At 67.5% G+C, this 112,330-nt stretch carries 101 protein-coding genes and 1 tRNA gene (2 of these 102 only partly in view); 56 read left to right on the top strand and 46 right to left on the bottom strand.

The genetic code is table 11. From position 1 onward, the window contains the following. The 13 genes from AC07PV_RS17170 to AC07PV_RS17110 form a co-directional block, all read left to right on the top strand. On the top strand, positions 1-709 hold the 3' portion of the coding sequence (locus AC07PV_RS17170; protein WP_218339732.1) for a feruloyl-CoA synthase. 1,091 nt of this gene lie to the left of the window's left edge; only the last 709 of its 1,800 coding nucleotides appear in the window; its start codon lies beyond the left edge, outside the window; its stop codon occupies positions 707-709. 143 nt (positions 710-852) lie between these two features. After that, on the top strand, positions 853-1,365 hold the full coding sequence (locus AC07PV_RS17165; protein ID WP_218339731.1) for an RNA polymerase sigma factor: 513 nt from the start codon (positions 853-855) through the stop codon (positions 1,363-1,365). Then, positions 1,362-2,432, top strand: coding sequence for a FecR family protein (locus tag AC07PV_RS17160; protein ID WP_255591041.1), 1,071 nt, complete (start codon positions 1,362-1,364; stop codon positions 2,430-2,432). The genes AC07PV_RS17165 and AC07PV_RS17160 overlap by 4 nt, the downstream gene beginning before the upstream one ends. 231 nt (positions 2,433-2,663) lie before the next feature. Continuing rightward, on the top strand, positions 2,664-5,120 hold the full coding sequence (locus tag AC07PV_RS17155; protein WP_494601828.1) for a TonB-dependent siderophore receptor: 2,457 nt from the start codon (positions 2,664-2,666) through the stop codon (positions 5,118-5,120). A 157-nt stretch (positions 5,121-5,277) separates the two neighbouring features. Beyond that, a complete protein-coding gene (locus tag AC07PV_RS17150; protein ID WP_494630869.1) occupies positions 5,278-6,900 on the top strand; it encodes a PepSY-associated TM helix domain-containing protein in 1,623 nt (540 codons plus the stop codon). A 62-nt stretch (positions 6,901-6,962) separates the two neighbouring features. Next, complete coding sequence (locus AC07PV_RS17145) at positions 6,963-7,613, top strand: nickel uptake transporter family protein (protein WP_494630868.1); 651 nt, start codon at positions 6,963-6,965, stop codon at positions 7,611-7,613. Between the two features lie 6 nt (positions 7,614-7,619). Beyond that, a complete protein-coding gene (locus AC07PV_RS17140; protein WP_218339727.1) occupies positions 7,620-7,931 on the top strand; it encodes a DUF3649 domain-containing protein in 312 nt (103 codons plus the stop codon). Next, complete coding sequence (locus tag AC07PV_RS17135; protein ID WP_494630867.1) at positions 7,928-8,290, top strand: DUF3325 domain-containing protein; 363 nt, start codon at positions 7,928-7,930, stop codon at positions 8,288-8,290. Before AC07PV_RS17140 ends, AC07PV_RS17135 begins: the two co-directional genes overlap by 4 nt. A gap of 160 nt (positions 8,291-8,450) precedes the next feature. Beyond that, positions 8,451-9,083 (top strand): hypothetical protein, encoded by a 633-nt coding sequence (locus AC07PV_RS17130; RefSeq protein ID WP_255593409.1) that lies wholly within the window; start codon positions 8,451-8,453, stop codon positions 9,081-9,083. Continuing rightward, positions 9,083-10,378 (top strand): efflux RND transporter periplasmic adaptor subunit, encoded by a 1,296-nt coding sequence (locus AC07PV_RS17125; RefSeq protein ID WP_494630866.1) that lies wholly within the window; start codon positions 9,083-9,085, stop codon positions 10,376-10,378. Before AC07PV_RS17130 ends, AC07PV_RS17125 begins: the two co-directional genes overlap by 1 nt. Before the next feature lie 59 nt (positions 10,379-10,437). Next, the gene (locus AC07PV_RS17120; RefSeq protein ID WP_494630944.1) at positions 10,438-12,405 is read left to right on the top strand and encodes a MacB family efflux pump subunit; all 1,968 of its coding nucleotides are present in this window, start codon (positions 10,438-10,440) and stop codon (positions 12,403-12,405) included. Further along, positions 12,402-13,841 carry an efflux transporter outer membrane subunit gene (locus AC07PV_RS17115; RefSeq protein ID WP_494630865.1) on the top strand — a complete coding sequence of 480 codons (1,440 nt, stop codon included), beginning with the start codon at positions 12,402-12,404 and terminating at the stop codon, positions 13,839-13,841. The genes AC07PV_RS17120 and AC07PV_RS17115 overlap by 4 nt, the downstream gene beginning before the upstream one ends. Then, entirely contained in the window at positions 13,838-14,311 is a 474-nt protein-coding gene (locus AC07PV_RS17110; RefSeq protein WP_494630864.1) for a transcriptional repressor, read from the top strand. Before AC07PV_RS17115 ends, AC07PV_RS17110 begins: the two co-directional genes overlap by 4 nt. 91 nt (positions 14,312-14,402) lie before the next feature. Here AC07PV_RS17110 and AC07PV_RS17105 read toward each other — a convergent pair whose 3' ends face one another. From AC07PV_RS17105 to AC07PV_RS17095, 3 genes are all read right to left on the bottom strand, one after another. Beyond that, positions 14,403-14,897, bottom strand: coding sequence for an HU family DNA-binding protein (locus AC07PV_RS17105; RefSeq protein WP_494630863.1), 495 nt, complete (start codon positions 14,895-14,897; stop codon positions 14,403-14,405). A 219-nt stretch (positions 14,898-15,116) separates the two neighbouring features. Beyond that, positions 15,117-15,281, bottom strand: coding sequence for a hypothetical protein (locus AC07PV_RS17100; protein WP_218296109.1), 165 nt, complete (start codon positions 15,279-15,281; stop codon positions 15,117-15,119). Further along, positions 15,250-15,381: a hypothetical protein gene (locus tag AC07PV_RS17095; RefSeq protein ID WP_255591040.1), complete on the bottom strand. Its 132-nt coding sequence runs from the start codon at positions 15,379-15,381 to the stop codon at positions 15,250-15,252. Before AC07PV_RS17095 ends, AC07PV_RS17100 begins: the two co-directional genes overlap by 32 nt. 189 nt (positions 15,382-15,570) lie before the next feature. Here AC07PV_RS17095 and AC07PV_RS17090 point away from each other — a divergent pair, with 189 nt between their 5' ends. Continuing rightward, the gene (locus tag AC07PV_RS17090; protein WP_494630862.1) at positions 15,571-16,581 is read left to right on the top strand and encodes a M14 family zinc carboxypeptidase; all 1,011 of its coding nucleotides are present in this window, start codon (positions 15,571-15,573) and stop codon (positions 16,579-16,581) included. Positions 16,582-16,593: 12 nt separating this feature from the next. Continuing rightward, a complete protein-coding gene (locus AC07PV_RS17085; protein WP_218296107.1) occupies positions 16,594-17,358 on the top strand; it encodes an alpha/beta fold hydrolase in 765 nt (254 codons plus the stop codon). 59 nt (positions 17,359-17,417) lie between these two features. Here AC07PV_RS17085 and AC07PV_RS17080 read toward each other — a convergent pair whose 3' ends face one another. The 3 genes from AC07PV_RS17080 to AC07PV_RS17070 all read right to left on the bottom strand — a co-directional run bounded on the left by AC07PV_RS17080 (position 17,418) and on the right by AC07PV_RS17070 (position 20,907). After that, positions 17,418-18,167 (bottom strand): SGNH/GDSL hydrolase family protein, encoded by a 750-nt coding sequence (locus AC07PV_RS17080; RefSeq protein ID WP_494630861.1) that lies wholly within the window; start codon positions 18,165-18,167, stop codon positions 17,418-17,420. Positions 18,168-18,304: 137 nt separating this feature from the next. Further along, on the bottom strand, positions 18,305-19,663 hold the full coding sequence (locus AC07PV_RS17075) for an SPOR domain-containing protein (RefSeq protein ID WP_494630859.1): 1,359 nt from the start codon (positions 19,661-19,663) through the stop codon (positions 18,305-18,307). Positions 19,664-19,872: 209 nt separating this feature from the next. Further along, positions 19,873-20,907 carry a YcjF family protein gene (locus AC07PV_RS17070; protein WP_494630857.1) on the bottom strand — a complete coding sequence of 345 codons (1,035 nt, stop codon included), beginning with the start codon at positions 20,905-20,907 and terminating at the stop codon, positions 19,873-19,875. 381 nt (positions 20,908-21,288) lie between these two features. Here AC07PV_RS17070 and AC07PV_RS17065 point away from each other — a divergent pair, with 381 nt between their 5' ends. From AC07PV_RS17065 to AC07PV_RS17055, 3 genes are all read left to right on the top strand, one after another. Next, entirely contained in the window at positions 21,289-22,809 is a 1,521-nt protein-coding gene (locus AC07PV_RS17065; RefSeq protein ID WP_494630855.1) for an AMP-binding protein, read from the top strand. Positions 22,810-23,043: 234 nt separating this feature from the next. Beyond that, positions 23,044-23,526 (top strand): GreA/GreB family elongation factor, encoded by a 483-nt coding sequence (locus tag AC07PV_RS17060; protein WP_218296102.1) that lies wholly within the window; start codon positions 23,044-23,046, stop codon positions 23,524-23,526. 286 nt (positions 23,527-23,812) lie between these two features. Further along, positions 23,813-24,472, top strand: coding sequence for a DsbA family oxidoreductase (locus AC07PV_RS17055; protein WP_218296101.1), 660 nt, complete (start codon positions 23,813-23,815; stop codon positions 24,470-24,472). A gap of 141 nt (positions 24,473-24,613) precedes the next feature. On the opposite strand, the gene AC07PV_RS17050 is transcribed toward AC07PV_RS17055, so the two are convergent. The 3 genes from AC07PV_RS17050 to AC07PV_RS17040 form a co-directional block, all read right to left on the bottom strand. Further along, the gene (locus tag AC07PV_RS17050) at positions 24,614-25,081 is read right to left on the bottom strand and encodes a CreA family protein (RefSeq protein WP_255594789.1); all 468 of its coding nucleotides are present in this window, start codon (positions 25,079-25,081) and stop codon (positions 24,614-24,616) included. 59 nt (positions 25,082-25,140) lie between these two features. Next, on the bottom strand, positions 25,141-27,717 hold the full coding sequence (gene cphA / locus AC07PV_RS17045; protein WP_218296100.1) for a cyanophycin synthetase: 2,577 nt from the start codon (positions 27,715-27,717) through the stop codon (positions 25,141-25,143). Between the two features lie 75 nt (positions 27,718-27,792). Continuing rightward, on the bottom strand, positions 27,793-29,997 hold the full coding sequence (locus tag AC07PV_RS17040; protein WP_218296099.1) for a cyanophycin synthetase: 2,205 nt from the start codon (positions 29,995-29,997) through the stop codon (positions 27,793-27,795). Positions 29,998-30,226: 229 nt separating this feature from the next. On the opposite strand from AC07PV_RS17040, the gene AC07PV_RS17035 reads away from it, so the two are divergent. From AC07PV_RS17035 to AC07PV_RS17025, 3 genes are all read left to right on the top strand, one after another. Next, the gene (locus AC07PV_RS17035; protein ID WP_218296098.1) at positions 30,227-32,533 is read left to right on the top strand and encodes a cyanophycin metabolism-associated ABC transporter; all 2,307 of its coding nucleotides are present in this window, start codon (positions 30,227-30,229) and stop codon (positions 32,531-32,533) included. A gap of 20 nt (positions 32,534-32,553) precedes the next feature. Beyond that, the gene (locus AC07PV_RS17030; protein WP_494630854.1) at positions 32,554-33,051 is read left to right on the top strand and encodes a cyanophycin metabolism-associated DUF1854 family protein; all 498 of its coding nucleotides are present in this window, start codon (positions 32,554-32,556) and stop codon (positions 33,049-33,051) included. Between the two features lie 334 nt (positions 33,052-33,385). Next, a complete protein-coding gene (locus AC07PV_RS17025; protein ID WP_218296096.1) occupies positions 33,386-33,817 on the top strand; it encodes a hypothetical protein in 432 nt (143 codons plus the stop codon). 298 nt (positions 33,818-34,115) lie between these two features. Here the strand turns inward: AC07PV_RS17025 and AC07PV_RS17020 are convergent, their stop codons facing one another. From AC07PV_RS17020 to gspF, 3 genes are all read right to left on the bottom strand, one after another. Beyond that, a complete protein-coding gene (locus tag AC07PV_RS17020; protein ID WP_494630853.1) occupies positions 34,116-34,505 on the bottom strand; it encodes an EF-hand domain-containing protein in 390 nt (129 codons plus the stop codon). A 154-nt stretch (positions 34,506-34,659) separates the two neighbouring features. Continuing rightward, on the bottom strand, positions 34,660-35,592 hold the full coding sequence (locus AC07PV_RS17015; protein ID WP_492253854.1) for a 5'-nucleotidase: 933 nt from the start codon (positions 35,590-35,592) through the stop codon (positions 34,660-34,662). A 4-nt stretch (positions 35,593-35,596) separates the two neighbouring features. Further along, positions 35,597-36,829 (bottom strand): type II secretion system inner membrane protein GspF, encoded by a 1,233-nt coding sequence (gspF, locus tag AC07PV_RS17010; RefSeq protein ID WP_218296094.1) that lies wholly within the window; start codon positions 36,827-36,829, stop codon positions 35,597-35,599. Positions 36,830-37,062: 233 nt separating this feature from the next. Here gspF and AC07PV_RS17005 point away from each other — a divergent pair, with 233 nt between their 5' ends. Then, positions 37,063-37,812: an SDR family NAD(P)-dependent oxidoreductase gene (locus AC07PV_RS17005; protein ID WP_492244577.1), complete on the top strand. Its 750-nt coding sequence runs from the start codon at positions 37,063-37,065 to the stop codon at positions 37,810-37,812. Positions 37,813-37,842: 30 nt separating this feature from the next. Here the strand turns inward: AC07PV_RS17005 and AC07PV_RS17000 are convergent, their stop codons facing one another. Next, a complete protein-coding gene (locus tag AC07PV_RS17000) occupies positions 37,843-38,877 on the bottom strand; it encodes an LLM class flavin-dependent oxidoreductase (protein ID WP_218296092.1) in 1,035 nt (344 codons plus the stop codon). 199 nt (positions 38,878-39,076) lie between these two features. On the opposite strand from AC07PV_RS17000, the gene AC07PV_RS16995 reads away from it, so the two are divergent. Together AC07PV_RS16995 and AC07PV_RS16990 are read left to right on the top strand one after the other, a co-directional pair. After that, positions 39,077-39,562: a CZB domain-containing protein gene (locus AC07PV_RS16995; protein WP_218296091.1), complete on the top strand. Its 486-nt coding sequence runs from the start codon at positions 39,077-39,079 to the stop codon at positions 39,560-39,562. 342 nt (positions 39,563-39,904) lie between these two features. Then, positions 39,905-40,657: a M48 family metallopeptidase gene (locus AC07PV_RS16990; protein WP_218296090.1), complete on the top strand. Its 753-nt coding sequence runs from the start codon at positions 39,905-39,907 to the stop codon at positions 40,655-40,657. A gap of 138 nt (positions 40,658-40,795) precedes the next feature. Here AC07PV_RS16990 and ruvC read toward each other — a convergent pair whose 3' ends face one another. The 4 genes from ruvC to AC07PV_RS16970 form a co-directional block, all read right to left on the bottom strand. Continuing rightward, positions 40,796-41,344: a crossover junction endodeoxyribonuclease RuvC gene (ruvC, locus tag AC07PV_RS16985; RefSeq protein WP_494596621.1), complete on the bottom strand. Its 549-nt coding sequence runs from the start codon at positions 41,342-41,344 to the stop codon at positions 40,796-40,798. Positions 41,345-41,405: 61 nt separating this feature from the next. Beyond that, a complete protein-coding gene (locus AC07PV_RS16980; RefSeq protein WP_218296088.1) occupies positions 41,406-42,398 on the bottom strand; it encodes a phosphatidate cytidylyltransferase in 993 nt (330 codons plus the stop codon). Between the two features lie 61 nt (positions 42,399-42,459). Next, a complete protein-coding gene (locus tag AC07PV_RS16975) occupies positions 42,460-43,221 on the bottom strand; it encodes a lysophospholipid acyltransferase family protein (protein ID WP_218339704.1) in 762 nt (253 codons plus the stop codon). A gap of 55 nt (positions 43,222-43,276) precedes the next feature. Beyond that, positions 43,277-44,188, bottom strand: a complete 912-nt coding sequence (locus AC07PV_RS16970) for a helix-turn-helix domain-containing protein (protein ID WP_255594768.1) — start codon at positions 44,186-44,188, stop codon at positions 43,277-43,279. 76 nt (positions 44,189-44,264) lie between these two features. Between AC07PV_RS16970 and AC07PV_RS16965 the strand changes: the two genes are divergently transcribed. Further along, positions 44,265-45,701, top strand: coding sequence for a cytochrome P450 (locus tag AC07PV_RS16965; RefSeq protein ID WP_255591036.1), 1,437 nt, complete (start codon positions 44,265-44,267; stop codon positions 45,699-45,701). A 67-nt stretch (positions 45,702-45,768) separates the two neighbouring features. Here AC07PV_RS16965 and mtgA read toward each other — a convergent pair whose 3' ends face one another. From mtgA to AC07PV_RS16940, 5 genes are all read right to left on the bottom strand, one after another. Then, a complete protein-coding gene (gene mtgA, locus AC07PV_RS16960; RefSeq protein WP_218296084.1) occupies positions 45,769-46,503 on the bottom strand; it encodes a monofunctional biosynthetic peptidoglycan transglycosylase in 735 nt (244 codons plus the stop codon). Positions 46,504-46,532: 29 nt separating this feature from the next. Then, a complete protein-coding gene (aroE, locus tag AC07PV_RS16955) occupies positions 46,533-47,381 on the bottom strand; it encodes a shikimate dehydrogenase (protein WP_218339701.1) in 849 nt (282 codons plus the stop codon). A 120-nt stretch (positions 47,382-47,501) separates the two neighbouring features. Further along, positions 47,502-48,362 carry a TonB family protein gene (locus tag AC07PV_RS16950; protein WP_218296082.1) on the bottom strand — a complete coding sequence of 287 codons (861 nt, stop codon included), beginning with the start codon at positions 48,360-48,362 and terminating at the stop codon, positions 47,502-47,504. A 79-nt stretch (positions 48,363-48,441) separates the two neighbouring features. Further along, positions 48,442-50,517: a ribonuclease catalytic domain-containing protein gene (locus tag AC07PV_RS16945; RefSeq protein ID WP_218296081.1), complete on the bottom strand. Its 2,076-nt coding sequence runs from the start codon at positions 50,515-50,517 to the stop codon at positions 48,442-48,444. A gap of 36 nt (positions 50,518-50,553) precedes the next feature. After that, positions 50,554-51,315, bottom strand: a complete 762-nt coding sequence (locus AC07PV_RS16940) for a metallophosphoesterase (RefSeq protein WP_492244571.1) — start codon at positions 51,313-51,315, stop codon at positions 50,554-50,556. A gap of 168 nt (positions 51,316-51,483) precedes the next feature. Here AC07PV_RS16940 and AC07PV_RS16935 point away from each other — a divergent pair, with 168 nt between their 5' ends. Beyond that, positions 51,484-53,061 (top strand): Wzy polymerase domain-containing protein, encoded by a 1,578-nt coding sequence (locus AC07PV_RS16935; protein WP_494630851.1) that lies wholly within the window; start codon positions 51,484-51,486, stop codon positions 53,059-53,061. A 27-nt stretch (positions 53,062-53,088) separates the two neighbouring features. Here the strand turns inward: AC07PV_RS16935 and AC07PV_RS16930 are convergent, their stop codons facing one another. After that, positions 53,089-53,673, bottom strand: a complete 585-nt coding sequence (locus AC07PV_RS16930; protein WP_218339699.1) for a YqiA/YcfP family alpha/beta fold hydrolase — start codon at positions 53,671-53,673, stop codon at positions 53,089-53,091. A gap of 112 nt (positions 53,674-53,785) precedes the next feature. Here AC07PV_RS16930 and AC07PV_RS16925 point away from each other — a divergent pair, with 112 nt between their 5' ends. The 12 genes from AC07PV_RS16925 (at position 53,786) to AC07PV_RS16870 (ending at position 66,942) form a co-directional block, all read left to right on the top strand. Next, on the top strand, positions 53,786-56,224 hold the full coding sequence (locus tag AC07PV_RS16925; protein WP_494630850.1) for a protein kinase domain-containing protein: 2,439 nt from the start codon (positions 53,786-53,788) through the stop codon (positions 56,222-56,224). A gap of 45 nt (positions 56,225-56,269) precedes the next feature. Continuing rightward, positions 56,270-57,442 (top strand): rod shape-determining protein RodA, encoded by a 1,173-nt coding sequence (rodA, locus tag AC07PV_RS16920; protein ID WP_218296076.1) that lies wholly within the window; start codon positions 56,270-56,272, stop codon positions 57,440-57,442. A gap of 144 nt (positions 57,443-57,586) precedes the next feature. Beyond that, positions 57,587-57,925 (top strand): YegP family protein, encoded by a 339-nt coding sequence (locus tag AC07PV_RS16915; protein WP_218296075.1) that lies wholly within the window; start codon positions 57,587-57,589, stop codon positions 57,923-57,925. An 83-nt stretch (positions 57,926-58,008) separates the two neighbouring features. Beyond that, on the top strand, positions 58,009-59,493 hold the full coding sequence (gene tldD / locus AC07PV_RS16910) for a metalloprotease TldD (protein ID WP_218296074.1): 1,485 nt from the start codon (positions 58,009-58,011) through the stop codon (positions 59,491-59,493). A 30-nt stretch (positions 59,494-59,523) separates the two neighbouring features. Beyond that, a complete protein-coding gene (locus AC07PV_RS16905; RefSeq protein ID WP_494630848.1) occupies positions 59,524-60,819 on the top strand; it encodes a sialate O-acetylesterase in 1,296 nt (431 codons plus the stop codon). 78 nt (positions 60,820-60,897) lie between these two features. After that, the gene (locus tag AC07PV_RS16900) at positions 60,898-62,727 is read left to right on the top strand and encodes a carbamoyltransferase family protein (RefSeq protein WP_370627782.1); all 1,830 of its coding nucleotides are present in this window, start codon (positions 60,898-60,900) and stop codon (positions 62,725-62,727) included. Between the two features lie 38 nt (positions 62,728-62,765). Continuing rightward, positions 62,766-63,158, top strand: coding sequence for an SxtJ family membrane protein (locus AC07PV_RS16895; protein WP_218339696.1), 393 nt, complete (start codon positions 62,766-62,768; stop codon positions 63,156-63,158). Continuing rightward, positions 63,158-63,310 carry a DUF5989 family protein gene (locus AC07PV_RS16890; protein WP_218296070.1) on the top strand — a complete coding sequence of 51 codons (153 nt, stop codon included), beginning with the start codon at positions 63,158-63,160 and terminating at the stop codon, positions 63,308-63,310. The genes AC07PV_RS16895 and AC07PV_RS16890 overlap by 1 nt, the downstream gene beginning before the upstream one ends. Before the next feature lie 3 nt (positions 63,311-63,313). Further along, positions 63,314-64,462, top strand: coding sequence for an SGNH/GDSL hydrolase family protein (locus AC07PV_RS16885; RefSeq protein WP_494630846.1), 1,149 nt, complete (start codon positions 63,314-63,316; stop codon positions 64,460-64,462). Between the two features lie 113 nt (positions 64,463-64,575). Then, complete coding sequence (locus tag AC07PV_RS16880) at positions 64,576-65,112, top strand: hypothetical protein (protein WP_218296068.1); 537 nt, start codon at positions 64,576-64,578, stop codon at positions 65,110-65,112. Positions 65,113-65,392: 280 nt separating this feature from the next. After that, complete coding sequence (locus tag AC07PV_RS16875) at positions 65,393-66,514, top strand: 3-deoxy-7-phosphoheptulonate synthase (protein ID WP_218339693.1); 1,122 nt, start codon at positions 65,393-65,395, stop codon at positions 66,512-66,514. Positions 66,515-66,630: 116 nt separating this feature from the next. After that, a complete protein-coding gene (locus AC07PV_RS16870) occupies positions 66,631-66,942 on the top strand; it encodes a hypothetical protein (RefSeq protein WP_218339692.1) in 312 nt (103 codons plus the stop codon). Between the two features lie 50 nt (positions 66,943-66,992). Here AC07PV_RS16870 and mpl read toward each other — a convergent pair whose 3' ends face one another. Beyond that, positions 66,993-68,417: a UDP-N-acetylmuramate:L-alanyl-gamma-D-glutamyl-meso-diaminopimelate ligase gene (gene mpl, locus AC07PV_RS16865; protein WP_218339691.1), complete on the bottom strand. Its 1,425-nt coding sequence runs from the start codon at positions 68,415-68,417 to the stop codon at positions 66,993-66,995. 181 nt (positions 68,418-68,598) lie between these two features. Here mpl and AC07PV_RS16860 point away from each other — a divergent pair, with 181 nt between their 5' ends. The 7 genes from AC07PV_RS16860 (at position 68,599) to AC07PV_RS16830 (ending at position 75,158) form a co-directional block, all read left to right on the top strand. Then, a complete protein-coding gene (locus AC07PV_RS16860; protein ID WP_218296064.1) occupies positions 68,599-69,198 on the top strand; it encodes a hypothetical protein in 600 nt (199 codons plus the stop codon). Next, positions 69,195-69,779 carry a TlpA family protein disulfide reductase gene (locus AC07PV_RS16855; RefSeq protein ID WP_218339690.1) on the top strand — a complete coding sequence of 195 codons (585 nt, stop codon included), beginning with the start codon at positions 69,195-69,197 and terminating at the stop codon, positions 69,777-69,779. The genes AC07PV_RS16860 and AC07PV_RS16855 overlap by 4 nt, the downstream gene beginning before the upstream one ends. A gap of 150 nt (positions 69,780-69,929) precedes the next feature. Next, positions 69,930-70,385 carry an acetyl-CoA carboxylase biotin carboxyl carrier protein gene (gene accB, locus AC07PV_RS16850; RefSeq protein WP_218296062.1) on the top strand — a complete coding sequence of 152 codons (456 nt, stop codon included), beginning with the start codon at positions 69,930-69,932 and terminating at the stop codon, positions 70,383-70,385. Between the two features lie 7 nt (positions 70,386-70,392). Next, positions 70,393-71,742: an acetyl-CoA carboxylase biotin carboxylase subunit gene (accC, locus tag AC07PV_RS16845; RefSeq protein ID WP_218296061.1), complete on the top strand. Its 1,350-nt coding sequence runs from the start codon at positions 70,393-70,395 to the stop codon at positions 71,740-71,742. Positions 71,743-71,821: 79 nt separating this feature from the next. Next, positions 71,822-72,736: a 50S ribosomal protein L11 methyltransferase gene (gene prmA, locus AC07PV_RS16840; protein WP_218296060.1), complete on the top strand. Its 915-nt coding sequence runs from the start codon at positions 71,822-71,824 to the stop codon at positions 72,734-72,736. A 55-nt stretch (positions 72,737-72,791) separates the two neighbouring features. After that, positions 72,792-74,231, top strand: coding sequence for a zinc-ribbon and DUF3426 domain-containing protein (locus AC07PV_RS16835; RefSeq protein ID WP_494630845.1), 1,440 nt, complete (start codon positions 72,792-72,794; stop codon positions 74,229-74,231). 30 nt (positions 74,232-74,261) lie between these two features. Further along, a complete protein-coding gene (locus AC07PV_RS16830; protein ID WP_218296058.1) occupies positions 74,262-75,158 on the top strand; it encodes a carbohydrate kinase family protein in 897 nt (298 codons plus the stop codon). A 134-nt stretch (positions 75,159-75,292) separates the two neighbouring features. On the opposite strand, the gene AC07PV_RS16825 is transcribed toward AC07PV_RS16830, so the two are convergent. The 3 genes from AC07PV_RS16825 to AC07PV_RS16815 form a co-directional block, all read right to left on the bottom strand. Beyond that, positions 75,293-75,802 carry a histone gene (locus AC07PV_RS16825; RefSeq protein ID WP_492255471.1) on the bottom strand — a complete coding sequence of 170 codons (510 nt, stop codon included), beginning with the start codon at positions 75,800-75,802 and terminating at the stop codon, positions 75,293-75,295. A 183-nt stretch (positions 75,803-75,985) separates the two neighbouring features. Beyond that, positions 75,986-77,182, bottom strand: coding sequence for a ribonucleotide-diphosphate reductase subunit beta (locus AC07PV_RS16820; RefSeq protein WP_218339686.1), 1,197 nt, complete (start codon positions 77,180-77,182; stop codon positions 75,986-75,988). A 134-nt stretch (positions 77,183-77,316) separates the two neighbouring features. After that, complete coding sequence (locus AC07PV_RS16815; RefSeq protein ID WP_494630844.1) at positions 77,317-80,259, bottom strand: ribonucleoside-diphosphate reductase subunit alpha; 2,943 nt, start codon at positions 80,257-80,259, stop codon at positions 77,317-77,319. A gap of 174 nt (positions 80,260-80,433) precedes the next feature. On the opposite strand from AC07PV_RS16815, the gene AC07PV_RS16810 reads away from it, so the two are divergent. Further along, positions 80,434-80,607 (top strand): hypothetical protein, encoded by a 174-nt coding sequence (locus AC07PV_RS16810; RefSeq protein ID WP_494630843.1) that lies wholly within the window; start codon positions 80,434-80,436, stop codon positions 80,605-80,607. Between the two features lie 21 nt (positions 80,608-80,628). On the opposite strand, the gene ampD is transcribed toward AC07PV_RS16810, so the two are convergent. The 5 genes from ampD to AC07PV_RS16785 are packed head-to-tail and all read right to left on the bottom strand — an operon-like array spanning position 80,629 to position 85,501. Next, complete coding sequence (ampD, locus tag AC07PV_RS16805) at positions 80,629-81,261, bottom strand: 1,6-anhydro-N-acetylmuramyl-L-alanine amidase AmpD (RefSeq protein ID WP_494630841.1); 633 nt, start codon at positions 81,259-81,261, stop codon at positions 80,629-80,631. Continuing rightward, positions 81,245-82,762: a sigma-54-dependent transcriptional regulator gene (locus AC07PV_RS16800; RefSeq protein WP_369643325.1), complete on the bottom strand. Its 1,518-nt coding sequence runs from the start codon at positions 82,760-82,762 to the stop codon at positions 81,245-81,247. Before AC07PV_RS16800 ends, ampD begins: the two co-directional genes overlap by 17 nt. An 11-nt stretch (positions 82,763-82,773) precedes the next feature. Next, entirely contained in the window at positions 82,774-84,477 is a 1,704-nt protein-coding gene (locus AC07PV_RS16795; protein WP_492244559.1) for a two-component system sensor histidine kinase NtrB, read from the bottom strand. Positions 84,478-84,485: 8 nt separating this feature from the next. Then, positions 84,486-84,707, bottom strand: a complete 222-nt coding sequence (locus AC07PV_RS16790) for a PP0621 family protein (RefSeq protein WP_218339682.1) — start codon at positions 84,705-84,707, stop codon at positions 84,486-84,488. After that, positions 84,704-85,501 (bottom strand): cytochrome C assembly family protein, encoded by a 798-nt coding sequence (locus AC07PV_RS16785; RefSeq protein ID WP_218339681.1) that lies wholly within the window; start codon positions 85,499-85,501, stop codon positions 84,704-84,706. Before AC07PV_RS16785 ends, AC07PV_RS16790 begins: the two co-directional genes overlap by 4 nt. Positions 85,502-85,600: 99 nt before the next feature. On the opposite strand from AC07PV_RS16785, the gene ffh reads away from it, so the two are divergent. Beyond that, on the top strand, positions 85,601-86,980 hold the full coding sequence (ffh, locus tag AC07PV_RS16780) for a signal recognition particle protein (protein ID WP_494630840.1): 1,380 nt from the start codon (positions 85,601-85,603) through the stop codon (positions 86,978-86,980). A gap of 129 nt (positions 86,981-87,109) precedes the next feature. On the opposite strand, the gene mdoH is transcribed toward ffh, so the two are convergent. From mdoH to AC07PV_RS16720, 12 genes are all read right to left on the bottom strand, one after another. After that, positions 87,110-89,128, bottom strand: coding sequence for a glucans biosynthesis glucosyltransferase MdoH (gene mdoH, locus AC07PV_RS16775; protein ID WP_494630839.1), 2,019 nt, complete (start codon positions 89,126-89,128; stop codon positions 87,110-87,112). Next, positions 89,101-90,612, bottom strand: coding sequence for a glucan biosynthesis protein G (locus AC07PV_RS16770; RefSeq protein WP_494630943.1), 1,512 nt, complete (start codon positions 90,610-90,612; stop codon positions 89,101-89,103). Before AC07PV_RS16770 ends, mdoH begins: the two co-directional genes overlap by 28 nt. Positions 90,613-90,850: 238 nt before the next feature. Next, positions 90,851-92,266, bottom strand: a complete 1,416-nt coding sequence (locus tag AC07PV_RS16765) for a sigma 54-interacting transcriptional regulator (protein ID WP_218296047.1) — start codon at positions 92,264-92,266, stop codon at positions 90,851-90,853. A gap of 18 nt (positions 92,267-92,284) precedes the next feature. Further along, positions 92,285-92,917 carry a hypothetical protein gene (locus AC07PV_RS16760; RefSeq protein ID WP_494630838.1) on the bottom strand — a complete coding sequence of 211 codons (633 nt, stop codon included), beginning with the start codon at positions 92,915-92,917 and terminating at the stop codon, positions 92,285-92,287. 55 nt (positions 92,918-92,972) lie between these two features. Continuing rightward, on the bottom strand, positions 92,973-94,433 hold the full coding sequence (locus AC07PV_RS16755) for a sensor histidine kinase (protein ID WP_494596734.1): 1,461 nt from the start codon (positions 94,431-94,433) through the stop codon (positions 92,973-92,975). A 22-nt stretch (positions 94,434-94,455) separates the two neighbouring features. After that, the gene (gene miaB / locus AC07PV_RS16750) at positions 94,456-95,799 is read right to left on the bottom strand and encodes a tRNA (N6-isopentenyl adenosine(37)-C2)-methylthiotransferase MiaB (protein ID WP_218296045.1); all 1,344 of its coding nucleotides are present in this window, start codon (positions 95,797-95,799) and stop codon (positions 94,456-94,458) included. A 95-nt stretch (positions 95,800-95,894) separates the two neighbouring features. Further along, positions 95,895-96,332 carry a hypothetical protein gene (locus AC07PV_RS16745; protein WP_218296044.1) on the bottom strand — a complete coding sequence of 146 codons (438 nt, stop codon included), beginning with the start codon at positions 96,330-96,332 and terminating at the stop codon, positions 95,895-95,897. A 199-nt stretch (positions 96,333-96,531) separates the two neighbouring features. After that, positions 96,532-96,608, bottom strand: a tRNA-Met gene (locus AC07PV_RS16740). 25 nt (positions 96,609-96,633) lie between these two features. Beyond that, positions 96,634-97,413, bottom strand: a complete 780-nt coding sequence (locus AC07PV_RS16735; protein WP_218339678.1) for an enoyl-CoA hydratase — start codon at positions 97,411-97,413, stop codon at positions 96,634-96,636. A gap of 105 nt (positions 97,414-97,518) precedes the next feature. After that, a complete protein-coding gene (locus AC07PV_RS16730) occupies positions 97,519-99,330 on the bottom strand; it encodes a M61 family metallopeptidase (protein WP_369643321.1) in 1,812 nt (603 codons plus the stop codon). 76 nt (positions 99,331-99,406) lie between these two features. Beyond that, on the bottom strand, positions 99,407-100,135 hold the full coding sequence (locus tag AC07PV_RS16725) for a DsbC family protein (protein ID WP_218296041.1): 729 nt from the start codon (positions 100,133-100,135) through the stop codon (positions 99,407-99,409). A gap of 52 nt (positions 100,136-100,187) precedes the next feature. Then, positions 100,188-101,321 (bottom strand): FAD-dependent monooxygenase, encoded by a 1,134-nt coding sequence (locus AC07PV_RS16720; RefSeq protein ID WP_494630837.1) that lies wholly within the window; start codon positions 101,319-101,321, stop codon positions 100,188-100,190. An 89-nt stretch (positions 101,322-101,410) separates the two neighbouring features. On the opposite strand from AC07PV_RS16720, the gene AC07PV_RS16715 reads away from it, so the two are divergent. From AC07PV_RS16715 to AC07PV_RS16700, 4 genes are all read left to right on the top strand, one after another. After that, entirely contained in the window at positions 101,411-102,280 is an 870-nt protein-coding gene (locus AC07PV_RS16715) for an MOSC domain-containing protein (protein WP_494630836.1), read from the top strand. A gap of 82 nt (positions 102,281-102,362) precedes the next feature. Beyond that, the gene (gene ychF / locus AC07PV_RS16710) at positions 102,363-103,457 is read left to right on the top strand and encodes a redox-regulated ATPase YchF (RefSeq protein WP_218296038.1); all 1,095 of its coding nucleotides are present in this window, start codon (positions 102,363-102,365) and stop codon (positions 103,455-103,457) included. Positions 103,458-103,587: 130 nt separating this feature from the next. Continuing rightward, positions 103,588-104,466, top strand: coding sequence for an EamA family transporter RarD (gene rarD, locus AC07PV_RS16705; RefSeq protein ID WP_494630835.1), 879 nt, complete (start codon positions 103,588-103,590; stop codon positions 104,464-104,466). 228 nt (positions 104,467-104,694) lie between these two features. Further along, entirely contained in the window at positions 104,695-105,930 is a 1,236-nt protein-coding gene (locus AC07PV_RS16700; RefSeq protein ID WP_494630834.1) for a GGDEF domain-containing protein, read from the top strand. 97 nt (positions 105,931-106,027) lie between these two features. On the opposite strand, the gene AC07PV_RS16695 is transcribed toward AC07PV_RS16700, so the two are convergent. Further along, complete coding sequence (locus AC07PV_RS16695) at positions 106,028-106,510, bottom strand: YqaA family protein (RefSeq protein ID WP_494630833.1); 483 nt, start codon at positions 106,508-106,510, stop codon at positions 106,028-106,030. Positions 106,511-106,660: 150 nt separating this feature from the next. Here AC07PV_RS16695 and AC07PV_RS16690 point away from each other — a divergent pair, with 150 nt between their 5' ends. From AC07PV_RS16690 to purH, 4 genes are all read left to right on the top strand, one after another. Then, positions 106,661-107,242 (top strand): D-Ala-D-Ala dipeptidase, encoded by a 582-nt coding sequence (locus AC07PV_RS16690; protein WP_494630831.1) that lies wholly within the window; start codon positions 106,661-106,663, stop codon positions 107,240-107,242. A gap of 151 nt (positions 107,243-107,393) precedes the next feature. Beyond that, positions 107,394-108,440 (top strand): tRNA dihydrouridine synthase DusB, encoded by a 1,047-nt coding sequence (gene dusB, locus AC07PV_RS16685; RefSeq protein ID WP_218296034.1) that lies wholly within the window; start codon positions 107,394-107,396, stop codon positions 108,438-108,440. Further along, entirely contained in the window at positions 108,437-108,670 is a 234-nt protein-coding gene (locus AC07PV_RS16680) for a Fis family transcriptional regulator (RefSeq protein WP_218296033.1), read from the top strand. Before dusB ends, AC07PV_RS16680 begins: the two co-directional genes overlap by 4 nt. Before the next feature lie 95 nt (positions 108,671-108,765). Next, on the top strand, positions 108,766-110,379 hold the full coding sequence (gene purH / locus AC07PV_RS16675; protein ID WP_218296032.1) for a bifunctional phosphoribosylaminoimidazolecarboxamide formyltransferase/IMP cyclohydrolase: 1,614 nt from the start codon (positions 108,766-108,768) through the stop codon (positions 110,377-110,379). Between the two features lie 83 nt (positions 110,380-110,462). Here purH and pobA read toward each other — a convergent pair whose 3' ends face one another. Next, the gene (gene pobA / locus AC07PV_RS16670; protein WP_369643307.1) at positions 110,463-111,647 is read right to left on the bottom strand and encodes a 4-hydroxybenzoate 3-monooxygenase; all 1,185 of its coding nucleotides are present in this window, start codon (positions 111,645-111,647) and stop codon (positions 110,463-110,465) included. 210 nt (positions 111,648-111,857) lie between these two features. On the opposite strand from pobA, the gene AC07PV_RS16665 reads away from it, so the two are divergent. Continuing rightward, a protein-coding gene (locus tag AC07PV_RS16665; protein ID WP_218296030.1) for an IclR family transcriptional regulator domain-containing protein crosses the window boundary here: on the top strand, positions 111,858-112,330 show its 5' portion. The gene runs 307 nt beyond the window's last position; the window shows 473 of its 780 coding nt (coding positions 1-473); its start codon is at positions 111,858-111,860; its stop codon lies off the right edge, out of view.

Genomic DNA, 112,330 nt, shown 5'->3' with positions numbered 1-112,330 from the left:
GCAGCCGCTGTGGCTGACTACGTCCTGGGGCTCCACCGAGACGTCGCCCGCCGTCACCAGCGCGCACTGGCGGCTGGACAAGGCCGGCTGCATCGGCGCGCCGCTGCCCGGGCTGGCGCTCAAGCTCGTGCCCAATGGCAGCAAGCTCGAGATGCGGGTCAAGGGCGTGTCGGTCTTTCCGGGCTACCGCAACGCACCGGCCGAGACGGCGGCCGCGTTCGACAGCGAGGGCTTCTACCGCATCGGCGACGCCGGCTACCTGGTGGACCCCGAGCGGCCCGAGCGTGGCGTGGTCTTCAACGGGCGCGTGGCCGAGGACTTCAAGCTCTCCAGCGGCAGCTGGGTGTCGGTGGGCACGCTGCGCGTGGAGCTGATCTCGCAGCTCGCGCCGCTGGTGCAGGACATCGTGCTCACCGGCCACAACCACGACGAAGTGGGCATGCTGGTGTTCCCGTCGGCAGCGGGCGCGGCCGACCCCGCGAAGCTCACCGCCGCCCTGCAGGGCGTGATACGGGCCCGGCGCGACGCTGGCGCGGGCTCATCGCAGTGCCCCACACGCGCCCTGGTGCTGGCGCAGCCGCCCGATGCGGACAGCGGCGAGATCACCGACAAGGGCTACATCAACCAGGGCGCGGTGCTGACGCGCCGGGCCGCCGATGTGGCGCGGCTGCAGGCCAGCCCCATGGACGAGCAGGTCATCACCGCCTAGGGCTTTACGAACCAGGGCAGGTTCAAGTCTTTACAATATGAGAATCATTCTTATTAGCCACGGGCCTGTCCCCACTGCGCCCTCAGCCATCCCGGTCCCGAACCTGCCGCGTTCGGGCCGTCTTTTGTCAGGCTGCGTGCGCCGTGGTTGCCCACTATTACCAAGAACTGCTGAACTACTTTGCCCGCATGGTGCGCAGCCGCGACTCGGCGGCAGACCTGGTGCACGAGGCCTACGCGCGCGTGCTGGCGCTGCAGCGCAGCGGCGACGCCGTCGCCCAGCCCCGCGCGCTGCTGTACCGCACCGCGCGCAACCTGCTCATTGACCAGCACCGCCGCCATGTGGCGCGGGGCACGCTGCACACCGATGCCGACGACAGCCTGCCCGACGTTAGCGACCTGCCCGCGCCCGCCGTGTGCGAACCCGAGGCTGCTTTCATCTCCGCGCAAGGTGTGGCTTCGATGATCGCCACCATCGAATCGCTGCCGCTGCGTTGCCGCGAGGCGTTCATCCTGCACAAGTTCGACGGGCTGTCGCAGGCCGAGGTGGCCGCGCAGATGGGCATCTCGTGCAAGATGGTGGAGCAGCACATCCAGCGCGCCATGGTGGCCTGCCGCGCGTGCCGCGCCACCGCGCAGGGGGAGGACCAGCCATGAATGCGCAGCCCCCCATGCCAATGCCGGACGAAGCCAACGACCACATCGACGGTGAGGCCTTGGACTGGCTCGTGCGCAGCCAGGGCGCACCGGACGCCGCCACGCTGCAGGCCCTGCATTCGTGGCGCGACGCCGACCCGCGGCATGCGGCGGCGCTGGCGCGCTGGCAGCAGGAGTGGCGTGCGCTCGATGCACTGCCCGCAACGGCAGTCCGGCACCTGCGGGCCGGCTTGCTGCAGGACAAGGATCGTGCCGGCGCACCGGACCGCCCACGCGCGCGAGGTTGGAGTTGGAGCTGGGGTTGGGGGCAGGGCGCCGCCACGGTCGCATCGGTCTGCCTGGTGGCTGCCGCCACTGCCATGGGCTACCACCACTGGCAGCAGCAGCCCGTGTATGAGCAGGCCCTCGCGACCGGCCTGGGCCAGCAGTCCGAGGTGCACCTGCCCGACGGCAGCACCGTGCGCCTGGACACGAACACCCGCCTGGACGTCACCTTTCGCCGCCAGCGCCGCGAGGTGGTACTGCCCGAAGGCCAGGCCGTGTTCAAGGTGCAGGGCGATGCCGCGCGGCCGTTCGACGTGCTGGCGGGGTCCCTGCGCATCTCGGTGGTGGGCACCCGGTTTTCGGTGCGCTACACGCCCGGCGTGCCGGGCGACGCCGGTGTGCGCGTGGCGGTGGAAGAGGGCCGCGTGCGCGTGGCCCGCGCTGCCGACGCAGGGCCCGAGGTGGTGGAGTTGACCGCAGGCCAGCAGGTGAGCAGCGCTGCGGATGGCCGCCTGACCGCCATCGCCGCCGTGCCCGCTGCGGGCATTGCACCCTGGCGCGATGGGCGGGTGAGCTTCGACGACACGCCTTTGTCGCAGGCGCTGGCCGAGTTCGCCCGGTACGGCTCCACGCAGCTGGTGGTGCGCGACCCCGGCGTGGGCGCGCTGCGCCTGACCGGCACGTTCGACCCGCGGCGGCTCGATAACTTCACCCGGTCCCTGCCCAGTGTGCTGCCTGTGCAACTGCGCGCGCACGGCGCGGTCACCGAGATCGTGGCTGCTCCCCACCCTCAGCCTCAGTAGCCACCCCCGGTAGCGGCCGGCAGCAGGCCGTTGCTGGCCGTCCGCCGCCGGCGGATGGGTCTGCGCGCCTGTGGGCCCCGCGCGCCCCGCCTGCCCTGCACAGGGCCCCGCATCTTTTTTTCAAAAAACTTGGCCCACCGACCTAGGGGGATGGCTTCGGCCTGCGTCTACATGAGAAGGCGTCTTATTCAAAAATCCATTCCAACATCCGTTTCCAGGGAGATCTCTCACATGCCCCGCACCCGATTCCGGCCCGCCCCGCTGGCCCTGGCCGTCGCACTCAGCCTGGCGGCCATGGGCGCCAGCGCCCAGGTGGCGCCCGCCGCCGGGCAGCCCGCCGTGGCGCTCAGCATTGCCGCGCAGCCACTGGCCCAGGCGCTCAACGATCTGGCGCGCCAGTCACGCATGGAGCTCATGGTCCAGCCCGCGCTGGTGGCGGGGCGCTCGGCCCAGGCCGTGAACGGGTCGCTCACGGTGCGCGAGGCGCTGGACCGGCTGCTCGCGGGCTCGGGCCTGGTGGGCGTGATCGAAGGCACCAGCATCGTGGTGCGCAGGCCGCCCGCGGCGGCGTCATCTGGTGCTGCGGGTGCAGCGGGCGAGACCAGCCTGGCCGAAGTGCGGGTGCAGGCCCAGGCCGAGCCCAGCGCGCTCACCGAGCACAGCGGCTCCTACACCACGCGCCAGGCGGGCACGTCCACGCCGCTGGGCCTGTCGCTGCGCGAGACGCCCCAGTCGGTCAGCGTCATCACGCGCCAGCGCATGGAAGACCAGGGGCTGACGCAGCTGTCCGACGTGGTCGCGCAGACGCCCGGGCTGGTCTTCAGCCAGAGCGGCAACCAGGGCTCGGACACCTCGCCCATCTACTCGCGCGGCTTCTCTGTCAATACCTACATGATCGACGGCGTCCGCCAGACGGACTCCAACTATTCGAGCATCTTCCAGACCAACGACATGGCGATGTTCGACCGCGTGGAAGTGGTGCGCGGCGCCTCGGGCCTGATGAACGGCATCGGCACGCCGGGCGCGGCGATCAACATGATCCGCAAGCGGCCCACCGCCGACTTCCAGGCCTCGGTGCGGGCCGAGGCGGGCTCGTGGAACCATGTGCGGACCGAGGCGGACATCGCCGGGCCCATCAACGCGTCGGGCAGCGTGCGGGGCCGCCTGGTGGCCGCCGCGCAGGACAACGACTCCTACATCGACCGCCTGAAAGAGCGCAAGAAGCTGCTCTACGGCGCGGTCGAGGCCGACCTCACGGCGCAGACGCAGCTGTTCGCCGGCGCGTCGGTGCAGCACCACGACGCCACGGGCCACGCGCGCGGCGGCTTGCCGGCCTACTACTCCGACGGCACGCGCACGCAGTGGAGCCGCTCGGCTTCGGCCGCGCCGCCCTGGGCGTATTCCAAGCGCCACTACACCTCGGTGTTCGCGGCGCTGGAGCACCGCTTCAGCGACGACTGGAAGGTCAGGGCCACGGCCACCCGCACCAACAACTTCTACGACGAGCTGATCGGCTACGCCAGCGGCGGCGCGCCGGTGCGCGCGACGGGCGCGGGTGTCACGCTGTGGGCGGGCCGCTGGAGCGCCACGCCGCGCCAGGACAGCCTGGACGTGCAGACCACGGGCCGCTTCGACCTGCTGGGGCGCAAGCACGACGTGGCCTTCGGTGCGCAGATGTCGCGCACCAGCTACGACGCGCCGTCGTACACCAACTGGACGCACGCGGGCTGGAGCAGTGCCATCGGCAACATCTTCACCTGGGACGGCACTTCGCCCGCCGCGCCGCCCAACCCCAGCATCGGCCGCAACACCTCGGACGAACGCCTGAACAGCGCCTATGCCACCGTGCGCTTCAAGCCCACGGACGCGCTGGCCGTGCTGGCCGGCGCGCGCGTGGTGGACTGGAGCCGCGCGCAGACCAGCACCCGCTTTTCCACCGGCGCCACCACCGCCAACAACCGCTACGAAAGCGGCGAGGTGACCCCGTACCTGGGCCTGGTCTACGACATCGACCGCAACTGGTCGGCCTATACCAGCTTCACCACCATCTTCACGCCGCAAAGCCTGCGCCTGGCCAACGGCGACTACATGGACCCGCAGACGGGCGACAGCTTCGAGCTGGGCGTGAAGGGCGCGTTCCTGAACGACCGCCTCAACGTCTCGGGCGCCATCTACAAGGCGCGGCAGGACAACCTGGGCGTGGCCATTCCCAACGTGTTCGCGCCGGACGGCAGCCAGGCGTACGAGGCCGTCTCGGGCACCAGCACGCGCGGCTTCGAGGTCGAGGCCACGGGCGAGGTGCGCCCGGGCTGGCAGGTCGCGGCGGGCTTCTCGCGCAACCTCACACAGGACCGCCTGCGCACACGCCTGCTCACCGACGTGCCGCAGAACACGGCCAAGCTGTTCACCAGCTACCGCATCGCGGGCATCGGCAAGGGCCTGACCGTGGGCGGCGGCCTGCGCTGGCAAAACCAGATCTACCGCGACAACCAGGGCGCCGCGCGGGTGCGCTTCACGCAGCCGGCGTATGCGGTGGTCGACCTCATGGTGCGCTACGCCATCACCGACACGGTGGCCGTCACGGCCAACCTGCGCAACGCCCTCGACAAGGTGTACTACACCTCGGTCGGCAACTCGTACTACGGCGCGCCGCGCAGCCTGCAGGTGGCGGTGGACGTGCGGTTCTGATGCACCCCCTGAGTCGCTTTGCGCCTGCCCCCTGGAAGGGGGACGCTCCCAGCGCGGCGGGCCGGCCCTTGCGCGGGAGCCCTGGCCTGTGTTGCGCCAGTTTTACCGGCAGGGAGTGGTGCATGCCATCGCATCTCTGCAACCGGAGTGATCTGCCATGAAAGAGGGCTTTCGCCAGTGCATGGCCTGGCTGCACACCTGGGTCGGGCTGGTGGTGGGCTGGGTGCTGTTCTTCGTGTTCGTGACGGGCACGGTCGGCTACTTTGCGTATGAGATCGACCGGTGGATGCGCCCCGAGCTGCCCCTGGCGACCGATCCCGCGACGGTGGACCCGCACCGGGCGGTGGCGCTGGCGCAAGCCTACCTGCAGGCCAACGCGCCGCAGCCGTCGCAGGACTGGTCGGTGCAGCTGCCCGGCCAGCGCGGCAGCAGCGCACTGAGCGTGAGCTGGCGCGAGCCGCCCGCAGACGGCAAGCCCGGCGCGCGCGGCCGCTTCGTGCGCCGAACGCTCGACCCCGCCACGGGCCAGGCAGCCGCCGAGCCCGTGGTGCGCAAGACCGGCGGCGGCCACCTGCTGTACCGCATGCACTACATGCTGCACTACGTGCCGTACGACGTGGCGATCCGCCTGGTGGGCGTGTGCACCATGCTGATGCTCATGGCCGTGGTGACAGGGGTCATCACGCACAAGAAGATCTTCGTGGACTTCTTCACCTTCCGGCCGGGCAAGGGGCAGCGCTCGTGGCTGGACGCGCACAACATCATCAGCGTGACGGCGCTGCCGTTCTTTCTGATGATCACGTACAGCGGGCTGGTGTTCTTCCTGTTCCAGTACATGCCGGCGGGCCTGGCGGCCAGCCACTATGCGGGGAACGCGCAGGTGTTCTACGACGACCTGCTGCAGCGACCGGCCGCTGTGGATGCCACTGTTTCCGCGCAGCCGCTCACCGCTTTGGCGCCGCTGGTGGCCCGGGCCGAGGCGCAGTGGGGCGCGGGCCAGGTGGCGCGCGTGGGTGTGCAGCAGCCCGGGCGCGCCGATGCCGATGTGCAGCTGGTGCGCGTGGCGGGCGGGCAGATTGCCGGCAGCGACCGGCTGCGCTTTCATGCCCGCACGGGCGAGGCCCTGCCGCCCAAGGCCGAGGACGGCGCGGCCCGCGAGACGCAAGACGTCCTGCTGGCCCTGCACGAAGGCCGCTTTGCAGGGCCCGTGCTGCGCTGGCTGTACTTTGCGAGTGGCCTCTTGGGCTGCGCGATGATCGCCACCGGCCTCGTGCTCTGGACGGCCAAGCGCCGCGCCCAACAGGACAAGCGAGCCAAGGCGGGCGGCAAGCCCGAGTTCGGCTTTCGGCTGGTGGAGTGCCTGAACATCGGCACCGTGGCCGGCCTGCCCGTGGCCGTGGCCGCGTACTTCTGGGCCAACCGCCTGATCCCGGCGGACTTCGCCACCCGCCGCGAGTGGGAGGCACACGTGCTCTTCATCACCTGGGGCGTGCTGCTGCTGTACCCGGCCTTGCGCACGCCGCTGCGCGCGTGGCTCGAATCGCTGTGGCTGGCCGCCGCCGCCTTCGCGCTGCTGCCCCTGCTCAACGCACTGACCTCCGACCGCCACCTGGGCGTCACCCTGCCTGCGGGCGACTGGGTGCTGGCCGGGTTCGACCTGACCATGCTGGCGCTGGGCGCCTGCCTTGCGGTCGCGGCCCGCCGCGTGCACCGCCGGCAGCGCGCTGCGGTGGCGCCCGCGCGCGCCCGTGGTGCCGTGGTCGCCGGTGCCGCCCTCTAGCGCGCCGCAGTGCTTCTTTCCCGTTTTTTTCTTTCTTCTTCTCGATTTTCAAAGGAGTCTCCATGTTCAAGAAAAACCTGCTCGCCGTCGCCCTGTCCGGCATCGCCCTGTCCGCCACTGCCCACCAGCTGTGGCTGGAGCGTGATGCCACCGGCCCGGTGCGTGTGTACGTGGGCGATGCCGACAGCGAGCACGACAAGGGCGCCGAAGTGGCCAAGCTGGCCGCCACCACCCAGGTCTTCACCACCGACCGCCGGCAAACCGCCAAACTCACCGCCAAGGAGGAATTCCTGGAGGCGGACGTGGCCGCTGCCGGCGACGTGCGCCTGTCCAACGACCAGGTCTGGAAGCCCTGGAAGGCCAAGGACGGCAGCTTCCAGGCCGCCGTGTTCAACGCGCGCGCCGGCCGCAGCGAGACGCAGGCCGTGCTCGACTACGAACTGGTGCCCGTCACGGCGGGTGGCAACACCTTCACGCTGGTGTTCAAGGGCCAGCCCGTGGCGAACAAGACCGTCACGGTGATCACGCCCGACAAGTGGACCAAGGGCTTCAAGACCGATGCGTCCGGCCGCGTCGACGTGCCGGTCAACGGCAAGGGCCGCTACGTGCTCGTCAGCACCCACGAGGCACCTGCCGTGGGCGATGTGGTCATTGCCGGCCAGAAGGTGGCCAAGCTGGGCTACACCACCACGCTGACCTTCGTCGCGCAGTAAGCCGCCATGGCCACCGCACACGCAGGCTCTGCCGCGCGCTACCGCTGCATGGTGGCCAGCCGCGCCCTGGCGGCGGCCCTGGGCGGCTATGCGCTGGCGTCGCTGTTCACCGCGGTGCTGGCCGTGGGGCTGCCCCGCGTGTCGGACACCAGCCGCGCCAGCGCGCTGCTCACGGCCACCCTGCTCAGCTTTGCGGTGTATGCGGCGGCGGTGATCTGGGCCTTCAGCGCACGCAGCGCGCTGCGCGCCTGGGCCGGGATCGCCGTGCCGTCGGCCGTGCTGGCCGCTGCGCTCTGGGCGCTGAAGGCGGGCGCATGACGGCGACGCTCTGGGCGGCACCGCTGGCCGCGCTCACGCTGTCGTTCAGCGGCATGGCGGGCCTGGCGCTGGCCATGGACCGCCACCACGAACAGGTCACCGGCCGCGCCGAGGTGCCGCGCACACGGCGCCGGGTGCTGCGCTGGGCGGGCAGCCTGCTGCTGGCGCTGTCCCTGGCCGCCTGCATCGGGGCCTGGGGCGCCACCGTGGGGCTGACCGCCTGGTGCGGCCTTCTCACGGCGGGCGGCCTGCTGGTGGGTGTGCTGCTGACCTACGCGCCGCACCTGGCGGTGCGGGTGTCGGCGGCCACGGTGCTGGTGGCGGGCGTGTGCCTTGTGGGGTCCGCTGCCGGGCTGTAGGCACCGGCGCCGCCGCTTTGGGGGGCGTTGGCAAAAAAGTCCCGAACAGCGTGCGCTTTTTTCCGTCTCGTTGGTCATAGGCAGTAGGTGCAGTGCGCGGCCCTGCAGCCTGCGCCGTTGGCGGCCTGCGTTTTTTTCATCTTCGTTTTTCGACCCAGCCATGTCTTCACTCTTTGCCTCACCTTCCGCCGCCGGTGCCATCCTTGCGCTGGCCGCCTGCGCCTGGGCAGGCCACGCCCATGCCGACTACGTGTGGCTGCAGCGCGACGGGGCCCAGGCCCGCGCCTACGCCGGCGAGCTGCCCCGCCGCAGCGCGGCGCTGCCGCCCCTCCAGGCCCCACGCGCCTACCTGGCCGACGGCAAGGACCTGCCCGTGGCGCCGCAGGCCGGCCACATCGACATCACCGCACCGGGCGGGGACGATCTGCGCCTGAGCACCTTGCACGTCACCGGCCACGGCGCGGTCACCTACTACCAGGCCCGCGCCGGCCGCAGCGAGACCCGCGCCACCAACGACCTGGAGCTGGTGCCCACCACGCCCGGCGGCAACACCTTCAAGCTGGTGTGGAAGGGGCAGACCGTGGCAGCGTCGCAGGTGAACGTGGACACCAGCGCCGGCTGGCGCCGCACGCTGGCCCCGGCGGCCGACGGCACTGTGCAACTGGAGACGCCGTTCCCCGGCCTCTACGTGCTGGAGGTGAGCGCCAAGGTCAACGGCTCCGTCACCGTGGACGGCAAGAAATACGACGACGTGCGCCACACCGCCACGCTCAGCTTCGAGGTGCCCCGCTGATGGCCCCGACCCCACCCCATACACGCACCGCACGCACAACCCTGAGCGTGGGCGCCCTGGTGGTGCTGGCGGGTGCCATCGCCGCCGGCGCCTGGTGGTGGACGCGGCAGCCCGCCATGGTCTACGACACCGTGCCCGTGGCGCGCGGCGACATCGAGGCCACGGTCAGCGCCATCGGCACGCTGCAGCCGCGCCGCTATGTGGACGTGGGCGCGCAGGTGTCGGGGCAGATAACGCGCCTGCACGTGCAGCCCGGCACCGAGGTCAAGAAGGGCCAGTTGCTGGTGGAGATAGACCCCAGCGTGCAGCAGGCCACGGTGGACGGCGCGCGCGCCGCACTCGCCGGCCTGCGGGCGCAGCTGGCCGAGCAGCAGGCCCAGCACCGCCTGGCCCAGCAGCAGCAGGCGCGCCAGCAGCAGATGGAGCGCGAAGGCGCCACGCGCCTCGAAGATTTGCAGACGGCCGAGGCCGCGCTGGCATCGGCGGCGGCGCGCATCGACCACCTCAAGGCGCAGATCGACCAGACCCAGGCGAGCCTGAAGGCCGATGAGGCGCGCCTGGGTTACACCCGCATCTACGCGCCCATGGCCGGCACCGTGGTGGCGCTGGAAGCGCGCGAGGGCCAGACCCTGAACGCCACCTACCAGACGCCCAATATCCTGCGCGTGGCCGACCTGTCGACCATGACGGTGTGGACCGAAGTCTCCGAGGCCGACATCCGCCGCGTGCGGGCCGGCCTGCCGGTGTACTTCACCACGCTGGGCGGGCAGGCCGACGCCGCCGCGCGCCGCTGGCGCAGCACCGTGCGCCAGGTGCTGCCCGCGCCGCCCACGCCCGAGGCCAAGGCCGCGGGCGGCGCCAACGCGCAGGCCGCCGCGAGCAAGGCCGTGTCGTACACCGTGCTGTTTGATGTGGACAACGCCGACGGCGAGCTGATGCCGCAGATGACCGCGCAGACGAGCTTCGTCACCGCGCAGGCGCAGGGCGTGATCGCCGTGCCGCTGTCGGCACTGGCAAGCCCTGCCAGCCCGGCCGGCGGCAAGGCGGCTGGTGGCAAGGCAGCTGATGCGGAGGGCGACGGTGACAGCGCTGGTGCCGGCCCTGGCGAGAAGGCCGCCGCAGCCACCCACAGCGCCCGCGTGCTGCGCGCCGATGGCGTGGTGGAGCAGCGCGCCGTTGTCGTCGCCGTGAAAAGCCGCCACCTGGCCGAGGTGCGCTCGGGCCTGCAGGAGGGCGAGCAGCTGGTCACCGGCGAGCGCCCCGCGCGCAGCGGCCCGCAAAGGTTCAAGCTGTGACCGCAGGCACCGGCATCCAACGCGACACCCTGCACGGCGTCTTGCATGACGCCCCTGGTGTGCCGCTGATCGAGCTGCGCGGCGTGCGCCGCCGCTACGGCGGTGGCGAGCAGCCCGAGGTGGAGGTGCTGCGCGGCATCTCGCTGTCCATCCACGCGGGCGAATTCGTCGCCATCGTGGGCGCGTCGGGCTCGGGCAAGTCCACGCTGATGAACCTGCTCGGCTGCCTGGACAAGCCCAGCAGCGGCAGCTACCGCTTCCAGGGCGAAGACGTGGCGGGCTTCGACGCCGACCAGCTGGCTTGGCTGCGGCGCGAGGCCTTCGGCTTCGTCTTTCAGGGCTACCACCTGATCCGCGCCGAGTCGGCGTGCGAGAACGTCGAGGTGCCCGCCATCTACGCCGGCACCCCGCGCGAGGAGCGCACCCGCCGCGCAGCCGCGCTGCTGACGCGCCTGGGCTTGGCCGACAAGCTGCACCACCGGCCCACGCAGCTGTCGGGCGGGCAGCAGCAGCGCGTGTCGATCGCGCGGGCGCTGATGAACGGCGGCCGCATCATCCTGGCCGACGAGCCCACCGGCGCGCTGGACACCCACAGCGGCGCCGAGGTGATGGCGCTGCTGCACGAGCTGGCCGACGCGGGCCACACCATCGTGCTCATCACCCACGATCGCGAAGTGGCCGCCCAGGCGCGCCGCGTGATCGAGATCCGCGACGGCGAGATCGTGGCGGACAGCGGTGCGGCCGTGGCAGGCACGTTGGAAGAAAAAAATGCCTCTACCGCGCAACCAGCAAGCGCAAGCAGCTATAAAAATAGTAGCAAGCGTTCCGGCCGCGCTTTCTGGGCCGAACTGGCCGAGGCCGCCCGCTCGGCCTGGCGCGGCATGCGCATCAACCGCGCGCGCACCGGGCTCACGCTGCTGGGCATCGTGATCGGCGTGGCGTCGGTCATCGTGATGATGGGCGTGGGCGAGGGCGCCAAGCAGCGCGTGGTGGAGCAGATGGGCTCCATGGGCACCACCATCATGTACCTGGGCGCCAGCCACCCGCGCGAGGGTGGGCCGCAGGGCGAGATCACCGCAGAGGACCTGGAGGCCATCGCCCGCCTGCCCGAGATCGGCCACGTGATGCCCGTCATCGGCGACCCCATCCCCGTGCGCCATGGCAACGTCGAGCGGCAGATCTACGTGTTCGCCGCCAGCGAGGACATGCCCCGCGTGCACCACTGGAAGGTGGCCCAGGGCCGCTACTACAGCGCGGCCGAAGACCGCGACCTGGCGCCGCTGGTGGTGCTGGGGCACAAGGCCAGCGCGCAGTTCTTTCCGGACCATCCGAACCCGTTGGGCCGCCACCTGCTGATCGGCAACGCGCCGTTCGAGGTGATCGGCGTGATGGCCGAGCGCGGCGCCGACTCGGGCGCGCAGAACTACGACGACATGGTGTTCATCCCCTACCAGTCGGGCCGCGCGCGCGTGTACCGCGTGCAGACCCAGCCCGACTACACCGTGGTCGCTGCCGCGTCGGTGGAGCAGGTGCAGGCGGCCGAGAAGGCCATGCACGCCCTGCTGCTGTCGCGCCACGGGCGCGAGGACTTTCGCATCGGCAACGCGGCGGCCAAGCTGCAGGCCGAGGCGCAGACGCGCAACGCCATGACCATGATGCTGGGCCTGATCGCGGCCGTGTCGCTGGTGGTGGGCGGCATCGGCGTGATGAACGTGATGCTGATGACGGTGCGCGAGCGCACGCGTGAGATCGGCATCCGCATGGCCACCGGCGCGCGGCAGGGCGACATCCTGCGTCAGTTCCTCACCGAGGCCGTGCTCGTCACGCTGGTGGGCGGCGCGGCGGGCCTGGCCATCGGCCTGGCCGTGGGCGCGGTGCTCATCGTGTCGGGCGTGCCCGTGATCTTCTCGCTCACCGCCATGGGCGGTGCCTTTGCCTGCGCCGTGGCCACGGGCCTGGTGTTCGGCTACATGCCCGCCCGCCGCGCCGCCGGGCTCGACCCCGTGGTGGCCCTGGCTTCCGAATGATTGTGATGGTTGGTATGCGCACTTGTATTGCCTCTGTGTCCTGTCTTGCCGCTGGTGTGTTGCTGCTCAGTGGCTGCGCCGCGGTGCAGCCGCCGCCTGAAGATGCCGCTGCAGCACCCGCCTTGCCCGTGCACTGGGCCAGCCCGGTGCCGCCCGCGCAGGGGGTGGCGACGGGTGTCTCTGCGCTCGGTGTCGCAGAGCTCGACGCGCTCATCCACGCCGCCCACGCGCAGAGCCCGGACCTCGCCGCCGCCATCGCGCGGGTGCAGCAGGCCGATGCGGTGGCGCGGTCCGCTGGCGCCAGCCTGCTGCCTGCCGTGACCGGCACGCTCGATGCCCGCCGCCAGGCCCGTGCCGGCGGGCAGGCCGAGGTGGCCGGCAACCAGATCGGCGCCGGGCTGGCCGCAAGCTACGAGCTCGATGCCTGGGGCCGCCTGGGTGCCGAGCGGACCAGCGCCCAGGCCCTGCGCACGGCCAGCGTGCACGACCGGGGCGCGGTGCAGATCACGCTGACAGCGGCGGTGGCACAGGCCTGGCTGCAGCTGGTGGGCGGGCGCGAGCGCCTGGCGATTGCCGGGCTGAACCTGCACAGCGCCGAGCGCGTGCTGGCCGTGGTCGAGTCGCGCGCGCGCGCCGGGGCCGCCACGCAGCTCGAGCAGGCGCAGCAGCGCGGCCTGGTGGCCACGCAGCGGCAGGTGCTGGAGGCACGGCGCCAGCAGGTGTCGGGCGCGCACACGGCGCTGGCCGCGCTGCTGGGCCAGGCGCAGTGGCCGGTGGTGCAGGCCAGCGCATTGCCCGCCACGCAGGCGCTGGTGCCCGCTGCCGGGTCGCCCGCCGACCTGCTGGTGCGGCGGCCCGACATCGCGCGGGCCGAGGCGCGGCTTCAGGCCGCCCACGCCGACGTGGCCGCAGCCCGCGCGGCGCTGCTGCCGCGCATCAGCCTGACTGCCAGCCTGGGCACCGGGGGCAGCAACCTGCCCCGCGTGTTCGACAACCCGCTCTACAGCCTGGCCGCCGCGCTGGCCGCGCCCATCTTCAACGGCGGGCGCCTGGCCGCCGACCGCGATGCGGCCCAGGCGCGGCAGGCCGAGCTGCTGGCGCAGTACCGCGCCAGCATCGTGGCGGCCGTGAGCGATGTGGAGCAAGCCCTGCAGGCCGTGGCGGGCACGCAGGCCCAGCGCATGGCGCAGGCGCAGGTGGTGCAGCAGGCGCAGCAGGCGGCCATGCTGGCGCAGTCGCGCTACCGCGCCGGGGCCGAGACGCTGCTCACGCTGCTGGATGCGCAGCGCACCCTCTATGCCGCGCAGGACATGGCGGCCCAGCTGCACCAGGCCGAATGGCAGGCGCAGGTGGCGCTGTACCGCGCGCTGGGCGGGGGCTGGCAGCCCGATGCCGACGCTGGCGTGCGCCGCGTGGCCGTCATGGCGCAGCCATGAACGCAAGCATCAATGAGCCCGTGACCATGCTGCAGCGCCTGCGCACGGCGGGCCTGCGCCCCACCACGGCGCGCATCGGCGTGCTGCAGGTGATCCACTCCGCGGGCAGCGCGGGCATGGGTGCGGACGAGGCTTTTCACCAGATGCTGCTGCGCGGCACGCACGTGAGCACCAGCACGGTGTACCGCATCATCCACGAGCTGCAAACCCTGGGCGTGCTGCTGCACGACCGCAGCGACCGGCGCCACACCGTGTACCGCCTGCGGCCCTTTGCGCCGCCGCCGTCGGCCGATGTGCGCATGGCCTGCCGCCGGTGCGAGCGCACGGCCACGCTGCCCGGCGCACAGCTGCGCAACGAACTGGAGCTGCGCGCGGCCGAGGTGGGCCTGCGGCCGCTGGTGGCGGGCCTGGTGCTGCAGGTGGACTGCCTGGGCTGCGACGGCGCCACGGGGCACTGCCAGCCCAACTGAGCCTGACTAAGCGCAACGGACCGCGCAAAGAAAAAGGACCAGACGCCCGGAGGCATCTGGTCCTTGTCGCTGGGGAGCGCGGGCTGATTTATCAGGCCGTTGCGTCCTTGAGCTTCTTCAGCGCGCGGGTCTTGATCTTCACCGCGGCGGGCTTGGCGGGGAACCAGCGCTCTTCACCGGTGAAAGGGTCCTTGCCGAAGCGCTTCTTCTTGGCGGGAATCTGCTGCAGGCCGATCTTCATGAGGCCGGGCAGCGTGAATTCGCCGGAACCCTTCTTGTGCACGGAGCCCAGGATGGTCGCTTCCAGCGCGGCCAGCACGGCCTTGGTGGCCTTGGGTTCCACGCCAGCCTGCTCGGCCAGGTGGGCGATCAGCGTGGTCTTGTTGAAGGCCGTCTTGATCGGCTTGATGCCCACGGCGACCGGCTTGGCCACGGGGGTGGCGGCCTTCTTCGCTGCTGGAGCGGTGGCTTTCTTCGCGGGTGCCGCTGCCTTCTTGGCGGCGGGTGCTGCCTTCTTCGCTGCAGCTGGAGCTGCCGCCTTGACGGTCTTCTTTGCGGGCGCTGGGGTTTTCTTTGCAGTTGCCATGATGATGATTCTTCTTTGCTTCAGAGTTGCAGTGTGCCTCCCCCCATTGAAGGGAAGGTGCGCAATTTTAGGTGCGACTGTGGCACACCCCGCAAATGTGAAGACCCGCCTGCGCCAGAGGCTTCTGAAACAGCGGGTGAAAGGCATGCCCGAAGCGGTGCCAGTGGGGCCGGCCGCATGCCCGCCGCCGCCGCGTGCGGGCGCTGCCGCGGGCCGCCGTCAGCGGTGTGCCGGCGTCTGGTGGCGCTGGCGCCACTGGTGGTAGCGCTGGCGCTGGAGCGCCAGCAGCTCCACCAGGCCCCAGGCCAGCGCGCAGCCGAGGGTGCCGCACAGCACGGCCAGGCGGCGCACTTCAGTCCTGCGCCGTGGCTGCTGCGTCTTCATGCGCCCATCCATCGGTGCGGGGCAGGTCGAAGCTCGGCCAGCCGGGGGCATCGAAGAGTTCATCCAGCAGCCGCTGCAGTCCGAGCCATCTCCAGAGCATGATCGTGTGCCTCTTTGAACAGGTTGTCTGCGGGCAAGTTAACGCGCTTGTGTGACAGTTCCGCGTCGTTTCGCTGAATTCATACAGGGCGCGCGATGGCGTTGCCGGTGCCTGCGGGCCGGGCATATGCTCGCTCTTCGTTGTACTGCCGCCCTGCCGCCCGGTTTCGCGCCACCCTTGCCACCCACCATGAACACGCTGCCCGAGTTGCTGGCGCTCGAAAAGATCATCGAACTCGGTGCGTCCCACTTGCAGGTGCGGGTGGTGCGGCAGGTGCAGACGGCCTCGGGCCACTGCTTTCCGATCCATGCCATTAGCCTGGGCAATCCGGCGCCGGACGTTCCGGCGGTCGGGTTCTTCGGTGGCGTGCATGGCCTGGAGCGCATCGGCGCCGAGGTGGTCCTGGCCTACCTGCAGAACGTGGTGATGCGGCTGCAGTGGGACACCACGCTGCACCGCCAGCTCGAGCACATGCGCATGGTCTTCATGCCCATCGTCAATCCGGGCGGCATGTGGGCCGCCACGCGCGCCAATCCGCGCGGCGTGGACCTGATGCGCAACGCGCCGGTGGACGCCACCGACCGGGTACCGCCGTGGATCGGCGGGCAGCGGGTGAGCGCGGGGCTTCCCTGGTACCGGGGGCGCGCGGGCGATGCCATGGAGCCGGAAAGCCAGGCCCTGTGCGAGGTGGCGTCCGAGGAGCTGCTGGCGCGGCCTTTCAGCATCGCCATCGACTGCCATTCGGGATTTGGCGCCCGGGACCGCCTGTGGTTCCCGTTTGCCCACACGCGCAAGCCCATCGCGCACCTGGCCGAGCTGTACGCGCTGCAGGAGATCTTCCTGCAGGCCCACAGCCACCACCCGTACGTCATCGAGCCGCAGAGCGCGCAGTACCTGGCGCACGGCGACCTGTGGGACCACCTGTACCTGCAGGCCTGCCGCGATGTGCCCGCGCACACGTTCCTGCCGCTGACGCTGGAGATGGGCTCCTGGCTGTGGATCAAGAAGAATCCGCGCCAGCTGTTCTCGCGCAACGGCATCTTCAACCCGCTCATCGACCACCGGCAGCAGCGCGTGCTGCGGCGCCATCTGTCGCTGCTCGATTTCCTGGCCCGCGCGGCCTGCAGCCACGGGCGCTGGGTGTCCGCACCGGGGCAGCGCGCGCAGCGCAGGGCGGATGCCCTGGCCGCGTGGTACTGAAGGCCTGCGCCCATGCGCCAGTGGATCTTGCTCAGGGGCCTGGCGCGGGAGTCCGCCCACTGGGGGGACTTCCTGGCGGATTTCGAGCGTGCCTTGCCCCGGGACCGGGTGCAGCCGCTCGACCTGCCCGGCAACGGCCAGCTCCACCGCCAGCCTTCGCCGCTGTCGGTGCCCGCCATGGTGCGGGCATGCCGCGAGGCGCTGGCCGGGAGCGGCATCGCGCCGCCCTACCACCTGCTGGCCGTGTCGCTGGGAGCCATGGTGGCGACCGAATGGGCGCGGGTGGCCCCCGCGGAGGTGGCGGGCTGCGTGCTGATCAACACGAGCTTTCGCCCTTTCAGCCCCTTCTATCACCGCCTGCGGCCGCGCAACTACGCGGCGCTGCTGCGCCTGGCGCTGTGGGGCGGCGCGCCGCAACAGATCGAGCAGGTGGTCTTGCGCCTGACCAGCAACAGCGCGCCTGAGCGCCAGCAGGTGGTGCGGGACTGGGCCGCCGTGCGCGCGCGCCGCCCGGTGCAGGCCGCCAATGCGCTGCGCCAGCTGGTGGCGGCGGCCCGCTACCGTGCGCCCCGGGTGGGGCCCGTGGCGCGCATCCTGCTGCTGGCGAGCCACGGGGACGGCCTGGTGCGCAGCCAGTGCTCGCAGGCCGTGGCCAGCGCGTGGCGGGTGCCCGTGGTGCTGCACCCCCGCGCAGGGCACGATCTGCCGCTGGACGACCCGCGCTGGGTCATCCGGCAGGTCCAGGACTGGCTGGCGGAAATCGACGGGGCGCGCTGACGCGGGCCGCCCCGGCGGGCGCGGCCTGCATCCGGTGCGCGCGGCGCCCGCGCGTGCCGTCAGGGCGCGGGCAGTCCGCCCTGGGCCACCAGCGCGCGGTACCACTCCTGGTACCCCGCGCTGCTGGGGTGCAGTCCGTCGGCGGCATTCAAGGTGTCCCGCCGGGACACGAAGGGGTCCTGGTCCCGGGGCCTGAGCAGGCGCACGTAGTGCGCGCCGTGGTCCGCGGCGGCGTCCTGCGCCAGGGCGTGCAGGCGCTTCGAACGGCGCGACATGACCCAGGACAGTGGCGGCGCGAAGAACGGTGCATGGCCCACGTCGCCGCAGGGCATGAGCACCACGCGGCGCCCTTTCTGCAGGGCCAGCGACATGGTCCTTTGCAGCTCGGCGCGCAGCGTGTCCGCGGGCGTGAAGCGGATCACATCGTTCCCGCCCGCGAGCACGAGCACCATGTCGTAGCCACCGTCCGCGCGCTCCAGCTGCGCGGCCGCGTCGGCAAACCGTGCGCCATTGGCCGCCAGGTTGTCGATGCGCCACCGCGGGTGCTGCTGGCCGATCAGGCCCGGCAGGCTTTGCGCGGGCGTGCTGGCCCCGGTGCCGACGGCGGTGCTGTCGCCCACGACCAGCAGGCGTTTGTCCGGCTGGGCGGGGTGTGCGGTGAAGGGCCGCGCGCCACGGGCCAGCTCCGCCACCGTCCAGATGCGCCATGGCGCACAGGCGGTGGCCAGCAACGCGCCCGCGGCCACGGCCGCGATGGTGGCCAGGCGGCGCGTGGAGAGATGCAGGGCAGGGCGGGGCGTGCGGTTCATGGCGGTGGCGGTGTGGTGCATGCAGCCTACCGGCGCGCCTGGGGTGCGGGCGTCGGCGCCAGCGCGCCCGGGGCGTAGGACGGCGCGCCCGGCGCCGGGGTGGGCCGCTGCGCGCGGGCCCGCGCCTATTTATTTGTCTATTGCCTGAAGACCACGGCTTCCAGCGCCATCGCCCGGATCGACCCGGCCGCCGCGTCGGCCTGCGCGCGGCTTTCGTAGGGCCCCACGCGGACACGGATGCGGCGGCCCTTGGCGCTGTTCAGCTCCTGGCGGAAGGCCGGCAGCCCTTCGTTGAGCAGCCGGGCCTGGGCCTTGCGGGCGTTGGCTTCGTCGGCAAAGAGCCCCACGTTGATGTAGTAGCCCGCCGCGGTGCCCACGGTGGGCAGGGTGGTGGAGGCCGCTGGAGCAGCGGTTGGGGCGGGTGGTGCCTTGGCCGCCTTGGAAGGCTTCGCGGTGGAGGCCGCGCGGCTTGCTGGCTCGGCGGCGGGCGCCGGTGTGCTGGCCGCGCCGGGTGCTGCCTTGGCCGGGGATTTGGAGGTGGCCTTGGTGGCCGGCACGGAGACTGGCGCGCTGGCGGCCGGCGGCGCCGTGGGGGCCGTGGGTACGGAAGGGCTCGCGGTGGCGGGCGCTGCCTGGGTGGCCGGTGGCGGGGTTTTGCCTGCCGGCGCGGCCGCTGGTGCCCCGGGCGGTGCCGCCGCCGTGGACGCGGCACCGGTGGCGGGGGGCGCCGCCGTCGCCGCGGCGGCGGAGGTGCTCGGCATGGGGGCCGAGGCAGCGGGCGTGGATGCAGGTACCGGTGCCGGTGCGGGGGCGGGCGCTGGTGCTGGTGCTGGTGCAGAAGACGCCGCCGCGCCGGGCCTGGACGCGGCTGTCGCGGTGGCCTGGGCGACGGTCACCGCCGGTTCCAGTGCCAGGGGCCTGGTGGCCGAAGGGGCCCAGGCCAGGTAGGCCAGCGCCGCCGCGGCCGCCAGCACCAGGTTGGCCAGCACCAGCGCCTGCAGCCGCTTGCGCGAGCTGGCCTGCTTCTCCAGCAGCGCGCTGGCCTCGGGCAGGGTGCGGGAGGCGGCCAGGGCGCGCGCCACCCGCTTGCGGATGTCGGCATACAGGATGGCGTTGCCATACAGGCCGGGCACCGCGAAGGCCAGGACGGCGAAGGCGCCCAGCACCCCCAGTTCCACCCCCGGCGGCCACTGCAGGAAGGAGCGGCCGACGCCGAACACGATCAGCGCCAGCCCCTCGGCGGCCGCCACGTAGACCAGCGCGGCGCTCCACAACTGGCGAAACAGCATCCAGTTGAGCGTGGCCAGGCACGCGGCCCAGTTCCAGGTGGTGGTGGTGCGGCCGGTGTTGTCAAAGCGCTCGAAGACGGCCAGGTAGTACGCGGTGTTCACGGGCCCCAGCGCCAGCCGGGAGAGCGCCGTCATGGCGTTGTCGGACGGTGAATCGAGCGACATGGCCGGGATGATGGAGGCGACAGGATCCGTGTGGTCGAGCATGGGCCGATTCTGTCATGGGCCGGTGTTGGCGCCACAGGGCCTGCGCGCGCGCGTGGCGCGGCTGCAGCGCCGCCGGGCCCGCGCCGCGCGCCGGCGCCCCTGGGCGCATGCCGCAGGCCCCGGGATCGGGCCTTGAATGAACCGCTGGCGCTTGTCTGTCAAGCGCTAGAGGCTATTAAAAATATAGCAACCTTGCCGGGCCCCGTGGGTCAGGCGCCGCGCACCATGGCCATGATCTTGCCCGCATCCAGCGTGGCGGCCTTCTGCTGGATCTGCGGCAGGTACTGCGACTGCATCTGCTTGGCCGGGCCCAGCAGATTCTGAAAGCTGTCGCGCAGCATGGCGGTGCTCATCACCCGGCCGCCCGCGTAGTAGCGCTTGGCCACCTGGCCCAGCGCATACGTGGTGGCAAACGAAAACGCCATGCCGGTGGCCGCGCTGCCTACGCCTGCAATGGTGCGGCCCGCCACCTTGCCCAGCAGGCCGCCGAGCAGCTTGCGGCCAAACTGCTCCAGGTACTGCGACGTCATGCCCACGCCCGCCGCGGCGATGAACTCCTTGATGTGGCCCTGGTCCAGCTCCACGCCGTGCGCCTTGCCGATGCCGTAGACCATCTTCACCTGCATCGGGATGATGGCCATCGACGCCCACGACTGCGGCAGCAGCTCCAGAGCACCGTTGAGCATCGCGTAGTTCAGGATGGACTTGTCCAGCTCGGCATCGCCCGGGCCTGCGGGTGCGGGCACCGGCACGGATGCAGACGACGAAGAAGAAGGCGCCGACGCGGCGGCTGCTGCATAGGCCGCAGCACCGGTGGCAGCACCCGCCACCCCCCAGGGCACGGCCGAGGGTGGCGCCTTCTCGGCCACATCCACCAGCGCATCGGCCTCGTGCTCGAAGGCGGCGGTCTGCTGCGCGCCCAGCTGCAGCGCGGACTTGAGCGTGGCCAGGAACTGCGCCTCCGCCGGCGTCTGCCGGCCGTCCACGTCGCACACGCACACCGCCATCTCGTAGGCCAGCTGGCGGTGGCCGGGGTCGGTCAGCGCGGCGGCTGCGGCCTGCACCGTGGTGCGCTTGAGCAGCACGTCCTGGTAGATGCGCGGCAGGTCGGCCATGCCGCTGTCGCCCGCCAGCGACTGGGCGATGCGGCGGATCTCTTCACGCTCGGCGTCGTCCTTGGTGCCGTCCGCAAACGCGGCCAGCAAGGCGATGGTGAGAATGGATTTTTGCTGTTCTGGAGTCATGGGGTGCGGGCCTGCAAGGCCGTGAAATGGAGGGGGGCTGGCACGCTGCCCGTGCCAGAAGGCGGTGGGGCGGCGTGCGGAGTCAGGTGCAGTCTAGGGTGCGCGCTTTCAACGCCACGGCTTGTGGGGAATTGCGGGCATCTGGTAACCAGGTGCATCGCGGCGCCGGCTGCCAGCCCTGCGGCCCACCCGGGTTTCCCCTTGCGTAGTGGAGCGACTGTGCGCCCGGGCCTCTCTTGCGTACAGTGGCTGTCTCATGGCAAGGAGGCAAGGCATGCGGCAAGCGGCGACGACCAGCAGGGCAAACAATACGAGCAGTACGGGCAGTACGGGCAGTACCAGCAGGGCAGGCACCGCCATCCCCAGCGCGCGGGGCGTCCGATGAACATCGCCCACCTGCTGCGCCGCAGCGCGCAACTGCATGCCCACCAGCCCGCCGTGCTGCACGGCGACCGTGTGCTCTTCGACTACCAAACGCTGGGCGCACGCACCGCCGCGCTGGCCGCCAGCCTGCGTACACGCTACGGCGTGTTGCCCGGCGACCGCGTGGCCATCTACGCCGTCAACGCGCCCGAGTACCTGGAGGCGCTGCACGCCATCGTGTGGGCCGGCGCCGTGTCCGTGCCCGTCAACTACAAGCTGCACGCCAAGGAGCTGGCCTACGTGCTGGCCGACTCCGGTGCGCGCGTGGCGCTGGTGTCCGAGGCCCTGCACCCCGCCGCGCGCGAGGCCGGCGCAGACCCTGCAGCCACCCTGCTGCTGGGCTCTGCCGACTACCAGCAGGCCGTGCAACAGCATGATGCGCCCATGCCCGTGCACGACCGTGCCCCGGACGACATCGCATCGCTGTTCTACACATCCGGCACCACCGGCCGGCCCAAGGGCGTGATGCAGACGCACCGCAACCTGCTGGCCACGACGGCCTGCTACTTCACCGACGTGGACGACGTGCTGCCCGGCGACGCCATGGTCTACGCCGCGCCCATGTCGCACGGCGCGGGCCTGTACAACTACGCCCAGGTGCTGCGCGGCGGGCGGCACGTGGTGCCGGCGTCTGGCGGCTTCGACCCCGCCGAGCTGGTGCAGTTGGCTGCATCCGTGGGCCAGCTCACCCTGTTTGCCGCGCCCACCATGGTGCACCGCCTGGTGGAGCATGTGCGCGCCACGGGCGCCGACGTGCAGGGGTTCAAGACGATCGTCTACGGCGGTGGCCCCATGTACGCCGATGACCTGCGCACCGCCATGGCGGTGATGGGCAACGACCGCTTCGTGCAGATCTATGGCCAGGGCGAAAGCCCCATGACCATCACCGCGCTGTCACGCGCGCACCTGGCCGACACCACCCACCCCCGCTGGCCTGAGCGCATGGCCTCGGTCGGCGTGGCGCAGTCGCTGGTGGAGGTGCGCGTGGCCGACGCCCAAGGCCAGCCCCTGCCCACGGGCGAGACCGGCGAGGTGCTGGTGCGCGGCGACACCGTCATGCCCGGCTACTGGAACAACCCCGACGCCACCGCGCGCACGCTGCAGGGCGGCTGGCTGCACACCGGCGACCTGGGCGCGCTGGATGCGGATGGCTTCCTGACGCTGAAGGACCGGTCGAAGGACGTGATCATCTCCGGCGGCAGCAACATCTACCCGCGCGAGGTGGAAGAGGTTTTGCTGCTGCACCCCCAGGTCCGCGAGGTGGCCGTGGTGGGCCAGCGCGATGCCGAGTGGGGCGAGGTGGTGGTGGCCTACCTGGTGGCGGGCGAGGGTGGGCCGGTGGGGGATGCGGTGCTGGACGCGCTGTGCGGGGCGCACATCGCGCGGTTCAAGCGGCCGAAGGTGTATCGGTGGGTGGAGGGGTTGCCCAAGAATAGTTATGGGAAGGTGTTGAAGACGGAGTTGAGGGGACGCGCCTAGAGATCGCTCGGCTTTGGCGGGCCGCAGCTTCAGGCGGGTTGCGGGCATGCGCCCCGCGTTCGCGAATGGGTACCATCGGCCAGTTCCTGCCGTTCGATGCACCGAAATGGACGACAGGACAGTGCCCAGGGCTGACGTCAACCCGCAGCCGACGGAAGCGTCCAAGGCTGGTGGAGCCCGGAGCCCTTCGCAATCAAGACCCACCCCCGCTTGTCGAGATGCCGACCCTTCATCATGGATAAATTCTTGCTGCGGCAGCAGGTGCTGGAACGGCTCGCCGAAGACCTGCTGCAAGCCGAACAGGCAGTGCGTGCGGCCCATGAAACGGCGACCCACGAAGAAAACATCGCCGAAAACAAATACGACACATTGGGACTCGAAGCCGCCTACCTGGCCACCGGCCAAGCCCGGCGCGCCGAAGCCATCCGCCAGGCGATGGCCAATTGGCGCCAATTCCGCCCGCGACCCTACGACGCCAGCAAAGGTATACAGCTCGGCGCACTGGTTTGCCTGGTCGATTCCGACGACAAGCGGCAGCAGCTCTTTCTCGGTCCGGATGGGGGCAGCATGAAGCTGGTCAACTGCGCCCAGCCCGTTCAGGTCATCAGCAGCGAAGCGCCACTGGGCAGGGCCATGCTGGGCAAATGCGAGGGGGATGAGGTGTCGATACAGGTCGCTCCAATCCGACAGCAGTTTGAGGTGCTGCGGGTTCAATAGGCCGCATGCAGGTTCACGCCGGATTGGCCCGGGTCAGCGGACGTTCAGGCGTGGTGAACGTACCGGCTGGATGGCAGGGCCTGCAGCCCTTTGCAACCGGCCGCTGGGTCCGAGAAGTCACTGGTGCATGCATGACCGCTGCGTGACCTGGACCGTGAGCTCAGGGGGCCGACATCACTGGCCGCTTCGCAGTCGGCGGCGCCGACCTGCTCAGTAAACCCCCTCCCACCACGGTTATCCCACCCCGCCTACCATCCCGTCCTTCTTCCCTTCCCAAGGCCCTCCCATGCCCAACCCCACCACCCTCAAGATCGATTTCGTCTCCGATGTCTCCTGCCCCTGGTGCATCATCGGCCTGCGGTCGCTGGAGCAGGCGGCGGACCGCCTCAAGGACGAGGTGGCGCTGGACCTGCACTTTCAGCCATTCGAGCTGAACCCGCAGATGGGCCCCGAGGGGCAGGACATCGGCGAGCACCTGCAAGAAAAGTACGGCGCGACGCCTGCGCAGAGCCAGAAAAACCGCGAGGCCATCGCGGCGCGCGGCGCGGAGCTGGGCTTTACCTTCAGCATGGACAAACGCAGCCGCATCTACAACACCTTCGATGCGCACCGGCTGCTGCATTGGGCCGAAGAGCAGGGCGTGCAGCCCGCGCTGAAGAAGGCACTGTTCAAGGCCTATTTCACCGATGGGCAAGACCCGAGCAACCACGAGGTGCTGGCGCGGGTGGCGGGCGAGGTGGGGCTGGATGTGGCCGAGGCGCGTGCGCTGCTGGCGTCGGACCGCTTCACGGACGAGGTGCGCGAGCGGGAGCAGTTGTATCTGCAAAGCGGCATTAATTCCGTGCCGGCGATCATCATTAATGAGCGGCACCTGATCCAGGGTGGGCAGCCGGTGGAGGTGTTCGAGCAGGCGCTGCGGCAGATTGCGGCGCAGCAGGCTGGATGAGGGGATGCTATTGAATTAATAGCTTCTAACGATTACCAGTCAAGCGGTAGAGGCTGTTTTATCAAAAGAAAAGGGGCTCAAGGCCCCTTTTCTGTTGGTGGTGACGTACGTCCCGCTACGGCGACGGACGACGACCGCTTGTCACTTGCGCAGCGGGATGGCCGTGGCGCGGTCCACGGGCACGGCGGTCACGCTGTTCTGAGGGGAGCCGTCCACCAGCTTTTCTGAATACGTCAGGTACACCAGCGTGTTGCGCGGGGCGTCCACCATGCGCACGATGCGCAGGCGCTTGAACAGGATGGACATGCGTTCGCTGAAGACTTCTTCCTGCTTCTTGAGCGGCTCGGGGAAGCTGATGGGCCCGACCTGGCGGCAGGCGATGGAGGCCTCGGCCCGGTCCTCGGCCAGGCCCAGCGATCCCTTGATGCCGCCGGTGCGCGCGCGCGAGACGTAGCAGGTCACGCCCTGCACGCCGGGGTCGTCGTAGGCCTCCACGATGATGTCGTGGTCGCGGCCCAGCCACTGGAAGGCGGTGTCCACCGTGCCGATCTTCTCGCCCGTGGCCGCCAGCGCCGGCAGCACCACGGCCAGTGCGCACGCCGCCGCCATGGCCCAGCGGCGGGCACGGCGCAGGCCGGTGGCGGTGGCGGTGGCGGTGGATGATTTCGTCACGCCGTGGCCCCGGCGTCGGCGCAGCGCTGTGCCAGATGGGCCAGCGCTTCCTCCACCTGGTCCACCAGCACCAGGCACAGGTCGCCGGGCTGCAGGCGCGCCAGGGCGGCGTCGATGGCAATGAATTCGCCGCGGATCTCTTCCACGTGCGTGGTGCGCGATGCGCCCACCAGGCCTTCGCGCAGCAGGGCCATCACTTCGCCGTCGGCACGGCCGCGCTGCGCGGCGTCCTGGTACAGGATCACGTCGTCGAACGCGGCACCCAGGATCACGGTCTGGTCGCGGATGTCCTCGTCGCGGCGGTCGCCCGCGCCGCTGATGACCACGCTGCGGCGCTTGGCGGGCAGCGCGTCCACGGCACCCACCAGGGCGCGCATGGCGTCGGGGTTGTGGCCGTAGTCGGCGATCACGGTGGCACCCCGGTAGTCCATGATGTTGAAGCGGCCGGGCGCGTTGTCACTGTCGTTCACAAAGCCCGACAGGCCGCGGCGGATGGTCTGCCAGGGCATGCCCACGCCCCAGGCGGCGGCCACGGAGGCCATGACGTTCTCGACCTGGAAGCCGATCTTGCCGTTGCGCGTGATGGGCACGTCGCGCAGGTGGATGGTCTCGCGCCACGAGCCTTCCGAGGCCACGATGGAGTCGCCGTCCACGTACACGGTGCGGTGCCCCTGCGCGCGGTGCGTGGCCATCACGGGGTGGTGGCGGTCGCTCGCAAAGAAGATGATCTTGCCGGGGCAGGCGGGCGCCATGGCCGCCACGATGGGGTCGGCGGCGTTGAGCACGCCATAGCCCGTGGTGGCCACGTTCTGCACGATCACGCGCTTGAGCACGGCGAGGTCTTCCACCGTGGTGATGTAGTTCAGGCCCAGGTGGTCGCCCGCGCCGATGTTGGTGACCACGGCCACCTGGCAGCGGTCGAAGCCCAGGCCTTCGCGCAGGATGCCGCCGCGCGCCGTCTCGAACACGGCCGCGTCCACCTCGGGGTGCAGCAGCACGTTGCGCGCGCTCTTGGGGCCGCTGCAGTCGCCGCTGTCGATCTGGCGGCCGTTCACGTACACGCCGTCGGTGTTGGTCATGCCCACGCGCAGGCCCTGGGCCGTGAACAGGTGGGCGATCAGGCGCGCCGTGGTGGTCTTGCCATTGGTGCCCGTGACCGCCACGACCGGAATGCGGCCGTCGTCGCCATGGGCGTACAGCTTGTCCACCATGGCCTGGCCCACGTTGCGCGGCTTGCCGTAGCTGGGTGCCAGGTGCATGCGCAGGCCGGGGGCGGCATTCACCTCGACGAAACCGCCGCCTTGCTCTTCCAGTGGGCGCAGCACGGTTTCGGCCACCATGTCGACGCCGCAGATGTGCAGGCCCACCATCTGCGCCGCGGCCACGGCGCGCGCGGCGACCTCGGGGTGCACGTCGTCGGTCACGTCGGTGGCGGTGCCGCCGGTGGACAGGTTGGCGTTGTTGCGCAGGATGACGCGCTGGCCCTTGGGCGGCACCGAGTCGGGCGTCAGGCCCTGCATGGCCAGGCGGGCCACGGCGATGTCATCCAGGCGGATCTTGGTGAGCGAGGTCGCGTGGCCTTCGCCACGGCGCGGGTCCAGGTTGACCTGGTGGACCAGTTCGCGCACCGTGTGCTGGCCGTCGCCCAGCACCTGGGGCGGCTCGCGGCGCGCGGCGGCCACGAGCTGGTCGCCCACCACGAGCAGGCGGAAATCGTGGCCTGGCAGAAAGCGCTCGACCATCACCGTGCCGTATTCGGCTGCGGTGCGGAAGGCTTCCTCGAGCTGCGCGCGGTCGGTGATGTTCACCGTCACGCCCTTGCCCTGGTTGCCGTCCTGCGGCTTCACGACCACGGGCAGGCCCACCTTCTGGGCCACTTCCCAGGCCTCGTCGAGCGTCTCGACCGGCTTGCCCAGCGGCACCGGCACGCCGGCCGCATGCAGCAGGCGCTTGGTCAGGTCCTTGTCCTGGCCGATGGATTCGGCCACGGCGCTGGTCGAGTCGACCTCGGCGGCCTGGATGCGGCGCTGCTTGGAGCCCCAGCCGAACTGCACCAGGCTGCCGCGCGTGAGGCGCCGGTAGGGGATGCCGCGCGCCACGGCCGCATCCACGATGGAGCCGGTGCTCGGGCCCAGGCGCTCGTCTTCGTCGAGCTCGCGCAGCTTGGCGATCACCGCGTCGGCATCGAAGCCGCCGTGGCCGAGCGCGGCCTGGATGAGCTGCTGGGCGTCTTCGAACGCCTGGCGGCCCACGGCCTCTTCGCTGTACTCGACCACGACCTGGTACACGCCCGCGTCGGTGGTGGCGGTGGTGCGCGCGAAGGTCACGGGGCAGCCGGCCTGGGCCTGCAGGTTCAGCGCGGCCGTCTGCAGCACGTGCGCCAGGGAAATGTCGGTGCTCCCTTCGGCATGAAGGACGCCGATGGCGGGGAACAGCGCCCGCAGCCGCGCTTCGAATCCGGGCATCTGGCCAACGGCGCGTTCGGCTTCGGTGCAGGCAACCACGGCCTCGATGGCCATGTGGCGGCTCCAGAGGTTGGGGCCGCGCAGGGCCCGGGTGCGGGATACATCCATGGGGTCTCTTTCAGTAATCGTTCGGGGCTCGCGGGCCCCGTTCAAGTCGCGGGCGTTCGGTTCTCTACGGGCGGATCAGGAAGGCAGGCCCACTGGCGCCGGCAGGTCGGGCTCGAAGGTCTTGATGCCCGCGCCGATCAGGTCGGGGGCGATGTTGAGCGCCCACGCCGCGCCGATGGCGGCCAGCAGGGCATCGGTGTCCGGCACCACGGCGTTGCGCCCGAAGGTGAGGTCCGACAGCGAGCCCAGCACGTGCTCGGCGCTGCCGGTGGCCAGCACCACGCGGCCATTCTTCACGACCACGGCGCGGCCGTTGTCCGTGGCGCGGTGCTCCACGATCACGGGCAGCGTGGCGTCCTGGGCGTACAGCACCACGGCGCCATCCGACAGCGGGGCGAGGTCTGCCACCTGGGGGATGGCCGCGTTCAGCACGGCGGCGCCCTCGGCCAGCACCACGTCGACCTGGGTGCGCATCACCTTGGTCATCTGGTCCTGCTCGTGCACGTCGAATTCGGCCAGCGTTTCCACGCCGTCCATGTCGGTGACCACGCCCACCTGGCAGCGGTCGTAGGCGAGGCCGTCGCGCAGGATGGTGCGCGCGTCGCTTTCGATCACGGCGGCCTGCACCATCTGGTTCATGAGCAGGCGGTGGGCGGCTTCCCAGTGGGCGCAGTCCGTGGTCTCGACGCAGCGGCGGTCCAGGAACAGGCCTTCGCGGCAGGCCAGGCCCGTGTGGTGCCCACCCAGGTGCAGCAGCCACGCCACCACGCGTGCGATGGTCGAGGTGCTGCGCGTGCCGGCCACGCCCACCACCGGAATGCGGCCGGCCTGGCCATCGCCGTCCTCGGACGGGAACAGGTGTTCCGCGATCGCCTGCCCCACCGGGCGCGGCGCGCCCACGGCGGGCTTGAGGTGCATCAGCAGGCCCGGGCCCGCATTGACCTCGACAATGGCGCCGCCCTGGGCATGCAGGGGCTTGGAAATGTCCCTGGCCACCATGTCGATGCCGGCGATGTCGAGGCCCACCACCTTGGCGGCCAGCTGGGCGATGTAGGCCACCTCGGGGTGCACGTCGTCGGTGCAGTCCACGGCCACGTTGCCGTTGCGCTGCACCACCACCTGGCGGCCGGCGGCGGGCACGGAGCTGGCGTCGAGGTCCTGGCGCTTGAGCTCGAGCTGCACCTTGGTGTCGGTCGCCAGGTCGATGATTTCGAGCGGGTACTCTTCCTCATAGCCCCGGCGCGGGTCGGAGTTGAGCTGGGTGTCGATCAGTTCCTTGACGGTGGAGCGCCCGTTGCCGGTGATGCTGACCACCTCGCCGCGCGCCGCGGCCACCACCTTGCCGCCCACCACCAGCAGGCGGTGCTCGTCGCCGGGGATGAAGCTCTCGACCATCACGTCGCTGCCCTCGGGGTAGGCCACGTGGTAGGCCGCCTCGATGTCTTCCTTCTTGCGCAGGTCCAGCGTCACGCCCCGGCCGTGGTTGCCGTCGGAGGGCTTGACCACCACGGGCAGGCCGATGTCCTCGGCCGCTTCCCAGGCTTCCTCGGGGCTGTTGACCACGCGGCCTTCGGGAATGGGCACGCCGCAGGACTTGAGCAGGCTCTTGGTCAGGTCCTTGTCGCTCGCGATGCCCTCGGCGATGGCGCTGGTGAATTCGGTCTCGGCCGTCCAGATTCGGCGCTGGCTGGCGCCATAGCCCAGCTGCACGAGGTTGCCGTCGTTCAGGCGGATGTGCGGGATGCCCCGGTCGGTGGCGGCCGTCACGATGCAGGCGGTGCTGGGGCCCAGGTACTGGTCATCGACCTCGGTGCGCACGCGGGCCACGGCGGCCTGCACGTCAAAGGGCTCGTCGTTGATCGCCGCCATGATCAGGCCATGGCCCTGGGCCAGGGCCATGCGCGCCACCTGCTCGTCGCGGGCGCGGAACACCATGCGGTACACGCCGCGCTGCGAGGTGCTGCGGGTCTGGCCGAAGCCGGTGGGCATGCCCGCCAGGTTCAGCAGCTCGATCACGATGTGCTCCAGCACGTGGCCGCACCAGGTGCCTTCCTGCAGGCGCTGCAGGAACCCGCCGCGCTCGCCCACGCCGCAGTGGTGCTCGATCAGCGCGGGCAGCCAGGCGGTGAGGCGCTCGTTGAAGCCGGGGAGGAGGTTGGAGGGATGGTCCTCCAGTTCCCCCAGGTCCAGCCAGACCTCCAGCACGGGCCGGTAGGTCCAGATATTGGGGCCGCGCAGGTAGTTGATGCGAAGCAGTTGGATATCGTTGAGTTTCGCCATGGATTGCAGCGGGTGTGTTTCCGGCCTTTTGCGGGCCTTGCTGGGAAAAGGTGACTTTGTGGACGATGATTGTGCGCCAGACTGGAGCCGGGATGCGGTGTCAGCCAGATGACTGCCGCACACGTTACAGCGGGACGCCGCCGCGCCGTGGGGCGCAGTATGGGGGAGAATTCGCGCTTTCGCGAGATCGGTCACCGCAGGCTGCCGGGGGCGGAAATACCAACCAAAAATGCAACATCACCATTCTGTGGACGCCTCGGGTGTCTTTTCCGGCCCCGTGGGGGCCGATTTGCGGGCCATGCTCGCTCCCAAAGAGAACGTACTGGCAGCGCTCCAGGTTGACCTGAGCACGGCCCTGCGTTTCGCGGCGGGCTGGGTGGTGGTGACGTCCGAGCGCCTGCTGGCCTGCGATCCGGGTACCACCGCCTGGCGCGGCTGGCCCCTGGGCGACGGCCTGGCCCTGCGCCTGCAGGACCACGGGGGCGTGGGTTCGCTGGAATTGCACGATGCGCGGGCGCGCCTGGCCCTGTGGCGCTTCACCCTGTCACAGCATGCCCAGGCGCTGCGCCTGGTGCAGCGTTTCGAGCAGCAAAGCGCGCGGGGCGAGGCGGACGCCGCCGAGGAGGCCGACGAGCCCACCTGTCCCACCTGCCACACGCCGCTGCCCCCCGATACGGAGGAGTGCCCGGCCTGTGCCCGCGCCCAGCCGCCCCAGACCTCCACCTGGGTGCTGCTGCGCCTGTGGCGCTTTGCCCGGCCCTACCGCAAGCAGCTGGCGGCCGGCTTCGGGCTGACGCTGGCCTCCACCGCCGCCACACTGGTGCCGCCGTACCTCACCATCCCGCTGATGGATGACATCCTCATCCCGTTCCAGAACGGCAAGCAGATCGAACCGGGCCTGGTGCTGCTGTACCTGAGCGGCCTGCTGCTGTCCGCCCTGGCGGCCTGGGGCCTGTCCTGGGCGCGCACCTACATCCTGGCGCTGGTGTCCGAGCGCATCGGCGCCGACCTGCGCACCACCACCTACGAGCACCTGCTGCGCCTGTCGCTCGACTATTTCGGGGGCAAGCGCACCGGTGACCTGATGGCGCGCATCGGCTCGGAGACGGACCGCATCAACGTTTTCCTTTCGTTGCATGCCCTGGACTTCGTGACCGACGTGCTCATGATCATGATGACGGCGGCCATCCTGTTCTCCATCAACCCCTGGCTGGCCCTGGTCACGCTGGTGCCGCTGCCCTTCATCGCCTGGATGATCCACACCGTGCGCGACCGCCTGCGCACCGGCTTCGAGAAGATCGACCGCGTCTGGTCCGAGGTCACCAACGTGCTGGCCGACACCATCCCCGGCATCCGCGTGGTCAAGGCCTTCGCCCAGGAAAAGCGCGAGGCCCAGCGCTTTCGTGATGCCAACCAGCACAACCTGGAGGTCAACGACAAGCTCAACAAGACCTGGTCGCTGTTCACCCCCACGGTGTCGCTGCTCACCGAGATCGGCCTGCTCGTGGTCTGGGCCTTCGGCATCTGGCTGGTCTCGCGCAACCAGATCACGGTGGGCGTGCTCACGGCCTTCATCGCCTACATCGGGCGCTTCTACAGCCGGCTCGACTCCATGAGCCGCATCGTCTCGGTCACGCAGAAGGCGGCGGCCGGCGCCAAGCGCATCTTCGACATCCTGGACCACGTGAGCAACGTGCCCGACCCGGCCCAGCCGGTGAAGGTGGACAAGGTGCAGGGCGCCATCGCCATGCGCAACGTGGGTTTCCGCTACGGTAGCCGCGCGGTCATCAAGGGGCTGGACCTGGATATCCGCCCCGGCGAGATGATCGGCTTGGTGGGCCACAGCGGCTCGGGCAAGAGCACCCTGGTGAACCTGATCAGCCGCTTCTACGACGTGAGCGACGGCTCCATCCAGGTCGATGGCGTGGACATCCGCCGCTTCGCCGTGGCCGACTACCGGCGCCACATCGGCCTGGTGTTGCAGGAGCCCTTCCTTTTCTTCGGCACCATCGCCGAGAACATCGCCTACGGCAAGCCCGAGGCCACGCGCGAGGAGATCGTGGCGGCCGCCCGCGCGGCCCACGCGCACGAGTTCATCCTGCGCCTGCCGCACGGCTACGACTCGCTGGTGGGCGAGCGCGGCCAGGGCCTGTCGGGCGGTGAGCGCCAGCGCATCAGCATCGCGCGTGCGCTGCTGATCGACCCGCGCATCCTGATCCTCGACGAGGCCACCTCGGCCGTGGACACCGAGACCGAGAAGGAAATCCAGAAGGCACTGGACAACCTGGTGCAGGGCCGCACCACCATCGCCATCGCCCACCGCCTGTCCACCCTGCGCAAGGCCGACCGCCTGGTGGTGATGGACCGCGGCGAGGTGGTGGAAGTGGGCCCCCACGACGAACTCATGGAGAAACAGGGCGCCTACTGGCGGCTGTACGAAGCCCAGGCCCGCCGCGCCGAGGAAGACGCGCAGGCCGCCGGCGTCATCATCGACAGCAGCCTGCTGCACCCGGCCCACCCGGCCGGCAATTCGTGACCGCCACCGTGGGAACCGCCATGAACACAACCACCTTCACCCTGGTGTCGCAGCCTGAATTCACCCTGGCCCGCAACCCGCACGGCCGGCTGGTCCTGACCCTGCCCGATGGCACCGTCCACGAAAGCATCACCCCCGTGCGGGCCTTCCCCATTGCCGCGCCGGCGCACGGGCTCTCCTTGATCGGTTCGGATGGCCACGAGCTGCTGTGGATCGACCGGCTCGACCAGCTGGAGGCCTCCGCGCGCCAGCTCATCGAAGAAGAGCTGGAAGTGCGCGAGTTTGTGCCCACTATTGAAAAAATCGTTGCCGTGTCGAGCTTTTCGACCCCCAGCACCTGGGATGTGGAGACCGATCGCGGACCCGCCAAGCTGGTGCTCAAGGCCGAGGAAGACATCCGCAGGCTGGGGGGGCGCACCCGGCTGCTGATCGCGGGCGGGGACGGGGTCCAGTTCCGGGTCCAGGACACCACCGCGCTGGACCGGCATTCGCGCCGGCTGCTCGAACGCTTCCTCTGACGCGCCAGCCCCGCCATGCCGGGGCCCTTCCCGCACAGGATCGCCGGTAGCCCATGGTGGGCGTTTCGGGCCCGCCGCTGGCGCCTGTCGGCGGCATTCCACCCCAAAAAGCAACACGCAACCCGCGTGGTTGCCACCGCGTGCGTGTTCAATCCGCGCGTCCGGCCATTCATCAGGCCCTTTGGCGGCCTGAAAATCGCGAAAAGGTAGGTGAAAACCCTTAATTTTGGGCAATCGGTGAAAAAGACCTAAATTTCCCCTTCTTTTTGCCGTAATGAATGTACGAAGAGGCCAAAAGACCCTCTGTCATTCATCTCAACTACGGGCCATTGCCATGCAAATGCCACCTGTCGATCGATCGCCGAGTTGGCGTCCTCAGGGCGCTGATTTGTATTCCACTGGCGCCTCTGGCGCGCCACCGGTGCGTCCCATCAACGCATCCAACCCCGTCGAGTCCATGGACCGGATGGGCGAGGGCGCGATCGTGCGCGAGCCCGACAAGCCGTCGGCGCCCGACGTGGCGAACCGGGACTGGACCGAGGTGAAAAAAAAGGACACCGTGGAAGAACCGCCAGAGCCGCCCAAGGAGCCAATCTACAAGCAGCTGCTGGAGCTCATCCAGTCGATGTGGCGGGCCAGCGGCAGTGCGGTGGAAGTGGCGCAGGACATCAACCGGATGACCTTGCAGGAGCGCCTGGCCCAGCAGGTCAAGAACGAGCCGCTGACGTACTCGGACCCCAAGATCAAGCGCACGGGCGGCCTCTAGCCCGCCGCCTGCGCTGCGTGCTGGGCCGGTGGCACCGGTACCGCGCTGCCCGCAGTGGCTGTTCCGTGCTTCTTTTGCATTTTTTTGGCCGGTGGCGCGCAATGCTGCCGCCCGCAGCCCGTCCCTTGTGCGGATCGGCTTCCCATCCCCAGCGGCGCCTGCGGGGTGATGCTCCTGAAAATATAGCTGGAGGCGCTTATCCAGCAAGCGCAAAACACCTATTTGACCCCGGATCTGGCTGCCCGCGCTGCGCGCTTGCCTGCGGGAGGGGGGTGGTCAGCCGTCCACCCGGGCGGGCTCAGGGCTGGCTGCCGGAGGCGGGCTGGCGGGCGGCCTGGGCTGCCTTGTTGCGGTTCCGCTCCGCGCGGTATTTGGCGGCGAAGACGCGAACCTCTTCGTACGACACGTAGCCGTCGCCGTCCGTGTCCGCCTCGTCAAACGCGGCCGCCAGGCGGGGAAAGAGCTTGACCTCGGTGCGGCTCAGCTTGCCGTCGCCGTTGAAGTCCAGCATCTTGAAATCGCGCATGGCCTTGATCTCGCCCTTGGTCTGCCCCGTGCCGGGCTCGGCGGGCGCGCTCGCCGCAGGCTCTGGCGGCGGTGCGGCAGGGGCCTGGGCCAGCGCGGCGGAGCCCATGGTGGCCAGCACGGCGCCCATCAGGCAGGCGGCCAGGGAAATTCTCTTGCGCAACACATCTTCCTTCAGTGGGGTTCGGGGGACGATGTTGGCACAGTTGGTGGGCCGCCGGCGGATTGCAACCGGGGCTTTGCAGGCTTTCACCCGGCGTTGCAGGACTTTGCAGAACTTTTCGCGGCAAGAGCCCGGACCATCGCCACCCCCTGCCTCAGCCGCCCCCGGCACGCAGGGGGTTGGAGATGCCGCTGTTCACATGTCCCGCGGGCACATGGCGCGCTGCCGACGTCACATGGCCCGTCTGGTCGTCGAAGAAGAAGTCCGGCTCGAACTCGCGCAGGAACTCGCCCTTGGGCAGGCCGCCCAGGAACATGGCTTCGTCCACGTCGATGTTCCAGTCCATCAGCGTGCGGATCGCGCGTTCGTGCGCGGGTGCGCTGCGCGCCGTGACCAGGGCCGTGCGGATGCGCATGCCGGTGGTGCCGCCGGATTCTCCGGCGGATTGCAGCCGGTGCAGCGCCGCGAGCAGGGGCTTGAAGGGGCCGTCGGGCAGAGGCAGGGCCGCCTTGTCGGTCTCGTGCTGCTGGAACGCCGCCAGGCCCTCGGCCTGGTACACCCGCTCGGCCTCGTCGGAGAACAGCACGGCGTCGCCGTCAAAGGCAATGCGCACTTCCTGCGGGTTCGCGTCGCCGGCCCGCACCGATTCGGTGACCACCCGCGCGGCGGGGTAGCCCAGGTGCAGCGCTTCGCGCACATCGGCCTCGTTGGCCGACAGGAACAGGTGCGCGCCCAGGGGACGCAGATAGCGAAACGGGTCGCGCCCCTGGGTGAACACGCCGCGCTGGATGGTCGGCAGGCCATGGGCGTTGCAGGAGCGGAACACGCGCATGCCACTGACCGGGTCATTGCGCGAGAGCAGCACCACCTCCACCCGCTGGTGCTCCGAGGTGTTGAAGGCGAGCAGCTTGCGCACCAGCGAGAACGCCACGCCAGGTGCGGCGGGCACGTCCAGGCGCTGGCGCTGCAGCTCCACGTAGGCGCGGTCATCGCTCTCGTGTTCGAAGACGCGGTTTTCTTCCTCGAAGTTGAACAGCGCGCGCGAGGAGATCGCCACCACCAGCTTGTCGTCCAGGGTCACGGCCATAAAGTCACTTCACAAACTGATTCAGCTGGATGATGGGCAGCAACACGGCCAGCACGATCAGCATCACGATCATGCCCATGCCGACGATGAGCAAAGGCTCCAGGATGGTGGCCAGCGCCATCGCGCGGCGCTGCACCTCGGTGGAAAGCTGCCGTGCGGCGCGCTGCAGCATCACCGGCAACTGCCCGGTCTGCTCGCCCAGGCGCGCGAACATCGACAGCAGGCCGGGAAAACGCTTTTTCTGCGCCAGCGCCGAGGCCAGGGGCGCGCCTTCGCGCACCAGCACCAGCGCGTCCAGCGCGTCGGCGCGTAGCGCGCGGTTGTTCAGGGTTTCGGCGGCGGCCTGCAGGGCTTTCAGGATGGGCACGCCCGCGCCCGCCAGCATGGCCAGCGTGCCGGCAAAACGCGCCGCGTTGTAGCCGCGCGCCAGCTTGCCCACGAGGGGCAGGTTGAGCCAGGCGGCATCGAATTTTTCACGGATATGCCCAATGGTCAGTGCCCAGCGTGCGCCAAAAACCATCAAGACAAAAGCAATCAGCACCATCAAGCCATAGCTGCGCACAAAAGCGCTGATGCCCAGCATGGCCACCGTGAGGAACGGCAGCGCCCGCTTGGTGCCCGCGAACACGCTGGCCACCTGGGGCACCACGTAGCCGACGAGGAAGAGCACGATCACGATGGCCACGATGGTCACGATGGCCGGGTACAGCGCAGCGCCCACCAGCTTGGCCTTGAGCGCCTGGCGCTCTTCCAGGTCGTCGGCCAGGCGCTCCAGCACCAGGCCCAGGTTGCCGCTGTGTTCGCCCGCGCCGATCACGGCGCAGTAGATGTCCGAGAACTCGCGCGGGTGCTGCGACAGCGCGCGGGCGAACGTGGCGCCGGCATTCACCTCGGCGCGCAGCGCGGCCACCAGGTGGCGCTGGCGCTCGTCGTCGGCCTCTTCCGACAAGGCGGTGAGGGCGCGTTCGAGCGGCAGCCCGGACGACACCAGCCCGGCGATCTGGCGCGTCCAGATGGCCAGCGCGGTGGCACCGAACACCGGCCGGGTGAACAGCCGCTGGCCGAGGCTGGCGGCGCTCCCGTCCAGCGACTGTCCGGTCTGCACCAGTTCCACGGCCAGCGGCACCAGGGCCTGGGCCCGCAGCAGGCTGCGCGCCGCCTTGGCGGTGTCGGCCTCCATGAGGCCCTTGCGGGTCTGGCCCTGGGCGTCCAGGGCTTCAAAGGAAAAAGCGGGCATGCGGGCGTGGGCGGTAAGGCGTGGGCGTCAGGAAATCACACAACGGTGGGTGGAGGCAGAAATGCCCTGCAGTCCGAGATGGTAGCCGCTACCCGAGGCCACTTGCCGCGCCGTGGGTCCTGCTGTCGGAGGCGTGATCCAGGTCAAGGCGCCGGCACCCCGGGCGCGCAGAATGAAAAAAACGGACCTGTGGCATCGGGTTGCAGGTGTTCTGAACGAACCAGGAGTCTTTCATGCTGAAGAACAAGGTGGCGTTGGTCACGGGGGCATCGTCGGGCATCGGGCGTGCCATTGCGCTCGTGTGGGCGCGCGAAGGCGCCAAGGTCGTGGCGTCGGATGTGAACGTGCCGGCGGGCGAGGAAACGGCTGCGCTGGTGCGTGCGGCGGGCGGCGACGCCATTTTTGTGGCCGCCGACGTGGGCAAGCCCGCAGACTGCGAAACGCTGGTCAACCGCACGGTTGCCCACTATGGCCGTCTGGACGTTGCCTGCAACAACGCTGGCATCGGCGGCCCGCAGGCACCCACGGCCGACTATCCGCTGGAGGGCTGGGCGCAGGTCATCAACATCAACCTGTCGGGCGTGTTCTACGGCATGAAGTACCAGATCGCGGCCATGCTCAAGAATGGCGGTGGCGCCATCATCAACATGGCGTCCATCCTGGGCTCCGTGGGGTTTGCCACGGCGCCGGCCTATACGGCCGCCAAACACGGTGTGGTGGGGTTGACCAAGGCGGCAGCCATTGAGTACGGTGCCCATGGCGTGCGCATCAATGCCGTGGGGCCCGCCTTTATCCACACGCCGATGATCAGCGGTCTGGAGCAGGACGCAGGCGTCAATGCCATGCTGGTGGGCGCGCACCCCATCGGCCGCCTGGGGCAGCCCGAAGAGGTGGCCGAGCTGGTGGCTTGGCTGGCATCCGCCAAGGCGTCATTTGTGACCGGGGCGTATTACCCGGTGGATGGCGGATATCTGGCGCGGTGAAGCCTGGGCGACAGGGGGGTGTGTGGTGATTCAGGCTGGCAGAGGCAGGCCTGTGGCCCGCAGGGTGCCGTGGGCCTGCGCCGCGATGTCCAGCGAGCGCAGCCGCAGCGCCGGGTCGTACACGTCGCTCACCAGCATGAGCTCATCCGCGCCCGTGGCCTCGCTCAGTTGCTCCAGGCCCGCTCGCACGGTGTCAGGCCCGCCGATGACGGCGGCGGCCAGAAAGTCTCCGATGGCCGCACGTTCCTGCGGCTGCAGGCGCGCGGCGTAGTTTTCGATGGGTGGCAGCAGGCGGCGGCGGTCGCCCGTCAGGATGCCCAGCACCCGCTGGTAGGTGCTGCTGGCCAGGAACTCCGCTTCCTCGTCCGTGGGCGCTGCAATCAGGGGCACCCCGATCGCCACATAGGGCTTGGGCCAGGCGGCGGACGGGCGGTACAGGTTGCGGTACAGGTCGATGGCCTGGTGCAGCAGGCGCGGCGCGAAGTGCGAGGCAAAGGCATAGGGCAGGCCGCGCTCCGCCGCCAGTTGCGCCGAGAACAGGCTGGAGCCCAGCAGCCAGATGGGCACATTGGTGCCTGCGCCGGGCATCGCGATCAGGCGCTGGTTGGGTTCTGCCGGTGCCAGCAGGCGCTGCAGCTCGGCCACGTCCTGCGGAAAGTCGTCGGCCGTCTCCACCCGGCTGCGGCGCAATGCGCGCATGGTGGTGGGGTCGGTGCCCGGCGCGCGGCCCAGGCCCAGGTCGATGCGACCGGGGTACAGCTCGGCCAGGGTGCCGAAGGCCTCGGCCACCACCAGCGGCGCGTGGTTGGGCAGCATGACGCCGCCCGAGCCCACGCGGATGCGCGAGGTGCCCCCCGCGATGTGCCCCACCAGCACGGCGGTGGCCGAGCTGGCGATGCCCGCCATGTTGTGGTGCTCCGCCAGCCAGTAGCGGGCAAAGCCCAGTTTTTCGGCGTGCTGCGCGGTGCGCAGGGCAATCTGCAGCGCGTCGGCGACGGTGCCGCCTTCGCGGACGGCGACCAGGTCGAGCATGGACAGGGCGGGGCGGGTGGCGGTGGAAGTCATGGGTGCATTGTCCGGCGGCCACCACATTCGTGCAGGCCGGGTGCCAGAGCTGGCAGCGGCTGAAGGGTTGCCCTGGGCCGCGTGCGCGGAGAGGCGATTTTTTGGTAGCCAAAAATGCGCCGCACCCACAAAATGTTTCAAGGCATTTCTGCCGGGACGATTTCCGGTTTCGCGCACGAGGCCTTTACTGGGACCAAGCATGGGTTTTTTCAGCCGCCTGTTCAAGATCCGGGAGCAAGACCCTGCCAGCCCCGACACCACCTGGGCCATGGAAGACAACGGCAGCGAACTGGTGCTGGACGCCGAATACGCCTCCATGCTGATGACCGAGATCGACATCGACGCGGCCATCGCCAGCCATGAGCGCTGGCGCCTGCAGCTGCAGGACATGGTCAATGGCCGCTCGCAGGAGGTCATGCGGCCCGACCGCATCTGCCAGGACGATCGCTGCGACCTGGGCCGCTGGCTCTACGGCACGGGGCGCGTGCGGTTGGGGCACTTTCCGGCATTCGACATGCTGGTGGCGCGGCACAAATACTTCCACCAGCAGGCGGCCGATGTCGTGACCCTGTTCCAGGCGGGGGAGCAGCAAAAGGCCGTGCAGCTGCTCAACGGAAGCTGCCGCCACGCATCCAACCAGGTGCTGCTGCTGCTCAAGGAGCTCAAGCGGGGCCTGGGGCGCTGAATCCCGGGGGCAGCCGCATGACTGGGCGCGGCACGGCGGCTGACCAATACCGTCGAATGCTATGTTTTGTGCAGCGTGATGTGATTGACAAGTAAGCGCCTGGAGCGTTTTTTTTCACATTCCCGGCTGTTCTGGCACGGCAATGGCTGCGGCCATCAGCGCCGCCGCGCCCGCCGCCAGCATCGGCACACAGTTCTTACATCTGCAGACATCACCAGGGGCCGGAAACGGCACTGGCGTGGCTATCCTTCGGCGCGCGCCCACCACTGCTTGCGGTTGGTTGCGCAAAAAAACAATCAGACCAAGATCAATCAACTGACTGACGTCAGAGAGGGAACCCCGATGGACCGCCGTAAATTGTTGACGCTCGTGACCCTGGCTTCCGGCGTGAGCGCCGTATCGCCCGTGTGGGCGCAGTTCGACCTGGGCAAGATGCTGGACGCGGGCAAGGACCTGGCCAAGTCCGAAAGCCTGTCGGACGAGGAACTCAAGAGCACGTTCGACCAGATGTCCGCCGAGATGGACCGCCAGAACAAGGTGGCCCCGGCAGGCAACCCCTACGCCACCCGCCTCACCAAACTCACCTCGGGCCTGGGCACGCACGACGGCCTCAAGATGAATTTCAAGGTCTACCTCACGCCCGAGATCAACGCCTTCGCCATGGCCAACGGCACGATCCGCGTGTATTCGGGCCTCATGGACAAGTTCACCGACGACGAGGTGCGCTACGTGATCGGCCACGAGATCGGCCACGTCAAGGCCGGCCACACCAAGGCCCGCATCCAGACCGCCCTGCGCACCAGCGCGCTGCGCAACGCCGTGGCGTCGAGCAACGGCAAGGCCGGTGCCATCGCCAGCTCGCAGCTGGGTGACCTGTTCGAGAAGGTGGTACGCGCCCAGCACTCGCAAGGCAATGAGCGCGAGGCCGATGACTACGCCATGGGCTTCATGAAGGCCAAGCGCTACCAGCCCGCGGCCTGCGTGACGGCCCTGGAAAAGCTCGCCGCCATGTCGGGCGGGGATTCCACCAGCTTCCTGTCCACGCACCCCTCGCCCAAGGAGCGTGCCGACCGGCTCAAGACGCAGGTGGCCTGACCCTGTCATTGCCGCAGAAACCCTGGTGGGGCTATACCGCGCCTTCGGGCGCGGTATTTTTTTGCCTGTGGCACGCCGGCATTCCGGCGGGTGGCCGGTCGAAGCCGCAGCGGGGCGCCGTCTTGCGGGCGCCCGGGGTCAGTAGCTGCGCCCGCCCTTGTACATCGCATGCTGGCGCCGGTTGAGCGTGGCCGCTTCCCCCAGCCGCCCCATGGCCGCACCGGCATGCGCGTGGGTGATGGCCATGCCCAGGCCGTCGGCCGCATCGGTGCCCGGCAGGCCGGGCAGGCGCAGCAGGCGGCGCACCATCTCCTGCACCTGGCTCTTGGCCGCGCGGCCATGGCCGACCACGGCCTTTTTCATCTGCAGCGCGGTGTATTCGGCCACGGGCAGTTTGCTGGCCACCAGGGCCGTGATGCAGGCGCCGCGCGCCTGGCCCAGCAGCAGGGTGGACTGTGGATTGACGTTGACGAACACGATCTCGACCGAGGCCACATCGGGCTCGTAGCGCGCGGCCACCTCGGTGATGCCGTCGAACAGGATCTTCAGGCGCCCGGGCAGGTCACCCAGCGCCAGCGTGGTGGTGCGGATGGTGCCGCTGGCCACGTAGCTGAGCTGGTGGCCGTCCATGTCCACCACGCCGAAGCCGGTGGTCTGCAGGCCGGGGTCGATGCCGAGAATGCGCATTTGCTATTTATTTGATAGCTACCGGCGCTTGTTGGTAAAGCGCTGGTGGCCGATTTTATTGTCAGAGGCCGAAGTACCAGCGCACCGAATGGAAGAACACCGGCGCCGCGAAGCACAGGGCGTCCACCCGGTCGAGCAGGCCGCCCGCGCCGGTGACGGACATGCCCTGCATGCCCCAGCTCGTGATGCCACGGTCGCGCTTGAGCGCCTTCATCACCAGGTGCCCCAGGCTGCCCGCCACGCAGGCCAGCAGCGCCATGCCCAGCGCCTGCCCGGGCTTGAAGGGCGTGATGAAGGTGAGCAGCGTGCCCACCAGCCCGCCCACGCCCACGCCCGCCAGCCAGCTCGCCCACTGGAAGCTCTGGCTGACCTGCGGCGCCACGGGCTTGTGCGGAAAGCGCCGGCCCAGGAGATGCTGCACCACCATGCAGGTCTGCACCACGAAGACCAGGAAGAACACCAGGAAAGCGCCCTTGTCGCGGTAGCCCGGAAAGTCGAGCAGCAGCAGCGCGGGCACATGGCTCATGCCGTACACGCAGACCATGATGCCCCACTGCAGCTTGGCGTTGCGCTCCAGGAAGCGCTGCGGGTCGTTGGCCAGCGCGCTCACCACGGGCAGGGCCAGGAACACGTAGACGGGGATGAACACCGTGAACAGGTCGAAGTGCTTGCTGCCCACGATCCAGAACTGCAGCGGCAGCACCACGAAGAAGGCCAGCACCAGGCTGCGGTGGTCGCCCCGGCGCGTGGGCGAGAGCGTGATGAACTCGCGCAGCGCGAAAAAGCCCACGATCGCGAAGAGCACGGTGGCCACGGTATCGCCCAGCACCCAGCCCACCCAGAACACGGTGGCCATCATCCACGAGGTCTTGAGCAGGCCCCAGAAGCGCTTGGCCTCCAGCGCGCGCGCCTCGGATTCGGGATCGTCGCCCGCGTGCTCGCGCAGGTTGCGCACGAAGGCCCAGACGGTGACGATGGACAGGATGCCGAACACGACCAGGAACAGGGCCCCGATCTGCTGGGTGGCGGTGAGGTTGCGCAGGAAGTTGTTCATGTCCGTGCCGCCCCCGGGGGCGCGGCGATAGGCGAGGGCAGGGGCTTGGGGATCGTCATGGTCAGACTTCCCGCAGCGCGATCACGGCGCGGCGTGCGCGGTCCAGGAACGGACGGCGTTCTTCACCCGCTTCGAGCTGGACGGGTGCGCCAAAGGTCACGGAACACAGGATGGGCACGGGCACCACTTCGCCCTTGGGCATCACGCGCTGCACGTTGTTGATCCAGGCGGGCACCAGCACCACCTGCGGGAACATCTGCGCCAGCTTGAACAGGCCCGACTTGAACGGCTGCGGTTCGTCGCCATGGCCGCGCGTGCCCTCGGGGAAGATCACGATGGAGTCGCCGCTCTCCAGCGCGCGCACCAGCGGCGCCAGCGGGTCCGACTCGGGCAGCGCGGCGCGCAGCGCCTCGGGGCTGGGCGGGCGGGGCGGGGCTTCGGGCGAGGGGTCGGGGCCGCCGGCCATGGCGGTGTCGGCATCGGCCGGGGCCGCGGGCGCGCCCCCGGGCTCCGCCGCCACGGCCGCGGTCGGCCGCGCGGGCGTGGCCTGCCGGTCCACATAGACGGCGTTGAACACGGCCGTGGTGATCCATTGCCGCAAGGGCGTCTTGGTCCAGTAGTCCTTGGCCGCGATGGGGCGGGTGATGCTGCGCAGCTCCTCGGGCAGCGCGGCCCAGATCAGCACCATGTCGGCATGGCTCTGGTGGTTGGCGAAGTAGATACGCTGTTCGGCCTTGGGCGGGCAGCCATACCAGCGGGCCTGGGAGCCGGTGAGAAACCGCACGATCCCCAGCAGAAAAAGACTCATCAACTTGGCAAGCATGGCGGGGATGATACGTGGCGTGCGCCCTGCGGGCGGGCGGCCACCCCCGCTGCACCTACACCCAGATGCGGTACGCCCAGAACGCTTCGTCGCCGTAGATGCCGTCATACAGTGCCTGCGGTGCGTAGCCGGTGACGCGCCGGGTGACGCGGCACAGGTGCGACTGGTCCGAGAAACCAGCGCCCGCCGCCACATCGGCCCATTTCACCGTGCCGTGGACAGCCTCGGCCGCGATGGTGTCGAAGAACGCCTGCTCGGCCTTGCCGAAGCCGCGCAGCTCGCGCAGCGGCAGCCCTGCCCAGCGCTTGATGCGGCGCTCCAGCTGGCGCAGGCTGCGGCCTGGGGCCGACACGGCGGCGCGTTGCGCGAGGTGCATGGCCCAGTCGCCATAGCGCTGCGCCTGCAGCGCTTGCGCGGGGCGGCAGGCTTGCCAGCGGGGCTCCAGAAATGCTTCCAGGCACGCCATGCGGGCCGCGTCGTCGGGCTGGTGCTGCACGGCTTCGCACATCGCGATCCAGTCGGGCGGCAGCACGGTTTGCGCGTCCACCATGCGGTCGGTCAGCGTCTCGGGCTCCAGGCCGATGAGCTGGTGCAGCGCATCGGGCATGAACATCACCATCATGGCGTGGGTGGGATGGGCGCAATAGCTGGTGCTGGGCCGAGTGTGCGGGCCCGTCAGCACCCAGCGACCGGGGTAGGCCTCGCGCGGGCTGTGCAGGCCGGGCATGGTGTCGGGGCGCTCGGGCACCAGGCATTCGCTGCGACCCTCAAACCACCAGCTCAGGCTGCACAGGGGCGTGGCCGGAAAGCGGTTGATGCGTTGCTCGTCACGGAGCGCGTAGCCCAGCGTGCTGCGCACCATGGCACCGCGCAGGCAGGCCGACAGGCTGGCGCGCGGCAGCCACAGCTGGCCCGAGGGGATCAGCCCCTGTGGATGCCGTGCGGAAGGTGGGACCAGGGTTGCCATGGGGCGCGAGTGTAGGCCAGGGGCGATGTCGAATTCGTTCAATACCCGGCGGCTGCTGCATTGCACCATGCACGGCATGAACACCACGACCACCACTCCCGCCGCTACCGCTCCGATACCCCTCGCCGCCGCCGTCCAGGCCGCACGGCCTGGCGGCCCTGCCAGCCGCTGGTGGGGGCTGCCCCTGCTGCGCGACATGCGCGCCGACTACCTGGGCTTTGTCGTGCGGCTGCAGCGCCGCCATGGCGACCTCACCCGCATGCGCCTGGTGCATGAGGATGCATGGGACCTCATGTCGCCCGAACTGGTGCGCGAGGCGCTGGTCACCCATGCCGACCAGCTGATCCGCTGGGAGCGCGGCATTGCCGTGTTCGAGCAGGTGTTCGGCCAGAGCGTGCTGGTCACCGAGGGCGACACCTGGCAGCGCCAGCGCCGCATGCTGATGCCCGCGTTCAGCCCCAGGCGCGTGGCGGGCTACGCGCAACTGATGACCGATGCCGCCCGCAGCGCGCTCGATGCCGCCGTGCCCGCCGGCCAGGCCGAGGCGCTGGTGCCCATGGACACACTGTGGACCGGCGTGGCGATGGACGTGATCCTGCGCACGCTATTCAGCGAGTCGGCAAAGGCCGATGCGCGCGACGCCGCCTGGGCCACGCAGACGCTGTCGGAGACGGCGTTCCGCGAAATGTTCATGCCCTTCACGCTGCCCGACTGGCTGCCCCTGCCCGGCAAGTCCGCCAAGCGGCGTGCGCTCAAGGCGCTCCGGGGGCTGGTGCAGCGCCACATCGATGCGCGCAGGCGGGAAGAGGGCGGCCCGGCGGGCGCTCCGCCGCGCACCGACCTGCTGCACATGCTGCTGGCGCTGCGCGACGAATCCACGGGCGAGCCGCTGTCGCCGCAGGAGGTCTTCGACCAGTGCATGGTCAGCTTCCAGGCCGGGCACGAAACCAGCGCCACCACGCTGCTGTGGTGGAGCCGCCTGATGACCGAACACCCCGAGGCCGCGCAGCGCGCGCAGGCCGAGGTGGACAGCGTGCTGCCCCCGGGCCAGACGCCCGGCCCCGAGCACCTGGCCCGGCTGCCCTTTTTGGCCGCCACGCTCAAGGAGGCGCTGCGCCTGTACCCGCCGATTGCCGCGCTGATGACCCGGCGCACCACCGCGCCCATCACGCTGGGGGGCGTGGCCGTGCCCCAGGGCGCCATGCTGCGCATCACCCCCTGGGTGCTGCACCGGGATGAACGCTGGTTTGCCCAGGCCGACCGGTTCGTGCCCGAGCGTTTTCTGGACGATGCCCCGGCCATCCCCAAGGGTGCATGGATACCGTTCGGCGTGGGCCCGCGCGTGTGCATTGGCCAGCACTTCGCGATGCTGGAGATGACGCTGCTCGCGGCCATGCTGCTGCAGCGCTATCAGCTGCGGTTGCCGGGTGGGGCGCCCGCGTGCGCGCCGAGGCTGCACGTGACCTTGCGGCCTGACGGGCCGGTGATGGTGCGGCTGGCGCGGCGGCGCTAGGCGCGCCGCCCGGTCGGGTGCAGGGCCAGGTGCCCCCAGGCCCTGCGGTGGCGCAGGGCCCGCCCCGTCACGGCAGCTCCGCGCTGCCCATGCGCGCCAGAATCGTCCGCGACCGGCCCGCCAGATACGCGGACCCGGGTGTTTTCTCGAAGCGCTTGGGGGCCGGGAGCATCACCGCCAGGCGCGCGGCCTCGCCGGCGGTGAGTTTGCTGGCGCTCTTGCGAAAGTAGTGCTGCGCGGCCGCCTCGGCGCCGAACACGCCTTCGCCCCACTCCACGCTGTTGAGGTAGATCTCCAGGATGCGCTGCTTGGAGAGCAGTTGCTCCAGCAGCAGCGTCAGCACGAACTCCTGGCCCTTGCGCAGCAGCGTGCGCTCGCCCGAGAGCAGCAGGTTCTTGGCCAGTTGCTGCGTGATGGTCGAGCCGCCCCGGATCTTCGGGGCGCGCACGGGGCGGTCGGGGGCGCGGGCCTGCGCCTTGCTGGCCTGGGCCTCGGCCTTGGCGTTGCGCTCCCAGGCCTTCTCGATGGCCGTCCAGTCCACGCCGTCGTGGCTCACGAAGCCATCGTCTTCCGACGCGATCACGGCGCGCTTGAGCGAGTCCGAGATGCTCGCGTAGGGCACCCATTGCTGGCGCCAGCGCACCTGGCCCGTGCTGGACAGCTGCGCCCAGGCCTCGGAGCGCTGGAAGCTGGTGGATTCCGGGTCGATGGCCACCATGGCCGCGATGCGGACCACGAAGAACAGCTGCAGCGCCACGAAGGCGAGCACCACCAGTCCCAGCCAGCGCAGCACGGCTTTCATCGCAGCGTGTCCTTGTTCCGTGGGTTCAGTCAGAGGGCGGATTGGAGTTCGGCCAGCACCTGCGCCGAGGGCGGGCGCACGCCGCGCCACAGCAGGAACGCTTCGGCGGCCTGCTCCACCAGCATGCCCAGGCCGTCGCGCGGCACGGCGCCGTGGCGCCGGGCCCATTCCAGAAAACCCTGCGCTGCGGGGCCATACATCATGTCGTAGGCCAGGCAGCCCGGGCGCAGCACGTGGGCGGGCACCGGCACCTCGGCACCGGCAAGGCTGCTGGCCGTGGCGTTGATGATGACATCAAAATTGGCATCTAGTGCTTGTGGGGTAAGCGCTAGTAGCTCCGATTTTTGTAGTGAGGCCAGTGCGCTGTGCGATTGCACCAGGGCCTGTGCCTTGGCCAGCGTGCGGTTGGCCACGGTGATGTGGCGCGCACCGGCCCGCAGCAGTGGGCCCAGCACGCCCGCAGCGGCGCCACCGGCGCCCACCAGCAGCACATCGCGCCCCGCCAGCGAGATGCCCGCGTTGCGCGTGATGTCGGCCACCAGGCCCAGGCCGTCGGTGTTGTCGGCATAGATGCCGCCGTCGGCGCGGAAGGTCAGGGTGTTGGCCGCACCGGCCAGTTGCACGCGTTCGCTGCATTCGGTGGCGAGACCGGGCGCCTCGGTCTTGAAAGGCACGGTGACATTGCAGCCGCGCCCGCCCTGGGCCGCGAAGTCGCGCACGCCCTGCGCAAAACCATCCATGGGCACCAGGCGGCGCTCGTAGGCGATGTGCTCGCCCGTCAGTTCGGCGAAGCGGGCGTGGATGGCGGGCGAGCGGCTGTGCGCCACCGGGTTGCCCATCACGCAGTACAGGTCGGGGGCGAGAGGCGAAGGTGTCATGGGAACAACAAGGGCTGCATGCAGGGAGCGGGGTCAGGCCGGGGCTGCCGCGGAACTGGCTTTGCCAGGCGGCTGGCGGCGTCGCCCTGGGGGGAAGGCGCCGCAGGCGACTCAGGGGGGTTACCGAACACTGGTTTCCAGGGTTTGGTCCCGCGTGAACTTGAAGCGCGCCACCATGGCGATCTGGTCGGCCTTCTTGCGCATGTCGGTGCCAAAGGCGCCAAAGGGCCCTGCGGCGCGGGCAATGGCCTCGGCGCGCCGGTCGAGTGTGGTGTTGCCCGAGCCTTGCACCACCTCGGTCTCCAGCACGCGGCCGTCGTGGTTGACGGTGACGATCATCGTGAGCTCGCCGTACAGCTTGCGCCCGCCCTGTTCGGGGAAGTTCTCGGTGCCCTTGTCTTCCACCTTGCGGCGCAGCGTGTCGTAGTAGGCGGCGTAGGCTTCCTCACGCGTGGCGGGGCTGATGTAGCGCTTCTTGGGGCGCGAGTTTTCTTCGTTGATGCGCTTTTCGATCTCGGCCAGCAGCTTGACGAGCTGGCGCCGCTTTTCCTGCTCGTTGGCCTGCTCGGCGCTCTGGCTGGGCTTGCGCGGGTCGGGCTCGGGCAGGGTGGCCAGCTGCTTGCGCAGCTGGGCCAGCAGCTGCGCCTGCTGCTCCTGCATCGCATCCATCTTGCGCTGCGCTTCCTCGAAATCGTCGCCAATGGCCGTGAGCGCCGAATACGGCAGGGGGCTGGTGGCGCGGCCCTTGTCGGCATCGCCGCCGCCCGCCAGGTTGGTCTGGGCGATGGCCTGGGCCTTGTCGGGGCGTTCGTTGGACTTGGCGTTGACCAGGATGACTTCGAGCGGCGTGTCCTGGAACACGCGGTTGAAACCTTCGGGGTCGATGAAGCGCACCGAGATCAGCGCGGCGTGCACGGCGATGGACACGCCCAGCGCCAGCTGCAGCGTGCTGAAGGTGCGAAGGAAGGCGGGCAGTTTCATTTCAGGGACGCCCCCGAATCCAACGCGGCCCCCTCGGGGGGCCGCGGCCAGACGGGGCCGGGGAGCGTGGGGGCCATGTTCACGGGGTGGGATTATCAGCGGTGGCGGGTTCGGCCTCGTTCACATCCACGGCGATGGCGATGGGCCCCGCCACGGTGTCGTCTTCTTCCTCGGCGTCCTCCACCGGGCCGTCGTCGCTGCTATCGGCCGGGTCGTCCAGGCGCTCGATCACGGTGCCGTGGATGTCCAGGGTGATCTCGTCCACCTCGCCCAGCTTCACCAGGAGGCGCGCGCCGCGCGGCAGGTTCTGCGCGCCCAGCACCGGGAAGACCAGCGGAATGTCGTCCGCCCGCACCAAAAAGCTGCCGCCCGGGCCTTCCTTGAAGACGGTGGCGTTCAGTTCGGTGATGCCGTGCTGCTCTACATATTTGAGCGTCCAGAAGCGTTCCATGCCGGCCTGGTAGCCGTTGTAGGCGCTGTAGGCGCCGTCGAAGCTGCTGATGATGGAGAACAGGTCGGCGTCCTTGGGCTTGAAGGGCGCGGCCAGCGCGGCGGTCTTGCCGTGGCGGGCGCAGGCAATGATCTGCCACTGGTTGACCAGGTCGGTGTAGCGGCGCAGGGGCGATGTGGCCCATGAATACGCCTTCACGCCGATGCCCGCATGCGGCAGTGCCTTGGTGCCCATGCGCACCTTCACGCCCGGCGCCATGCTGGCCTGGCTGCGGTAGATGCCGGGCACGCCCAGCTCGGCCATCCAGCTGCCCCAGGTGCTGTTGGCCACGATCATGGCCTCGGCCACGATGAGGTCGAGCGGCGCGCCGCGCTGGCGCACGCTGATCTGCACTTGTTCATCACCCGTGGGCTCGGCGCCGTTGTTGCCGACCAGGCGGAAGTTGTAGTCCGGCCGGTTGAAGTTCTCGGGCTTGCCGCGCACGACTTCGCGGCGGGCCTTGAGGTCCTTGGCCAGGCGGTGCAAAAATGATAGCTGGGGGCGCAGTTCGGACAAGCGCTGGGGGTCATTTTGATGCTCGAACGCCGGGTTGGACAGCCATTCTTCGGTCACCACCGCATCGAGCTGGTCGTGGCGCAGGTTGGCGACCACGTGCACGCGCTCGAGCTTGGTCTCGGAGCTCTTGAACTCCAGCGTGGCCTCGTCGATGGTCACGTACAGCGACACGGCCGGGTTGGCGCGGCCCTCGTCCAGCGTGTAGGTCTGCACCACGTCGTCGGGCAGCATGGTGATCTTGTAGCCCGGCATGTACACCGTGGACAGGCGCGCGCGGCCGAGCTGGTCGATGGCGCTGCCCGGCTGGATCGCCAGGCCGGGCGCCGCGATGTGGATGCCCAGCACCACGGTGCCCGTACCCAGGCCCTGCACCGACAGCGCATCGTCGATTTCGGTGGTCTGCGAATCGTCGATGGAATACGCCTGCGCGGGCGACAGCGGCAGCTCGTCCGCAATGGCGGGCGCCGTGACGGCCGGAAAGCCCGTGCCCTTGGGGAAGTTCTCGAACAGAAAGCGCTTCCAGTGGAACTGGTAGGCCGAGTCGATGGCGCCGGCCTTTTGCAGCAGATCGAGCGGCGCGGTGTGCGTGGCGCGGCTGGCGTCCACCACGGCCTTGTATTCGGGCGCGTTCTTGTCGGGCTTGAACAATATCTTGTAGAGCTGGTCGCGGATCGGCTGCGGGCATTCGCCGCGTCCCAGCGCTGCGGCCCATTCGTCGATCTGCGCGAGGACGGCCTTCTTCTTCTCGATGGCCGCCAGCGCCTGCTGCAGGATCTCGGCCGATGCCTTCTTGAACCGGCCCTTGCCCGCGCGGCGGAAATAGTGGGGCGCGTCGTACAGGCGGAACAGCGCACCGGCCTGCTGGGCCAGCGTGGCGTTGTCGGAGAAATAGTCGCGCGCCAGGTCGGCAAAGCCGAATTCGTCCTCGGGCGCGAATTCCCAGGCCAGGTCCAGCTCAATGGTCTCGGCCACGGCCTGGGCCTGGGCGACCAGCTCGGCGGGAGCAGGTTTCTCGAATTTCAGGAGGAGGTTGGCGGCCTTGACCTTGACCCGTTTGCCCGAGTCGAGCTCGACCTGGGCGGAGGTGTCGGCTTCGGACAGGATACGGCCGGCCATGAACTTGCCGGCTTCTTCAAACAATGCATGCATGGCCGGCATTCTCCCATGGGTGCCGGGCGCCGATTGTCAGATCTCCAGGACCAGTCCGGGAGCGAACGCCTTGTTTTCCACCACGCCCTGGGGCGCGTAGCCCCGTGGATTGGCGACGACGCGCGTGGCGCCGATGGTGTAGTCGAAGCTGTCGTGCACGTGGCCGTGCAGCCACAGGCGGGGTTGCCAGCGCAGGATGCGCTCCTCCAGGTCGGAGACGAAGCAGGCATTGAGCGGCGAGCCGGCGAACTGGCTGGCAATGCTGCCGCGCGCCGGCGCGAAGTGCGTGACGACCACGCTGGGGCCGTCAAACGGCTCGGCAAAACGCTCTTCCAGCCAGGCGACCGACTGGTCGAAGAGCATCTGCGACACCGCGGGGGTGAACGGCTGGGGAAATTCGGGTGCCACGCGGATGCGGGTGAAGTCGCGCACCAGCTCCACGGCCTTGGCCAGGGTCTCGTCGCGTTGCTGCGCCGAGTCAAAAAGCCGGTAGTCCGACCACAGCGTGCACCCCAGGAAACGCACGCCGCCGTGGCGCCACTCGCCACGTTCGAGCACCCGCACGCCGCTGCCTTCGGCATGCGCGCGCAGCTGCGCCATGGTGGTCACGAGGTCCGAGCCGTAGAACTCGTGGTTGCCCGCCACGAAGACCGTGGGCAGTCCCAGCTGCCGTGCCCACGCCATGGCCTGCGCGGGCCGCTGCAGGTCTCCGGCCAGCACCACCACGTCGGCGTCGGGCACGGCAAGGGCCAGGGGCTGCACGGACAGGTGCAGGTCGGAAAGCAGGGCGATTCTCATGGGGTGTGCGAGGAAGTTGCCTGGTGGAGATGTTACCGGCGGCCCGGGAGCTCCCGCCAGGCGGGAGGACGGCAGGGCAGGTGCGGGCAGGCGGCGGCGCGCGGGGTGCGGGGTGCGAAACCAGCCCCTATGATCCAGGGTCCTTCATGATGGCACGGTTCTATCGACATGCTTTTTGATGCCATTGCCGCACCGCTGGCGTTGCTCGCAGTGGTCTTGCCGTTCCTCTTCGCCTTCACCGACTCCCCGATCTCCAATTTCTGGCCCGTGCTGGTGTCGTGGGTGTGCGTGGCCGTGCTCCTGCTGCTGGGGGCCTGGTCGGTGCACGCGGAGGCACCCCGGCGCGGAGGGCGCGCCTGGTGGGGAATGCTGCTGGCCGGCGGGCTGGGCGCGGCCGCGGTCGTGGCCAGCGCCATCGGACTTGTCCAGTACGTGGCGGGCGATGTGGGCCTGGGCCCCTGGATCCACGCCTCCGTGCCCGGGCAGGCCGTGGGCAATCTGCGCCAGCGCAACCAGCAGGCGACCTTGCTCAGCCTGGGCACATGGGCCTGGCTGTGGTGGGCGCTGCATGCCCGGCCGTCCCACGCAGGGGAACGCGGCGGGGAAGCGCCGGGCCCGGGGCGGTGGCCGCCATCCACCGCGCTCTCGAACGTGCTTGCCGTGGCAGCGCTGGCGGGGATCGCCGTGGGCGAGGCCGCCACGGCGTCGCGGACAGTCGCCGTGCAGTGGCTGCTCATCCTGGGGCTGCTGGTGCTGTGGCGGGGGCCCGGCAGGGGCAGCGCGCTGCGCATGGGCGCGGTCGGGCTTTCGATTTTTCTCGCGGCCGCATGGCTGCTGCCCGAGCTGCTCTGGCAGTTCCAGGGCGTCCGTGCAGATGCGCTGTTCCATCGCTTCACCGATGGCGCGCACGCGTGCACCAGCCGCCGGGTGCTGTGGTCCAACATGTTCACCCTGATCGCGCAAAAGCCCTGGCTGGGCTGGGGCTGGGGGGAGCTGGACTATGCGCACTACATCACGCTGTTCCCCGGCGAGCGCTTTTGCGTGCTGCTGGACAACGCGCACAACCTGCCCCTGCACCTGGCCGTGGAGCTGGGCCTGCCGGCGGCCCTGGCGCTGTGCGGGGCGTTCGTGGCCTGGTGCGTGCACGCCCGGCCGTGGCGCGAGACCGATCCCGCGCGCCAGCTGGCCTGGGGTGCCCTGGCGATCATCGGGCTGCACAGCATGCTGGAGTACCCGCTGTGGTACGGGCCTTTTCAGCTGGTGGCCCTGCTGTCGGTGGCGCTGCTGGCCTGGCCGCGGCGGGCGGCGGGCGGCCCCGCGCCGGGGGCGGGGCTTGCGGGGCTGGTGGTGGCCGTGGCGGTCCTCGCCGTGTGCGGCGTTGCCGCCTGGGACTACCACCGCGTGAGCCAGTTCTACAAGCCCAGCGCGCAAAGGGCCCCGGCGTACCGGGATGACCTGCCTGGCCGGGTGTCCTCTTCCGTGATGTTTGCGAGCCAGCTGGACTTCGCGCGCCTCACCACGATGGCGCTCTCGCGGGACAACGCGCAGCAGATGAATGCCCTGGCCCACGAGCTGCTCCATTACTCTCCCGAGCCCCGCGTCATCGAGGCACTGATCGAAAGCGCCGTGATGCTGGGCAAGGACGATGAAGCCGCGTTCCACATGAAGCGCTACCGCATCGCCTACCCGGACGACCATGCCCGCTGGATGGGGGCGGGTGGCGCCGGGGCGTCCCGCGCCCGCTGAGCACAGGCGCCCGCGTGGCGCTGGCGGTCAGGCCAGGCGCAGGAACTGCGCCACCTGGGGCAGGTGGTCGCTGAAATTGGCGAGGGCGTGTTCGCCCCCCTCCTGCACGATCCGCCGCGCATGCGGGTAGCGCGCCGCCATTTCCCGCCAGTCCAGCACTTCGTCGCCCTTGGCGATGATGGCCATCTCCGGGGCGGCGGGGGGCTGGTCCGAAGTGTCCAGCGCCCGCAGCTCGCCGATGTACTCCGGCTGGAAGTAGAACCGCTGTGCCGGGTCGTGCCAGGAGGTCTGCTCGCCGATGTGGCGCTCCAGGTCGCGCGCCGGGTGGACGGCGGGGTTGAGCATCACGCTGGGGCAGCCCTTGTGGTGCGCCACCCAGCTGGCATAGAAACCGCCGAGTGACGAGCCGACCACCGCCATGGCCGCGCCGGGCCAGTGGGCGATGCCCTGCGCCACCAGCGCCATCGCCGCCCGGGGCGACGGCGGCAGCTGGGGGCACCAGAAGGTGACGCCCGGATGGTGCAGCGCCACGTACGCCGCCATCTGCCGGGCCTTGGCGGACTGGGGAGAGGAGCGAAAGCCGTGCAGGTACAGGAGGTGGGTGGTGGTCATGGAGGGGGAAAACGACAAGGCAGGGGAATCACTGCTGCAAAGGGCGGTGGCCCAGACATAAGATGCGTGGCATGGGCGCCACACGGTGGAGCCCGCAGCCTTGATCCCCACCATGACTGATTTTGCCCCGCTTTCCACCGCCAAACGCTGGGCCCTGGGATCCGCCGAGAAGCCGCCCGCTTCATTGGGGCGGTTCGAGCTGAAAAGGCTTCTGGGCCGGGGCGCCCAGGCCACGGTGTGGCTGGCGCTGGACCCGCGCCTGCAGCGCGAGGTGGCCATCAAGCTCATGCGCCCCGTGCAGGACCAGGACCCGTCGGTGCTCGAACACTGGCTGCGCGAGGCCCGGCACGTGGGGCGCCTCGCGCACCCCTTCATCGTGCCGGTGTTCGAGGCGGACGTGCAGGGCCGCCAGCCCTACATCGTCTTCGAGTACGTGCCGGGCAGGACACTGGCCGAACACCTGGCGCAGCAGGGGCGCTGCACGCCCCACGATGCCGTGGCCCTGATGGTGGACGTGCTCGACGGCCTGCAGGCCGCGCACCAGGCGGGCATCGTGCACCGCGACCTCAAGCCGTCCAACATCATGATCGACGCCCAGCGCCACGCCCGGGTCATGGACTTCGGCATGGCGGCGCCCATGCAGGCCGCGCCGGATGCCCAGATGGCCAGCGGCACCCCGGCCTACCTGGCGCCCGAGGCCGCGGCGGGCGCGGCGCCCGCGCCCGCCATGGATGTGTATTCCGCGGCGCTGGTGCTGGTGGAGATGCTCACCGGCCATCCGCTGGTCCACCAGAAGGACACCTGGCAGGCGCTGTACCACATCGCCAATGAAGCCCTGCAGCTGCCGCAGGACCTGGGCCCGGGCGTGGACGACGGGCTGCGGGCCATCCTGCAGCGCGCCCTGGCCCGCGAGCCGGGCGGGCGCTACGCCTCGGCGGCGGAGTTTCGCGATGCCCTGCGCGCCTGGGCCGCGCCCGCGAGCGCGCCCACGGCGGCCAGCAACGCCACGCTCGACTTCCTGCTGCGGCGCATGCGCCACAAGAGCGATTTCCCGGCGCTCTCCGATTCGGTGGCGCGCATCCAGCGCGTCGCCAACTCCGAGGACGACAGCATCAGCGACCTCACGCACGAGATCCTGAAGGATGTGGCGCTCACCAACAAGCTGCTGCGCCTGGTCAACAGCGTGCACTACGCCCATGCGGGGCGCGGCACGATCAGCACCGTGTCGCGCGCGGTGAGCCTGGTGGGTTTCAACGCCGTGCGCAACATGGCGCTCAGCCTGGTGCTGCTGGACCACATGCAGGACAAGGCCCATGCGAGCCAGATGCGCGAGGAGTTCCTGCGCGCCATGATGGCCGGCTCGGTGGCGGCCGAACTGTGCGCATCGGCCCAGACGGCCGAGGAGGCTTTCATCGGGGCCATGTTCCAGAACCTGGGGCGCATGCTGTGCGAGTTCTATTTTCCGGAAGAGGCGCGGCAGGTGCGCAGCCTGCTGGCGTCGGGCCGCGTGGAAGGCGGCGAAGAAGCCGCCGCGCTGCAGGTGCTGGGCCTGGGGTTCGAGGACCTGGGTGTGGGCGTGGCCCGCGTCTGGGGGCTGCCCGAGAGCCTGCAGCGTTGCATGCGAAAGCCCCTGGGCTCGCCGATGCAGCGCGCCCCGGAGCAGGGGGTGGAGCGCCTGCGGTGGGTGGCCATGGCGGCCAACGAGGTGGCCAGCACGCTGCTGCTGAGCGAGCCGGCCGCGCTGGAAGGGCGCCTTGGCCAGATCGGCACGCGCTATTCGCGCACGCTGGCGTTGTCCGCCGACGCGATCTCCGATGCCACCCTGCGTGCCCGCCACAAGCTGGTGGCGCTGGCCGAGGCGCTGGACCTGCGCGTGGACCCGGGCACGCCCGCCGCGCGGCTGCTGAAGCTGCCGCCCCCGACGGGTGCCGCCATGCCGCAGGACGACCCCCTGGGCTCGCACGAGCTGCGGGCCAGCGAAACCCAGCCGCTGCCCGCGGTGCTCGAGTCCCAGGCCGGCGGCGCGGTGTCGGTGGCGCAGGTCAACGAGGTGCTGGCCGCGGGCATCCAGGATGTCACCAACGCCATGGTCGAGAGCTTTCAGCTCAACGACGTGCTGCGCATGATCCTGGAGACCATGTTTCGCGCGCTGGGGTTCCGGCGCATGGTGTTTTGCCTGCGCGAGGCGCGCACCGACCTGCTGACCGGCCGCTTCGGCCTGGGCGAAGGCAGCGAGGCCGCCGTGCGCGCCATGAAAGTGCCGCTCAAGGCCCAGGGAGACCTGTTCGCCGCCGTCTGCCTGCGCGGCGCCGACACGCTCATCAACGACGCGACCGAGCCCAGGATGCAGTCCCGCCTGCCCGAGTGGTACCGCACGGGGCTCAACGCACCCTCGTTCCTGCTGCTTCCGCTGCAGATCAAGGGCCAGACCTTCGCGCTCATCTACGCAGACCAGTCCATGGCCGGGGGCATCGTCGTGGACGACAAGGCCCTCGGGCTGCTGCGCACCCTGCGCAACCAGGCGGTGATGGCCTTTCGCCAGGCGGGGTGAACGCCGCCTGGTGCGGGCGGGCCCCGGGGCCACGATAATCCCGCGATGGCCGTTGTTTTTGAGAAACCCACGCTCGCCCAGCGTTTTCTTCCCCTGTTTCGCGGGTTCGACCTGCCGCTGCTCCTGGTGGTGGTGCTGCTGGCATGCGCCGGGCTGCTGGCCATGTATTCGTCGGGCTACGACCACGGCACGCGCTTCATGGACCATGGGCGCAACATGCTCATCGCGGGGGCGATCCTGTTCATGGTGGCCCAGGTGCCGCCGCAGAAGATCATGGTGTTCGCCGTGCCGCTGTATGCGGCGGGCGTGGCGCTGCTCGTGGCGGTGGCGCTGTTCGGCATCACCAAAAAAGGCGCGCAGCGCTGGGTCAACGTCGGTATCGTCATCCAGCCCAGCGAAATCCTGAAAATTGCCATGCCGCTGATGCTCGCGTGGTGGTTCCAGAAGCGGGAAGGGACCCTGCGCCCGCTCGACTTTGCCGCCGCGGGGCTGCTGCTGGCCCTGCCGGTGGGGCTGATCATGAAGCAGCCCGACCTGGGCACCTCGCTGCTGGTGCTGGCGGCGGGGCTGTCGGTGATCTTCTTTGCGGGCCTGTCCTGGAAACTGGTGCTTCCGCCGGTGCTGCTGGGAGGCATTGGCGTGCTGGCGCTGGTGCTCCTGGGCGACCAGCTGTGCGCGGACGGCGTGCGCTGGTCGGTGCTGCATGACTACCAGCAGCAGCGCATCTGCACCCTGCTGGACCCGACGCGCGATCCGCTGGGCAAGGGATTCCACATCATCCAGGGCATGATCGCCATCGGCTCCGGGGGCATGTGGGGCAAGGGCTTCATGGCGGGCACGCAGACGCACCTGGAGTTCATCCCGGAGCGCACCACCGACTTCATCTTTGCCGCGTTTTCCGAGGAATTCGGCCTGGCGGGCAACCTTTTCCTGCTGGTCTGCTTCCTGATGCTGGTCTGGCGCGGGCTGTCCATCGCCGCAGGGGCCACGAGCCTGTTCGGGCGCCTCATGGCCGGGGCGGTCTCCATGATCTTCTTCACCTACGCCTTCGTGAACATGGGCATGGTCAGCGGAATACTGCCCGTGGTGGGCGTGCCACTGCCCTTCATCAGCTATGGCGGCACCGCCATGGTCACGCTGGGCCTGGCACTGGGCATCCTGATGTCGGTCGCCCGCGCCCAGAAGCAGGAACCCAAGGACGCGCGTCCCGCGCTGTAGCGCACCGCGCCGGGGCGGCGTGGCCCCGGATGAATCTTGGCAAGGCCCAGGGTCTCTGCCCGGGCGTTGCGTGGGCCGCCGCAAGAGGGTACAAACCGGCAGGCCAACTGTGCCTTGGCCTCAGAGCAACCGAAGGGATTCCCCATGGCGGCGAAGTTCGAGCTGAAGAAGTCGAAGAACGATAAATTTGTCTTCAACCTGCTGGCCACCAACGGCCAGGTGATCCTGACCAGCGAGCTGTACGAATCCCGGGCCAGCGCGCTGGGCGGGATCGAGGCCGTGCGCAAGAACGCGCCGGAGGGCGGCCGGTTCGGACGCCTGAGCGCCAAGGATGGCTCCCCTTACTTCACGCTCAAGGCGGGCAATGGCCAGGTCATCGGGCAAAGCCAGATGTACTCCGGCGCCAAGGCGCGGGATGCGGGCATCGAATCCGTGCAGGCGCACGCCCCGCAGGCCGGCCTGGACGATCAGACGGCAGCCTGAGCATCGGGGCGGCCGCGTGATGCGGCATAGGGACATACCGCCTCGTGTCCTGCCGGGCATGGCCGCGCGCCTAAAATGCCCCGATGACTTCCCGCTCCACCACTGCCGCGCCCCAGCGCGCGGCCACCAGCCAGCGCATCGACGTCGCTCGCGAACTGCTGCTGACCCCCTTCGGGCTCGATGAGAGCCATCTCGCACGGGCATTGGCCGAGATCCGCACCCACCAGGTGGACGATGCGGACCTGTACTTCCAGTACACGCGCAGCGAGGGCTGGAGCCTGGAAGAGGGCATCGTCAAGACGGGCTCCTTCAGCATCGACCAGGGGGTGGGGGTGCGGGCGGTCAGCGGGGAAAAGACGGCGTTTGCCTACTCGGACGACATCTCGCAGGCTTCCTTGATGGATGCGGCCCGCACGGTGCGATCCATTTCGTCTGCAGCGCAGGCGGGGAAAGCGCGGGTAGCTACTAAAAAGATAGCTGCTGGCCGCAGCCTGTACCCCGGCGTGGACCCGATCGCCTCCCTGGACAGCACCGCCAAGGTGGCGCTGCTCGAGAAGCTGGAACAGCGCGCGCGCGCGAAGGACCCGCGCGTGGCGCAGGTGATGGCGGGCCTGGCCAGCGAATACGACGTGGTGCTGGTGGCCCGGGCCGACGGTACGCTGGCGGCCGATGTGCGCCCCCTGGTGCGCCTGTCGGTGACGGTGATCGCCGAGCAGAACGGCCGCCGCGAGATGGGGTCCGCTGGCGGCGGTGGCCGCTTCGGCCTGGCCTACTTCGACGACGAGCAGATGGGCCGCTACGTGGACGAAGCGGTCCATGCCGCGCTGGTGAACCTGGAGTCCCGCCCCGCGCCTGCTGGCGAGATGACCGTGGTGCTGGGCCCTGGCTGGCCCGGCATCCTGCTGCACGAGGCCATCGGCCATGGGCTGGAAGGCGACTTCAACCGCAAGGGCTCCAGCGCATTCAGCGGGCGGATCGGCCAGCGTGTGGCGGCCAAGGGCGTCACGGTGCTGGACGACGGCACCATCGCCGACCGCCGCGGCTCGCTCAACGTGGACGACGAAGGCCACGCCAGCCAGCGCAACGTGCTCATCGAGGACGGCATCCTCAAGGGCTACATCCAGGATTCCCTCAACGCACGCCTGATGGGCGTGGCGCCCACCGGCAACGGCCGTCGCGAGAGCTACGCCCACATCCCCATGCCGCGCATGACCAACACCTACATGCTGGGCGGCGACAAGGATCCCCAGGAGATCGTGGCCAGCATCAAGAAAGGCCTGTTCGCGAGCAACTTCGGCGGCGGCCAGGTGGACATCACTTCGGGCAAGTTCGTGTTCTCCGCCAGCGAGGCCTACTGGGTCGAGAACGGCAAGATCCTCTACCCCGTGAAGGGCGCCACCATCATCGGCAGCGGCCCCGAGTCGCTCAAGAAGGTGACCATGATCGGCAACGACATGCGCCTGGACAGCGGCGTGGGCACCTGCGGCAAGGAGGGCCAGAGCGTACCCGTGGGCGTGGGCCAGCCTACCTTGCGCATCGAGGGGCTGACGGTGGGCGGCACGGCCTGACATCCGCAGTATTCCTGGTAGCCACGGCTCATGCATGCGCAATTTAGTGGTTTGCTTGCGGTTGGAGTAGCCTTGCCTGATCGGTCAATATCGGCATCCGGCCGCGCTGCATTTTTAAAAGAAGGCATGAAACCCGGGGGGGCGAATAGTAGCAAGGCTGCTGATTTCCTGAGGCGCCTGGCTTGCCTTTTTGGGCTGCTCCTTCCCGCTATGTCTGCGCATGCTCAAACATGCATGACGCAGACTGCCAATCCGTCCGCGCCACCCAGGCAGCTATATGTCGTTGCTGGACAGTCGAATGCTGTTGGATTGGCATCTGTCAAGGACATTGATTCCAGGGGGGAAAGGTATGCCCAAGAGAATACTACTTATTCCAATGTAAGTATTTATGGAATTTATGGTGCGCCTCCTGGGGCGGCAGGGAATGACGACGCTGCGCGATCCCGGGCGATCAATTGGAGTTACTTTGCCAGATGGAGAGTCGCAGGCCCAGGCTTTGGGTATAAAAATCTGGCTGGCAATTCTCAATTATTCCCATTTGGTACAAAATCCACGGACTTTTTTGGCCCGGAATTGTATCTTGCTCATTTCTTAAACAACAAGCCGCCACGCGATCATTATATTGCCAAATTGGCGATTTCAAATACATCGTTGAACTACACTGCATCTGCTGATAGCTGGATGCCCGGAGGTCGCTTGTATCATGAATTGCTGGCAGTGATTGCAGATGCTTATAATTCCAAACGGGCAAATGTGCGGCTCAGGGTGGGAGGGCTCTTTTTCATGCAAGGCGAAACTGATGCTTTAAATGAGGTATGGGCGAAAAATTATAAAAATAATCTAAAAAACTTTATTACAAGAATAAGGCGGGATGTGAGTGATATGGGATGTTCCGATGAAATGGAATTTCCTGTGATTATTGGTAGAATCCAAGACAATCCTGCCTGGACATATAGAAAATACGTGAGATCCGCTCAGATGGATGTGGCGCGGAGCTTGCCGCAAGTGGGCATTGTGGACACGGACGATTTCGCGGAGCATCTTGTGGCCGGAGGGGTCCACTTCAATGAATATGGTCAATTTCACCTGGGTGCAAGAGCGTATCAGGCGCTTGTGGGCAGGGCTGCGATAGGAAACCTTCAGAGTGTGGTGTGGAAAAAAGTGAAATCCAAACGGCAGAACTCGACTCCCATCACGGAAGCGCTCGAGAGAGTGCCTTGCTGCAAGCCTGGTGATTTGATCGACCGGCAGCTTCAGAAGTACTTCCCCTGGACATACGGATATGGCGGGGCATGCCGAGGCTACGCATGCGCCCCAGTGTATTGAAAGGCCATGTGTAAAATGCGCACACTATTTATGTTTGCGGCACTTGTTCTGGTATTTTGATATAAAGGCTTGTACGTTGTGAATATATTGGGTATATCATCATACTACCATGATAGTGCCGCCGCGCTGTTGCAGTCTGGTCGGATAATTGCTGCGGCGCAAGAAGAACGGTTCACGCGGCAAAAGCATGATGCGCAGTTTCCCAGGCATGCTATTGAATATTGCCTGCAAGAAGCAGGGGTGCGCTCGCATGATCTGGATTCCATCGTATTCTACGATAAGCCTATTTTAAAATTCGAGCGCTTGCTGGATACGTATCTAAGCTATGCACCCCGTGGATTTCAATCATTTGTCACTGCGGTGCCGATATGGTTGAAAGAAAAGCTGTATTTAAAGAAAACTCTCAAGAGGGAGCTTGCCGGCCTGCTGTCGTGCAAGGAATCCGACCTGCCGCCGATCCTGTTTGCAGAGCATCATGAATCGCATGCGGCTTCTGCGTTTTATCCGAGCCCGTACAAGAAGGCTGCGGTATTGTGCCTGGATGGGGTCGGTGAGTGGGCAACGACGTCCGCCTGGCTGGGGGATGGTCCAGAATTGACTCCCTTGTGGCAGATCAATTTCCCGCATTCCCTGGGATTGCTGTATTCTGCGTTCACCTATTACCTTGGGTTCAAGGTGAATTCTGGAGAATACAAGCTGATGGGTTTGGCGCCATACGGCAAGCCAACGTATGTCGATCTGATTTTTGATAACCTGATCGATGTCAAGGAAGATGGGTCATTCCGCCTGAATCTGGAGTATTTTGATTACTGCACGGGCCTGCAGATGACCAATCGGAAATTCTCCGATTTGTTTGGTGGCCCGCCCCGTGGTGCCGAAACAGCCCCGACCCAGCGCGACATGGATATAGCTGCGTCCATACAGGTGGTGACGGAAGAGGTTGTACTGAAGTTGGCGAGGCAGCTGCAGAAAGAAACCGGCGCGGAGTACTTGTGCATGGCGGGGGGCGTGGCGCTGAACTGTGTTGCGAATGGGCGGTTGCTGCGGGAAGGTATTTTCAAGGACATTTGGATTCAGCCAGCCGCAGGGGATGCCGGCGGAGCGCTGGGTGCCGCTTATGCCGCCTTCCACAAATTCAGAAAAGAAGAACGGAAGTATTTCAACGGAGTGGATCAGATGCAGGGGTCTCTATTGGGGCCCAAGTTCGCGCAGCTGGATATTGTTGAAAAACTGGATGCTCTGGGGGCAAGCTACACGGTCTTGGATCAGACGGGCCTGTACGAGACGGTTGCAGGCTTGCTCGCAGATGAAAAGGTGGTGGGTTGGTTCCAGAACAGGATGGAATTTGGACCAAGGGCGCTGGGCGCCAGATCCATATTGGCGGACCCCCGTTCGACGGCGATGCAATCGCAACTGAATCTGAAGATAAAATTCCGCGAATCATTTCGCCCGTTTGCACCTGCCGTCAAAGAGGAAAATGTAGAAAAATATTTTGATCTTGACCGACCCAGCCCCTACATGTTGCTTGTTGCACAGGTGAATGAAGATATTCAACGGAAACCCGATCAGTCCCTGCAAGGCCTGGCGCAGCTGCATCAGGTACGTTCGGATATTCCTGCGGTAACCCATGTGGATTATTCCGCGCGGGTCCAGACGGTGAGCAGGACGAGCAACCCCGAGTTTTACCAGCTTCTGAGCGCTTTTGAGCGACAGACGGGGTGCTCGGTTCTGGTGAATACCTCTTTCAACGTCCGGGGCGAGCCCATCGTGTGCACGCCGGAGGACGCCTATCGCTGTTTTATGGGAACGGACATGGATTATCTCGTATTGGGCAATGTACTGCTGTCCAAGGATGCGCAGAACAATGCGTTGGTAGGTCAGCGCAAGGGTGCGCTCGCCCTGGATTGAGTATTCTTCATATGATGAAACCAGCTCTGGAAAAAAGCATGAATGAGCGCAAGCAGGAGCTGCGCAAATTCGGCTATGTCATGGGGGGCTTCGTTGCCCTGATTTTCGGCTTGCTGCTTCCCTGGTTGTGGTCGGCCAGATGGCCCCACTGGCCCTGGATCGTTGCGGGCATATTTTTCCTGGTAGCTACTTTTTTTCCTGTTGCGTTGAGCCTGGTTTATAAATACTGGATGCGCGTCGGCGAAGTGCTGGGCTGGATCAACACCCGAATCATCCTGGGCATTGTTTATATTTTGGTATTTTCTCCGCTAGGTTTTCTGATGCGTATCCTTGGCAAGGATACGCTGCAGAAGAAGTGGAATGGCGATTTGCAGACATATCGAATTAACAAGATGCCCCGAAAACCTGAACACATGGAGCGCCAATTCTAATGCTGGAACTTATCAAGGAGCTTATTTTATTTTTCCGCGAGCACAAGAGGTATGTGTTGATTCCCGTGCTGGCGGTCCTGTTGCTGCTGGGGGCTCTGCTCGTGTTCGGTCAAGGCTCGGTAATAGCTCCGTTTATTTATACTTTATTTTGAATGATGAAGAAATTTCTATATTTCTTCCTTCCTTCATTCTTGCTGTGTTCGCTGGTGGCTGTCGGATACTGGGCAGGAGGGTATGTCGCGGCGGGAAAATTCGAGCGTACCATTCGCTGGGTGGAACAAGGTGAAACCTTGGCGGGCGTGTTGTCTGCCACCAAGCTGACAGACGAGCAACGCAACAACTATCGCAATGCCTATAGCGACCCGTCTGTCGATACCGGCAAGATCAGCTGGTCGGTTCCTAATCAGCCCACGCCTTTTGTAGGGACGGCCCCGGCACCGGGGCAGCACCACAATGCCCATATCAACTCCTGGCAGATGCGGAGCCAGCAGGAGCTGGTGAATCCGAAGCCCAATGGGTCCTATCGCATTTTCCTGACGGGGGGGTCAACCGCTTTTGGTTCTGGTTCTCCGAGCCAGGAACACACTATTGGCAGTATTCTTGGTGATCTTCTCAATGCGAATGCAACGGAGAAGGACAAGGCCCGCTTCGAGGTTTTCACGTTCGCGAACCCCGCATGGTCTTCTACCCATGAGCGCATTGCCATTGAGAACTATCTTTCCGAGCTTCAACCAGATCTGGTCATCTCCCTCTCGGGAAATAACGATGTTTTCTGGGCTGATGCGGGGCGAAATGTGTTGTGGTTCAGCGCATTCGCCGATGACTACTACCGGTCTCTGGTGAACATTGCCCTGAAGGTGGCTGGAAGGCAGGAGTTGCCCGAGTTGGTCAATGCGCGTCCGGCCGCTCAGCCGGTGTCGCCGCAAATCGTAGCCCGCCGGATTGAAAAGAATGCACGCTTGGGTGCGTATGCACTGCAGGAAGGTAAAGTGGATTGGATATTTTTCCTGCAGCCCACTCTTTCCGTGACGAAGAAGGATCTGACCCAGCGTGAAAGAGACTTCATTTCGGCTTCGAAAGATTATTACATTGACTGCTATAAGGCCATGTCTTCAAATCTCTCGAACCTGAAATTGGATAATTTCACTTTTGTGGATTTGTCCGGCATCTTCGACCGGTACTCGGCGAAGGATGATATGTTCCTGGATCAGTTTCATTTTGGAGACAAGGGCAATGCCGTGATCGCCAAAGCTATTTTTTCTGAAGTGTCCAAAAAGTTGAGTGCGATGCGGCGGGCGCCATAGCCTCTGCCGGATCGCGTTTTCGCGGCATGGGGCAGGTCTGTTTGTTCTGAGGCCAGAGTGGTGGGCTTCTTGCGAGATTCAATCAAACGACCCGGCTCGCGCACAATACGGCCATGACTTCCACGCGTTTTGGCTCGCAGTATTCGGGCCAGTCGTTCGGTGACCTCAGCCGCTTCTTGCGGGAGGGGGTGGCTGACGAGGAGTCGCGGGAGCTGCGCGAAAGTCTCGGGCTGATGTCGCAACTCATTGACGAGGCCGTCAGGGCCCGGCGGGGGGGCGCTGACCCCCAGGTGATTCTTTCGTGTGTGGCCACGCTGGTTCGGGCGCTGCGCGAACACCAATTGCTTCTTACCGGCCTGGGATCTGCCTGGCACGCACTGTATGAGTTTGGCGCCTATCAGCGTGCGTTGCGGGAATTGCGGAACGCCATTGCAGCCTGGCAGCAGATGTTGGAGCGACGCAGTGCCAAAGAAGGCGCTAGCTTCGATCACTTCGAACTCCTGGCCTGGCGCACGCTGGGCGAGGCGCTTTTGCTCATCGATATGTATGAACACCAAAGCGATCCCCTCAGTGATCTGCCAGACGCGCCACGGCGCAAGCCGTCCGCCTTGCAGCGCGCACGCGAATGGCTTCGCGGCTGGGGACGGTAAACCGGAAGCTTGGCCGCGGCCATGCTGCTGGCTTGTAGTGAATTCACAACATTTCAAACTTGCTGCACTGCCGCACTCCTGTGCTACATTGGTCGCCATGCAAGTTCGCAGCGCGTTTTATTTTTGGTTTTTTATCTCGGTCCCCGGCGGATGAGAGGAAAACGCGCAAGCTGACACAACCTTCCCATACCAACCGCCGACGCTGCAAAGCCCGGCGGTTTTTGTTTTTCCGCCCTTCCGTTTTTCCATCCACTTCAACTGACTCCACGAGGAAGCAACCATGACGGCCCCTACCACCCCCACCAGCGATGCCTGGTACCGCAGCGTCGAGAAAACCAGCCAGACCGACGACGAACGTATCAAGGACATCACCGTGTTGCCTCCTCCAGAGCACCTGATCCGCTTTTTCCCGATCCGCGGCACGCCGGTCGAGACGCTGATCACCCAGACCCGCAAGAACATCCACAACATCATGGCGGGCAAGGACGACCGCCTGCTGGTCGTCATCGGGCCGTGTTCCATCCACGATCCGGCCGCTGCCCTGGAATATGCACGCCGCCTGATGGCCGTGCGCGCGCAGTACGCCGACACCCTGGAAATCGTGATGCGCGTGTACTTCGAGAAGCCGCGCACCACGGTGGGGTGGAAGGGCCTCATCAACGATCCCTACCTGGACGAGACCTACCGCATCGACGAAGGGCTGCGCATCGCGCGGCAGTTGCTGATCGACATCAACCGACTGGGCATGCCGGCGGGCAGCGAGTTCCTGGACGTGATCTCGCCCCAGTACATCGGCGATCTCATCAGCTGGGGCGCGATCGGTGCCCGCACCACCGAGAGCCAGGTGCACCGCGAACTGGCGTCCGGCATCTCGGCGCCCATTGGCTTCAAGAACGGCACGGACGGCAACATCCGCATCGCCACCGATGCCATCCAGTCGGCCAGCCGGGGCCACCACTTCCTGTCGGTGCACAAGAACGGCCAGGTGGCCATCGTCAACACCAAGGGCAACAAGGACTGCCATGTGATCCTGCGGGGCGGCAAGGCTCCCAACTATGACGCCGCCAGCGTGGCCGCTGCCTGCAAGGACCTCGAGGCCGCCAAGCTGCCCGCCACGCTGATGGTGGACTGCAGCCATGCCAACAGCAGCAAGCAGCATGAAAAGCAGCTGGACGTGGCACGCGACATCGCGGCGCAGCTCGCCGGCGGATCGCGCAGCGTGTTCGGTCTCATGATCGAAAGCCATCTCATCGCCGGTGCCCAGAAGTTCTCGCCCGGCAAGGACCAGCCCGGCGCGCTGGAGTACGGCAAGAGCATCACGGACGCCTGCCTGGGGTGGGATGACTCGCTGGTGTCGCTCTCCGAGCTGTCCGACGCGGTCAAGGCGCGCCGCGCGCGTTGACAGCGGACGGGCCGATGGTCCGCGCCGCAGGCGGGAGGCCCTAAACTGCAAGCCTGTGGCGGCCCGTGCGATGACGCACGGGAAGCACCACGGCTTCAGAAGAAAGGCAAACCATCATGCACAGCGAAGTGTCGGTCCATCTGGCCGGAAACCAGGAATTCCGTTTCGATCTGGAGGGCGCCGAGCCCATGGGCCATGAGGCCGGAAGGCGCTGGCTCGACGACCAGTTCACCGCGCTCGATTGCGAACCCCTGCGCGCCAGCGGCAAGGTGCTGCTGGCCGACAAGGTGCTTACCGTCGCACGCGCGGCAGGGGCCTCGCTCCTGACCGATCCGGCATGGTCCCGCGACTTTGCGCGGGCCGCCAGCGCCGCCCTGGCCAAGCCGGTGGTGCGCGTGGACGTGCCGGGCATGGCCGTGTCGTTCTGACCCTTTTGAATAAAACAGGGTCCTAGCGCTTGTCATACAAGCGCAGGCAGCTATTTATTTTGTAGCGAATCCAGCAGCTTCGCATGGATTCCGCCAAATCCGCCGTTGCTCATGCACACGATGTGGTCACCCGGGCGGGCTGCCGCGGTGACTTGCTGCACCAGGGTGGCGATGTCGCCGGCAGTCTGTGCCCGCAGGCCGGGGCCCACGCCCAGGGGGGCGAGGGCTTCGGCTGCATCCCAGTCCAGCCCGGCCGTGTGGCAGAACGCGAGATCGGCGGGTTCCAGCGCCCACGGCAACTGCGCCTTCATCGCGCCCAGCTTCATGGTGTTGCTGCGGGGCTCGAACACCGCGAGGATGCGCACGCCTTGGCCCAGGCTGCGGCGCAGGCCGTCCAGGGTGGTTCTCAGGGCGGTGGGGTGGTGCGCGAAGTCGTCATACACGGCAATCCCGTGCACGGTCCCGCGCAGCTCCATGCGCCGCTTCACATTCTGGAAGGCCGCCAGTGCCGTGGCCGCCTGCTGGGGGCTGACGCCCACATGGTGCGCGGCGGCAATGGCCGCCAGCGCGTTGAGCTGGTTGTGCACGCCGGTCAGCGCCCACTCCACCCGGGCCACCTTGCGCCCCTGGTGCAGCACATCAAACGCCTGGGGATCGCCCTCGGCCGAAAAGTCGCTGACGGCCTCCCCAAAGCTGGCCACCTCGCTCCAGCAACCCGTGTGCAGCACGCGGGCGAGGCTTTCCTCGAGGCCGTTGACGACCACCCGGCCCGACGGGGGCACGGTGCGCACGAGGTGGTGGAACTGCCGCTCGATGGCTCCCAGGTCGTCAAAGATGTCCGCGTGGTCGAACTCCAGGTTGTTCAGCACGGCGGTGCGGGGCCGGTAGTGCACGAATTTGCTGCGCTTGTCGAAGAACGCGGTGTCGTATTCGTCCGCCTCGATCACGAACAGCGGCGCCGCACCGAGTGGCGAGGGCGCGGGCACCGGGCGCCGGGGTGCGCCCAGCCGGGCCGACAACCCGAAATTGAGGGGTACGCCGCCAATCAGAAAGCCCGGCTGCTGGCCCGCGCTTTCCAGGATCCAGGCCAGCATCGAGGTTGTCGTCGTCTTGCCATGGGTGCCCGCGACCGCGAGCACGTGGCGGCCTTGCAGCACCTGTTCGGCCAGCCACTGGGGGCCGCTGGTGTAGGGCAGGCCGGCGTCCAGGATCGCTTCCATCAGGGGAAACTTTGGCGATCCATCGGGCTGCCGAACCCGGCTGACCACGTTGCCGACCACAAACACATCGGGCTGCAGGGCAAGCTGGTCGGCGCCGAACCCTTCGATCAGGTCGATGCCCAGCGCGCGGAGCTGGTCGCTCATCGGCGGATAGACCCCCGCATCGCAGCCCGTCACCTTGTGGCCCGCCTCGCGTGCGAGTGCGGCGAGGCCTCCCATGAACGTGCCGCAAATGCCCAGTATGTGTATATGCATGGGCGCAGATTCTAAGGTTCAACAGAAAACGGGGCTCCAGCGCTTGGCTGGCAAGCGCAAGAAGCTATGAAAAATATAGTAGATGCGGGTGTGGCCGGAGTGGAGACTAGGGTCAACCCGTAGTCCTGGTGGGCGGTTCGGGCCACAATGCGGTTTCGTTCCTTGCTGCCTTCCCACTGCCATGCACACACCTTTGAGCGACGAAATCGCCCACACCACGGCCCGGCTGGTGGTGGAGGAAGGGCTTGAATGGGGCCCGGCCAAGCGCCGGGCACTGCGCCAGATGGGGCTGCCCGCCCGCACCCCCCTGCCAGACAACGACCAGGTCGAGGCCGCGGTGCGGGAGTACATCCAGCTTTTCTGTGCCGACACCCAGCCGCGCGAGTTGCGGGCGCTGCGCCAGCTCGCCCTGGTGTGGATGGAGCGCATGGCGGCCTTCCGCCCCCACCTGGCGGGCGCGGTCTGGCATGGAACGGCCACGCGGTTGTCCGATATTTATCTGCAATTGTTCTGCGATGACCCGAAATCGGCAGAAATAGCCCTGATCGACCACCACGTCGACTATGAACCGCGCACGGTGACCGGTTTCCATGGCGAGTCGGTCGAAGCATTGAGCCTGGGCAGCAAATCCCCCGAACTCAATGAGATGATCGGGGTGCACCTGCTGATCTATGACCTTGACGACCTGCGCGGCGCCTTGCGCCCGGACGCGAAGGGGCGTGTGCCGCGGGGCGACATGACCGCCGTACGGCGCCTGCTCCAGGAAACCCCAGCCCCATGACGACACCATCTTCCGATCACCCCGCCTCTGCGGCCCCCGTCCCTGGCATTGCGCCCGCAGCCTCGCGCAGGCGCCTGCTCTATGCGGGCGTGGCGGGCGCCGCCGCGCTGGGCGGCGCGGGCCTGGCCTGGTGGAAATTCCAGCCCCACGCGATGGAGCAGGGGGCCGAGCAAGCGCTCTGGACCATGGAATTCGAAAAACCGGAAGGCGGCTCGGTGGCGCTCAAGTCGCTGGCCGGCAAACCCTTGTTGCTGAACTTCTGGGCGACGTGGTGCCCGCCTTGCGTGGAGGAGCTTCCCATGCTCAATGCCTTCTACCGCGAACATGGAGCGAACGGATGGCAAGTTCTTGGATTGGCCATCGACCAGCCGTCCGCCGTGCGCAAATTCCTGCAGCGCATCCCGCTGGAATTCCCTGTGGGGCTGGCCGGCCTGGGCGGCACGGACCTGGGCAGATCGCTGGGCAATCTCACGGGAGGCTTGCCGTTCACCGTGGTCCTGGGCGGCAGCGGCCGTGTCCTGCACCGTAAAATGGGGCAGATCACCCCGCAGGACCTGCAGCGCTGGGCTGCCTTGCGCTGACCCCTCGCACCGGCCGTCTGGCGGTTCCGCTGGGATATCCGGCGGTTATTGGCATGATGTAGTTCATGAAAAATACCCGTGGAAGACGGTGATAGGCCGAAATTGGAGTAAATTCGCGCCCTATTCAGTTTTATAGCCGTTGGAGCTCCCATGGATCTGCGAAAACTCAAAACCCTCATCGATCTCGTGTCCGAGTCGAACGTATCCGAACTCGAAATCACGGAGGCCGAGGGCAAAGTCCGCATCGTCAAGAGCGTGGGGGGCGTGGTTCAGCAGTATGTGCCCGCCCCGGTGCAGGCGCCTGCCGCCCCCGCACCCGCCGCCGCGCAGGTGGCCGAGCTGCCTGCGCCTTCCGCACCCGCAGCCCCTGCGGGCCACATCGTCAAGTCGCCCATGGTCGGTACGTTCTACCGCTCCTCCAGCCCCGGCGCGAAGGCTTTTGTCGAAGTGGGCAGCCAGGTCAAGGAAGGCGAGACCATCTGCATCATCGAGGCGATGAAGATCCTCAACGAGATCGAGGCCGACAAGTCGGGCACGGTCACCCGCATCCTGGGCGAAAACGGCCAGGCCGTGGAATACGGACAGCCGCTGTTCGTGATCGAATAAGGCGCTCATGTTCAAGAAGATTCTTGTTGCCAATCGCGGCGAAATCGCGCTGCGCATCCAGCGCGCCTGCCATGAGCTGGGCGTGAAGGCGGTGATGGTCTACTCCGAGGCCGACCGCGACGCCAAGTACGTCAAGCTGGCGGAAGAAGCGGTGTGCATCGGCCCCGCCCCGTCCCCGCTGTCCTACCTCAACATGCCGGCCATCATCTCGGCCGCCGAAGTGACCGACGCCGAAGCCATCCACCCCGGCTACGGCTTCCTGTCCGAGAACGCGGACTTCGCCGAGCGCGTGGAAAAGAGCGGGTTCCAGTTCATCGGCCCCACGCCCGAGTCCATCCGCATCATGGGCGACAAGGTCTCGGCCAAGCAGGCCATGATCCGCGCGGGCGTGCCCTGCGTGCCCGGCTCCGAGGGCGAGCTGCCCGATGACCCGGTGCAGATCCGCCGCATTGCCAAGGCCGTGGGCTACCCCGTGATCATCAAGGCCGCCGGCGGCGGCGGTGGCCGCGGCATGCGCGTGGTGCACACCGAAGCCGCCCTGGTCAATGCCGTGCAGATGACCAAGGCCGAAGCGGGCGCCGCCTTCGGCAATCCTGCGGTGTACATGGAGAAGTTCCTCCAGAACCCGCGCCACATCGAGATCCAGATCCTGGCCGACAAGCACCGCAACGCGGTCTACCTGGGCGAGCGGGACTGCTCCATGCAGCGCCGCCACCAGAAGGTCATCGAAGAGGCGCCGGCACCCGGCATCCCCCGCAAGCTGATCGAAAAGATCGGCGAGCGCTGCGTGGCGGCCTGCAAGAAGATCGGCTACCGCGGCGCGGGCACGTTCGAGTTCCTGTACGAGAACGGCGAGTTCTACTTCATCGAGATGAACACGCGCGTGCAGGTCGAGCACCCCGTGACCGAGTGGATCACCGGCGTGGACATCGTGAAGACGCAGATCATGGTCGCCGCGGGCGAGAAGCTGCCGTTCACCCAGCGCCAGATCGAGATCCGGGGCCATGCCATCGAGTGCCGGATCAATGCGGAAGACCCCTACAAGTTCATCCCCTCGCCCGGGCGCATCACCACCTGGCACCCACCGGGCGGCCCCGGCGTGCGCGTGGATTCACATGCGTACACCAACTACTTCGTGCCGCCCAACTACGACTCGATGATCGGCAAGATCATCGTGCACGGCGACACGCGCGAGCAGGCCCTGGCCCGCATGCGCACGGCGCTGAACGAGACCGTGATCGAAGGCATCAACACCAACGTGCCGCTGCACCGCGAGCTGATGGTGGACGCCAAGTTCATGGCCGGCGGCACCAACATCCACTATCTGGAAGAGTGGCTGTCGCAGCACAAGCGCTGAGATTGCGGCTGCGCACGGTCATTCGCATGCTGGCTCCTGGCGACGGGTGCCAGCATTTCATTTTTTCTGAGAGGCGCCTATGTTTGAGCTGAGCCTGATGTGCCCCGAGGACCGGATCGAAGCGGTCAGCGATGCCCTGGATGCACTGGATGCACTGAGCGTGTCGGTGGAGGATGCCGATGCGCAGACCGATGCCGAACAGGCCCTGTTCGGCGAGCCTGGCATGCCGCCGCCCAAGGATGGCTGGCAGCGCAGCCGGGTGACGGCGCTCTTCCCCTCCGAAGGGGCTGCGCGCGATGCGCAGCAGCTGCTGGCCGTGCAGGACTTCTTTGCCGGCTGCCAGGTCCTGGGTGTGTCCCAGGTGGCCGACCAGGACTGGGTGCGCCTGACGCAATCGCAGTTCGCACCCGTGGACATCACCCCGGACTTCTGGATCGTTCCCACCTGGCATGAACTGCCGGCGCAGGCGAAGCGCAGCATCCGGCTGGACCCGGGCCTGGCCTTCGGCACCGGCACCCATCCCACGACACGCATGTGCCTGCGCTGGATTGCCCGCAACGGTGCCACCGAGTCGTCCATGGGCAATCCGCTGGGCCGGGTTCTGGACTATGGCTGCGGCTCCGGCATCCTGGCGATTGGCGCGGCGAAGTTTGGCGCCACGGACATTGATGCGGTGGATATCGATCCTGCCGCCGTGGAATCCACGGCGCTGAACGCGCAAGCCAATGAGGTGCAGCTGCATGCCGGCCTGCCCGACAAGGCCCGGGGCGCATACCAGACCGTGCTGGCGAACATACTTGCCACCCCCTTGCGGGTGCTCGCGCCCCTCCTGTGCGGGCATGTGATGCCGGGCGGGCACCTGGTGCTGGCGGGCATCCTGGAGCGCCAGGCCGATGAGCTGAAAGAAGCCTATGCACCCTGGATTCGGCTCGAGGTGGCTGACCTGGAGGACGGCTGGATCCTGATGACCGCACGGCGCGACGAGGCGGCGTAGGCAGAGCCACACGCCCGGCGGGGTTGCGTGCGCCGCTATCTACAATCCATCGCTGATGAGCCAGATCACTCGCTGCCCGTCCTGTCTTACCTCCTTCAAGGTGGTGGCAGACCAATTGCGCATCTCCGAAGGATGGGTGCGCTGCGGCCAATGCAAAGAGGTTTTCGATGCGTCGGCGCATCTGCTGCCAGCGGCCCCTCCCGCGCTTTTGCCGGATGTGTCCTTGACCGACGTGCGTCCGCCGCCGGTGCCCGTGGCGCGCAGGGCGGATGCCGAGCGCGCATGGGGCGAGCCTTTCTCTCCACCGACTGCTTCACCGTCTCCGGCGGTGTCGCCGGCAAGCGGGCCCGCGCAGGCCGCGCTTCCGCAATTGCCCGCGACCCCTGTCCTGGATGTCCCTCAGCCGGCGGTGCCTGCCTTTCTTGCCGCGGCAAGCGGGGAGGTGGCTGACGGCGAGGACGCCCGCATGGAGCGCCTGACGCGATTTGCGTGGCGTCCGGAAGATTCTTCGTCGCCTGGCAGTCCCGATGGCGCGGCACCGGCTCCGGTGCCGCCTCCCGCCGCCGTGGTCTCGGATCCCTTGCCCGCCGCACGGCCGGATGTGGCCGTTGAGTCCGTGCCGGGCGGGTATGAATTGCCGTACGCCGCGTTGCGAGACCCCGAGGAGGAGCCTGAACCGGTTTCGCCAGCGGCCCTGACCGACATGGGCTATCCAGCGCTCGAGTTGCCTGTGAAACCGGCGGCCGCCTCCGCGCCGGAGGAGGACGGTGGCGTCGAGGTGGCACCCGCCGCGCCGGAGGGCGCCGCAGGGCCCCTGCCGCCAGTGGAGTTTGTGCGGGAGTCCGTGGTGCCCGGGCCGGAGGCCTTGGCGCTCGTGGAGGACCGTTCTCCCGCAGCCGTCTTGCTGGCGCCCTCGCGCAATTCGCCCCGGGACGCGCCAGACCTGGATGACGACGAAGACGAGGGAGTGGATGCCGGGCAGGAGGTCAGCTTTGTCGTCGCGGCGCGGCGAAAGGCGTTCTGGCGCAAGCCGATGGTGCGCGTGGGGCTTGCCCTCGTGCTGTTGTTGTCGGTCGCGGCGCTCGCGCTGCAGGTCGCCATTCAGGAGCGTGACCGCGTGGCGGCGATGGATCCGCGCACAAGGCCATGGTTGATGGCGTTGTGCGTTCCGTTGCAATGCCAGATTGCGCCGCAACGCCAGATTGCGGATGTGGTCATCGACAGCTCCTCCTTCAACAAGGCCCGGGGTGACAGCTATCAGCTGGCCCTGGCCATGAAGAGCAAGGCCTCGATACCCCTGGCCATGCCCGCCGTGGAGCTGACCCTGACGGACGCGCAGGACCAGCCCGTTCTCCGGCGTGTCCTGCTGCCGGCCGATCTGGGGGCTCCGATGGAGCTGCCGGCGCGCGGTGAATGGAGCGCCTCGGTGTCGGTGATCGTGACCACTGGCGGGGCGCGTGTGGCCGGCTATCGGCTGCTGGCGTTCTATCCCTGATACTGATTTCTACCAACCTACTTTTCTGATATGGCTGCCCTTATTTGCGGTTCCCTGGCATTCGACACCATCATGACCTTCGAGGGCCGCTTCGCCGAGCAGATACTGCCGGACCAGCTGCACATCCTGAATGTCTCTTTCCTGGTGCCTTCGTTGCGCCGTGATTTCGGGGGGTGCGCGGGCAACATCGCGTACAGCCTCAAGCTGCTGGGCGGGGAACCATTGCCCATGGCGACATTGGGAAGCGACGGCGCGGACTACTTGCAGCGGCTGCGAACGCTGGGCATCAGCACCGAATTTGTGCGGCAAGTGGACGACAGCTTCACGGCCCAGGCCATGATCATGAACGACCGTGACAACAACCAGATCACGGCTTTCCATCCCGGGGCGATGCAGCAGGCGCACATCACGCGCGTTGCCGCGCGCGGAGACATCCGCCTTGGCATCGTCGCACCCGACGGGCGTGAGGCGATGCTGCAGCATGCAGAGCAATTCAAGGCGGCGGATATTCCCTTTGTGTTCGATCCTGGCCAGGGCCTGCCCATGTTCGACGGCAAGGAGCTTGCGCATTTCGTGGATCTTGCCAGCTGGGTGGTGGTCAACGACTACGAAGGGAAAATGCTCTCGCAGCGCACGGGCTGGAGCCTGGCCGACATCTCCCGGCGCGTGCGCGGGCTGGTCGTGACCCTGGCTGCGGAAGGCTGCGAAGTCTGGATTGACGGCGAGCGCGAGCATGTGCCGGCCGCGAAGCCGGCCGCCGTGGTCGAGCCCACGGGTTGTGGCGATGCCTGGCGTGGCGCACTGTTGTTCGGCCTGGAAAAGGGCTGGCCGTTGGCCCGCTGCGCCGAATTGGGCAACCGGGTCGGGGCCCTCAAGATTGCGCAGCGCGGCCCGCAGAACTACACGCTGGATTTCACCCCCGCGTGAGGGGGCGGTGCCTGCGGGGCAGGCGGGTGGGGGCGGCTTCGGTTCGAGGTGCCGCTTTGCCCGAAGCGCGTGTCTCGGCAGGCATAAAAAAACCCGGTGCAACGGCACCGGGTTGAGCGCGTAATACGTGCTGATTACGGCTTGTTGCCCGTAGGGAAGGGCCAGGCTGCCTGAGGGTTCAGGGTAGTCTGTGCTGCAGGAGCGGCCGCAGGGGCAGGCGCCTTGGGGGCCTTCTTGGCCGGTGCAGCTTTCTTCGCGGGGGCGGCCTTGGCGGGTGCAGCCTTCTTTGCTGCTGCTGCCTTCTTGGCGGGAGCGGCCTTCTTGGCTGGTGCTGCTGCCTTCTTGGCAGGCGCAGCCTTCTTCGCTGCTACTGCCTTCTTGGCGGGAGCGGCCTTCTTGGCTGGTGCTGCTGCCTTCTTGGCGGGCGCAGCCTTCTTCGCTGCTACTGCCTTCTTGGCGGGAGCGGCCTTCTTGGCTGGCGCTGCTGCCTTCTTGGCAGGTGCAGCCTTCTTCGCTGCTACTGCCTTCTTGGCGGGAGCGGCCTTCTTGGCCGGTGCAGCCTTCTTTGCCGCTACGGGCTTTGCCGATGCGGCCTTTTTCGCTGGGGCTGCCTTCTTGGCGGCCGTTTTTTTCGCAGTTGCCATCATGTTCTCCTTGGGTCAATTTGCAAAGAGCACTTCGTGTCTGCAGTGGACACGAAGCGATCCATGGCGATGGAGAAAACCCCCATCGCCATGAACACGGGAACGCCCCGCACGGCAACGCTCTGCGGCGCTGTCTGTGTGGGGCGTGGTGTAAAAATCCATGGTGGTGTGATGCGAAAGGCGCTAGTCCCAGGACAGCGCACCACCGGACTGGTATTCAATAACCCGGGTCTCGAAGAAGTTGCGTTCCTTCTTGAGGTCAATCATCTCGCTCATCCACGGGAACGGGTTCTCTTCGTTGGGGAACAGCGTTTCCAGTCCGATCTGCGTGGCACGGCGATTGGCGATGTAGCGCAGGTAGCCCTTGAACATGGACGCGTTCATGCCCAGCACGCCGCGGGGCATGGTGTCTTCGGCGTAGCGGTATTCCAGCTCGACCGCCTTGAGGAACAGCGCCTTGATCTCGGCCTTGAATTCGGCGGTCCAGAGGTGCGGGTTCTCGAGCTTGAGCTGGTTGATCAGGTCGATGCCGAAGTTGCAGTGCATCGACTCGTCGCGCAGGATGTACTGGTATTGCTCGGCAGCGCCAGTCATCTTGTTTTGCCGGCCCAGTGCCAGGATCTGCGTGAAGCCGACATAGAAGAACAGGCCTTCCATCAGGCAGGCGAAAACGATCAGCGACTTGAGCAGCGTCTGGTCGTTTTCGGGGGTGCCGGTGTGGAAGTTGGGGTCCATGATCGCTTCGATGAAAGGGATCAGGAACTGGTCCTTGTCACGGATCGACTGGACTTCGTTGTAGGCGTTGAAGATCTCGGACTCGTCCAGTCCGAGCGACTCCACGATGTACTGGTAGGCGTGCGTGTGGATGGCTTCTTCAAAGGCCTGGCGCAGCAGGAACTGGCGGCACTCGGGCGCCGTGATGTGGCGGTAGGTGCCCAGCACGATGTTGTTGGCGGCCAGCGAGTCGGCGGTCACGAAGAAGCCGAGATTGCGCTTGATGATGCGGCGCTCGTCATCGGTCAGGCCGTTCGGGTCCTTCCACAATGCGATGTCGCGCGTCATGTTCACTTCCTGCGGCATCCAGTGGTTGGCGCAGGTGGCGAGGTACTTTTCCCAAGCCCACTTGTACTTGAACGGGACCAGCTGGTTGACGTCGGTCTGGCCGTTGATGATGCGCTTGTCGGCGGCATTGACGCGCCGATGCACTGCAGTGGACTCCGCCACTTGCGGGCCGGCCGCGGCCGTTGCGGCCGCAGCAACGGGTTGCAGCGAGGGGGACTGAAAAGACAGAGGCGGTTGCCCCGCCGGGCGGTTGTTTTGCAGACCGCCGTCCAGTTGATTTTGCGATGAGGGCTTGACTTCTTCGTCCCAGGTCAACATAGATTTTCCAGTGTTCGGATTATGAAAGCAGTGCTGCGAAAAGAAAAGCACTGAAGCGTTGTGTGGCAACGATTTGTTGCTTCACAGCACATGCGCAACGCCTCGGATGTGTCGAGGCGTTGCGCGCGAAGTCCTTATTGGCAGGCTTCGCAGGTTGGATCGTCGATTGCGCAGAACTTGATGTCCGTGGCGGGCAGCGCGGCGGCCTGCGCGGCGGCCGCTGCCGCGGCGGCTTCCAGCGCGCTGGGCTTGGCCTGCGGGGACGCGGAGGCCTGTGGCGCACCGCCGTCGTTGCCGGACGAAACCGCGTTGAGCTGGCGCGTGTTCACGGTGCTCATCTCGACGTGCGTGGCGCTCTGCGTGCGCAGGTAGTAGGTGGTCTTCAGACCGCGCACCCAGGCCAGCTTGTAGGTGTCGTCAAGCTTCTTGCCCGATGCGCCAGCCATGTAGATGTTCAGGCTCTGCGCCTGGTCGATCCATTTCTGGCGGCGCGATGCGGCCTCCACCAGCCAGTGGGGCTCCACCTCGAAGGCGGTCGAATACAGCGCCTTGATGTCTGGCGGCACGCGATCGATGGGGTGCAGGGAACCCTTGAAATGCTTGAGATCCATGATCATCACGTCATCCCACAGTCCCAGGCGCTTGAGGTCGCGCACCAGGCCGCCGTTGATGACGGTGAATTCGCCCGACAGGTTGGACTTCACGGACAGGTTGCCGAACGAGGGCTCGATCGATGCATCCACGCCGATGATGTTGGAGATGGTCGCGGTGGGCGCGATGGCCACGCAATTCGAGTTGCGCATGCCGTCCTGTGCGATCTTCTTGCGCAGGGCGTCCCAGTCCAGGGTGGAAGAGCGGTCCACTTCCACATACCCGCCCCGGGCATCCGACAGCATGTCCAGCGTGTCGAACGGGAGGATGCCGCGGTCCCACAGCGAGCCCTTGTAGCTGGAGTACTGGCCGCGTTCCCGTGCCAGTTCGGTGGAGGCCCAGTAGGCGTAGTAGCAGATGGCTTCCATCGACTTGTCGGCGAACTCCACGGCCTCTTGCGACGCGTAGGGAATGCGCAGCTCATACAGGCTGTCCTGGAACGCCATCACCCCCAGGCCCACCGGGCGATGGCGCAGGTTGGAGTCGCGCGCCTTCTTGACGGCGTAGTAGTTGATGTCGATCACGTTGTCGAGCATGCGCATGGCGACCTTGATGGTCCTCTTGAGCTTGTCGTGGTCGATCTGGCCGTCCTTCAGATGCTGCAGCAGGTTGACCGAGCCGAGGTTGCACACGGCGGTCTCGGTGTCGCTGGTGTTCAGCGTGATCTCGGTGCACAGGTTGGACGAGTGCACCACGCCGGCGTGCTGCTGGGGCGAGCGCACGTTGCAGGCGTCCTTGAACGTGATCCAGGGGTGGCCGGTCTCGAACAGCATGGTCAGCATCTTGCGCCACATGTCGGTGGCCTGCACCGTCTTGGAAGGCTTGATCTCGCCGCGCGCGGCCTTTTCCTCGTAGGCCACGTAGGCTTTCTCGAAGTCGGCGCCGAAGAGGTCGTGCAGGTCGGGCACGTTGGAAGGGGAGAACAGGGTCCAGGTGCCCTTTTCCATCACGCGGCGCATGAACAGGTCGGGAATCCAGTTCGCCGTGTTCATGTCGTGCGTGCGGCGGCGGTCGTCGCCCGTGTTCTTGCGCAGCTCCAGGAATTCTTCGATGTCGAGGTGCCAGGATTCCAGGTAGGTGCAGACAGCGCCCTTGCGCTTGCCGCCCTGGTTCACGGCCACGGCCGTGTCGTTGACGACCTTGAGGAAAGGCACCACGCCCTGCGATTCGCCGTTGGTGCCCTTGATGTGGCTGCCCAGCGCGCGCACCCGGGTCCAGTCGTTGCCCAGGCCGCCCGCGAACTTGGACAGCAGGGCGTTTTCCTTGATCGACTCGTAGATGCCGTCCAGGTCGTCGGGCACCGTGGTCAGGTAGCACGAAGACAGCTGCGAGCGCAGCGTGCCGCTGTTGAACAGCGTGGGCGTGCTGGACATGAAGTCGAACGACGAGAGCACTTCATAGAACTCGATGGCGCGGGCTTCGCGGTCGACTTCGTTGAGGGCCAGGCCCATGGCCACGCGCATGAAGAAAGCCTGGGGCAACTCGATGCGCGTCTTTTTGACGTGCAGGAAGTAACGGTCGTACAGGGTCTGCAGTCCGAGGTAGTCGAACTTCAGGTCGCGGTCCGCCTGCAGGGCGGCGCCCAGGCGCTGCAGGTCATATTGCAGCAGGCGCTCGTCCAGCAGCTCGTTTTCCACGCCCTTCTTGATGAATTCGGGGAAGTAGTCGATATAGGCTTGTCCCATCGCGCCCTGGGTCACCTCGCGGCCCAGGACTTCGCGCACGATCGTGTGCAGCAGCAGGCGGGCGGTGGCGTAGGTGTAGTCGGGGTCTTTTTCGATGAGCGTGCGTGCCGCCAGGATGGAGGCCTTGTAGACCTCGTCCATGGGAACGCCGTCGTACAGGTTGCGCATGGTTTCGGCAACGATGGGGTCTGCGCTGACGTCCGCGCCAAGATTCACGCAGGCCGACTCGATCAATGCCTGCAGCCGGTGGAGGTCGAGCGCAACGCGTTCTCCGCCGTCCAGCACGTGGAGCAGCGGAGCGGGGGCGGACGGAGCCTGCTGCTCGACCTGGCGTGCACGCTCCTGGGTGCGGCGTTCGCGGTACAGCACGTAGGCGCGGGCAATCTCATGGTGGCCGCCACGCATCAGTCCGAGTTCCACCTGGTCCTGCACATCTTCAATATGAAAGGTGCCGCCTCCGGGGCGCGACCGCACCAGGGCTCGGGTGACATTCTGGGTCAGGGTGTCCACGACTTCGCGCACGCTGGCGGACGCGGCGCCTTGTGTGCCATGCACCGCCAGGAAGGCCTTCATCATCGCCACCGCGATCTTTTGCGGCTCAAACGGCACCACCGCCCCGTTGCGGCGGATGATCTGGTAGTGCGCCAGCGAGTTGGCCGCCGAGGTGGGCGCGGGCTGCGAAGCCGGAGCTTGCGCTGGGTTGGCGTGGGTGGTGGAAGGCGTAGTCAAAGCAGCTTGCATGGGTGTCCTCTTCTGTGGGCTGTCTGGGATGTGTGGCGCGGGGCGTGAAGCCGTCGCAAGGTGTGAGTGATGGGCCGGACTTCTGTCTGCCGCACACTATATATGGTGTGTCAGGTGCATTCAAGACACTACCGGTAGTGTACCGCCCCAAACCCCTGGGAAAAGGGAAACAGCATGTTTTCAATGCTGCGAGTTCTTGCGATGACCCCGCTGGAATCCCTTGTCCCACCGAAAAAGCAGCAGCGAATCCGCGCCGCGGTGGGCGATTCGGGCGGTTTTTCTTCGCGAAGCCGCGTGGAGCTTGGCGATGCGGCTTTGTGCGGTTGCACAAAGAAAAAGTTGCTGTGACGCGGCGCTGCGACAGCGCGTTCAGCTGGCGGCCAGGATGGCGGGCCGGGTCGCCGCGGGAAAACGGTGCGGAGGCCAGCGCAACGACTTTTGTACCTTCACCCAGTCGAAGCCAGGGCCGGGATCCTGCTTGCGCCCGGGCGCTATGTGCTCATGTCCCGCAATGTGCGCGATGGGATAGCGCCGCGCGATGTCCTGGCAGAGAGTGGCCAGCGTCCGGTACTGGGCGGGTTCGAACGCCAGGCCCTCCAGGCCCTCCAGCTCGATGCCGATCGAGTCGTCATTGCACTGGCTGCGCCCGCGGTAGGCCGACTGGCCTGCGTGCCAGGCCCGCAGATCGCAATCCACGAACTGCCAGAGCGCACCGGTGCGCTCGATGAAGAAATGCGACGACACCGCCAGTCCGCGGATGCTCTGGTAGTAGGGATGGGCATCCCAGTCCAGGGTGTTGGTGAACAGCTGTTGCACTGCACCCCCCCCGTACTCGCCCGGCGGCAGGCTGATGGAATGCACCACGATCAGGTCGATGGCGGACCTGGCCGCTGCCGGGCGCGTGCCATGGTTGGGGGATAGGAGCCTCGTGGCCGCGCGGTGCCATCCGCCGTCCCACGGCGGTGGGTCCGCCGGCGCTGCCTCCTCAGCCCACGTCGTCATGCGGGTCCTGGTCGTTGGGCACGGCGATGTTCAGCCGGGCGATCCTGTAGCGTATCTGGCGCAGGCTGATGCCCAGCCGGGCGGCGGTGGCGGTCCGGTTGAAGCCCGCCTCGCGCAGGGCGCGGATCAGGATGTCGCGCTCCTGCTGGTCAAGCCATGCCTGAAGATCGCTGGGCAGCGTCACCAGGCTGCCCGCGCCGGGCGGCGGCGCGGCCGGGTAGGCGCTCTGCGGGTCGGCGGGGGACGGCATCGCGGGCGCCGGCGCCGCCCGTGTCCTCGGGGACTCGGCGGCCCCCCCCGAGGGCCCGTCCACATGCAGCTCTTCCCCATCGCTGAGCGCCACGGCCCGGTGCAGCAGGTTTTCAAGCTCCCGGACATTGCCGGTCAGCGGGTGCGCGGCGATGGCGTGGAGCGCGCTGTCGGTCAGGGGCGGGACCGGCATGCCCGATTCCTGCGCGATGCGCGAGAGCAGCGCGGCGCACAGCACCGGCAGGTCCTCGCGCCGCTCGCGCAGAGGGGGGATCAGGATCTCGATCACGTTGAGCCGGTAGTACAGATCCTGCCGGAAGCGGCCCGATTGCACATCGGCGGCCAGGTCGCGGTGCGTGGCGCTGACGATGCGCACATCCACCGTCTCCTCCTGCGTCGAGCCCAGGGGCCGCACGCTGCGCTCCTGGATCGCACGCAGCAATTTGGACTGCATGGCCAGGGGCAGGTCGCCGATCTCGTCGAGAAACAGCGTGCCGCCACGGGCTGCCTGAAAGTAGCCGTCGCGATCCTGGGCGGCGCCGGTGTAGGAGCCCTTGCGGGCGCCGAAGAACTCCGCCTCGAGCAGGTTCTCGGGAATGGCACCACAGTTCACGGCCACCAGCGGGCCATCCGCGCGCTGGCTGCTGGCATGCAGGGCCTGCGCCACCAGTTCCTTGCCCGTGCCTGATTCACCGTGAATCAGCACGGGCGCCATGCCGCGCGCGACCTTGGCCACCCGCTGCTTGACGTTGCGGATCGCCTCGGAGGTGCCCACCAGCCGGTCCAGGGCGGTGCCCGCTGCCAGGGGATCCGCGCCGGCCGGCGCCGGCCGGCCTTGCACTCCACCGCTGCGCGCGGCCCGGGGCGCGGGGACACCACCCGTGCCCTGCACCGCGGAGGCGACAACCGACCGGAACTGCTTGAGGTCCACCGGCTTGGTCATGTAGTCGAACGCGCCGGAGCGCAGGGCTTCCACGGCGTTCTCGGCCGACCCGTAGGCCGTCATGACCACGCAGCGTTCGCGGCGTTGCTGGTCGCGCAGGTCCTGCAGCAGTTCCATGCCGAACCCGTCGGGCAGGCGCATGTCGGTGATGACGGCATCGAACCGGTGGGCCTTGAGCTGCTCGCGTGCCTCCTGCACGCTGGACGCAGTCTCCACACGATAGCCTTCGCGCAGCAGCGTCAGCTCGTACAAGGTGCGCAGGTCGGGTTCGTCGTCCACGACGAGGATGGAGGCGGCAGGGGCGTTCATGGCAATGCGTTTCAGACCACGATGGTGTCAAACAGCGTGGCGGCTTCGGTGGGGCGTGTGGTGCGGCGAAAGCCCACGGTGAAGGCGTTGCCTCCCACCTCGCCCCGCAGGGTGGTGCGGGTAAGCCGCTGGTAGCTGATGGACGCCCCATGGCGCTGGCACAGCTCGCGGCAAATATACAGGCCCAGGCCGCTGGAGCGGCTTTCGGATGAAAAGAAGGGCTCGAACAGGTGGCGCTCCACCGATTTGTCCATGGGGGCGCCGTCGCTCCAGACTTGCAGGCTGATCTGTCCCGACGGCAGGGCCCGGGTGGTCACCGTGAGCGAATCGGGCTCCTGGCCCATGTAGCGCAGCGCATTGTCCAGCAGGTTCACGAGCACGCGGCGCAGATGCTCCGTGTCGAACTCCACCTGGGTATTGCCCGCTTCGAGCATCACCACCGCGCGGCGCTGCAGGGGGTCCTGCGCCTGCCAGTCATTCCAGACCAGCGCCACGGTTTCGTCCAGCGGCAAGGTGGATGCCGGCGCGTGGCTGATCTGGTGCTGCACGCGGGCGATGTCCAGAACCTCTTCGGCGATGCGGGCCAGGCGGTCCGCATTCTGCTGCACCATGCGCGCCAGGCGTTTCTGGGCGGGGTCGTGCAGGTCTTCCTCGAGCAGGGCGTTGGCCTGCACGATGGCGGCCAGCGGGTTGCGGATCTCATGCGCCACGGCGGCGGACATGCGGCCCATGGCGGCGAGCTTTTCCGTGCGCAGCCGGGCTTCCATCTCCCGCAGGTCGTGCAGGAACATCACGCACAGGCGCTCGGTCTGCGCCTGGCGCGCGGCTTCGCGCGTCGAGGTCAGCCAGGTGCGCACATGCAGTCCGGTGGGGCTCTGTCCCGGATGGAGCAGGTCCACGTCCGCGGTCTGGGAGTGTTCCTGGCGGAAAGTCCTCCGTGCCAGGGTGACCAGCGGGTTCCAGGGCGTCTCGGACGACAGGATGAAGGGCAGTTCGGGCAGGGCCGCGCCGCCGAGAAGCTGGAGCCCGGCGGGATTGGCAATGCGCACCACATCGCTTTCGTCCACCACCAGCACCCCGTCGGTGAGGTTCTGGATGACCAGCGCGCTGACCTGGGTCTGCACCCGGGCGGCGACCTGGCTTTGCTGCGCCACTTCCTGCTCGCGGGCCAGGCGGGTCGCGAGCTGGTGCACGAGGTAGCTCACGATGAAGTAGCCCGTGCCAGTCAGCGCGCTTTGCAGGTAGCGCGGCGCATCGTCGCCCGCCGTGCCGGAGCCCATCCACCAGGCCCAGCCCAGCAGCAGCAGCGTCACGCCCGCCGTGGTGCCCAGTGCCAGGGTCAGGGTCCCCAGCACGGCCGCCATCAGGATGGGCAGGCCAAACAGGGGGGTGTAGTTCATGGTGCCCGCATGCAGCAATTGCAGCGCGGCGATGGCGGCAAGGTCCACCCCGATGGAGGGCAGCCATTGCGGGCCGGCCCCCGGCGACGGCGGGCGGTGCCTTGCCAGGATGCGCAGCAAGGTGGTGGCCGCGAGATACAGCGCACACACCACCAGCACGGCCGGCTCCGTGGCCTGGTTGATGGCCTGGCCCGCACCTTGCAGCACGAGGAGAGCCAGAGCCACCATGACGCGGCCGGTCAGGAATCCCCGCCACAGCCGCACGAACGGCGCCTCGACCACGGATGTGAAGGTGCTGGCGGACAGCGCTGGCATGGCCGGTCTCAGGCCGGGCCCAAGCGCCGGTGCTCGGCGCAGCAGTAGGCCTGGGGGCCGACCATCAGCGCTTCGGCCTGGGGAACGTGAACGCCGCAGTGGGCACAGGCAAGCATGTCTTGCGGAAGCGCCAGGGGCGGGGGTCTGGAAGACTCCGCGCCGGTCGCGCGGCGTCCGCGCCAGATACCGATGGCAACGACCAGCACCACCAGCAAGACCAGGTATTTCATGCGTTGCGGCCCAGAACGACTTCCATGACAAAGCGGGATCCCACGTAGGCCAGCAGCAGCAACGCCGAGCCTGCGTACAGCACGCGCACCGCATTGCGGCCCCGCCACCCGAAGCGCGCACGCCCCACCAGGAGGGTGGCGAACGTGAGCCAGGACAGCAGGGAGAACACGGCCTTGTGGTCCCACCGCCAGGCCCTTCCATACAGCGTGTCGCCAAACAGCCAGCCCGCCAGCAGGGTCGCGGTCAGCAGGATGAAGCCCGCGGTCACGAAGCGAAAGGTCAGGCGTTCGAGGGTCAGCAACGGAATGCCGCTGTGCGGGTCTTCGGCCTGCCGGATATGGCGCTCGGCGCGGGTCATGAGCCATGCATGCACCACGGCGGCGCCAAAGAGGCCGTAGCAGGCGATGCCCAGCGCCAGGTGCAGGGGCAGCCAGGCGGAGGCCGCGACATGCAGGGGCTGGCCCGGGAAAACCAAGGCCAGCACCACGGCGATGGCGCCGAGCGCGGCCAGGATCCACCGGGCCTGCATCTGCGGAAACAGCTGCCGTTCCACCGCATACACCGTGAGCACGAGCCAGGCTGTCATCGACAGGGCCGGGGCAAAGCCAAAGCGGGGCGCCTCGCCCCAAAGCCCCCACACCAGCACCGCGCCATGCAGTATCCAGGCGACCAGCAGCGCATTGCGTGCTGCCGCGGCCCCCAGCCGCGAGGCGGCTGCGGCGGGCACGGCGTATGCCACGGCCGCGGCCAGGGCCAGCAGCCAGCTGACGGGGGAAGCACTGGGTAAAATCATGGGTACAGTTTAGCCTTTCGCCCCACCGCCAGCGCCCTGGCGGGCCCGCGTGCACAACGACAGCGTTGATGGCGCGCAGGCAATACCGGAACTTCTCCTATGGCCTCCGCCCTTACCGACAAACTCACGCGCCTCGTCAAGGAGATGCGTGGCCAGGCCCGCATCACCGAGTCCAACGTCACGGACATGCTGCGCGAGGTGCGCATGGCCCTGCTCGAGGCCGACGTGGCCCTGCCCGTGGTGCGCGACTTCATCGCGCGCGTCAAGGAAAAGGCACTGGGCCAGGAGGTGCTGGGCTCGCTCAAGCCGGGCCAGACGCTGGTGAGCATCGTCAACCGCGAACTCGCCGCCACCATGGGCGAAGGCGTGGCCGACATCAACCTGGCTGCGCAGCCGCCGGCCGTGATCCTGATGGCCGGCCTGCAGGGGGCGGGCAAGACCACCACCACGGCCAAGCTGGCCAAGCACCTGATCGAAAAACGCAAGAAGAAGGTGCTCACCGTCTCGGGCGACGTGTACCGCCCGGCGGCCATCGAACAGCTCAAGACGGTGACGAAGCAGGCCGGTGCCGAGTGGTTCCCGAGCACGCCGGACCAGAAGCCGCTCGATATCGCGCACGCCGCGCTCGACTACGCCAAGAAGCACTACTTCGATGTGCTGCTGGTCGATACCGCGGGCCGCCTGGCCATCGATGAAGCCCTGATGACGGAAATCAAGGACCTGCATGCGGCGCTGAACCCGGTCGAGACCCTGTTCGTGGTCGATGCCATGCAGGGCCAGGATGCGATCAACACGGCCAAGGCCTTCAAGGAGGCGCTGCCGCTCACCGGCATCGTGCTCACCAAGCTCGATGGCGATTCGCGCGGCGGTGCGGCGCTGTCGGTGCGGCAGATCACGGGCGCGCCGATCAAGTTCGCGGGCGTGTCCGAGAAGCTCGACGGCCTGGAGGTGTTCGATGCCGAGCGCCACGCGGGCCGCATCCTGGGCATGGGCGACATCGTGGCGCTGGTGGAGCAGGTCACGGCGGGCGTGGACATGGAGGCGGCGCAAAAGCTGGCGGCCAAGGTCAAGAGCGGTGACGGCTTCGACCTGAACGACTTTCTTTCCCAGATCCAGCAGATGAAGCAGATGGGCGGGCTTTCCAGCCTCATGGACAAGCTCCCGTCCCAGCTCACCGCCAAGGCCGGCGCCATGGACATGGACAAGGCCGAGAAGGACATCAAGCGCAAGGAGGGCATCATCCAGAGCATGACGCCGCTGGAGCGGCGCAAGCCCGACCTCATCAAGGCCACGCGCAAGAAACGCATCGCCAACGGCGCGGGCGTGCATGTGCAGGAAGTCAACCGCCTGCTCAAGGAGTTCGAGCAGATGCAGGGCATGATGAAGAAGATGAAGGGCGGCGGCCTGATGAAGATGATGAAGAAGATGGGCGGCATGAAGGGCCTGGGCGGGGGCGGCATGCCCAAGATGCCCTTCTGAGATAGAGGCATTTCGGCCTCTGGCGCTGATGGATAAAGCGCGAAAAGCTATAAAAAATATAGCAAAATAAAAAGCCGGCATGCATGCCGGCTTTTTTTGTGGGCGATGTGATCGCGAGGAGGCGGCGGACTAGGCTGCCTTCAGCATCGGCTGTGCCAGGCGGCTGGCATGCAGCCATGCGCGGCGCAGCACGGGGGGCGACCAGGACTCCTCGGGAATCAGCAGCAGGCGCTGTGCGCGCATCGCCTTGCCCAGCGCGATCTGGCTGGTGAGCACGGCCAGCGGAATCGCCAGCGCCAGGGGCAGGCCCACGGGCATCAGCCACAGGAGGGCGCTGCTGTCGATCAGCGCAACACCCAGCGCCAGCAGGCCGATCACCACGCTCATGGGGGCCAGCTGGCGCACGGCATGGAGCCAGGGCACGGCGTGGGCCTCGCGCGGAGGCGATTTCCATTCCAGCTTCAGGCCCGTGAGCGCGATCAGTACGAACAGCGAATGCGCCAGCATGCGGATGGGGGCCTGCAGGATGGCCAGCACGCTTTCGAGCGCGGCGCTCTTGAGCAGGCTGAAGGCGCCGCCGTACTCCTTTTGCTCGCGGCGCATGAACACTGCGGCCACGCCCAGGATGCGAGGCAGGAACAGCATGCACAGCGTCCATGCCCACAGCGAGAGCAGTTCGGCCGGCAGGATGTGCCAGTCGGCCACGAGCTTGGCGCCCGAGAGCCACAGCGCCGTGCCCAGGGTGAGGAAGGCCAGCCACAATGGAGCCGAGAGGTAGGCCATGGCGCCCGTGATGAACATCGAGCGGTGCACGGCGTGGAGGCCGGGCTCGGCCATGAGGCGAGCGTTCTGCAGGTTGCCCTGGCACCAGCGGCGGTCGCGTTGCAGTTCGGCCAGCAGGTCGGGAGGCTGTTGCTCGTAGCTGCCGACCAGGTCGGCCACCAGCCACACTTGGTAGCCCGCGCGGCGCATCAGGGCTGCTTCCACGAAATCGTGCGACATGATGCCGCCCGCCAGACCGCCCTTGCCCTTGATGGGCGCGAGTGCGCAATGCTCCATGAAAGGAGCTACGCGGATGATGGCGTTGTGGCCCCAGTAGTGGGATTCGCCCAGTTGCCAGTACTGCATGCCCAGGGTGAACAGGCGGCCTGTGACGCGCGAGGCGAACTGCTGTGCGCGGGCGTGCAGCGTGACGTGGCCGATGGCCTGCGTGGCTGTCTGGATGATGCCGGCGCCCGGGTTGGCTTCCATCAGCTTGGCCATCGAGACGATGCAGTCGCCGCTCATCACGCTGTCGGCGTCCAGCACCACCATGTAGCGGTAGTCCTTGCCCCAGCGGCGGCAGAAGTCGGCCACATTGCCGGCCTTGCGGTGCGTGCGGCGGGTGCGCAGGCGGTAGTACACCTGCACTTGCGGCTGCTGGCCGTGCTGGGCTAGGGCATCGCGCAGCGCCTTCCATGCGGCACGCTCGGCCTGGGCGATGGCGGGGTCGTAGCTGTCGGACAGCACGAACACGTCGAAGGTGGCACCGTGGCCGGTGGATGCGACCGACTCGCACGTGGCCCGCAGCCCGGCAAACACCGTGGCCACATCTTCGTTGCAGATCGGCATGATGATGGCCGTGCGCGCGTCGGGCGCCAGTTCGTGCTCCAGCACGCTGCGCACGGACAGCGCGTGCCGGTCACCGCGCAGCATCACCCAGAAACCCATCAGGCCGGTCAGGAAACCGGTGACCACCCAGGCGGAGAGCAGCGCAAACAGCGCGATCTGGCCGTACCCCAGCCAGGCGTTTTCATAGTCGGGCTGCACGCCCGCAAACAGAAAGCTGGCCAGGGCCGTGGTCAACGCGGTCAGCACGGCAAAGGTCCAGCGGCGGCGCTGCGCGGCGCCCTCCCAGGCCTGGGCCACGGCGGGGGCCGCGGGCAGGGCCGGGTGGGGCGCTGCGCTGCGGCCTGTCAGGCGCAGCAAAAGGGCGGTGCCCATGCTGTTCCAGAAGCCGCGCCAGGGAAGCGGTGCCATGGAGCCCCGGTTGACCGGGGGCGCGGTCACGGCATTGGGGTGCCGTTCCTCGCGCAGCGTGCTGCGCGGGATGCCGACAGTCCGGTGCTGCTGTAGGGGGCTTACTCGGGAAGAATGATGTGCGTCCATGTTTCACTCACAGCGTGGTTGTCGTGTTGAAGAAAAGCGCGCAGCTCGATCGGGCGATCGGCCTTTTGGCGCTGTACGCGAACGGTCATGCGCCACTGCTCGGTGGCGGGATTGCGGTAGACGATGTTTTCAAGCACCTTGCCGTTGGCATCGCTGGTCACCACGGCCTTCACGGTGGCGTCGGCGGGCAGGGCCTTGAGGGCGGGGCCGTCGAAATCGACCACGTACTGGGCCTGCTGGCGCAGGGCCTCGGCGGTTTGTTTGGTGTAGCCCATGCCCCGGCGCGATTGCGTGGCCCAGGCCCCGGGGGGGCGCTGCTGCTCGTCGCCCTGCCAGCTCAGCTCATAGGCAAATTCCAGGGGCTGGCCGGGGGCCGGCATCTGGGCCGGAACCCAATACGCCACGATGTTGTCGTGCGTTTCGTCGGGGGTGTGGAGCTGCACCAGTTCCACGCGGCCAGCGCCCCAGTCGTGCAGGGGGCGCACCCAGGCGCTGGGGCGGCGCTCATACCGGGCTTCCACGTCCTCATAGTTCGACCACTGGCGGTCGCGCTGCATCAGGCCAAAGCCCTTGGGGTTTTGGGTGGCAAACGATGTGACCAGTGTCTGCCTGGGGTTCTGCAGCGGCCGCCACAGCCATTCGCCCTCGCCCGTGGCGATCATCAGGCCGTCGGAGTCATGCACTTCGGGCCGGAAGTCGTCCTTGCGGGGCTGGTTCTCGCCAAAGAAGAACATGCTGGTCAGCGGCGCGACCCCGAGCGTGGCGATGGGCTTGCCGGAGCCGGGCCGCACAAAAATGCGGCTGCGCACGGTGGTGGTGGTCTGCGCGCCGGGCTGGATGTCGAAGCGGTAGGCGCCGGTGGCGCGGGGCGAATCCAGCAGCGCGTACACCGTGACCTGTGTGGACAAGGGGTCGGGCCGTACCAGCCAGAACTCGGTGAAGCGCGGGAACTCCTCGCCACTGCCGCCTACGGTGTCGATGGCCAGCCCCCGGGCCGACAGGCCGTACTGCTGGCCCTTGCCCAACGCGCGGAAGTAGCTCGCGCCCTGGAAGACCACCAGCTCATCCTTGTAAGCGCTGGAGTTGAGGTGGTTGTGCAGGCGAAAGCCTGCAAAGCCCAGGTCGCCCCAGGCCTCAGGCCGCACCTGGTTCTTGCCATAGTCGAAGTCCGCACGGCTGTAGCCGATGTGGCGCGCGCCCTGCGGCGTGACTTCGTTGATCAGCACCGGCTCTTTCTGGTACAGGCCCAGGTGGAAGAACATGGCCTCGAACGGCAGCTTCTCGGTGCGCCACAGGGCACGGTCGGGGCGCCAGCGGATGTCGCGCACCTGGTCGTAGTTGAGTTTTGCGAGGTCGGCGGGCAGCTTGTCGCTGGATGCGCGATACGGCTTCTGTGCCCGCTCCCGGGCGAGGCGGGTGACGCTGTCGAAATCGAAGCCTTGCGCCTGCGCAGTGCCTGCGAGCAGGGCGGCGGCCAGCGCCATCACGGCCCGCGGGAGGCGGCCGATGGCGCGTGAACGGAGAGAAAAAACAGCTTGCATGCTGGAACTAGGGCAAACCCTGTGCCAGCTTGAAAAAACTGTTCTAAATCAAATGCTTAGGCCATCAACTGCATGTAAGCAGATGTGCAACCCCGCCATGGGAGCCGAAATGCCGGCTTTTTGTCGCCATCTGGCGACAGCGAATGGGGTCGCTGCTAAAAAACCCAGATAAATCAAATACTTAGTCGTGTCGCCCATCGGCGACGTCGTCGTTGTCCGGGGCGTCATTCTTGAAGTTTCCGGGGGTCAGCGCGTGTTTTTGCAGCAGCCGGTAGAACTCCGTGCGGTTGCGCTGCGCCAGGCGCGCCGCATCGGCCACGTTGCCGTCCGTCATCTTGAGCAGGCCCACCAGGTACTCGCGCTCGAAGCGTTGCCGGGCTTCGGCAAAGCTCAGCACCTGGGTGGACGGCGTGCGCAGCGCGCGCTGCACCAGCGTCAGGGGCACCAGAGGGGTGGTGGACAGCGCGCACACCTGCTCGACAACGTTGTAGAGCTGGCGCACATTGCCGGGCCAGGCGGCCAGGGTCAGGGCCTTGAGCGCCTCGGGCGCAAAGCCCGACAGGCGCTTGTCGTACTTGCGCGCCAGCTTGTCCAGAAAGTGGTTGGCCAGCAGCGCGATGTCCTCGCGCCGGTCTGCGAGGGTGGGCAGCATCAGCGTGACCACGTTCAGGCGGTAGTACAGGTCTTCGCGGAACTGGGCCGTGGCCATCGCTGCCTCCAGGTCGCGGTGCGTGGCCGAGATGATGCGCACGTTGATCGGGATCGCCTGGCTGGCCCCCACGGGGCGCACCGCGCGCTCCTGCAGCACCCGCAGCAGCTTGACCTGCAGTGCGGGGGGCATGTCGCCGATCTCGTCCAGCAGCAAGGTGCCGCCTTCGGCGGCCTGGAACAGCCCCTTGTGGTTGCTCACCGCGTCGGTGAAGGCGCCCTTGACGTGGCCAAACAGTTCGGACTCCAGCAGGGCCTCGGGGATGGCGCCGCAGTTGACCGCCACAAAGGGGTGGCTCGCACGGGGGCTGGCGCGGTGGATGGCCTGGGCCAGCAGCTCCTTGCCCGAGCCGCTGTCGCCCAGCAACAGCACGCTCGCATCCGACTGGGCCACCATGTAGGCTTCGGCCAGCAGGTCGGTCATGCGGTTGGAGCGGCTCACGATCTCGGCGCGCCATGCCTCGTTGGCATGGGCATGTGCCACCGCAGGGGCGCTGAGCGCCAGGGCCTGGGCGATTTTCTCGAGCAGCTCCTTGCCGTCGTAGGGCTTGGTGAGGTAGGTGAACACCCCGCGCGACGTGGCTTCCACCGCATCGGGAATGGTGCCGTGGGCGGTGAGCAGGATGACCGGCAGCGAGGGGTGGCGTGCACGCACTTCGTCGAACAGCGCGAGTCCGTCGCGCCCTGGCAGGCGCACGTCGCTCAGCACGAGCTGGGGGCGCGCCATGTCGAGCTGGGCCAGCGCGGCCTCGGCCGAGCCCACGGCCACCACGTCGTATCCGGCGGCATGGAGCCGCAGGGACAGCAGCCGCAGCATGTCGGCGTCATCGTCCACCACAAGAATGCGGGCGGCGGGCGTTGCGCGGGAGGGGCGGGGAGTGGCTGCCATGGTCGTTGTCTCGCAAGCTCAGGGGGCCGGGCGCTGCGGGCTGCTGCCCGGGGTTGATGCCGGTGTGGCAGGAAGCGGGGCGGGGCGCGTGGTCAGGCTGCGTTCGATGGCGCGCACGGCCTCCAGCCGTTCGTTGAGCTGGTCGTTGCGGCGCTGTGCATCGCGCAGTTGTTGTGCCTGCCGCTCCAGCTGGTCTTCAAGCCGGCGTTGCTGCAGCAGCCGTGCCTCCATGAGGCGCGCCAGGGGATGCAGGGGCTGCGCCGCGGCAGCGGTGTTGCCCATCACGCGCTGCACCAGCCCGAGGGCACGTGCCGTATCGACGGGCTGGCGTGTCTGCGCAAGCGCAACAGCCAGGAGAAGCGGGGTTTCCGCCGTCGCGTCTTCCGCCTCGCCGAGGCGGGCGATTTCCCTGGCCAGCTCTGCTGCGGGCATGCGCAGCGTCCGGTCGGCCTGGGCCAGCACCTGCAGCACCGGTTCGGCGGCCTGGGTTGTGCCAGCGGCCGCGGCCTCGCCCGCCGGGAGGGACTCCGGTGCGTCCGGGGCCGGGGCGGCAACCGCCACGACGGGGGCGGGCGCTCCTGCCGCCGCTGATGCCGCCTTGGGCGAGGTGGCATTGCAGCCCGTCAGCACGAGCGCTGCGGCCAGCGGCAAGATCCATGCAGGGGAATTCAGCGCTTGCTGGCCGGCAGGGCGGCAAGGGAAACAACTAGGCGGCATGTGGTAGTTCCATGCGAAAAAAGGAGTGGACGCCGTCTTCCACCAGCCGCACGCGGCCACCGTGGGCAACAACGTACTCGTGGACGATGGAAAGCCCGATGCCGGTGCCTCGCACTGCATCGTCGGGCTGGCGTATGCCCCGGTAAAAGGGTTCAAACACGCGGTCGCGGTCGGCGCTGGCCACCCCGGGCCCCTGGTCGGAGACATCCACGCGCACGTGGTCGGCGTGGCGCGAGAGGGACAGCCGCACCGTTCCGCCCTTGGGGGAGAATCGGATGGCGTTGGACAGCAGGTTGCTGACGGCCGAGGCGATTTTGTCGGCATCGATCTGCAGGGACACAGCCGGTCCCTCCACCAGCACGCGCAGGCCACGGGCCTGCCATTGCAGGCGCTGGGCCTCCACCTGGGCCTCCAGCAGCGCGAGCAGATCGGTGTCGCGCCGCTGCAGCTGGCGCGCCTCGAACGCCGCGGCATTGAAGCGCAGCAAGGCTTCGATCTCCCCCTGCAGCACCAGCGTGTTGTGGTGCAGGATCTGCGTCACTTCGCGCTGGCCGGCGTTGAGCTCGCCGGTCACGCCGTCCTGCAGCAGCGCCACGCCTTCCCGCAGCGCGGCCAGGGGGGTCTTGAGCTCGTGCGAGACATGGCGAAGAAAGCGGGCCTTGTCGGCGTCCAGCTCCAGCAGCCGCAGCCGCAGCCATTCCAGTTGCTGCCCGACCCGGCGCACGTCGTCGGGGCCCGAGATCACCACGGGCGCCTCGAGCTGGTTCTCTCCCAGCCGCCGGATCGTGCCTTCGAGCCGCTTGAAGGGGCGGGCGAGCCAGATGCCCAGCGCCAGGGCCAGCACCAGGGCCAGGACGATCACCCCCACCACCTGGTGGGTCACGCTGCGGCGGCTCGCCTCGACCCGGTCCTGCAGTTCACGGTTGCGCTGGGCATTGATGTCCTGCACCGATTGCGCAATGGTGGTGTGCAGCGCCTCCAGCGTGACGAATTCTTCCGCCACCAGCCGCTCGTTCTCCAGCGCCCGCTCTGGCGGGGCATCGAGCAGATCCTTGACGGCGTCCAGATGCCTGCGCCATTGCGCGGACTGCTCTTCGGGGAGTCCACCCTTGTGCAGTTGGTCGAGAACGGCCAGCGCCTCCACGGACATCTCGTTGAAGCTGCGGCGCAGTGGCGCATCCCGCAGCACCAGGGACTGGCGGGCCGCGCGCTCCAGCGCCTGCCCACGCTGGTTCAGCGCCTGGGCGGCCGTGCTCAGGGCTGTTGCCTCCGCACCGCCGTGGCGGCTTTGCACCATGAGCTGTTCCAGCGTATAGAGCGCCCGCAGGGAGCTCACGCCCAGCAGGCCCGCTATGAGCAGGAACGCCAGGAGCAGCAGTTGCTGAAACGAGAGGCCGTGCAGAGGGCCGTCGACCTTCTGCGAATCCGCGTGTGGCAGGTGTTCAGGCATTGCCACGGGTGTCTGCTGCGTCTCAGGCGGCGTATGCCGCCTCGTGGGTGCGCACTTCGCCGCGCAGGGTATAGGCCTTGGCCTCGGTGATCGTTACATCCACCATCTGCCCCACCAGGCGGGGCTGGCCCACAAAGTTGACCACGCGGTTGCATTCGGTGCGGCCCATGAGCTCGGTGGCGTCGCGCTTGGAGGCGCCTTCCACCAGGATGCGCTGCACCGAGCCCACGCGGCTTTCGCTGATGGATTTGATGTTGGCGTTGATGACGCCTTGCAGGTGTTGCAGGCGGCGCAGTTTCACGTCGTGCGGCGTGTCGTCGTGCAGGCCGGCGGCGGGCGTGCCGGGGCGCGGGCTGAAGATGAAACTGAAGCTGTTGTCGAAGTGGATGTCGTCGATGAGCTTCATCATCTTGTTGAAATCGTCCTCCGTCTCGCCGGGAAAGCCCACGATGAAGTCGCTGCTCATGGCCAGGTCGGGGCGGATGGCGCGCAGCTTGCGCACCGTGCTCTTGTATTCCATGGCGGTGTAGCCGCGCTTCATGGCCATCAGGATGCGGTCGCTGCCATGCTGCACGGGCAGGTGCAGGTGGCTGGCCAGCTTGGGCAGCCTGGCGTAGGCCTCGATCAGGCGGGGCGTGAATTCGTTGGGGTGGCTCGTGGTGTAGCGGATGCGCTCGATGCCCGGGATGTCGGACACGTATTCGAGCAGCAGCGCGAAGTCGGCGATCTCTGCCGTGCCCCCCATCTTGCCCAGGTAGGCGTTCACGTTCTGGCCCAGCAGGGTGATTTCCTTCACGCCCTGGTCGGCCAGGCCCGCCACTTCCACCAGTACATCGTCGAACGGGCGGCTGACCTCTTCGCCGCGCGTGTAGGGCACCACGCAGTAGCTGCAGTATTTGCTGCAGCCTTCCATGATGGAGACAAAGGCGCTCGCGCCCTCGACCCGCGCCGGGGGCAGGTGGTCGAACTTCTCGATCTCGGGGAAGCTGATGTCCACTTGGGGCTTGTCCAGGCGTTCGCGCTGGTTCAGCATCTCGGGCAGGCGGTGCAGGGTCTGCGGGCCGAACACCACGTCCACATAGGGCGCGCGCTTGATGATCTCGGCGCCTTCCTGGCTGGCCACGCAGCCGCCCACGCCGATCTTCACGCCGCGCGCCTTCAGGTGCTTGATGCGGCCCAGGTCGCTGAACACCTTCTCCTGCGCCTTCTCGCGCACCGAGCAGGTGTTGAACAGAATGAGGTCGGCTTCGTCCACGTTCTGCGTGGGCTCGTAGCCCTGGGCGGCATTGAGCACGTCGGCCATCTTGTCCGAGTCGTACTCGTTCATCTGGCAGCCGAAGGTTTTGATAAAGACTTTTTTGGCCATGGCGGGCTCGCGATCAGGAAAGGGATAAGGCGGGGCGCCCGGCGCTCCGCAAGCATGCATTCGGCTGCGCGGTTGCGCAGGGCGCAGCCGCCGTGTTACTTCTTGATGGGGTCGGATTCCGCGCGGTAGTTGCGCTCGACCGTGTCACTGCCCTTGCGGGGTTGTTCGGCTTCACCCTGGGTCAGGATCCAGGCGGTGATCAGCATGCCGGTGCTGTTTTCGATGACGTAGTTCACCTTGTAGCTCTGGCCCAGCACCGTGTGCGCCATCACCAGCGTGTTCTGCGGGCTCAGCAGGCGCATGCCGGGTGCCATGCGGATGGTGCGGCCGTTGAGCGTGGCTTCCGACACCGTATTGAGGGTCAAGGTGCCGCGCAGGGCCGCATCAGGGAAGGTGCGCATGCCTCCGAGGCCAGGCTGTACCTGTGCGGTGGCGGGCAGAGCGGCGTACACGAGTGCGCAAGCGAGCCCGGCGACGATGTGGTGGCGTAGGTTCCGTGCGGGAACGCGGTGGGGAACAGTGCAGCGATTCATGGTTTACATCCAGGGGCTGAAGGGAGAATTCTAGGGCGGACCTGCCGTTGGGGGTGCGTGAGCCAGCAAACCGTCCGAGGCGGGAAATGACCCCATCGGCTGTGGAGGGACCTGCGCATTGTCAGGGCCAGCCCAGGCAACACGAAAGCCCGGCACCAAAGAAAAACCCACAGTGGGTTGCCGCACTGTGGGTTGGATGTGGTGGTCGTAGGTGGACTTGAACCACCGACATCAGCATTATGAATGCTGCGCTCTAACCAACTGAGCTATACGACCGTAGCCCCAGATTATAGAACAAAAATTATTGGTGTGTGAAGTTCGCTGTGCGTTTGTTCATGAAAGCGTCCATGCCTTCCTTCTGGTCCTGGGTCGAGAACAGGGCGTGGAAGAGGCGGCGCTCGAACATGACGCCGTCCGACAGGCTGCCTTCGAAGGCGCGGTTGACGGACTCCTTGGCCGCCATCACGGCGATTTGCGAGAAGCCTGCAATGATGATCGCGGCGCCCAGCGCCTCGTCCATGAGCTTGTCGTAGGGCACCACGCGGCTGACCAGCCCGGCGCGCTCGGCTTCCGCGGCGTCCATCATGCGGCCCGTCAGGGCCATGTCCATGGCCTTGGCCTTGCCGACGGCGCGCGGCAGCCGCTGCGTGCCACCCGCGCCAGGGATCACACCCAGCTTGATTTCAGGCTGGCCGAACCGGGCGTTGTCGGCGGCGATGATGAAGTCGCACATCATGGCCAGCTCGCAGCCGCCCCCCAATGCAAAGCCGCTGACGGCGGCGATCACGGGCTTGCGGATGGACCGGATGGCCTCCCAGTTGCGGGTGATGTAGTCGCCCTTGTAGGTGTCCGCAAAGCTGTACTTCGCCATCGCTCCAATGTCCGCGCCCGCCGCGAACGCCTTTTCGCTTCCCGTGACGATGATGCAGCCGATCTTCTCGTCCGCGTCGAAGGCCTTCAGCGCGGTGCCCAGTTCGTTCATGAGCTGGTCATTCAGCGCGTTGAGCTGCTTGGGGCGGTTGAGCGTGATGATGCCAACCTTGTCCGCCTCGGTGCGGACCTCGATGGTTTCGTAGGACATGGAAATCTCCTGGATTTATAGGTGGTTATGACGGCGTGAACGAATATACCCAAGCGAGGCTGCAGCGCGCGGAGGTAGGTAGAACACCGTACCGCGCAGCGGGAATCAGTTCAGCCAGCGCCCCACCGCGGCCGCGTTGGCAACCGACAGGCTGATCGTGTCCGGAACGGCAGGGGCTGGCACGGGGCCGCGGGCGGTTTTTCTGGGCGCGGAGGACGGGCCCCGGGACGGGAGTTCCAGCGCCAGGCGCAGCAGGCGGCCATCGCGCGCCACCAGGGCCGTCAATGCCGTCTCGGTGCCTGCATAGAACGCCACGTCCTCCAGCTTGCTGATGCGCCATCCCTGCTGGTTCACCTCGATGCCCAGCCATTCGTCGCCTGGCGTCATGCCCGCCTTTTCCGCGGCACCGCCGCGCAATACGGTCTTGATGTGCACGCTGTGGCTTTCTCCCACCCGCAGCCCGAGCCGCTGGGCCCATTGGGGTGTTTCGGCCTTGAGGTGCACGCCGTGGGCCGCCAGCAGTTCCGTCAGCGGAAGCTCCGTGGTGCCATGCACCCACTGCGCCAGTTCGGCATCAAAGGATCGGCCGGCCAGCTCTTCCAATACCGCGCGCAGATCGTCCTCGGCCATGGGGCCGCCATGGCAGCGTGTCCAGAGCGCGCGCATGACCTCGTCCAGGCTGGTCTTGCTTTCGCGGCGCAGGGCGAGGTCCAGGCAAAGGGCCACCAGCGAGCCCTTCGTGTAGTAGCTGACGGTCGCGTTGGGCGTATTCTCGTCCTGGCGGTAGTACTTGACCCAGGCATCGAAGCTGGCCTGTGCCACCGTCTGTACGGCCCTGCCGGGAGTCTGCAGTACCTGGTTGATGGTCTTGGTGACGAGCTTCAGGTATGTGGACTCATCGATCAGCCCCGCGCGGCGCAGCAGCAGGTCATCGTAGTAGCTGGTGAAGCCCTCGAAGAACCAGAGCAGCTGCGTGTAGTTCTCCCGCGAGTAGTCGTGCTCGGTGAACTCGGACGGGCGCAGCCGCTTGACGTTCCACGTGTGGAAGTACTCATGGCTGATGAGGCCCAGCAGGGTGGTGTAGCCTTCCGCGGCGCGTGTTTCCCCGAGCCGCGGCAGGTCGCGGCGCCCGCAGATGAGCGCGGTCGAGTTGCGGTGCTCCAGCCCCCCGTAGCCGTCCCCCACGGCATTGAGCATGAACAGGTAGCTCCTGAAGGGAGCCTTGCCATCGCCATGCCAGAAGCGGATCGCGGTTTCGCAGATCTTCTGGGTGTCCGCCAGCAGGCGCTTGCCATCAAACGATGGCGCCGCCCCGGCCACCACAAAGCGGTGCGCAATGCCCCCGGCCGTGAACCGGCCGATCCAGAACATGCCCATCTCCACCGGGCAATCGACCAGCTCGTCGTAGTCTTGGGCGGCATACAGGCCAAAGCCCTTTTTGTCGGCCTTGAGCGCGGCAAGCCCGGTGGCGACCGACCATCCGGCCGTGGCGGGCGTGCTGGCGATGTCGAGGGTGTGGCGTTGCTTTTCCTGTCCATGCACGCGCAGGCACAGGCTGGTGCCATTGAAAAAGCCCCGGGATGTGTCGAGCCAGGCCGTGCGCACGGAGGTGTCGTAGGCGCAGACGCAATAGGTCAGCACCAGGGGTTTGTCCACGCTGCAGTCCGCCTGCCACCGGTGCTTGTCCAACTGGATCAGCGCCACCTCGCGCTTGCCCTGGTGGGCCTTGAGCTCCTGCAGGTTCTTGGAGAATTCGCGCACCAGATAGCTCCCCGGAATCCAGACCGGCAGCGAGACCTCCTGCAGGGCCTGGGGACGGGTGATCGTCAGTGCCACGCGAAAGAGATGGGCGTACAGGTCGGAGGGCTCGACGCGGTAGTGGATGGCGGCGGGTTCTGGCGTGCGGGAAGAGGGCATGGGCAGCTGCAGGTTCAGGCTTGCGGGCAGATGGCACAGCCCGTGGGAGAGGGCGTCAACGGCGGCGCAACGCGGGTCAGTTCGCTGCGGAGGGTTCGCTGCTGGCCTCGGCCAGGCGCTTTTCCACTTCCTTCGCACCGATCGCGCCCGGCACGCGGGCCCCGTTGGCAAAGATCAGCGTGGGGGTGCCCGTGATCTTGTGCTTGCGCCCAAAGGCCAGATTGCGCTGCAAGGCACTGGTGTCGCAGCTTGCCGCAGCCGCGGGCTTGTCCCGCACCATCAGGTCCTGCCAGGCGGTCACAGGGTCCTTGGCGCACCAGATGTTGCGCGATTTTTCGGCGGAGTCTGGGCTGAGGATGGGGTACAGGAACAGGTACACCGTCACGTTGTCCACGTTCTGCAGGTCGCGTTCGAAGCGCTTGCAGTACCCGCAATTGGGGTCTTCAAAAACGGCCACCTTGCGTTTCCCGTCGCCCCGCACGATGGTGAAGGCATCCTTGAGGGGCAGGGCGGAGAACTCGACCGCGGTGAGTTTGGCGATGCGGTCTTCCGTCAGGTTGCGGCGCGCCTTCGCATCGATCAGCTCTCCCTGGATCACATAGTTGCCCTTGGCATCGGTGTAGAACAGATCCGTCCCGATGCGCACTTCGTACAGGCCCTTCATGGGCGTGGGGCGCACTTCGTCGATCTTGTCCATTTGCGGAATGCGCTCGGCGAGGGCCTTGCGGATATCTGCCTCCTGCGCGGAGGCGGCAATGCCTGAAGCCAGGGCGGCTGCGGCGAGCAGGGTGGGAATCAGTTTCATGGTGTTCTTGTTCCGGAGATCTGTCGGCCTCCCGGTGGAGGCCGCAATGTGGTCAATGTATTCCCATGGCCTGGCGGGCCACGAAGTTCTTCAAGGGGCCGCTCAGCTCAAAGCCCTTCATTCCCCAGTTGCGCAATGCCTGCAGGGGGCCCTCGTGGCGGGAGAAAAGCTGCTGCAGCCCGTCCGTCGCCAAACCCATCGGCAGGAGCGCGGCCTTGCGCTCCCTTTCATAGCGCCGAAGCAGCCGCACATCCGCCACGCTGCGCCAGTAGTCGCGTCCCTGCAGCATGCCTGCCAGGGCCTGCGCATCGGCCAGGCCCAGGTTCAGCCCCTGGCCCGCCAGCGGGTGCACGTTGTGCGCCGCATCGCCGGCCAGCACCCAGCTGCGCGGGTTCTTGCCGCTGGCGGGCAGGGCCCCGCACCAGCGGTCCGCCTTGGCAAGCTGAAGGGGCCAGGCTGCGCGCTCCGCACTCAGCACCAACTTTCCCAGCACCTCCTGGCTGGCCGCCTGGAGCTTTTTCGCGAATTCTTCAGGCGGCAAGGCCATCAGCGGCGCCACATGGTCCTGCAAGACGGACCATACAACCGCCACGGAGTTCCCCTGGGGGCCGCCCAAGGGCAAAAAAGCCAGGATGCCGTCGGGCAAGAACCACTGGCGCGCCACCTGTCCATGCGCACGTTCGCACTCCAAGCGGGTGGCGATGGCGTGCTGGGGATAGGGCGTCACCTGAAAATCCACGCCAAATTCTTGCCGCGTGCTGCTGGCGCGGCCCTCGCACACCACCGTCAGCACCGCGGGCACGGGCGACTCCACCCATTCCACCTGCGGCTGGTAGCGCACGGCTTCCGTGAGGCGTGCTTCCAGGGCGGGCACGTCGACAATCCAGGCCAGGGCATCCACCCCCTGGGTGGCCGCGTCGAAATGGACGGCGCCGTCGTGGTCACCCTGCACCTGCATGGTCCGCACCGGCGTGGCGTGTTCCTCGTCCGGCCAGCTGCGCAGCGATTCGAGCAGATGGCGCGAGGCCGCATTCAGCGCGTAGGCCCGCACATCGGCGGCTGCGGCGCCTCTGGGGCCGGGGGCCGGCAGCAGGGCCACTTTCAGCCGTTCGCGGGCCAGCAGCAGCGCCAGGGTCTTGCCCACGATGCCGGTGCCGCGAATACAGATATCAAAGGTTTGGGCCATGGCGGCATTGTAGGAGGGGGCTTGTGCCCGCGCGCGCAGTGCAGAATCGGGGCCCGCATCCCCGCCCGTTTTTCAAGGAGTACCCCGGCGTGAGCTTCAACCCTGATTCCGATCTGTCGGGCACCATCGCACGGCTGTGCGTCTATCCCGTCAAGTCGTGCGCCGGCATTGAAGTGCAGGAGGCGCTGCTCACGGAGACCGGGCTGGACCTGGACCGCGCCTGGATGGTGGTGGATGCCAAGGGCATGTTCCTGACCCAGCGCGTCCTGCCCCGCATGGCGCTCATCCGGCCGCAGCTCAAGAGCGACGAAATGGTCTTGCGCGCGCCCGGCATGCTGGCCCTGCACATGTCCATCGATGCGGTCGAGGCGCCTGCCACCGTGACCGTGTGGCGGGATACGGTGCCCGCCTGGGACATGGGCGCGGTGGCCGCCCAGTGGTTCACGGATTTCCTGGGCCAGCCGTGCCGGCTTGTCCGTTTCGACCCTGAGCACCGCCGCCTGTCCAGCATGGAGTGGACGGGGGGGATCGAGGCGCCCAATCAGTTCGCCGACGGGTTTCCCGTGCTGGTGGCCAGCGAGGCTTCCATGCAGGAGCTGAATGCGCGGCTGCAGGCGGCAGGCCATGCCCCCGTGGGGATGGAGCGGTTCCGGCCCAATGTGGTGCTGGCCGGCGTGGATGCCCATGACGAAGACCGTGTGGACATGATTCGGGTGGAGGCCCCGGAAGGCGGGATCCACCTGCAGCCCGTGAAGCCGTGTTCACGATGCCCCATCCCCGACATCGACCCCGCCACGGCCGAAAGCACCCCCGCGGTGGGCGACATGCTGCGGACCTACCGCCAGGACAAGCGCCTCGATGGTGCGATCACCTTCGGCATGAATGCCATCGTGGCCCGGGGCGCGGGCCAGATGCTGCGCGTGGGGCAGCGGGTGGGGGCGGATCTGCGCTTCGATTGAGGCGTGAACCGGCCCCCGAACGGCGGTTGCCGGCGGGCCCGTAAAATCGGCGGTTTGTCTCCGAATTCCAGAAAGCCCTGCCATGAGCCTCCAATGCGGCATCGTGGGCCTGCCCAACGTCGGCAAGTCCACCCTTTTCAACGCGCTGACCAAGGCCGGCATCGCCGCCGAAAACTATCCCTTCTGCACCATTGAGCCCAATGTGGGCGTGGTGGAGGTGCCGGACCCCCGCCTGCAGCAGCTGGCCAGCATCATCTCGCCCGAGCGCATCGTGCCTGCGATCGTCGAGTTCGTGGACATCGCCGGCCTGGTGGCGGGCGCCAGCCAGGGCGAAGGCCTGGGCAACCAGTTCCTGGCCCACATCCGCGAGACGGACGCCATCGTCAACGTGGTGCGCTGCTTCGAGGATGACAACGTGATCCACGTGGCCGGCCGCGTGGACCCGATCTCCGACATCGAAGTCATCCAGACCGAGCTGTGCCTGGCCGACATGGGCACCGTGGAGAAGGCGCTCAACCGCTACACCAAGGCCGCCAAGTCGGGCAACGACAAGGATGCCGCCAAGCTGGTGGCGCTGCTCACGCGCATCCAGGCCGCGCTCAACGAGGGCAAGCCCGCCCGCTCGGTGGAGATCACCAAGGAAGAGCAGCCCCTGCTCAAGTCCCTGTGCCTGATCACCGCCAAGCCCGCGATGTTCGTGGGCAACGTGAGCGAGGACGGCTTCGAGAACAACCCTTTCCTGGACCGGTTGAAGGAATACGCCGCCAGCCAGAACGCGCCCGTGGTGGCCATCTGCGCCAAGATGGAAGCCGAGATGGCCGAGATGAGCGACGAGGACCGCGACATGTTCCTGGCCGAGATGGGCCAGACGGAGCCCGGCCTGGCCCGGCTGATCCGCGGCGCCTTCAAGCTGCTGGGCCTGCAGACCTACTTCACCGCGGGCGTGAAGGAAGTGCGCGCCTGGACCATCCACATCGGCGACACGGCGCCGCAGGCGGCCGGCGTGATCCACGGCGACTTCGAGCGCGGGTTCATCCGTGCGCAGACCATTGCGTTTGAGGACTTCATCGCGCTCAAGGGCGAGCAGGGCGCCAAGGACGCAGGCAAGATGCGAGCCGAAGGCAAGGAGTACGTGGTCAAGGATGGCGACGTGCTGAACTTCCTGTTCAACGTCTAGGGGTTGGGGGGCTGAAAGCTCCGCCGGGCCATGGGCCCGATGGCATCGCATCCCTGCACGGCCCCTGGCATGCAGGGATTTTTTTCGACCGTTCGAAGGGGCCTTCGCGCCCCTGGCACCACCGATTTCTATGAACACTGGAATCCTCTACGCCGCGCTGGCCTATGCCGCCTGGGGCCTGTTCCCGCTGTATTTCAAGCAGGTGGCGGATGTGCCCTCGCTGGAGGTGGTGATGCACCGCACGGTGTGGTCGCTGGTGTTTGTCTTTGGCGTGCTGATGGTGCGCAGGCAATGGTCCTGGATGGGCGCCGTGCTGCGCCAGCCCCGTGTGCTGGGCGCGTTCGCGCTGTCGGCGATGCTGCTGTCGGGCAACTGGCTCACCTATGTGTGGGCGGTGCAGAACCAGCATGTGGTGGATGCCAGCCTGGGCTATTTCATTTTGCCGCTGGTGAACGTGGCGCTGGGCTTCGTGTTCCTGAAAGAGCGGCCTCGCCCGGGCCAGTGGCTTGCGGTGGCCGTGGCTGCTGCGGGAGTGCTGTGGCTTGCGGTGCAGGCGGGCCGCCTGCCCTGGATTGCGCTGGTGCTGGCCCTGAGCTTTGGCTTCTACGGGTTGCTGCGCAAGCTTGCCGTGCTGGGCGCGCTGGAGGGGCTGGCGCTGGAAACCCTGGTGCTCGCGCCGGTGGCCGCCATCATGCTGGGCTGGTGGGCCTGGCAGGGCGAGGGCGCACTGGTCCAGGGGCCGCCAGCCGCCGTGGGATGGCTGTTGCTCGCGGGCCCCATGACGGCCGTTCCGCTGCTGCTGTTTGCCGCGGGTGCCCGCCTGATCCCGATGTCCACCTTGGGCATCCTGCAGTACATCTCCCCGAGCCTGCAGTTTGCGCTGGGCGTGTGGCTGTTCCATGAACCCTTCCAGCCTGCGCGCCTCGTGGGGTTTGTGTTGATCTGGACTGCGCTGCTGGTCTACAGCCTGGAAGGCTGGTGGACACGCCGGCAGGTTGCGGCGGCCTGAAGAGGCATCTTTTTCCGGGCGCAAACAGTGGCCGCAAGGCGGGGTGCGCGGCGCCAAACGCCGCCCGCAGGGTGCGCTGCAGCGCGCGAGCTACTGGAAAACACGGAGCGCTTCCGTGTCAGTTCTGCGTAAGATGCGCGGGCCCGTCTGCCGGGCGTCAGCGCTGGCGGACTGTGTATTTCGGTGAACCTGTCACCCGAACGAACCCGGGCCCACGCCTGCCTCCGCATGTTCTTTGGCCGCAAGAATCCGTTTTCGGCGACGGACGCCTTTCCGCTGTCCGACGCCGTCATGGAATTCGATGACTCATCGTCGGCCATGGCGCGTCCCGCGCGCAGGGCCATGGATGGCCTGGGGCCGCGAAGCGGGCGCAGCGCGGGGCAGAAATGGCGGCTGGCCGGGGGGCTGATCGGCCTGTATGTATTGGCGATGGCCGGGTTCTATGCGCTGGGCATGGTGGATGTGCAGGTGCTCGCCGTCCTGGTGGTGCTGGCGGTGCTGGGATGCGGGGCCTTCTGGGGGATTTTCAGTTCGGGCCTGCACAAGAAGGTGCGGCACAGGCACCTGAAGCTGGCCATTGTGGCCACGGCATTGGCCTGCATGGTCGGGGTGTTCTATCTGGCGCCGGTCACGCAGATCCTGCTGGTTCCGTTCACCTTCGTGGCGGTGGCCTACGGGATCTTCACCGTGCCGCGGCCCGCGCTGCTGGCGCTGGCGGCCTGCATGCTGTGCCTGTACGCCGTGGTGGTGGGGCTCCATTACGTGGAGCAGAAAAATGACGCGCTGCTGCGCCTGGAAGCGCTGCACTGGCTGGCCCTGGCGCTATCGTTGCCCACCTACATCCTCCTGATGGGCAGGGTCCAGCGCCTCTACCGCAGCCTGTACCACGCCAGCCGGAAGATCAAGAACATCCAGGAAGACGCCCAGCGCGACCCCCTGGTCGGATGTTTCAACCGCCGCTACGTGCTGGCCGCGCTGGAGGAGCAAAAGCAGCTGGCGGATGAAAGCGGCATTCCCCTGTGCCTCGCCGTGGTGGATATCGACCATTTCAAGCGCATCAATGATGAATTGGGGCATCTGGGGGGTGACGAGGTGCTGCGCACGTTCGCCCGCGTGGCACAGCAGGGGGTGCGCGCAGGCGATGTGTTCGGGCGCTATGGGGGCGAGGAGTTTCTGCTCATCTTTCCCGCCACATCCCTGCTGCCTGCGCTCAATACCTGCGAGCGCATCCGCGCCCAGGTCGAGATCCATGCATGGGCCGGGCTTCTCAAGGGGCGGGTGACGGTGTCGATCGGCGTGACCCAGTACGTGCTGGGAGAGTCGGTGCTGGAGTTTTTCTCGCGGGCCGATACCGCGATGTACATGGCCAAGGAAGGCGGGCGCAACCAGGTGGTGGTCGAGGAGCCGGTGGCCCGTGGCGATTCGCTGTTGTCCGACATCGGCGCATACGCACCGCTGTCGTGAGACGTGGGCATGCGGGAGAGGGGCGCCTGGGGACGGCAGTTGCACACCCTTGTCATTGCTGGCGCCAAGCGGCCTCAACGAAACACCGGGTGAGAAGTCACGGCGCCAGGTGCCCCGGCATGAAGTGCAGCAGCACGCTCGTCATCAGCAGATAGCGGAAGAACTTGCCCACGGCCATATAGGCCAGGCAGGGCCAGAACGGCAGTTTCAGCCATCCGGCCACGGCGCACAGCGGGTCGCCCACCACGGGCAGCCAGCTCATCAGGCAGGCGCGTGCGCCAAAGCGCTGGAGCCAGTGCAGCGCGCGCACGTCGGTGGCATTGCCACGGGCCTTGTCCACGACCTTGTGAGCCCCCAGGCCCATCCACCAGCTCACCCCGCCGCCCAGCGTGTTGCCGACCGTGGCGACCAGGATCGCGGGCCAGAACAGTTCGGGGTTGATCTTGATCAGCCCGAACACCGCCGGCTCCGAGCCCAGCGGCAGCAGCGTGGCCGAGATGAACGAAACGACAAAGACCGTGCTCAGGCCGAACTGCGGCAGCGCAAGCCATTCCAGCAGCTGGTGCATCCAGATTTCCATGGGAGGAAGTGTAGGGCGGCGGCGGCATCGCTTTCATGCCAGGGGGCGCTGTCCTACGCAGGGGTGCGCCATCCGCGCATGGCCGTGGGCGGCGCCTATTTGTATCGTGAAGCAACACCGTCCCTGAATGAATTTACCCCGGGAGGCTTCATGCATTGTTTCGCAATCCCTGCCATCGCCCGCCCGGCACCTGCCGCCGTGCCGGTGGGCACCCGCTGGTCATCAGCGGCCCTGGCGCTGCTGCTGGCCGCCTGCGTGCACAGCCCGCAGGCGGCGGTGCCCCCTGTGTCTTCTTCACTGCCGCCGGCTTCGCACGCACATGCCGGCAGCGGTAGCGGCTGCAGCGAGATGCCCGGTGGGCGCGCCGCGCTGGATGGCGTGGCCCGGGAGCTGCAGGCGCAAGGCATGGCACTTGAAGCCACCTGCCCCGTCGCCGCCGGCGAATGGGTGGTGCGGGTTCGGGTGGTGGACGGCATGAAGGCCAGCAAGGTCGTGCGCGGCCCCCTGGCCGATGGTTACGATGTGGACATGGGCACGCCCGCCGGCGTGAGGCAGGGGGGCGCGGAGCTGGCCGCGCGGGGCTTCTCGCCGGATGTGCTGCACAACCGCCAGTGGCTGCGCACGCTGATGGCGCGCCATGAATTCGACAATGCCGCCGATGCCTGGTGGCGCTTTGCGCAACGTGCCCGGGTTCCTGCACCGACGGCGGAAACCGACCTCGCCGCGCGCTGACCGTGGCGGCCGTGCGTCGCCGCGCCGGAGAGCATCGGGGTGGACAGGGGCGTCATTTCAGTGGGCGGAACATTTCATTTGCTGAAATTTTGAGCAGGTACAATCCTGCCTCCTTTTTCAGCATTCGCTGCTGCACCTACCGCGCCCCTTCATGCACATCGGCCACATTCCTCTGGCGAACCGCTTGTTCGTCGCCCCGATGGCGGGCGTCACGGACCGGCCGTTTCGCCAGCTGTGCAAGGCGCTGGGCGCGGGCTACGCGGTGAGCGAGATGGTGACCTCGCGCAAGGACTTGTGGAACAGCCTCAAGACCTCGCGCCGGGCCAACCATGAAGGGGAGCCCGGGCCCATCGCCGTGCAGATCGCAGGCACCGATGCGCCGATGATGGCCGAGGCCGCGGTCTACAACGTGGAGCGCGGCGCGCAGATCATCGACATCAACATGGGTTGCCCGGCCAAGAAGGTCTGCAACAAGTGGGCGGGCTCCGCCCTGATGCAGAACGAGGCGCTGGCCGTGGAGATCGCCGAGGCCGTGGTGCAGGCGTGCGCGCCCTTCAACGTGCCCGTCACGCTGAAGATGCGCACCGGCTGGTGCCAGGAGCACAAGAACGCCGTGGCGCTGGCCCGCGCGTTCGAGGGCGTGGGCATCCAGATGCTCACCGTGCACGGCCGCACGCGCGAGCAAGGCTACAAGGGCCATGCGGAGTACGACACCATCGCGGCGGTGAAGGCGGCGGTGAGGGTGCCCGTGGTGGCCAATGGCGACATCACTTCACCCGAGAAGGCGCGCGACGTGCTGGCCGCCACCGGGGCCGACGCGATCATGATCGGCCGTGCCGCACAGGGCCGGCCGTGGATCTTCCGCGAGATCGGCCACTTCCTGGCCACGGGCGAGCACCTGGCGCCACCGCTGGTGGCCGAGGTGCGGCGCCTGTTGCTGGACCACCTGCAAGACCACTACGGCCTGTATGGCGAGCTGACCGGGGTGCGCAGTGCGCGCAAGCACATCGCGTGGTACCTGCGTGCGCTGCCGGGCGGCGAGGCCTTCAGGCAACACATCAATACGATCGAGGACTGCGCCGCGCAGTGGCAGGCCGTGGCCGACCACCTGGATGCCCTTGCGCAACAGATGGACCGGCTGCCCGCCGCCACCGGCACGGACGCAGAACCAGAAGAACAAGAGGGAATGGCTGCATGAGCAAGAAACACATAGAAGAATGCGTGCGCGAGAGCCTGCAAGGCTACTTTCGCGACCTGGGCGGAGAGACGCCCGACGGCATGTACGACATGCTGGTGCGCGTGGTCGAGAAACCGCTGCTGGAAGTGGTGATGACCCATGCCGACAACAACCAGTCCCGCGCCGCCGAATGGCTGGGCCTGAACCGCAACACGCTGCGCAAGAAGCTGGCCCTGCACAAGCTGCTCTGACCGGCGCACGATTGCTATTAAATGTATAGCTGTTGGCGCTTATCCATAAAGCGCCAGGCCCTGTTTTTATTCAAACTCTCCCCACCACCACTGCCATGAACGCACTTCTTTCCGTCTCCGACAAGACCGGCATCGTCGAATTTGCACAGGCCCTGCATGCGCTGGGCATCAAGCTGCTGTCCACCGGCGGCACCGCCAAGCTGCTGGCCGACCAGGGCCTGCCCGTGACCGAGGTGGCCGAGGTCACCCAGTTCCCAGAGATGCTGGACGGCCGCGTGAAGACGCTGCACCCCAAGGTGCATGGCGGCCTGCTGGCGCGCCGCGAGCTGCCCGAGCACATGGCCGCGCTCCAGGAGCATGGCATCGACACCATCGACCTGCTGGTGGTCAACCTGTACCCCTTCGAGTCCACCGTGGCCAAGGCGGGCTGCACGCTGGCCGACGCCATCGAGAACATCGACATCGGCGGCCCGGCCATGGTGCGCAGCGCCGCCAAGAACTGGAAGGACGTAGGCGTGCTGACCGACGCCTCGCAGTACCCCGCCGTGCTGGCCGAGCTGAAGGAAAAGGGCAAGCTTTCCGACAAGCTGCGCTTCGCGCTGTCGGTGGCCGCGTTCAACCGCATCGCGCAGTACGACGGCGCCATCAGCGACTACCTCTCGTCCGTCACCTTCGAAGAGGAAAAGCTGTCCGAAACCTACGTGCCCGCGCGTGCCCAGTTCGCCGGCCAGAGCAACGGCATCTTCACCAAGGTGCAGGACCTGCGCTACGGCGAGAACGCGCACCAGCAGGCCGCGCTGTACCGCGACCTGTACCCCGCGCCCGGCTCGCTGGTCACGGCCGAGCAGGTGCAGGGCAAGGAGCTGTCGTACAACAACATCGCCGACGCCGATGCGGCGTGGGAATGCGTCAAGAGCTTCGAGGCGCCTGCCTGCGTCATCGTCAAGCACGCCAACCCCTGCGGCGTGGCCGTGGGCCTGGACGCGCTCGATGCCTACGGCAAGGCCTTCCAGACGGACCCCACCAGCGCCTTCGGCGGCATCATCGCCTTCAACCGCACGGTGGATGGCGCCGCCGCCCAGCAGATCGCCAAGCAGTTCGTCGAAGTGCTGATGGCGCCGGAGTTCACGCCCGAGGCGCTGGAGGTGTTCAAGGCCAAGGCCAATGTGCGCCTGCTCAAGATCGCCCTGCCGCCGCATGCCGGCAAGGCGCAGCAGCTCACCGACTGGCAGCGGGGCCGCAACGCCATGGATGCCAAGCGCATCGGCTCCGGCCTGCTGCTGCAGACCGCGGACAACCACGAGCTGTCGCTCATCGACCTGAAGGTGGTCACGCACAAGCAGCCCACGCTGGAAGAGATGGAAGACCTGCTGTTCGCCTGGAAGGTGGCCAAGTACGTCAAGAGCAATGCCATCGTCTTCTGCAAGGGCGGCATGACCATGGGCGTGGGCGCCGGCCAGATGAGCCGCCTGGACTCGGCCCGCATCGCCAGCATCAAGGCGGGCCACGCGGGCCTCACGCTGCAGGGCACCGTGGTGGCCAGCGACGCATTCTTCCCCTTCCGCGACGGCCTCGATGTGGTGGTCGATGCAGGTGCGACCTGCGTGATACAGCCCGGTGGCTCCATGCGCGACAACGAAGTGATCGATGCCGCCAACGAGCGCGGCGTGGCCATGGTGTTCAGCGGGGTGCGCCACTTCCGCCACTGATTCGGGCGGCGGGGCGCCATGCAAAAAGCGGCTTCCTGGGAAGCCGCTTTTTTTTGGGAGGTACTCTCGGAACGGGGAGAGAGTCAGGTTCCGAAGTTCATCGGCAGCCCTACATAGTTCTCGGCCAGTGAGACCGAGGCTGCGCGCGAGTGCACCAGGTATTCCAGCTCGGCCTCCTGAATCTTCTGGCCGAATTCGCCAGTCTCTGGAAAACGGTGCATCAACGAGGTGAACCACCACGAGAAACGCTCGGCGCGCCACACGCGGCGCAGGCAGCGGTCGGAATAGGTGTCGATGCCGGCGCTCGACTTCTCGCCGTAGTAGTCGGCGAACGCATTCCACAGGTAGCCCACGTCACTCGCCGCCAGGTTCAGGCCCTTGGCGCCGGTGGGCGGCACGATGTGGGCCGCGTCGCCCGCCAGGAACAGGCGGCCAAAACGCATGGGCTCGGCCACGAAGCTGCGCAGCGGGGCGATGCTCATCTCCAGCGCCGGGCCGGTGACCAGGTTCTCGCGCGCCTCGGGGTCCAGGCGGTTGCCCAGTTCGGCCCAGAACTGCTCGATGCTCCACTGCTCCACCTTGTCGGTCGATGGCACCTGCAGGTAGTAGCGGCTGCGCGTGTTGCTGCGCATGCTGCACAGCGCGAAGCCGCGCTCGGTGTTGGCGTAGATCAGCTCGTGCGAGACAGGCTTCACGTCGGCCAGCACGCCCAGCCAGCCGAAGGGGTAGACGCGCTCGTAGGTGCGCAGCGCACCCTCGGGCACGCTGGCGCGGCACACGCCGTGGTAGCCGTCGCAGCCTGCGATGAAGTCGCACAGCACCTCGTGCGTCTGGCCGTCCTTCTCGTAGGTCACGCGCGGCTGCTGGCCGTCGAAGTCGTGCACGCTCACGTTCTGGGCGTCGTACACCGTGGTCAGGCCTTCGGCGGCGCGGGCGTCCATCAGGTCGCGGGTCACTTCGGTCTGGCCGTACACCGTCACGCGGCTGCCGCCGGTCAGCGCGTGCAGGTCGATGCGGTGCCGCGCGCCCTTGAACAGCAGCTCGATGCCGTCGTGTGGCAGTCCTTCGGCATGGGCGCGGGCGCCGACACCCGCCTGGTCCAGCAGGTCCATGCTGACCTGCTCCAGCACGCCGGCGCGGATGCGGCCCAGCACGTAGTCGGGGCTGCGCTGTTCGATGATGACGGCGTCGATGCCGGACTTGTAAAGCAACTGGCCGAGCAGCAGGCCGGCGGGGCCTGCGCCGATGATGGCAACCTGGGTACGCATGGTGGACAACCTCACAAAGCAAACAAGGGCGCTGGAAAGCGCTAAGACAACAGCGCCAAGCGTAGGTTGATCCATGTCAACGCGGCGCCCGCCCGGCGCCCTGGCGCGCGGTGGGTGGACGTGATGTGCGATCATCGCGCAATCTTCCACAGCCCCGGCGCATCGGGCGCCCGCACCCCGGGCATCGACCGGCCGACCATGGACCCCCGCATGACCACCGTTCCCATCGCCAAGGCAGATTTCATCGAAGGCATGGCCAAGGGCCTGGCGGTGCTGGAGAGTTTCGACACCGAGCGCCAGCGGCTCAATGCCACGCTGGCCGCGCAGCGCACCGGCCTCACGCGCGCGGCGGCGCGCCGCCACCTGCTCACGCTGGCGCACCTGGGTTATCTGGAGACGGATGGCAGCTACTTCTGGCTGGCGCCCAAGGTGCTGCGGTTTTCGGGCAGCTACCTGGCATCGGCCCGGCTGCCGCGGGTGCTGCAGCCCACGCTCAACCGGCTGGCGGCACAGACGCAGCAGTCATTCTCGGCCGTGGTGCTGGATGGCGGCGAGGTGGTGATCGTGGCGCGCAGCGGGGTGTACGGCGCGCCTTCGCGCGTGCTGGCCTATGGCCTGCACCTGGGGGCGCGGCTGCCGGCGCACCCCACGTCCACGGGGCGCGTGCTGCTGGCCGCGTTGCC

This window comes from Acidovorax sp. GW821-FHT09A11, assembly GCF_059418365.1.
This window is presented reverse-complemented; position numbering and strand designations above follow the sequence as displayed.

Excerpts from the sequence above, each read along its gene's own strand:
- AC07PV_RS17140 (WP_218339727.1), top strand. The coding sequence starts at position 7,620 with ATGGCCACCGCACACGCAGGCTCTGCCGCGCGCTACCGCTGCATGGTG.
- AC07PV_RS16800 (WP_369643325.1), bottom strand. The coding sequence starts at position 82,762 with ATGAACGCCCCTGCCGCCTCCATCCTCGTCGTGGACGACGAACCCGAC.
- AC07PV_RS16885 (WP_494630846.1), top strand. The coding sequence starts at position 63,314 with ATGAAGAAATTTCTATATTTCTTCCTTCCTTCATTCTTGCTGTGTTCG.
- AC07PV_RS16730 (WP_369643321.1), bottom strand. The coding sequence starts at position 99,330 with ATGCCCTCTTCCCGCACGCCAGAACCCGCCGCCATCCACTACCGCGTC.
- AC07PV_RS16860 (WP_218296064.1), top strand. The coding sequence starts at position 68,599 with ATGCACACACCTTTGAGCGACGAAATCGCCCACACCACGGCCCGGCTG.
- AC07PV_RS16720 (WP_494630837.1), bottom strand. The coding sequence starts at position 101,321 with ATGGCCCAAACCTTTGATATCTGTATTCGCGGCACCGGCATCGTGGGC.
- AC07PV_RS16810 (WP_494630843.1), top strand. The coding sequence starts at position 80,434 with ATGTTTTCAATGCTGCGAGTTCTTGCGATGACCCCGCTGGAATCCCTT.
- AC07PV_RS16825 (WP_492255471.1), bottom strand. The coding sequence starts at position 75,802 with ATGGCAACTGCGAAAAAAACGGCCGCCAAGAAGGCAGCCCCAGCGAAA.
- AC07PV_RS16815 (WP_494630844.1), bottom strand. The coding sequence starts at position 80,259 with ATGCAAGCTGCTTTGACTACGCCTTCCACCACCCACGCCAACCCAGCG.
- AC07PV_RS16745 (WP_218296044.1), bottom strand. The coding sequence starts at position 96,332 with ATGAATCGCTGCACTGTTCCCCACCGCGTTCCCGCACGGAACCTACGC.
- AC07PV_RS17060 (WP_218296102.1), top strand. The coding sequence starts at position 23,044 with ATGGATAAATTCTTGCTGCGGCAGCAGGTGCTGGAACGGCTCGCCGAA.
- AC07PV_RS16725 (WP_218296041.1), bottom strand. The coding sequence starts at position 100,135 with ATGAAACTGATTCCCACCCTGCTCGCCGCAGCCGCCCTGGCTTCAGGC.
- ruvC (WP_494596621.1), bottom strand. The coding sequence starts at position 41,344 with ATGCGCATTCTCGGCATCGACCCCGGCCTGCAGACCACCGGCTTCGGC.
- AC07PV_RS16700 (WP_494630834.1), top strand. The coding sequence starts at position 104,695 with ATGTTCTTTGGCCGCAAGAATCCGTTTTCGGCGACGGACGCCTTTCCG.
- AC07PV_RS16940 (WP_492244571.1), bottom strand. The coding sequence starts at position 51,315 with ATGAGAATCGCCCTGCTTTCCGACCTGCACCTGTCCGTGCAGCCCCTG.
- AC07PV_RS16945 (WP_218296081.1), bottom strand. The coding sequence starts at position 50,517 with ATGCATGCATTGTTTGAAGAAGCCGGCAAGTTCATGGCCGGCCGTATC.
- AC07PV_RS16915 (WP_218296075.1), top strand. The coding sequence starts at position 57,587 with ATGGCGGCGAAGTTCGAGCTGAAGAAGTCGAAGAACGATAAATTTGTC.
- AC07PV_RS16830 (WP_218296058.1), top strand. The coding sequence starts at position 74,262 with ATGGCTGCCCTTATTTGCGGTTCCCTGGCATTCGACACCATCATGACC.
- aroE (WP_218339701.1), bottom strand. The coding sequence starts at position 47,381 with ATGACACCTTCGCCTCTCGCCCCCGACCTGTACTGCGTGATGGGCAAC.
- AC07PV_RS17055 (WP_218296101.1), top strand. The coding sequence starts at position 23,813 with ATGCCCAACCCCACCACCCTCAAGATCGATTTCGTCTCCGATGTCTCC.
- AC07PV_RS17015 (WP_492253854.1), bottom strand. The coding sequence starts at position 35,592 with ATGGCCGTGACCCTGGACGACAAGCTGGTGGTGGCGATCTCCTCGCGC.
- AC07PV_RS16875 (WP_218339693.1), top strand. The coding sequence starts at position 65,393 with ATGACGGCCCCTACCACCCCCACCAGCGATGCCTGGTACCGCAGCGTC.
- AC07PV_RS16970 (WP_255594768.1), bottom strand. The coding sequence starts at position 44,188 with ATGGCAACCCTGGTCCCACCTTCCGCACGGCATCCACAGGGGCTGATC.
- AC07PV_RS17105 (WP_494630863.1), bottom strand. The coding sequence starts at position 14,897 with ATGGCAACTGCAAAGAAAACCCCAGCGCCCGCAAAGAAGACCGTCAAG.
- AC07PV_RS17040 (WP_218296099.1), bottom strand. The coding sequence starts at position 29,997 with ATGGCGAAACTCAACGATATCCAACTGCTTCGCATCAACTACCTGCGC.
- mtgA (WP_218296084.1), bottom strand. The coding sequence starts at position 46,503 with ATGAAAGCCGTGCTGCGCTGGCTGGGACTGGTGGTGCTCGCCTTCGTG.
- AC07PV_RS16995 (WP_218296091.1), top strand. The coding sequence starts at position 39,077 with ATGGGTTTTTTCAGCCGCCTGTTCAAGATCCGGGAGCAAGACCCTGCC.
- ampD (WP_494630841.1), bottom strand. The coding sequence starts at position 81,261 with ATGACGACGTGGGCTGAGGAGGCAGCGCCGGCGGACCCACCGCCGTGG.
- AC07PV_RS17000 (WP_218296092.1), bottom strand. The coding sequence starts at position 38,877 with ATGACTTCCACCGCCACCCGCCCCGCCCTGTCCATGCTCGACCTGGTC.
- AC07PV_RS16695 (WP_494630833.1), bottom strand. The coding sequence starts at position 106,510 with ATGGAAATCTGGATGCACCAGCTGCTGGAATGGCTTGCGCTGCCGCAG.
- AC07PV_RS17150 (WP_494630869.1), top strand. The coding sequence starts at position 5,278 with ATGAAAGAGGGCTTTCGCCAGTGCATGGCCTGGCTGCACACCTGGGTC.
- AC07PV_RS16820 (WP_218339686.1), bottom strand. The coding sequence starts at position 77,182 with ATGTTGACCTGGGACGAAGAAGTCAAGCCCTCATCGCAAAATCAACTG.
- accC (WP_218296061.1), top strand. The coding sequence starts at position 70,393 with ATGTTCAAGAAGATTCTTGTTGCCAATCGCGGCGAAATCGCGCTGCGC.
- AC07PV_RS17145 (WP_494630868.1), top strand. The coding sequence starts at position 6,963 with ATGTTCAAGAAAAACCTGCTCGCCGTCGCCCTGTCCGGCATCGCCCTG.
- AC07PV_RS17090 (WP_494630862.1), top strand. The coding sequence starts at position 15,571 with ATGAACACGCTGCCCGAGTTGCTGGCGCTCGAAAAGATCATCGAACTC.
- AC07PV_RS16935 (WP_494630851.1), top strand. The coding sequence starts at position 51,484 with ATGCTTTTTGATGCCATTGCCGCACCGCTGGCGTTGCTCGCAGTGGTC.
- AC07PV_RS17080 (WP_494630861.1), bottom strand. The coding sequence starts at position 18,167 with ATGAACCGCACGCCCCGCCCTGCCCTGCATCTCTCCACGCGCCGCCTG.
- ychF (WP_218296038.1), top strand. The coding sequence starts at position 102,363 with ATGAGCCTCCAATGCGGCATCGTGGGCCTGCCCAACGTCGGCAAGTCC.
- AC07PV_RS17070 (WP_494630857.1), bottom strand. The coding sequence starts at position 20,907 with ATGACTCCAGAACAGCAAAAATCCATTCTCACCATCGCCTTGCTGGCC.
- AC07PV_RS17100 (WP_218296109.1), bottom strand. The coding sequence starts at position 15,281 with ATGAAGACGCAGCAGCCACGGCGCAGGACTGAAGTGCGCCGCCTGGCC.
- AC07PV_RS17030 (WP_494630854.1), top strand. The coding sequence starts at position 32,554 with ATGAACACAACCACCTTCACCCTGGTGTCGCAGCCTGAATTCACCCTG.
- AC07PV_RS17005 (WP_492244577.1), top strand. The coding sequence starts at position 37,063 with ATGCTGAAGAACAAGGTGGCGTTGGTCACGGGGGCATCGTCGGGCATC.
- AC07PV_RS16870 (WP_218339692.1), top strand. The coding sequence starts at position 66,631 with ATGCACAGCGAAGTGTCGGTCCATCTGGCCGGAAACCAGGAATTCCGT.
- AC07PV_RS16835 (WP_494630845.1), top strand. The coding sequence starts at position 72,792 with ATGAGCCAGATCACTCGCTGCCCGTCCTGTCTTACCTCCTTCAAGGTG.
- AC07PV_RS17035 (WP_218296098.1), top strand. The coding sequence starts at position 30,227 with ATGCAACATCACCATTCTGTGGACGCCTCGGGTGTCTTTTCCGGCCCC.
- AC07PV_RS17125 (WP_494630866.1), top strand. The coding sequence starts at position 9,083 with ATGGCCCCGACCCCACCCCATACACGCACCGCACGCACAACCCTGAGC.
- AC07PV_RS17160 (WP_255591041.1), top strand. The coding sequence starts at position 1,362 with ATGAATGCGCAGCCCCCCATGCCAATGCCGGACGAAGCCAACGACCAC.
- rarD (WP_494630835.1), top strand. The coding sequence starts at position 103,588 with ATGAACACTGGAATCCTCTACGCCGCGCTGGCCTATGCCGCCTGGGGC.
- AC07PV_RS16855 (WP_218339690.1), top strand. The coding sequence starts at position 69,195 with ATGACGACACCATCTTCCGATCACCCCGCCTCTGCGGCCCCCGTCCCT.
- AC07PV_RS17095 (WP_255591040.1), bottom strand. The coding sequence starts at position 15,381 with ATGCTCTGGAGATGGCTCGGACTGCAGCGGCTGCTGGATGAACTCTTC.
- AC07PV_RS17115 (WP_494630865.1), top strand. The coding sequence starts at position 12,402 with ATGATTGTGATGGTTGGTATGCGCACTTGTATTGCCTCTGTGTCCTGT.
- AC07PV_RS16735 (WP_218339678.1), bottom strand. The coding sequence starts at position 97,413 with ATGTCCTACGAAACCATCGAGGTCCGCACCGAGGCGGACAAGGTTGGC.
- AC07PV_RS17130 (WP_255593409.1), top strand. The coding sequence starts at position 8,451 with ATGTCTTCACTCTTTGCCTCACCTTCCGCCGCCGGTGCCATCCTTGCG.
- AC07PV_RS17110 (WP_494630864.1), top strand. The coding sequence starts at position 13,838 with ATGAACGCAAGCATCAATGAGCCCGTGACCATGCTGCAGCGCCTGCGC.
- AC07PV_RS16690 (WP_494630831.1), top strand. The coding sequence starts at position 106,661 with ATGCATTGTTTCGCAATCCCTGCCATCGCCCGCCCGGCACCTGCCGCC.
- AC07PV_RS16925 (WP_494630850.1), top strand. The coding sequence starts at position 53,786 with ATGACTGATTTTGCCCCGCTTTCCACCGCCAAACGCTGGGCCCTGGGA.
- AC07PV_RS17050 (WP_255594789.1), bottom strand. The coding sequence starts at position 25,081 with ATGGCGGCGGCGTGCGCACTGGCCGTGGTGCTGCCGGCGCTGGCGGCC.
- AC07PV_RS16790 (WP_218339682.1), bottom strand. The coding sequence starts at position 84,707 with ATGAAATACCTGGTCTTGCTGGTGGTGCTGGTCGTTGCCATCGGTATC.
- AC07PV_RS16770 (WP_494630943.1), bottom strand. The coding sequence starts at position 90,612 with ATGGCGCTGGCCGCCGCCCTGCTCGCAGGCACTGCGCAGGCGCAAGGC.
- AC07PV_RS17065 (WP_494630855.1), top strand. The coding sequence starts at position 21,289 with ATGAACATCGCCCACCTGCTGCGCCGCAGCGCGCAACTGCATGCCCAC.
- AC07PV_RS16930 (WP_218339699.1), bottom strand. The coding sequence starts at position 53,673 with ATGACCACCACCCACCTCCTGTACCTGCACGGCTTTCGCTCCTCTCCC.
- AC07PV_RS16975 (WP_218339704.1), bottom strand. The coding sequence starts at position 43,221 with ATGCTTGCCAAGTTGATGAGTCTTTTTCTGCTGGGGATCGTGCGGTTT.
- prmA (WP_218296060.1), top strand. The coding sequence starts at position 71,822 with ATGTTTGAGCTGAGCCTGATGTGCCCCGAGGACCGGATCGAAGCGGTC.
- AC07PV_RS17135 (WP_494630867.1), top strand. The coding sequence starts at position 7,928 with ATGACGGCGACGCTCTGGGCGGCACCGCTGGCCGCGCTCACGCTGTCG.
- AC07PV_RS16980 (WP_218296088.1), bottom strand. The coding sequence starts at position 42,398 with ATGAACAACTTCCTGCGCAACCTCACCGCCACCCAGCAGATCGGGGCC.
- dusB (WP_218296034.1), top strand. The coding sequence starts at position 107,394 with ATGCACATCGGCCACATTCCTCTGGCGAACCGCTTGTTCGTCGCCCCG.
- AC07PV_RS16965 (WP_255591036.1), top strand. The coding sequence starts at position 44,265 with ATGAACACCACGACCACCACTCCCGCCGCTACCGCTCCGATACCCCTC.
- AC07PV_RS16950 (WP_218296082.1), bottom strand. The coding sequence starts at position 48,362 with ATGAAACTGCCCGCCTTCCTTCGCACCTTCAGCACGCTGCAGCTGGCG.
- AC07PV_RS16680 (WP_218296033.1), top strand. The coding sequence starts at position 108,437 with ATGAGCAAGAAACACATAGAAGAATGCGTGCGCGAGAGCCTGCAAGGC.
- gspF (WP_218296094.1), bottom strand. The coding sequence starts at position 36,829 with ATGCCCGCTTTTTCCTTTGAAGCCCTGGACGCCCAGGGCCAGACCCGC.
- AC07PV_RS17075 (WP_494630859.1), bottom strand. The coding sequence starts at position 19,663 with ATGCTCGACCACACGGATCCTGTCGCCTCCATCATCCCGGCCATGTCG.
- accB (WP_218296062.1), top strand. The coding sequence starts at position 69,930 with ATGGATCTGCGAAAACTCAAAACCCTCATCGATCTCGTGTCCGAGTCG.
- AC07PV_RS16905 (WP_494630848.1), top strand. The coding sequence starts at position 59,524 with ATGCATGCGCAATTTAGTGGTTTGCTTGCGGTTGGAGTAGCCTTGCCT.
- AC07PV_RS16755 (WP_494596734.1), bottom strand. The coding sequence starts at position 94,433 with ATGCCTGAACACCTGCCACACGCGGATTCGCAGAAGGTCGACGGCCCT.
- mpl (WP_218339691.1), bottom strand. The coding sequence starts at position 68,417 with ATGCATATACACATACTGGGCATTTGCGGCACGTTCATGGGAGGCCTC.
- AC07PV_RS17155 (WP_494601828.1), top strand. The coding sequence starts at position 2,664 with ATGCCCCGCACCCGATTCCGGCCCGCCCCGCTGGCCCTGGCCGTCGCA.
- AC07PV_RS17085 (WP_218296107.1), top strand. The coding sequence starts at position 16,594 with ATGCGCCAGTGGATCTTGCTCAGGGGCCTGGCGCGGGAGTCCGCCCAC.
- purH (WP_218296032.1), top strand. The coding sequence starts at position 108,766 with ATGAACGCACTTCTTTCCGTCTCCGACAAGACCGGCATCGTCGAATTT.
- AC07PV_RS16890 (WP_218296070.1), top strand. The coding sequence starts at position 63,158 with ATGCTGGAACTTATCAAGGAGCTTATTTTATTTTTCCGCGAGCACAAG.
- mdoH (WP_494630839.1), bottom strand. The coding sequence starts at position 89,128 with ATGGACGCACATCATTCTTCCCGAGTAAGCCCCCTACAGCAGCACCGG.
- AC07PV_RS16795 (WP_492244559.1), bottom strand. The coding sequence starts at position 84,477 with ATGCCAGCGCTGTCCGCCAGCACCTTCACATCCGTGGTCGAGGCGCCG.
- AC07PV_RS16785 (WP_218339681.1), bottom strand. The coding sequence starts at position 85,501 with ATGATTTTACCCAGTGCTTCCCCCGTCAGCTGGCTGCTGGCCCTGGCC.
- pobA (WP_369643307.1), bottom strand. The coding sequence starts at position 111,647 with ATGCGTACCCAGGTTGCCATCATCGGCGCAGGCCCCGCCGGCCTGCTG.
- AC07PV_RS16765 (WP_218296047.1), bottom strand. The coding sequence starts at position 92,266 with ATGGCAGCCACTCCCCGCCCCTCCCGCGCAACGCCCGCCGCCCGCATT.
- cphA (WP_218296100.1), bottom strand. The coding sequence starts at position 27,717 with ATGGATGTATCCCGCACCCGGGCCCTGCGCGGCCCCAACCTCTGGAGC.
- ffh (WP_494630840.1), top strand. The coding sequence starts at position 85,601 with ATGGCCTCCGCCCTTACCGACAAACTCACGCGCCTCGTCAAGGAGATG.
- AC07PV_RS17025 (WP_218296096.1), top strand. The coding sequence starts at position 33,386 with ATGCAAATGCCACCTGTCGATCGATCGCCGAGTTGGCGTCCTCAGGGC.
- miaB (WP_218296045.1), bottom strand. The coding sequence starts at position 95,799 with ATGGCCAAAAAAGTCTTTATCAAAACCTTCGGCTGCCAGATGAACGAG.
- rodA (WP_218296076.1), top strand. The coding sequence starts at position 56,270 with ATGGCCGTTGTTTTTGAGAAACCCACGCTCGCCCAGCGTTTTCTTCCC.
- AC07PV_RS16990 (WP_218296090.1), top strand. The coding sequence starts at position 39,905 with ATGGACCGCCGTAAATTGTTGACGCTCGTGACCCTGGCTTCCGGCGTG.
- AC07PV_RS16895 (WP_218339696.1), top strand. The coding sequence starts at position 62,766 with ATGAATGAGCGCAAGCAGGAGCTGCGCAAATTCGGCTATGTCATGGGG.
- AC07PV_RS16880 (WP_218296068.1), top strand. The coding sequence starts at position 64,576 with ATGACTTCCACGCGTTTTGGCTCGCAGTATTCGGGCCAGTCGTTCGGT.
- tldD (WP_218296074.1), top strand. The coding sequence starts at position 58,009 with ATGACTTCCCGCTCCACCACTGCCGCGCCCCAGCGCGCGGCCACCAGC.